Here is an 81,525-nt window from a genome sequence, read left to right as displayed (position 1 = left end):
GGCGCGGCCCTCAGATCAAGCACCGCGGGCAGCTCGAAGATCTGCGGCGTCGGGTCACAAACCGTCGTCATCTTGGCTTAGAACTCCTGCCAGCCATCTTCGATCGGCGCCGCGGCGCGGGCGGTCGCCACGCCGTAGCCGCCGGCGACGCGCGCCGCCGGCTTGGCGCGCGCGGCCGGCTTGGCCGCCGGGCGCAGCGTTTCCACCGCCGCCGGCTTGCCGAGGCGGAAGCTGCCGAGCTGGCGCGCCAGCTGTTCGGTCTCCTGCGCCAGCGAGTGGCTGGCGGCGGTCGATTCCTCGACCATCGCCGCGTTCTGCTGCGTCACCTGGTCCATCTGGTTGACCGCCGTGTTGACCTGGTCGAGCCCGGTCGACTGCTCCTGCGCTGATGCCGCGATGTTGGTGACCACCGCGTTGATCTCGGCGACCTCGGCGACGATGCGCTCCAGCGCCTTGCCGGTCTCGCCGACCAGCTTGACGCCCTCGCCGACCTGGGTCGACGAGGCCGAGATCAGGTTCTTGATCTCGCGCGCCGCTTCGGCCGAACGCTGCGCCAGGGCGCGGACCTCGGAGGCGACGACGGCAAAGCCGCGCCCGGCGTCGCCGGCGCGCGCCGCCTCGACGCCGGCGTTGAGCGCCAAAAGGTTGGTCTGGAAGGCGATCTCGTCGATGACGCCGATGATGCGGCCGATCTGATCGGACGACTTCTCGATCGTGCCCATGGCGTCGATCGCCTTGCGCACCACGACGCCGCTGTGCTCGGCGTCGCCCTTGGCCGACGACACCACCTCGCGGGCATGGCTGGCGCCCTCGGCGGTCTTCTTCACCGTCGCGGTGATCTGGTCGAGTGCGGCGGCGGTTTCCTCGAGGCTCGCCGCCTGCTGCTCGGTGCGCCGCGACAAATCGTCGGCGGCCGACGAGATCTCGCCGCTGCCGGCATGGATGGCGTTGACGCTGGCGATGACCGCCAGCAGCGTCTGCTGCAGCTTGTCGGCCGCGGCGTTGAAGTCCTCGCGCAGCTTGGCCGCCTTGGGTTGGAACGGCACCTCGATGCGGAAGGTGAGGTCGCCGCTCGACAGCCGGTCGAGGCCTTCGCCAAGGGCAGTGATGGCGATCAGATCCTGGCGTTCTTCTTCGGCCTTCTCGGCCGCACGCGCGGCGCGTTCTTCCTCGGCGCGGCGGCGGCTGTCTTCGGCTTCCGCCTCGAGGCGCAGCTTCTCGATCGCCGCGTCCTTGAAGCTCTGCACCGCGGTCGCCATCTGGCCGACCTCGTCGCGGCGGCCGACCGCCGGAATCGCCACCGTGTGCTCGCCCGCCGCCAGCTTGCGCATCGCCTCGGTCATCCGGCTCACCGGCCGCGCAATCTGCAACGACAGCCACCAGCCAATCACAATAAGAAGCACAATCGTCAGGCCGGCGCCGGCCGCCTGAAGATACCTGGCATTGCGCACAGCCTCATCTCTTTGCCGGCTTACTTCCTTCAGCCAGACGGAAACTCCGTTCTGCACATTCGTGACGGCGACGCGGATCGCCGCTTCAGTCTCGGCCGTGTGGTCGGAGACCACAAGGTCGCGAGCCCGCTGCTGCATGTAGGAATCGCCCGCCAGCTTGACGATCGGGTCGCCGACATCGAGGCGCCACTGCCGGGCCGCGGTGTGGAACTTGTCGATCGCCGTCAGCAGGGTTTCGTTGCCCTGCGCCTCGTCCTTGGCGTTGGTAAGCTGCTGTTCGAACATTTGCGTGGAAACGCGATAGCGCGCCAGGACGTCGTTCTTCGGCGCGATCAAATAGAGCCGAGCCAGATTGACCCGATCGAGATGGTAGGCTTCGCCCTTGCCGATGTCGGTCACCAGACGGCTCGCCGTCTCAAAGTGCTTTCCCGCGGTTTCGACCGTTGCCAGCGCCTGCATCAAGAGCAGCGCCACCGCAATGCTGACGACCATGATTACCGAGAAACTCAGGGCCAGCTTCCGAGTAATTCCGAAGCTGGTGAGCGAGAAGCGCCACATCTTCCTTGGGGCGCGAACCTTGGGCGCAGGAGCTGCTGCGTCGAACGGGATTGAGCTCATCGGTAGTTTCCTCGGCTTCAGGATGAGAGAATTGGGATCGCCCCGGAGGTCACTCAACGGGACATGGATCGGAAAAGGTGACAGCGAGTCATCGGCATTAAATCAAACAAACACACATCAATCGTAGGCAGGGATGCCCATGATCCCTACGACTTGGCATGGGGTTAGAATCCAATCAGGTAACTTATTTCGTAAGATTTTCATCAATTCGCACTTCCGGCCGGAAATAGTCTTCGATGCGAAGACGCTCTATTGGCCTGCTGATCAGGAAGCCCTGCGCGTAGTCGCAGCCATGCGCCTTGAGAAACCTGAATTGCTGCTCGGTTTCGACTCCTTCGGCAACAACGGTCATCTTCAGATTGTGAGCAAGACTGATGATGGTGCGCGCAATCACGGCGTCGCACATGTCCGGCTGGATTTCCCGAACGAAGGACTGATCGATCTTGAGTCGGCTAACTGGATAGCGTTTCAGATGCGACAGCGATGCATAGCCGGTACCGAAATCATCGAGGGTGATTGCCACGCCGGCATCGTTCAGCTCGCACAAAGCCTCCGATATACGGTCGCTGGAGCGATCGAGCAGTACGTTCTCGGTCAGCTCGATCTCGAGCGCGGAAGCGTTCAAGTCTAATTTGCGCAGTAGCGCCAGGACGCTTTCGGCAAAGCCGCTCTGCTTGAGTTGGGCTGCGGCGACGTTGACCGCGATTGGTCCGGGATCATAGCCAAGGTTGCGCAGGAGGCGGGCCACCTGCATTGATTTTTCGAGCACGCGATAGCCGAGCGGCACGATCAGACCGCTGTCCTCGGCCACGGGAATGAAATCGCCGGGTGGAACCTGGCGACCGTTCAAGGTCCAGCGAGCAAGAGCCTCGAAGCCGACATGGCCTCGGTGGTCCAGGCTCACCTGGGGCTGGAGGGCGATGTCGATCTCATCGGCAGCCAGAGCCGTCCTGAGGGCATCGCCGGTGGCCTGACGCCGCTCGACGCTGTCACGGAGCGTCGGATCAAAGAAGCATGAGATGCCGCGCCCGCGCCCCTTGGCGTGATAAAGCGCAATGTCGGCGTGCTTGAGCAATTCCTTGGACGAGCCGCCGTCGTCCGGAAACATGGCGACGCCGACGCTGCAATTGGCATTGACCCTGCGATGCTCGATGTTGATGGGCTCGCGAACGCAGGCCAGGATTTTCTCGGCAATCCTGATCGCGTCATCAACTCCTGACAGGTGGGAGATGACGATGGCGAACTCGTCTCCACCCAGCCTGGCAACAGTGTCGGACTTGCGAAGTAAGCCGCCAATGCGCTGGGCGACGGTAACCAGAAGCATGTCGCCGGCATCATGCCCGAGCGTGTCGTTGACGCTCTTGAAGTCGTCCAGGTCGACCAACATCAGGGCGCCCTGCCGTCCGGTGCGTTCGCTTGCCGCAACTGCGTCCGCCAAGCGTTCAAGCAAAACGGAGCGATTGAACAGGCCGGTCAGCGGATCGTGCTCGGCCTGGCGTTTGATCACGAGTTCGGCCTGCTTCAGGTCGGTGATGTCGCTGCGGACCCCGACCACATAGCCGGTGCGCGAAAGCCGTTCGCGCACCTGCAGCCAGCGTCCGTCGCTCAGCTGCTGCAGCACCTTCTTGCCGGGATTGCGATGCTCGCGCATGCGTGCGGCTATCCAGGCCTCGCGCCCGTCGGGCGTGTTCTTGGCGAGATTGAACTGACCATGCTCCACACCGAAGCGGAGGATGCTCTCGAAGGATACGCCGAGCTCCATCACCGGCGCCGAGTCTTTATAGTAGCGCTTGAAGGTGTCGTTGCACAAAGCCAGGCGGTCGTTGCTGTCGAACGCGGCCACCGCGTCAGGTATCGCCTCGAGAATGTCGCGCAGCAGCGCCTCGGCTTCGCGTCTCTTTTCATTTTCGGCGCTGAGCGCCGCTTCGGCGGCCTTGCGTCGGGTGATGTCGTAGCGGATGGAGACATAACCGCGCCCGGCTCCGGATGGGTCCAGCAGCGGCACTATGGTGGTGTCGACCCAGTACAGGCTGCCGTCCTTGGATCGGTTGCAGATCTCGCCGTGCCACAATCCGCCCTGTGCGATCGTGCGCCACATGTCGACGAAGAACTGTCGCGGATGCAGGCCGGAATTGACGATGCTGTGCTTTTGCCCGACCAGTTCGCTGCGGGAAAACCCGCTTATTCGGCAAAACAGATCGTTCACAAAGACGATGGTTCCGCTCCGGTCGGTCATCGCCACGATGGCATGCCGGTCGAGAGCAGTCTTATAGGCACCGAACTCCGCCTGTATCTGCTTGACCTTGTTGCCGGCTCTGTGAAAATCTCTCTTCACTGTGGCAGTCGCGGAACACAGCCCCGCCCTTCCTCCGCCTTCTAAAGACGCAGGTTCCTGGTCCAATGACATGCTATCCCCCTCCCGGCCGCAGTTTCCCCCTAGTGCGACCCTCCCCCGTCACCACCGTTCAATGCGCCGAACCTTTCCCTTGGGGAAACATAAATCACCTGGCAGGATAACGCGAAACGCGGCTATGTTCGGCATTCCTGTCCATTCGGATCGGCGACATCTTCATGTGTACGGTAGCGAATGAACTATACCGTACACATCCAGAAGTTAACTGGAGTTTAAGGGCCCGTGTGCACGCAAAAAACCTTTCCCTCTACGACTGAGAGCACCCGCCAAGCAGATGAATCGGGAGAATTGCGGCACGAAATTCGCAACAAGGTTCTTCTGTCGCTGCGCCCGGAGGCCCAGATCTTCTTGCAGGAACGTCTGGTCACGCGGCCCATTTCGGTCGGCGACGTGATATTCGAACATGGCGAGCCCGTTACGCACGCCGTGTTTCCGAACGAGGGCGTGATTTCCTTCATGGCCGAGATGGAGGATGGCCGAAGCGTCGAAAAGACATCGATCGGGCTGGAAGGATTTGTCGGCTTCACGCTGGTGATGGGGGGCGGTAATGCGGTGGGCAGAAGCCTGGTGCAGGTGGCCGGCAGCGCGTCCTGGCTCTCGATAGACGATCTCAATGCCGCGCATGAGCGCTTCATCTGCGTTCGCGAAGCCATGCTGCGCTACTCCAAGTCACTTATCGTCCAACTGATGGAATCGGTTGCGTGCAACAGCCTGCACACGGCCGAACAGCGCGTGACACGCTGGCTGCTGCAAACCCTGGATCGCGTACCGGGCGACACATTCATTCTTACGCAGGAAGCGCTGTCGGAAGTGCTTGGCCTGCGCCGAGCCACGGTCAGCGGTATCTGCTCGGAGATGCAGGATGCCGGCATCATCACCTATCATCGCGGCTCGATCACCATCCGCGATCGCGCGGCGTTGGAAGAGCGCACCTGCGAATGCTACTGGCGCGTGCTCGATGCATCGCTGCTCGGCGACCAGGGCGGCGATGGGTTGACGCCGGCGAGATCCCGGATCGCCGAGAGGCGTTCTCGGGGAACGGTCCGTCGCCGGGGGTATTGAGAGAAGCCGACGGTGCGGTTTTCCCTGACAGCGTTGTCAGGGCCGCGCCTGTTGCACGCAGGAAGAAAGCGCCGGGGCGTGTGCCGTCTGTCGGGTCGATGAGCAGCTAAAGCTGATAAGAAAGGGGGATGGCGGAGAAGGAGGGATTCGAACCCCCGATAGGCTTGCACCTATGCCGCATTTCGAGTGCGGTGCATTCAACCACTCTGCCACTTCTCCGCAACTGTGGTTGGGCCGTTGCCGGCGCGGCGCTGTAGATAACGAGTCGCGAGGGGATGCACAAGGCCCCTTCGTGACTTATTTGTGGGCGCCTTGACTTGATGCGCCCCTTCGGTTACACGCGCACAGTTCCGGCGTGGGTCCTTGCCTATGCCGGTTTCGTTTTGAACCCCAAGACTGACAAAAAGACGGCCCGAACGCTCCCGCGTTCAAAGAGGCCGGACCGAACAGCGAAAGGCAAAAAATGTTCGCAGTCATTAAGACTGGTGGCAAGCAGTATCGCGTTGCCGCCAACGACGTCATCACCGTCGACAAGCTCGACGGCAATGCTGGCGACGTGATTGAAATCACCGCAGTTCTCGCCGTGGGCAACGGTGCGGACGTTTCGATCGGCGCTCCCTTCGTGGAAGGCGCCACCGTGGCGGTGGAAGTGGTCGAGCAGGGCCGCGCCGCAACCGTCATCGCGTTCAAGAAGCGTCGTCGCCAGAACTCGCGCCGCAAGCGCGGCCATCGCCAGCACGAAACCGTCATCAAGATTTCCGAAATCCTGACGGGCGGTGCCAAGCCGGCGAAGAAGGCTGCTGTCGCGGCCGAAGCTGCCGAAAAGCCCGCCAAGAAGGCCGCGCCGAAAAAGGCTGCAGCCGCGGCGGAAAACGAGTAAGTTCGAGGACTGAAGGAGTAATCCAATGGCACATAAGAAAGCTGGCGGTTCGTCGCGCAACGGTCGCGATTCGGAATCCAAGCGCCTCGGCGTGAAGAAGTTCGGCGGCGAAGCAGTCATTCCGGGCAACATCATCATCCGCCAACGCGGCACCAAGTGGCATCCCGGCACGAACGTCGGCATGGGCACTGACCATACCCTTTTTGCGCTCGAGGCCGGTGCGGTTGCTTTCCGTAAGAAAGCCAACGGCCGAACCTACGTATCGGTTAATCCGATTGCAGAAGCCGCGGAGTAGCTGGTTCCGCACCAAAACACCGGCGCCCCATCTCGGGACCGGTGTCTGGTAGAATCCAGAAAAAGGATCAGGGGAGATGGGTCGCCATCTCCCCTTTTTCATTGCCTGGAGGATACCTAGAAATGGTTGCCGAATCGGAGGACTTCGAAGACGAAAGTCTGGTCATAGATTGCCCGGTGCTCGTTTCTGAGCGCCTGGTGCTGCGCCCGCCGCATGAAGACGACGTTGCCGAGCTGGTCACGCTCGCCCACAATCCACGCATTGCTGAAATGCTTTCGCGCATGCCCCATCCATATGGGGAGGCGGAGGCCCGTTCCTTCCTCACCCGGTCGACGCTGTCGCGCCACGCAGGTGGCGTCTATGCGGTGACGCTGGCCGAAACCGGCGCGTTTGTCGGCTGCGCGGGGCTCAACGCCACCGATCGCGGGCTGGAGCTTGGCTACTGGATGGGCGAGCCCTACTGGCGCCGCGGCTACGCAACGGAAGCCGCGCACGCGCTGGTCGACCTCGCTTTCCGGGCGACGAACATCAACGTGCTGCACGCCTCGTGCCGGGTCATCAATCCGGCCTCGCGGCGGGTCATCCACAAGTGCGGCTTCCAGTATGCCGGCCAGGGCATGCTGAACTCGCTCGTCGCCGGCAAGGTGCCGGTCGAGCGCTACCGCCTCGACCGCAAGACCTGGGTGAGCCTCAGGACCTGGGCACGCCTTTGAAGGAAGACGTACTGCAAATCGCGATGCCGGGAACGGCAGGTATGTGCATGAAAGAAAATGAGCGGCCGGTCCGCCGGCCGTTCACTCCAGTTCGAACCAGACGGGCAGGTGGTCCGAGCCGGCGGCGGATGCGTCGATCCAGCTTCGCCTGACGCGGGCCGCAAGGCTTGCGTGGACGAAGGCGAAATCGATCAGCCGGTTGCCTCCGGGCTTGTTGTCGTCGATCCAGCTTATGGCGCTGTCCGGCGCGCCGTCGGTCAGCGAGAAGACATCGACGGGATGGTGGGCAACGATCTGGCGGCCTTCGGCATAGTCGGTCTCTCCGGCCATCAGGGTGTATTCGGGCGATCCCTGGACCATGTTGAAATCGCCCATCAGAACGAATTCCTCCGGGCAAGGCAGCTCGGGAAACCCATATTCTGCCGAGCCGGTGATGGCGCCGCCCTCCATCGGATAGGCATGGACGCGTTCCTTTAGATGTCGGATCTGGGCCGAACGCTCCTCGTGATTGATGTGATCGAGATGAACCGAATAGACGCGCAGCGGGCCGGACGGGGCCATGACCAGCGCCTCCAGCGCCGAACGCTGGAGATTGCCGCGGTTGAAGCGGCGCGCGCGTGGCAGAAGCAGGTTGCGAGAGGCGGCGATGGGCCAGCGCGACAGCACCATATTGCCGAATTGCAGGCGCTTGTTGAGCGGCCGACCGTTTCCGTCGCGCAGGCCGAAATCGACATCCATGGCCGGGCCGTAGACGTGGAACATGTCGGGCAGGAGTTCGGCAAGGCCGGCCACGAGATCGGCGCCGCCATTGCGCGGGAAATTGCGCGTGACCTCCAGCAGCGCGACGATGTCGGCGCTTTCGAGGCTTGCCGCGATGCGCTCGAGATCGAATTTCTTGTCGCGGCCGATGCCGTACTGGATGTTGTAAGTGACCAGTTTCATGCCCGTCCCTCGCCATTCCCGACTATGGGAACGGTAAATCCCGCACTCGCCCTCGTGCATTCTTTGCGCTAGAGCAGGTCCCAACAAAAACGACAGTAGCGAAAAGCCAGCTCCGATGAAATTCCTCGACCAGGCAAAAGTCTATATCCGCTCCGGCGACGGAGGCGCTGGCAGCGTCTCGTTCCGCCGTGAAAAATTCATCGAGTTCGGCGGGCCGGACGGCGGCGATGGCGGCCGCGGCGGCGACGTCTGGCTGGAAGTCGTCGAGGGGCTGAACACGCTGATCGACTATCGCTACCAGCAGCATTTCAAGGCCAAGACCGGCATTCACGGCATGGGCCGCAACATGACCGGTGCCAAGGGCGCCGACATCGTGCTGAAGGTGCCGGTCGGAACGCAGGTCTATGAAGAAGACAACGAGACGCTGATCTGCGACTTGACCCAGGTCGGCCAACGCTTCCGACTGGCGGCCGGTGGCAATGGCGGCTTCGGCAACCAGCATTTCAAGACCTCGACCAACCAGGCGCCGCGCCGTGCCAATCCGGGCCTGCCCGGCGAGGAAATGTGGGTTTGGCTCAGGCTGAAGCTGATCGCGGATGCAGGGCTGGTAGGGTTGCCAAATGCCGGCAAGTCGACCTTCCTCGCGGCGGTCACGGCCGCCAAGCCGAAGATCGCCGACTATCCATTCACCACGCTTCATCCGGGTCTCGGCGTTGCGCGCGTCGACGCGCGCGAATTCGTCATCGCCGACATTCCCGGCCTGATCGAGGGCGCGCATGAGGGCGTGGGCATCGGCGACCGCTTCCTCGGCCATGTCGAGCGCACCCGGGTGCTGCTGCACTTGGTCTCGGCGCAGGAGGAAAGCCCCGGCAAGGCCTACAAGACCGTGCGCGGCGAGCTGGAGGCCTATGGCAACGGCCTTGCCGAGAAGCCGGAAATCGTGGCGCTGAGCCAGATCGACACCCTTGATGCCGACAGCCGCAAGAAGAAGCTCGCTTCGCTGAAACGGGCGACCGGCACGACGCCGATGATGATTTCCGCCGTAACCGGCGAAGGCGTCGAGGCGGTGTTGCGCGCGCTGATGGCCGAAGTGCAGTCGGCCCGCACGGAAGAAGAGCCTGTCGAGCCCGAAGATCGGTGGCAGAGGTAAGAGACCGTCATGGCTCTGCAATCCCTGAAGAAATATAAGCGCATCACCGTCAAGATCGGCTCGGCTCTGCTGGTCGATCGCTCGACCGGGCTGAAGCGCGACTGGCTGGCCTCGATCGCTGATGACATCGCTGCGCTCACCGAAGCGGGTTGCGAGGTGCTCGTGGTGTCCTCGGGCGCAATCGCGCTTGGCCGCACCATTCTGGGCCTCGGCAAACGCGCGCTGAAGCTCGAGGAAAGCCAGGCCTCCGCGGCCGTCGGACAGATCGCGCTTGCCGGCGCGTGGTCGGACGAGCTTGGCCGCAACGGCTTGAAATCCGGCCAGGTGCTGGTGACGCTCGGCGACACCGAGGAGCGCCGGCGCTATCTCAATGCGCGCGCGACCATCTCGACACTGCTCAAGATGAAGGCGGTGCCGGTCATCAATGAGAACGACACGGTGGCCACCAGCGAAATCCGCTATGGCGACAATGACCGCCTTGCCGCGCGCGTGGCGACCATGATGGGCGCGGACCTGCTGGTCCTGCTCTCCGACATCGACGGGCTCTACACAGCGCCGCCGGCTTTTGACCCCTCGGCAAAATTCATCCCGCTGGTCGAGCGCATCACGCCCGACATCGAGGCGATGGCGGGCGCGGCGGCGTCAGAGCTTTCGCGTGGCGGCATGCGGACCAAACTCGATGCCGGCAAGATCGCCACGGCCGCCGGCACGGCCATGATCATCACTGCCGGCACGCGGCTGAGCCCGCTCAGCGCCATCGATCGCGGCGAGCGCGCCACCTTCTTCAAGCCGAGCGCAAACCCGGTGAAGGGCTACAAGACCTGGATTGCAGGCCAGCTCGAGCCGGCAGGCCGGATGATGGTGGATGGGGGCGCGGTCGAAGCGCTATTGTCGGGCAAATCGCTGCTGCCGGCCGGCGTGAAGCGGGTCGAGGGCAACTTTTCGCGCGGCGATACGGTGGCGATCATCAGCCCCGAAGGCCGCGAGATTGCGCGTGGCCTTGTTGCCTATGACGCGGCGGATGCCGTAAGGATCGCGGGGTTGAAGACCAACGAGATCGCCGATGTGCTTGGCTATGAAGCGCGCTCGGCTATGATCCATCGTGACGACCTGGTGGTGAGCCACACTGAAACGGCGCAGGCGGAAGGGTGAGCCATGCTGATGGCAAGTGACAAATCCGGGCAGGACACGGTCGCGCTGATGGCAGCGCTCGGCCGCAAGGCACGTGCCGCCGCCCGACCACTTGCTACCGCTGGCTCCGATCGCAAGCACGCGGCCCTGCTCGCCATGGCCGATGCCATCCTGCGCAACGAAGACAAGATTCTCGCGGCCAATGCCATCGACGTGAAGAACGGCGAACAGTCGGGCCTGAGCGGCTCTTTCATGGACCGCCTGAAGCTCGACCCGAAGCGCATCCGCGACATGGCCGAAGGCGTTCGCGCCATCGCCGAACTCAAGGACCCGGTGGGCGAGGTGACGGCCGAATGGGATCGTCCCAACGGCCTGCACATCGAGCGCGTGCGCACACCGCTCGGCGTCATCGGCGTTATCTATGAGAGCCGACCCAATGTGACGGCGGATGCCGGCGCGCTGTGCCTCAAGGCCGGCAATCCGGTCATCCTGCGCGGCGGCTCGGATTCGCTCAATTCTTCGGCGGCCATCCACGCCAGCCTGGTCGAAGGCCTGCGGGCTGCCGGCCTGCCGGAAGATGCGATCCAGCTCGTGCCGACCAGCGACCGCGCCGCAGTAGGGGAAATGCTGAAGGGCCTGTCGGGCAATCTCGACGTGATCGTGCCGCGCGGCGGCCGCAGCCTCGTGGAGCGCGTGCAGAACGAGGCGCGGGTGCCGGTATTCGCGCATCTCGAAGGCATCTGCCATCTCTATATCGACAAGTCGGCCGACCCCGACATGGCGGTGAAGATCGCCGTCAACGCCAAGATGCGCCGGACCGGCATCTGCGGTGCTGCCGAGACGCTGCTGGTCGACCGGGCGGTTGCGGGCACGCATCTGGTGCCGGTGCTGGAGGCGCTGCGCCAGGCGGGCTGCGAAATCCATGCGGACGAAGAGGTTCTGAGGGCCTTCGCCGACGCCAGGCCGGCCACCGACGCCGACTGGGTGACGGAATATCTGGACGCCATCATCTCGGTGAAGCTGGTGGACGGCGTTGCCGGCGCGATCGAGCACATCGAGACCTATTCGTCCCATCACACCGAGGCCATCGTTGCCGAGGATGCGGCGGCCGTGGAGCGCTTCTTCAACGAGATCGACTCGGCAATCCTGCTGCACAACGCCTCGACCCAGTTCGCCGACGGCGGCGAGTTCGGCATGGGCGCTGAGATCGGCATCGCCACCGGCAAGATGCATGCGCGCGGGCCGGTCGGCGTCGAGCAACTCACCTCCTTCAAATACCGCGTGCGCGGAACGGGGCAGGTGCGCCCGTGACGTTCGCGTGAGGCGCGCGCGCATCATCAGCCGACGACCTTCCGCGTGGCTCGCGCCAGAGGGGGCGTGATATCGTGCATTTGGGGGTCGACCAGAAATATCTGCGCATGCCGCATGCCGAAAAGGGCATGAAGGTCGGCCTGTTCGGCGGCTCGTTCAATCCGCCGCATGCCGGCCATGCGCTGGTTGCCGAAATCGCCATGCGCAGGCTGAGGCTCGACCAGCTCTGGTGGATGGTCACGCCCGGCAATCCGCTGAAGAGCACGAGCGAACTGGCTCCCCTCGCAGAACGCATCCGCCTTTCCAAGGCTATCGCGCGCGACCCGCGCATGAAGGTGACCGCCTTCGAGGCGAGCTACCATGTGCGCTACACCGCCGACACGCTAGCGCTGATCAAGGCACGCAACCCCGGTGTCGATTTCGTCTGGATCATGGGGGCCGACAATCTGCGCGATTTCCACCGCTGGCAGCGCTGGCGCCAGATCGCCATGACTTTTCCCATCGCCGTCATCGACCGACCGGGCGCAACGCTGTCGTTCCTGTCGTCCGTGATGGCGAAATCCTTCGGTTACGCGCGTGTGGACGAGTCCGCTGCGCCGCGGCTGGCGCGGATGCAGGCGCCCGCCTGGACTTTCATCCATGGCCGGCGCTCGCTGTTGTCCTCGACCGAGATCCGCAACGGGGCGAAGAAAACCTAACCCTTTTGCGCCAGCGGCGGGCAAACGCCGGTCCAGGGCCGCTTTGCCGGAAGATGTCGCTTTTGCTGCGTCGCCGGGCATAGGCGACGGGCAGTCTGCGGGCATGAACCAGGCTGGCGAAATGGTCGAGACTAGACTCGAGAGCGAAAGCGCCGCGCCGGCGATCGCCATTGCCAGCGTCGTGATCGCCATGGCGCTGATCGCCATCGGCAACGGCCTGATGTTCGCCTATATCCCGGTGCGGCTCGGCGTGGCCGGGCTGCCGCCGACCTGGGCGGCGATTATCGTGACCAGCCTTTCGGCCGGCGGCATTGCCGGCTGCCTGCTCACCGGCCGCATTGTGCGGCGCGTGGGCCATGCGCGCGCCTTCATGGTGATGTCGGCGCTGATCGTGCTGTCCAATGCCGCGGTCGGGGCGGGGCCCTATCCGCTGGTCTGGGTCGGGGCGCGTGCGCTCTATGGCTTTGCCATCTGCGCACTCTTCATCGTCTCGCAAAGCTGGCTCAACGATGCCATCGGCAACCATATTCGAGGCCGGGTGATGGCGATGTTCTACGTCGCCTATGTGGTGGGGCTCGGTGTCGGCTCCTACCTGCTGAGCTTCGTCGACATCAGCACCTCGCAGGCGCCGATGGTCGGCATCGTGTTCACCGCGCTGTCGATCCTGCCCGTGGGCATGACGCGGCTGCGCCCGCCGCCTCCGCCAGAATCGGCTTCGGTGGCGTTCCTGCGCGCCTGGCGCATTTCGCCGGTGGGCATCGCCGGAATGCTGGCGGTCGGCGGCCTGTCCATGATGATCTCCGGTTTCGCGCCGATCCACGCCACGGCCAAGGGCTACAGCCAGCAGGAGGTGGCGACGCTGATGTTCGCCATGCCGCTCGGCACGCTTCTGTTCCAGATTCCCTTCGGCTGGATTTCCGACCGCACCGACCGCCGCTATGTGCTGATCGCGGCCTCGTTTCTGGTGCTGCTCGCTGGCCTTGCCGCCTATGCCGTCGACGGCTCGGCGCTCGCCCTGGTCATCATCGTCTATGTGGTCTGGAGCGGGGCAGGCGAATCCATCTATTCGATCTCCAGCGCGCATGCCAATGATCGCGCCGGCCGCGACGACCTGGTGACGCTGTCGAGCAGCATGCTGTTTGCCTGGTCGGTGTCGGGCTTCATTATCCCTAGCATCGGCACGGTGCTGACGGCGGTCTACGGCACCCAGTCCTTCATGTATGTGGCGATCGCCATCGCCGTGGTTTTCGGCCTGTTCGTCGTCTGGCGCGTCTTGGCAAGCCAGCCGGTCGAGGCCGAAAACATGAGCGGTTTCGCGCCGATGACGGCGCAGGCGCCGTTGCCCGTCGATCTCGCCTTTTCGCCCGATGGCGACGAGCCCGCGAGCCGTTGACCGGTTCGCCTGACGGCGGAAGCTATTACCGCTTGCAGCGTCCGACAATTTCCGTTTGAAGGGGTTGAAACCGACCGGACAGCGACCACATTCAGCGCTTCAGGCCCCGAATGAGGCCGCGTCTTGAAAGTGTCGTGCGATTCTGCCTATTTATTGGTTGTTCTGCACGACATGCAGGATGTTCGGTTGTTCTTGTTTCGAAAGGAAAGACACTGAGAACAGCACTGAGGAAGAAGGCAAACATCGTGCCTTCGCCGGCAGGGATGAACGGACTTGAAGCCGTGTCCCGCGCCCTCGAAACAGTCCTTGCCAGTCTGGAAGACTCCAAGGCCGAAAACATCGTCCCCATCGATCTGTATGGCAAGTCGAGCCTGGCCGACCACATGGTCGTAGCCACGGGCCGCTCGCATCGTCACGTTGCGGCGGTCGCCGACCACCTGCTCAAGGCGCTCAAGGATGCCGGCCTCGGCACCGCGCGCGTCGAGGGCCTGGAATCGGCCGACTGGGTCCTGATCGATTCGGGCGACATCATCGTCCACGTCTTCCGCCCCGAAGTCCGCGACTTCTACAATCTTGAAAAGATGTGGTTGACGCCGGACCTCGAGGAAGAAACGGTCCATTAACAGCTCCGTTTCTCCGGTCGGGACAGGATGAAGATTGCCGTACATGCCGTGGGCCGGATGAAGGCCGGCCCCGACAAGGAATTGGCCGAGCGCTATTTCGACCGTTTCGCCAAGAGTGGTCCGGCAATTGGGCTTGAATTCACCGGCGTCGTCGAGACGCCGGAGAGTCGCGCGCAGGCTGTGAACGAGCGCAAGCGCGAAGAAGCTCAGAAGCTGCAGGCGCAACTGCCGCCGGGCGCGGCGCTGATCCTGCTTGACGAGCGCGGCAAAAACATCTCCTCCGAAGATCTGGCGGCCAAGATAGGCAGCCTGCGAGATGGCGGCCAGAAGCACCTGGTGATTGCCATAGGCGGGCCGGACGGCCATGATGCGTCCCTGCGCGAAAGCGCGGCGCTGACGCTGTCCTTCGGCGCGCTGACCTGGCCGCACCAGCTGGTGCGCATCATGCTGGCCGAACAGCTCTATCGCGTCGCCACCATTCTTTCCGGCCACCCTTATCACCGGGCCTGAGACGCGGCTCGCGTCTCGTTTGCCGACGATTTTTTTTGGCCGCCGGCCGGCTCGCCCCATCATGGTTGATTGTTCGTTAACGAAGCGGCCACTAAGGTCGGGCCGAAACGTGCAGCACGTCGGAAGTCGAAGATGGCGGTCAACAAGGGAAGGTTCAGGTGGGCATGCCGCGGCATGATCGCCGCAACCGCATTTGCCCTTTCGGTCGCCACCACGCAGGCCGAAGACCAGGCTGTGGACCCTGCCTCTGCCCCCGACACCACTGCGTCCGCCAGCGACACCACTGCCGCGATCGCAACCAGCCGTGCCGAGCGCCAGGCCGAATACGAGCAGGTCACACACGAGATCAGCATCTCGGGCGAGCGCATGAGTTCGCTCGCGGCCGATGTCGCCAAGGTCAAGAAGGATTATGCGAGCATCACCGCCGCGCTGATCCAGTCGGCGATGACGGAAAAGAAGCTCAGCCAGGACATCGAAGACATCACCGGCCGCCTGGAAGGGCTGAAGGAGCAGAGGGAAGGCATTCACAACTCGCTTCTGGCGCGTCGCGGCGTGCTGGCCGAGGTGCTGGGCGCCTTGCAGCGCATGGGTCTCAACCCGCCGCCGGCGATCCTGGTGAAGCCGGAGGACGCTCTGTCCTCGGTGCGCAGCGCCATCCTGCTCGGCGCGGTGGTGCCGGAACTGCGTGCCGAGACCGATATCCTGGTGGCCGACATGAAGGAGATGTCGCGCGTCACCGCCTCCATCGAGGCCGAACGGCAGAAGCTGGTGGCCTCAGTCGGCGAGCAGCTCGCCGAGAAGAAGCGTCTCACTTTGCTTCAGGAACAAAAGCAGCGGCTGCAGTTGGAAACCGAGTCGGCGCTTTCCGAGGAACGGAAGCGGTCGGAGGATCTGGCCTCTCGCGCAACCAGTCTCAAGGATCTGATCGCCGAGCTCGAAAAGCAGGCCGAGCAAAGCCGCCGCGAGGACGAAGCCGCTAGGCGCGCCGAGGAACGGGCCAACGCGGCCGAGCTTGCCGCGTTGCCGGAGGCCAACCGGCTGACGGCGGCGGCGCCTTTCTCGGCGCTGCGCGGGCAGATCGCATTGCCGGTCACCGGGCGCATCACGCGGCAGTTCGGCGACAAAGACGATAACAGCGGCGTGATGCTCGGCGACATGGTTGCGACACAATCGGGCGCCATCGTCACCGCGCCGGCCGATGGCAGTGTCTTGTATGCGGGGCCCTTTCGGTCATATGGACAACTCTTGATCCTGAACGCGGGTGGCGGTTATCATATCGTTCTGGCGGGCATGAGCAGAATCAGCGTCTCGCTGGGTCAGTCCGTCCTTGCAGGCGAACCGATCGGCGCGATGGGGGAAGCCAGGGTGGCTAGCACCTCTGCGGCTCCGAATGGAAACACTGGTCCGGAACTCTATATTGAGTTCCGCAAGGATGGAAAACCCGTCGATCCGACCCCGTGGTGGGCGGAGCGTCTTTCTGGAAGGACAGGAAATGGTACGTAAGTTGTCGCTTCTGCTTGCCGGTGCGCTCATGGGCGCCTCCGCCATGACGCTGGTCTATGGCGTTCCCGGCTCGACGGCGAATGCGGCGAGCTCCGAAACCTATCGCCAGCTGGCGATCTTCGGCGACATTTTCGAGCGCGTACGCGCCCAGTATGTGACGCCGCCGGATGAAAAGGCTCTCGTCGAGAACGCCATCAACGGCATGCTCACCTCGCTTGACCCGCATTCCTCCTACATGAACGCCGAAGCCGCCAAGGACATGCGCGTTCAGACCAAGGGCGAATTCGGCGGCCTCGGCATCGAGGTCACCATGGAGAACGACCTGGTCAAGGTGATCACCCCGATCGACGACACGCCCGCCGCCAAGGCCGGCGTGCTTGCCGGCGACTTCATCTCCAAGATCGACGGCGATGAGGTACGCGGCATGACGCTGAACGATGCCGTCGAAAAAATGCGCGGCCTGGTGAACACGCCGATCAAGCTGACCATCCTGCGCCAGGGCGCGGACAAGCCGATCGAGCTGACCATCATGCGCGACGTCATCAAGGTCAAGGCGGTGAAGTTCCGCGCCGAAACCGATGTCGGCTACATCAAGATCACCTCGTTCACCGAGAAGACCTTCGACGACCTGCAGAACGCGATCGAGCAGATCAAGAAGCAGATCCCGGACGACAAGCTCAAGGGCTATGTCCTCGACCTGCGCCTCAACCCGGGCGGCCTGCTCGACCAGGCGGTCAGCGTGTCCGACACCTTCCTGGACAAGGGCGAGATCGTCTCGACCCGTGGCCGCGATCCGAAGGATATCACCCGCTTTGACGCCCGTCCGGGCGACATGACCGGCGGCAAGCCGCTGATCGTGCTTATCAACGGTGGTTCGGCCAGTGCGTCGGAAATCGTCGCCGGTGCCCTGCAGGATCACCACCGCGCCACCGTTGTCGGTACGCAGTCCTTCGGCAAGGGCTCGGTGCAGACCATCATCCCGCTCGCCGAGAACGGCGCGCTCCGGCTGACGACGGCGCTCTATTACACGCCGTCGGGCAAGTCGATCCAGGGCAAGGGCATCACGCCCGACGTCAAGGTCGAGCAGCCGCTGCCGGACGAGCTGAAGGGTCGCGACGTGACGCGTGGCGAATCCGACCTCAAGGGCCACATCAAGGGCGTTGAAGAGAGCGATCAGGGCTCGGGTTCGTCGGCCTATGTGCCGCCGGAGGCCAAGGATGACATCCAGCTGAACTACGCGCTTGACCTGATGCGCGGCGTCAAGACCGATCCGGCCTATCCGCCGAGCCCGGAAAAGGCCGTGCTCAACCAGCAGTAACGATTAATTGCAGGCAGGCGCGGGGGCTGTCTGCAATACCCTAGGCTTCCGCCGGACAAGATTCCGGCGGAAATTGCCGGACGAATAGCCTTCACCCCGATGAGGATGCGGCTTGTCGCCCGTGCAGAAGGATATCGATCGCCCGCTGGGCCAGGACCTCTCGAGCCGCGCCAAGCGCGGCTTCTCCGTTACCCGCGGCTCGATCGTCTTTACTCTCGCCGTCGTAGCGATCGTCGGCGCCTCCAGCGCCATTGCCTTCCGTGACAGACCTTTTCGAAAGCCGACCGCCGTTGTGGTGTCGACGCCGGAGGTGACGCCGCCGGCCAAGGTCGAGACCGTCGCCAGGGCGCCGCTGACCCAGACCCCAAGCCCGCAGGCGCCGTCGAACACCGGCCCGTCCATCATCCATGTCAGCCCGCCCGAGGACGGTACGTCGAACAACGTCGTGGTCATCCGCGACCCTTCGGCCGTGGGCCAGAACCTGCGCGTGGCGCATCTGCCCGACAAAGCGCTGGTCGAGCAGGGCGAAAGCGGCCCGCTGCCGGTGCGTGCCGCCGATGGAAGGCGGCCGGTCGATGTCTATGCGCGGCCGTGGTCGGGCGCGCGCGGGGCGCGGGTGGCGATTGTGATTGGCGGGCTCGGCCTGTCGCAGACCGGCACGCAGGAAGCCATCGGCAAGTTGCCCTCGGAGGTGACGCTGGCCTTTGCATCCGCCGGCAATAGCCTCGGCCGCTGGATGCAGGATAGCCGCCGCGAGGGCCACGAAATTATCATGCAGGTGCCGCTGGAGCCGTTCGACTTTCCGAACGTCAATCCCGGCCGCAACACGCTGACGGTTGCCGCATCGCAGGCGGAAAATCTGCAGAACCTGCGCTGGGCGCTGTCGCGCACGACCAACTACACCGGCGTCATGAACTACATGGGCGCCCGCTTCGCTGCCGATCAGGCGGCCATGGAGCCCGTCATGGCGGAACTGGGCAAGCGCGGACTGCTCTATCTCGACGACGGCTCCTCGGCCCGCAGCGTCGCGCCCGAGCTGGCGCTGAAGGACCGCGTGCCTTTCGCCGTCGCCGATTCGATCATCGACGCGGTGCGCGACCGTGCGGAAATCCTGAAGAAGCTCGACCAGCTCGAAAGCATCGCGCGCGCAAAAGGCATTGCCATCGGCACCGGCTCGGCTTTCGGCGTGACCGTGGATGCGGTTGCCGAATGGGCAGGCCAAGCCAAGCAGCGCGGTATAGAGATCGTTCCGATCTCGGCGGTCGTCACCGACCCCGAAAAAGGCTGAAGACACATAATGAGCAAGAAAATCGATCCGCAGACGCTTCCCTACCGGCCTTGCGTCGGCATCATGGTGCTGAACCGCGAAGGGCTGGTGTGGGCCGGCCATCGCATCGCCGAACCCGACAGCGAAATGTCCGGCACCGACCGGCTGTGGCAGATGCCGCAGGGCGGCATCGACAAGGGCGAGGAGCCGTTGCCGGCGGCGTTGCGCGAGCTCTATGAGGAAACCGGCATGCGAAGCGTCTCGCTGCTGGGCGAGGCGCCGGGCTGGATCAACTACGACCTGCCCGCCGATAAGGTGGGCATCGCGCTCAAGGGCAAATATCGCGGCCAGACCCAAAAATGGTTCGCCTTCCGCTTCGAGGGCGATGAAAGCGAGATCGCCATCAACCCGCCGCCGGGCGGGCACAGTGCCGAATTCGATCGTTGGGATTGGAAGCCCATGGCGGAAATGCCGGAATTGATCGTCCCGTTCAAACGCCAGGTCTATGAGCAGGTGGTGGCGGCCTTCCGGCACCTGGCGCCGTAGCTTTTCCGGCCACGGCGGCTCGCCGAGCGGCCCGCTTCGCGCAGCCGCTCGCGGCCGAGCGGCGGTCGGCTGCGCGTGCCGTCGTTGTAGCCGCCGCCATAGCTGTGCGTGCGGTCGCTGGACGCGTAACCGTTTGGTTCCGCTGCGGTTTTTCCTATTTCCTTGTCGCAAAACTCCTTGCCGTTACGACAGGCCGCGACGTTTCGTCGCCGGTCTGAGCCAATCAACTATGCCAACTGTCCTCCACACGCGTGTTGCAGCGCAATCATTCCCGAACTATTGGTGTCGCTGAGGCATGATCCCCGAACATTTTCGGATTTTGGGAAAAAATCACGCTTCAGAAATGGGCTTGAAGCAAATATCCGTCGTTTTGGCGGGGTTTTGCACCAGCATCAGGGAATTTTCGACGGAATGGACCAGAGTTACGCAAATAATCGCGATTTCGGGCAGACGAGCGCCGCCGAGGCGGGCGCCGTGCTGCACATCGACCTTTCCGCCGTCCGTGAAAATTACCGTCAGCTCAAGAGCCGTCTTGGCAGTGCGCGCTGCGCCGGCGTGGTGAAGGCCGATTCCTATGGGGTCGGCGCCGTGCAGGTGGCGAAGGTGCTGGCCAAGGAAGGCTGCGACACCTTCTTTGTCGCCCATGTGGGCGAGGGGCTAGCGCTGCGCGCCGCACTCGGCGAAGGCCCGGTGATCTATATTCTGAACGGCACGCCACCCGGAGCCGAAGGCGAGGCGGCCGCTGCCGGTCTCACGACCGTTGCCAACAGCCTCGAACAGCTGGCCGCATGGCGTGAAGCGGCCCGCGCCGCAGGGCGCAAGCTGCCGGTGGCGCTGCAGGTCGACAGCGGCATGTCGCGGCTCGGCATGGCGCCGTCCGAGGTCGAGACGCTTTCCAAGGATGCCAGCCTGCTCGAAGAGCTCGACGTTGCGCTGGTGATGAGCCATCTGGCCTGCGCCGATGAGCCGGAGCATCCGGCCAATGCCGCCCAGAAGCAGGCCTTCGACCAGCTGCGTGCGAAGCTGCCGGCCGCGCCGGCCTCGCTGGCCAATTCGTCGGGCATCTTCCTTGGCCCGGACTATCACTACGATCTCGGCCGCCCGGGTGCTGCACTCTACGGCATCAACCCGACGCCGGGTCATGAGAACCCGATGCGCCAGGTGGTTCGCCTCGACGCCAAGGTCATCCAGACCCGCACGGTCGACAAGGATATCGGCATCGGCTACGGCCACACCTTCCGCACCACAGGCCCGCTGGCCGCCGCCACCATCTCGCTCGGCTATGCCGATGGCTGGCACCGCCGCGCTGCCGCCGGAGCTTATTTCAACGGCGTCAGGCTTCCGTTCATCGGCCGCGTGTCGATGGACAGCATCATCATCGACGTCTCTGCGCTGCCGGAGGGCGCGCTCAAGGCCGGCGATCTGGTCGAGCTGATCGGCAGTCACCAGACCATCGATGATGTCGCGGGTCACGCCGGCACCATCGGCTACGAGGTGCTGACCGGCCTCGGCCATCGTTTTCATCGCATTTACGAAGGCGGCTGAGCGGTTCGCCGCCATCGCACATTATTCCAGGGGAGAGTTGCAGACATGAAAGTTCTGGTGTTGGGGAGCGGGGTGGTCGGTGTCACCTCCGCCCACTACCTGGCCGAGGCCGGGCATGAGGTCGAAGTGGTCGACCGTCAGCCGGGTCCGGCGCTCGAGACCAGCTTCGGCAATGCCGGCGAGGTGTCACCCGGCTATGCCTCGCCGTGGGCCGGCCCCGGCATTCCGACCAAGGCGATCAAGTGGCTGCTGATGAAGCACGGCCCGCTGGTGGTTCGCCCCAAGCTCGACCCGTATATGTGGTCGTGGCTGTTCAAGATGCTGGGCAACTGCACCTCCTCGCGCTACGCCATCAACAAGGCGCGCATGGTGCCGGTGGCCGAATACAGCCGCGATCTGCTGAAAGAGATGCGCCAGACCATGGGCATCACCTATGACGACCGCGCCCAGGGCACGCTGCAGCTGTTTCGCGAGCAGAAGCATCTCGACGGCGTCGGCGGCGACATCGAGGTTCTGAAGCAGTTCGGTGTGCCTTACGAGGTTCTGGACCGCCAGGGCTGCATCCGCGCCGAGCCGGGCCTGGCGACGGCCGATGGCGCCTTTGCCGGCGGCCTGCGCCTGCCGAACGACGAAACCGGCGACTGCAAGATTTTTACCGAAAAGCTGGCGGCTCATGTGACCGACCGCGGCGTGAAATTCCGCTTCGACACCAAGATCGACAAGATCCTGGTCGAGGGCGGGCGCATTTCGGGCGTCGCAACCAGCGCCGGCGTGCTGAAGGCGGATGCCTATGTGGTGGCGCTGGGCAGCTATTCGCCCTTCCTGCTGCGGCCCATCGGCATTTCCGCGCCGGTCTATCCGGTCAAGGGCTACTCGATCACCGTGCCGATCACCAATGCGGATGTCGCGCCGGTCTCGACGGTCATGGACGACAGCTACAAGGTCGCCATCACCCGCCTCGGCGATCGCATCCGCGTCGGCGGCACGGCCGAGATCTCGGGCTTCGACCTGCGCCTGCACCAGAACCGCCGCGACACGCTGGAATATTCCGTCTCCAACCTGTTCCCGAAGGCGGGTTCGGTGAAGGACGCCACCTTCTGGTCCGGCCTGCGCCCGATGACGCCGGATGGTCCGCCCATCATCGGCAAGGCGCGCTACGACAATCTCTACCTCAACACCGGCCACGGCACGCTGGGTTGGACCATGTCCTGCGGCTCGGGCCGCGTGCTGGCCGACCTCATCTCGGGCCGCAAGCCGGAGATCGACGCCGCCCCGCTCAACCTCAGCCGCTACGGCTGAGGTGTAGTCGGCGCGACGCCATTCTAAAGAGGCTGCGTCCTTCGGGATGCGGCCTTTTCCTTTTCAGGCAACTATACGAACAGCGACTTCTCGCGCTCGACCGCGCGGGTGATGAAGCTGGTGACTATCTGGATGCGGCGCAGCGGGCGCATGGATTCGTGGTAGACCATCCAGTAGGCGCGGCGGATCGGCTTTGCCGCCTGCACCGGCACCAGTTCAGGCACCGAGCGCGCAATAAAACTGTGCAGCATGCCGATGCCAGCGCCGGCCCGCACCGCCTCCACCTGACCCAGGCTGGACGAGATCGCAAAGGCGGCGTCCCAGCTGGGGCTGAACTCGGCGGCATAGTCGAGCGAAGGGCTGACGACGAGGTCGGGCACATAGCCAACCAGGCGATGCGCCGATAGCTCGGCCACGCTCTTCGGCATGCCCGCCTGCTCGACATAGGCGCGTGAGGCAAAGAGGCCGAGCGTGTAGTCGACCAGCTTGCTGGCGACGAGCCGGCCTTCGGTCGGCCGCTCGACGGTGATGGCGATATCTGCCTCGCGCCGCGACAGCGAGAATGAGCGCGGCACCGGCACCAGCTGGATCTTCAATTCGCGATGCTGCGCGGTGAGTTCGCCCAGCCGCGGCGCCAGGAAATTCACGCCGATGCCGTCCGGCGCGCCGATGCGCACGGTGCCCGAGACATCGTCGCCTTCGCCGGCGATTTCGGCCCGAGCGGCGATCATGTCCGATTCCATGCGCTCGGCGACGTTGAGGAAGCGTTCGCCGGCCGGCGTCAGTTCGCTGCCGGTGGTCAGCCGCCGGAACAGTTTTGTCTTCAGCGCTTCTTCCAGCGCCGCGATGCGGCGCGACACGGTGGCGTGGTTGAGCTCGAGCCGGCGCGCCGCGCCAAGGATCTGTCCGGCGCGGGCCACGGCGAGAAAGATGCGCACGTCGTCCCAATTCATGCGGCCGAGCGTACTATGCACAAATCGATAATCAAGCGCGATTGGTGCATTATTTTTTGCACAACGGTTGCTGTCCGGCTCGCGTTGCAAAGCGCTGCGCAAAGCGGGACAATAAGGACACTGAAATCTAGGGAGAAACAGGATGATCGAATACGGTCATTTCATTGGCGGCAAGCGCGTCGCCGGAACCAGCGGACGCAAGCAGAACGTGATGCAGCCGATGGACGGCTCGGTGCGCGGCACGGTCGCGCTGGCATCGCCGGCGGAACTGCGCCTCGCCGTGGAAAACGCGAAGGCTGCCCAGCCGGCCTGGGGCGCCACCAACCCGCAGCGCCGCGTGCGCGTGCTGATGAAGTTCCTCGAGCTGGTGCACAAGGAATATGACGAGCTGGCCGATATCCTGGCACGCGAGCACGGCAAGACCATTGCCGACGCCAAGGGTGACATCCAGCGCGGCCTCGAGGTGGTCGAGGTCTGCATCGGCGCCCCGCACATGATGAAGGGCGAGTTCACCGACAATGCCGGCCCCGGCATCGACACCTATTCGATGCGCCAGCCGCTCGGCGTCGTCGCCGGCATCACCCCGTTCAACTTCCCGGCCATGATCCCGCTGTGGAAGATCGCCCCGGCGATCGCCGCCGGCAACGCCTTCATCCTGAAGCCGTCGGAACGCGATCCGGGCGTGCCGCTGCGCATCGCCGAACTGTTCGTCGAAGCCGGTCTGCCGGCGGGCGTGCTCAACGTCGTCAACGGCGACAAGGACGTGGTCGATGCCATCCTCGACGATCACGACATCAAGGCCGTGGGCTTCGTCGGCTCGACGCCGATCGCCCAGTACATCTATGCGCGTGGCTGCGCCAACGGCAAGCGCGTGCAGTGCTTCGGCGGCGCCAAGAACCACATGATCATCATGCCCGACGCCGACATGGACCAGACCGTCGACGCCCTGATCGGCGCTGGCTACGGCTCGGCCGGCGAGCGCTGCATGGCGATCTCGGTTGCTATTCCGGTGGGTCACGAGACCGCTGACCGCCTGATGGAAAAGCTCATCCCGCGCGTTGAGAGCCTGAAGGTCGGCCCCTCGACAGATTCCTCGGCCGACTTCGGTCCGGTCGTCACCCGCGAGGCGCTGGAGCGCATCAAGGGCTATGTCGACACCGGCGTGCAGGAAGGCGCCAAGCTCGTCGTCGACGGCCGCGGCTTCACGATGCAGGGCTACGAGAACGGCTTCTACATGGGCGGCTGCCTGTTCGACCACGTGACGCCGGAAATGCGCATCTACAAGGAAGAGATTTTTGGTCCCGTTCTCTCGGTCGTTCGTGCGCCAAGCTATGAGAACGCGCTGAAGCTCGTCAACGACCACGAGATGGGCAACGGCACGGCCATCTTCACCCGCGACGGCGACGCGGCCCGCGATTTCGCATCCCGCGTGCAGGTCGGCATGGTCGGCGTGAACGTGCCGATCCCGGTGCCGATCGCCTACTACACCTTCGGCGGCTGGAAGGCCTCGTCCTTCGGCGACCTCAACCAGCATGGTGCGGATGCGTTCCGCTTCTACACCAAGACCAAGACGGTCACCTCGCGCTGGCCGTCGGGCATCAAGGATGGTGCGGAGTTCATCATTCCGACGATGAACTGAGCCGACACAAATCAGAGAAAGAAACGGGCGCCCATTGGGCGCCCGTTTTACATTTCCGCCACGTCTTCACATTCCGCATTGCGATGGGGTGAAGAGCTGACGCCCTTGCGAAGGCGCGAGCGATCTACCGCATTGCCGCCGCCTGTGCATGCAGGCGCAAAAGCGCCATCAGCCGGTCGGCTTCGGTGGCGGCGGCGTCCTCGTCGCGGGCGAGAATGGCGCGGATGAGGGCGACATGGTTGCCGGCGGCTTCAGCCAGCCCCGTTCCGCTCCGGAAGCGGAACCAGAAGCGGCGGCTGTGCGTCTGCAGCGGCGCCACCAGCCGGGCCGCGAACTGATTGTCGGCGGCAAGCGCCATCACTTCGTCGAGCGACTTGTCGGCCTCCAGATAGCCCAGCACATCGTTGGTCAGCACCGCGTCGTGCATCGCGATGGCGGTGGCCTGGAAGCGCGGGGCGAGATCGGGCGTGGCAAGGCGCGCGGCCGAGCGGGCCAGGATGACCTCCACGCCGCGACGAGCGTCGAGCACGCGCAGCCAGTCGGCGGCATGCAGCGGCGTGATCTCGAGCCCCGTGCGCGGACGTACCAGGATCAACCCCTCCCAGGCCAGCCGCTGGATCGCTTCCCGCACCGGCGTGCGGCCAAGCCCCAGCTTCTCGATCAGCGCGCGCTCGGTGGTGACGCTGCCGGGAGCCAGTTCAAGCGTGACGATCATTTTTTCGAGCACGCGGTGGGCTTTCGCGCTGACCGATTCAGTCGTGTCCCTGCACTCGCTTTCGATCTCGGCAGTGTTCAAGATATGCTCGTTCCGGTTGATGGTCGGTTGATATATCAGCTTGATAGACCGATAAAAAGCAGGAATTTCAGTTAGATATATCTGTGATATATCAGTGGTGCGGAGTGGATCGCCTAGCCGGCTCAGTGCCGCTAGCGGTCGAGCGTGGGCTGGACCATGCTTCCGGCCGACGCGCTAGAGCGCCAGCCGATCTTCCCAGCCCACCGTCATGCTGCCGCGCCGCTGGCGTCGGCCTGTGCTCTGTGCCGTGCTCGCGGTCTCAGACTTCCGCCTAATATTTCTCGCTCCAGCGCGGTGCTAAGGAGAGCGCGGCAGTTCGCGCCGGAGCTCGATGCTGCAGGCGGCCGACCGGTGCCCTCGTCTGGGCCCCGGCGCTTGGGCGGGCTTCGGCGGGTGTCCGATTGCCGATTTCGGTGCGACGTTCCTGAGGGCGCAAAACATGCCACGCCATGTCCTTGCCCGCACGGAGCGCGAGGCCGGGGCGCTCGCCAAGCCGGCTATCGTTCCGTCGATCGGCGGCCGGGTACGAATGGCGGGACTCGCGTACGGTTTGGTCGTGGCCTAATGGAGGAGAAGGCGCTGTGGCATTGCGGAAAAGAGCTGTCGCATTTTGCGCAATAAGCTGTCGCGAAATGAGTTTGCCGCGCACGATTTTGCGATATAATGTAAAACTGACTGAAAATTCTGCAAGGACATTGCGTTAGGCCAATGCTAGCTTCCGCGATAGTCCAGCAAGCTCGATCAAAGAATTGGCAGCGTGGGCGCGTGGTTGAAGTCTCCCGTCTGGTCAAAAGAATTGACATTACAATCCGGACTCGAGGCGATACGACTAGGGGAAATACCAACAAAGGGAATGCGTCCATGAGACGACATTCCAGGGGAGCCGCTTATACATGGAATATTTCATCCAGCAGCTTATCAACGGGCTGACGCTGGGGTCGATCTATGGCCTGATTGCTATCGGCTATACGATGGTCTACGGCATTATCGGCATGATCAATTTCGCCCACGGCGATATCTTCATGGTCGGTGCCTTCACCGCGCTGATTGTTTTCCTCATTTTGGTCGGCCTATTCTATTCGGTCCCGGTAGTGGTGGCGCTGCTGATCATGATGATCGTGGCGATGCTGCTGACCAGCCTCTACAACTGGACGATCGAGCGCGTCGCCTACCGGCCCCTGCGCGGCTCCTTCCGGCTTGCTCCGCTGATTACCGCGATCGGCATGTCGATCGCGCTGTCCAACTTCGTGCAGGTCACCCAGGGTCCGCGTAACAAGCCGATCCCGCCGATGGTCAGCCAGGTCTATACGATCGACGGCATCAGCATTTCGCTGAAGCAGATCATCATCGTGGTCGTGACGAGCGCGCTGCTGGCCATCTTCTGGTACCTGGTCAACAAGACCTCGCTTGGCCGCGCCCAGCGCGCCTGCGAGCAGGACCGCAAGATGGCTGCCCTGCTGGGCATCGATGTCGACCGCACCATCTCCATCACCTTCATCATGGGCGCCAGCCTCGCCGCCGTCGCCGGCACGCTGTTCCTGATGTATTACGGCGTCGTGGTCTTCTCCGACGGCTTCGTGCCGGGCGTGAAGGCGTTCACCGCGGCAGTTCTGGGCGGCATCGGCTCGCTGCCGGGCGCGGTGATCGGCGGCCTGCTGATCGGCTTCATCGAGTCGATGTGGTCGGCGTATTTCTCCATCGACTACAAGGACGTTGCCGCGTTCTCCATCCTGGCGATCGTGCTGATCTTCCTGCCCTCCGGCATCCTGGGTCGGCCTGAAGTGGAAAAGGTCTAGGATCATGGCTGAAGCTGTTTCCGCGAGCCGGGCCGAGAAAATCGAAAGCCCGTTCCCGAATGCCATTCGCCAGGCCATCTATGCCGGCCTGGTCTCCTTCGGCCTCTTCGTCCTGCTGATCGGTCTCAGGACCGACCAGAACATTCACAACGAGCTGATCCTGGTCCAGCGCTGGGGGCTGCTTGCAGCCGTGGTGGGCGTCACCATGCTCGGCCGCTTCCTGTTCGTGGCCTTCGCGCAGCCGGCACTTGAACGCCGCCGGGCCGAAAAGAGCCGCACGGCGGAGGTCGAGGTCGAACATGGCTTTGTCCGCCGCAACTTTAACGCCATCGCGATTGCGCTGCTGTTCATCTATCCGGTGGTGATGGTCCTGGCCTTCGGGTTCCAGGGCTCGCTGAAGTGGGTGGACAATTTCGGCATCCAGATCCTGATCTACGTGATGCTGGCCTGGGGGCTGAACATCGTCGTCGGCCTCGCCGGCCTGCTCGACCTCGGTTACGTCGCCTTCTACGCGGTCGGCGCCTATGCCTACGCGCTGCTTGGCACCCATTTCGGCTGGTCGTTCTGGATCCTGCTTCCGGTCGCCGGCATCATGTCGGCCTTCTGGGGCGTCATCCTCGGTTTCCCGGTGCTGCGCCTGCGCGGCGACTATCTGGCGATCGTCACGCTCGCCTTCGGTGAAATCATCCGCCTGGTGCTGATCAACTGGCGCGAAGTGACCAACGGCTCGGCCGGCGTCTCCGGCATTCCCAAGGTCAGCTTCTTCGGCCTGGTGTCCTTCAATGTCAGCGACCCGAACTACATCGCCAAGGTGCTCAACATCGCGCAGTCGGGCGCCTACTATAAGATCTTCCTCTACTATCTGATCCTGCTGCTCGCGCTGCTCACCGCCTTCGTCACCATCCGGCTGCGTCGCATGCCGCTTGGCCGCGCCTGGGAAGCGCTGCGCGAGGACGAGATCGCCTGCCGCTCGCTCGGCATCAACACCACCACCACCAAGCTCACCGCCTTCGCCACGGGTGCCATGTTCGGCGGCTTCGCCGGCTCCTTCTTCGCCGCGCGGCAAGGCTTCGTCAGCCCCGAATCCTTCGTCTTCCTGGAATCGGCGATGATCCTGGCCATCGTGGTGCTCGGCGGCATGGGCTCGCTCACCGGCATCGCGGTCGCCGCCGTGGTGATGATCGGCGGCACCGAGGCCCTGCGCGAGATGGAGTTCCTGAAATACGTTTTCGGTCCCGACTTCACGCCTGAGCTCTACCGCATGCTGCTGTTCGGCTGCGCCATGGTGCTCGTGATGCTGTGGAAGCCACGCGGCTTTGTCGGCAGTCGAGAACCCACCGCATTCCTGCATAAACGAAAAGCCGTCTCGGCCTCCTTCACCAAGGAAGGACACGGCTGATGCTTACAGGACCCAATATGGACAAGCCGATCCTTTCGGTAGAGCATCTTTCCATGAAGTTCGGCGGCCTGGTCGCCATCGGCGACCTGTCGTTCCAGGCCAAGCGCGGCGAAATCACCGCGCTCATCGGCCCGAACGGCGCAGGCAAGACCACCGTCTTCAACTGCATCACCGGCTTCTACAAGCCGTCGGAAGGCATGATCCGGATGAGCGGGCGCGACGGCCAGGAATTCCTGCTCGAGCGCATGCCCGACTTCCGCATCACGGCGCACGCCAAGGTGGCGCGTACCTTCCAGAACATCCGACTGTTCTCGGGCATGACCTTGCTCGAGAACCTGCTGGTGGCACAGCACAACAAGCTGATGCACGCCTCGGGCTTCACCGTCCTCGGCCTGCTGGGGATTGGCGGCTATCGCAAGGCCTCGGCGGAATCGATCGACCTGGCCAAGCATTGGCTGGAGAAGATCGATCTCATCCACCGGGCGGACGACCCGGCCGGCGACCTGCCCTATGGCGCGCAGCGGCGTCTCGAGATCGCACGGGCTATGTGCACCGCCCCCGAGCTCTTGTGCCTCGATGAACCGGCCGCCGGCCTCAATCCGAAGGAGTCGCTGCACCTCAACCAGCTGCTCAACGACATCAAGGAGAACACCGGCACCTCGATCCTGCTGATCGAGCACGACATGTCGGTGGTGATGAAGATCTCCGACCATGTCGTCGTGCTGGAATATGGCCGCAAGATTTCCGACGGAAACCCGGACCTGGTGAAGCACGATCCGCGCGTCATCGCTGCCTATCTTGGCGTCGACGACGAGGAGGTGGTCGATGTGCTCACCGCCGTCGGCGACGATCAGGTCATCGAGGAACTCGATGCCGAGCCGGATCCGGCGCATGGACCGTCCGCGTCGTCTTCGATGATGGCTGGGCCCATCAGCGACACGATTGCGCACGCCGATGAGGACAATGGCGAGATCGTCAAAGTATCTCCCGGGGCCTCCAAAGCCCTCGAATATGACGAACTGCAGGCTTTGAACGCGCGGAAAGCAAAGGCCGCCGCAAAGCCTGCCGCCGGCAAGGCGCGAGCCAAGCCGGCAGGTGCGCCAAAGGGCGGGAGGAAATGATGGTGGGTAAATCTCTGCTCCAGGTCGAAGGCGTCGAGACCTATTACGGCAACATCCGCGCGCTTGCGGGCGTCAACGTCTCGGTCAACGAAGGCGAGATCGTCGCGCTCATCGGCGCCAACGGTGCCGGCAAGTCCACGCTGATGATGACCATCTTCGGCAATCCGCGCGCCCGCACCGGCAAGATCACCTTTGCCGGCACGGACATCACGAACCTGCCGACCCATGAGATCGCCAGGCTGCGCATCGCGCAGTCGCCCGAAGGGCGGCGCATCTTCCCGCGCATGACGGTGCTGGAAAACCTTCAGATGGGCGCCAGCCTCGACAACCTGCAGTATTTCGATGAGGACGTGGAAAAGGTCTTCGAACTATTCCCGCGCCTCAAGGAGCGCATCACCCAGCGCGGCGGCACGCTGTCGGGCGGCGAGCAGCAGATGCTGTCGATCGCGCGTGCGCTGATGGCGCGGCCGAAGCTTTTGTTGCTCGACGAACCGTCGCTGGGCCTGGCGCCACTAATCGTCAAGCAGATCTTCGACGCCATCCGCACGCTCAACAAGACGCAGGGCCTCACCGTGTTCCTGGTCGAGCAGAACGCTTTCGGCGCGCTCAGGCTCGCCGACCGCGGCTATGTGATGGTCAACGGCAGCGTGACGATGAGCGGATCGGGCAAGGACCTGCTTGCCGATCCGGAAGTGCGCGCGGCCTATCTCGAAGGCGGTCGGCACTAGAGCACGATCCCGAACCGAAGGTCCGCGCAGCGAAATGTTGCAGACTTTTCGGACAAGATCGGGCTTCAAAAATAGAGCTAAGAACGGGATGGCGATCAGCCATCTCGATCTAGCCCGACGCAAGCCAGGCCATGTGCCGGGGCACATGGCCGAAGAGGAACAGGGTCGCAAAGGCCCGCCCGGAGGAAATGAAATGCAAGGCGTTCTTTATGAGGAAGCCTCGATCTGGCAGTTCTTGATGGTGACCTGCCTGATTGGCGGCTGGGCGGCCTGGATGACAGGCAAGGCCTGCGCGCAGACCTGGCGCAGCTACACCAACCTGCTGCTTTACTTGCTGCTGCTCGGCCTAGGCGTGCGCTTTATTCATCATGCTCTCTTCGAAGGCACGATGTTCTCGCTGCACTACTACGTCGTCGACACCATCGTCATCGTCATTCTGGGGTCGCTCGGGTACCGATACACGCGCACCAACCAGATGGTGACACAATACAGTTGGCTCTTCGAAAGAGCTTCCCTGTTGAGCTGGAAGCCAAAGGCCTGAGCCCAAAAGAATAGCGCCGCTTCAACTTCGAATCGGCGTGACAATAGCCGGAAAATCGGCAAACTATCTTTCTGCGATAGGGGTGGGCATCGCATGAAAGCATCATCCTCGCCTGCCCATCTAATGGGAGTGTCTCAATGAAAAAATCACTGTTGTCCGCAGTTGCGCTGACTGCGATGCTGGCCTTTAGCGGTAGCGCATGGGCGGATGTCCTCATGGGCGTTGCTGGCCCGATCACTGGTCCGAACGCTGCTTTCGGTGCCCAGCTCCAGAAGGGTGCCGAGCAGGCGGCAGCCGACATCAACGCCGCTGGCGGCATCAATGGCGAGAAGATCAAGATCTCCGTCGGCGACGACGTCTCCGACCCGAAGCAGGGCATCTCGGTCGCCAACAAGTTCGTTGCTGATGGCGTCAAGTTCGTCGTCGGTCACTTCAACTCGGGCGTTTCGATCCCGGCATCGGAAGTCTATGCTGAAAACGGCATCCTCGAGGTGACCCCGGCCGCGACCAACCCGGTCTTCACCGAGCGCGGTCTGTGGAACACGTTCCGTACCTGCGGCCGTGACGACCAGCAGGGCGAGGTTGCCGGCGCCTACATCGCCAAGCACTTCCCCGACGCAAAGGTGGCCGTCATCCATGACAAGACGCCTTATGGCCAGGGCCTTGCCGACGAGACCAAGAAGGCTCTGAACGCGGCCGGCAAGAAGGAAGTCATGTATGAAGGCATCAACGTTGGCGACAAGGACTTCTCTGCGCTGATCGCCAAGATGAAGGAAGCCGGCGTCACCATGATCTACTGGGGCGGTCTGCACACCGAAGCCGGTCTGATCATCCGCCAGTCGGCCGACCAGGGCCTGAAGGCGCCGCTGTTCTCGGGCGACGGCATCGTGTCGAACGAGCTTGCCTCGATCGCCGGTGACGCTGTTGCGGGCACCTACAACACCTTCGGTCCGGATCCGCGCAACAACCCGAATGCGAAGGAAGTGGTCGAGAAGTTCCGTGCCTCCGGTTTCGAGCCGGAAGCCTACACGCTCTACTCCTACGCTGCCACGCAGGTGATTGCGCAGGCCGCGGCGGCTGCCGGCTCCAACGACCCGCAGGAAGTCGCCAAGGCAATCAAGGCGAAGGGCCCGTTCAAGACGGTTCTGGGTGAGCTTTCCTTCAACGACAAGGGCGACCGTACGGACGCCGACTATGTCGTCTACCAGTGGAAGAAGGGCGACGACGGCAAGTTCAACTACTTCCAGATCAACTAATCGTCGACTGAAGTTCTTGGCTCAAGGAAATGCCCGGCGCGCTTGCGCCGGGCATTTTTGTTTGTCGGCAACGATGTCTTTTACCGACAAAACTCTGTCGCGATTTGTGTTTGCACTGCAGCATTTCCAGGGTTAATGCAGACGGGCGACCTTCCTCTCCTAACGTAAGCGGAGACCGTCCTTGCCCATCAGCAAAATCCTCGTCGCCAACCGTTCCGAAATCGCTATCCGCGTGTTTCGCGCCGCCAATGAGCTGGGGCTCAAAACCGTGGCGATCTGGGCCGAGGAGGACAAATATTCGCTGCATCGGTTCAAGGCGGACGAATCCTACCAGGTGGGCCGCGGTCCGCACCTGACCCGCGACCTCGGGCCGATCGAGAGCTATCTGTCGATCGAGGAGGTGCTGCGCGTTGCCCGGCTTTCCGGCGCCGATGCGATCCATCCCGGTTATGGGTTGTTGTCCGAAAGCCCTGAATTCGCCGAAGCCTGCGCCGAAGCCGGCATCACCTTCATCGGCCCGAAGCCGGAAACCATGCGCCGGCTGGGCAACAAGGTGGCCGCCCGCAACCTCGCCATCGAGGTCGGCGTGCCGGTGGTGCCGGCAACCGAGCCGCTTCCCGACGATATCGAAGAGGTCAAGAAGCTCGCTGCCGAGATCGGCTATCCGGTCATGCTCAAGGCATCGTGGGGCGGCGGCGGGCGCGGTATGCGCGCCATCCGCTCCGAGGCCGACCTTGCCCGTGAGGTGATGGAAGGCAAGCGCGAGGCCAAAGCCGCCTTCGGCAAGGACGAAGTCTATCTCGAAAAGCTGATCGAGCGCGCCCGCCATGTCGAGGTGCAGGTGCTAGGCGACACGCATGGCAACGCCGTGCACCTCTTCGAGCGCGACTGCTCCATCCAGCGTCGTAACCAGAAGGTGGTCGAGCGCGCGCCCGCGCCGTATCTCAGCAACGAACTGCGCCAGGAACTGTGCGGCCATGCGCTGAAGCTCGCCAAGGAGACCAGCTATATCGGCGCCGGCACGGTCGAGTTCCTGCAGGATGCCGACACCGGCAAGTTCTACTTCATCGAGGTCAATCCGCGCATCCAGGTCGAGCACACGGTCACCGAGGAGGTGACGGGCATCGACATCGTCAAGGCGCAGATACACATCCTCGACGGCTTTGCCATCGGCACGCCGGAGTCGGGCGTGCCGGCCCAGGCCGATATCAGGCTGAACGGCCATGCCCTGCAGTGCCGCATCACCACCGAGGACCCGGAGCACAACTTCATCCCCGACTATGGCCGCATCACCGCCTATCGCGGCGCGACCGGTTTCGGCATCCGCCTCGACGGCGGCACCGCCTATTCGGGCGCGGTGATCACACGCTACTACGATCCGCTTCTTGAGAAGGTGACCGCCTGGGCGCCGACGCCCGGCGAGGCGATCGCGCGCATGCACCGGGCGCTGCGTGAGTTCCGCATTCGCGGCGTGGCGACCAACCTGACCTTCCTCGAAGCCATCATCACCCACCCTGCCTTCCAGGCGAACAGCTACACCACGAGGTTCATCGACACGACGCCGGAGCTGTTTGCCCAGGTGAAGCGGCAGGACCGTGCCACCAAGCTGCTGAACTATCTCGCCGATGTCACGGTCAACGGCCATCCCGAAACGCGCGGCCGTGCGCGTCCCGATCCCGAGGCTGCAGCACCTGTCATTCCGTGGTTCACCGGACCGGTGCCCGATGGAACCAAGCAGCGTTTCGATGCGCTGGGCCCGGAGAAATTTGCGGCGTGGATGCGCGAGCAGAAGCAAGTTCTCGTCACCGACACCACGATGCGCGACGCACACCAGTCGCTCTTGGCGACGCGCATGCGCACCTACGACGTCGCCCGCATCGCCGGCACCTATGCCCGCGCCTTGCCGCAGCTTCTGTCGCTCGAATGCTGGGGCGGGGCGACCTTCGACGTCGCGATGCGCTTCCTGACGGAAGACCCGTGGGAGCGCCTGTCGCGCGTGCGTGAGGCTGCGCCCAACATCCTGTTGCAGATGCTGCTGCGCGGCGCCAACGGCGTCGGCTACACGAACTATCCCGACAATGTCGTGAAGCACTTCGTCGCCCAGGCGGCCGCCGGCGGCATCGACCTGTTCCGCGTGTTCGACTGCCTGAACTGGGTCGAGAACATGCGCGTTGCCATGGATGCGGTGGTGGCCGAGGGCAAGCTCTGCGAGGCGGCGATCTGCTACACCGGCGACATACTGGATCCGGCGCGGGCCAAGTACGATCTGAAATACTATGTCGGTCTCACCAAGGAGTTGGAGGCGGCGGGCGCACATATCATAGCGGTCAAGGACATGGCCGGGCTGTTGAAGCCGGGTGCTGCGCGCGTGCTGTTCAAGGCGCTGCGCGAGGCGACCGACCTGCCGATCCATTTCCACACGCATGACACGTCGGGCCTGTCGGCGGCGACGGTGCTGGCGGCGGTGGAAAGTGGCGTCGATGCGGTCGATGCTGCCATGGATGCCTTCTCCGGCAACACCTCGCAGCCATGCCTCGGCTCCATCGTCGAGGCGCTGAGGGGCGATGCGCGCGACCCGCGCCTCGATACGGAATGGATTCGCCGCATCTCGTTCTACTGGGAGGCGGTGCGCAACCAGTATGCGGCCTTCGAAAGCGACCTCAAGGGGCCGGCCTCGGAAGTCTATCTGCACGAGATGCCGGGCGGCCAGTTCACCAATCTCAAGGAGCAGGCGCGCTCGCTCGGCCTCGAAACCCGCTGGCACGAGGTGGCGCAGGCCTATCACGACGTGAACCTGATGTTCGGCGACATCGTGAAAGTCACGCCGTCCTCCAAGGTGGTGGGCGACATGGCGCTGATGATGGTGAGCCAGGACCTGACAGTCGCCGATGTCGAGAACCCCGACAAGGACATCGCCTTCCCGGATTCGGTGGTGTCGATGCTGCGTGGCGATCTCGGCCAGTCGCCGGGTGGCTGGCCTGCGGCGCTGCAGAAGAAGGCGCTGAAGGGCGAAAAGCCGATCACAGTTCGCCCCGGCTCGCTGCTCAAGCCCGCCGACCTCAAGGCAAACCGCAAGGAGATCGAGGAAAAGCTCGGCCGCTCGCTCAGCGAGTTCGAGTTCGCTGCCTGGCTTATGTATCCGAAGGTGTTTTCGGACTTCGCCAACGCGCAGGAGACCTATGGCCCGGTCAGCGTGCTGCCCACGCCGGTCTATTTCTACGGCATGGAACCGGAAGACGAAGTTTTCGTCGACATCGAGAAGGGCAAGACGCTGGTGATCCGCTGCCTAGCCATCGGCGAAACCGATGAAAAGGGCATGGTCACCGTGTTCTTCGAGCTCAACGGCCAGCCGCGCCGCGTCAAGGTACCGGACCGGGCGCATGGCGCCTCGGCCTCGAAGGCGCGCCGCAAGGCCGAGCCGGGCACCGACGCCCATGTCGGCGCGCCGATGCCGGGCGTGGTCTCCACGCTCGCCGTGGCCGCAGGGCAGGCGGTGAAAGCCGGCGACGTGCTCCTATCCATCGAGGCGATGAAGATGGAGACGGCGCTGCACGCCGAGCGCGACGGCACGATTGCCGAAGTGCTGGTCAGGGCCGGCGACCAGATCGACGCCAAGGACCTTTTGGTCGTCTTCGCCTAGCAGGTCTCCGCGAAATCCGGGCCGGCCGTTCGAGGCCGGTTCGGAAGGCGCTACACTTTGCCAGGGGGACAGCGGGGCCGATTTCGGTTAGTTGCGCTGCAATCATGACGGACGGTCCGCCGTCGTCTGGTCCAATATTTCGCCGGATTTAGCGTGTTGACTGTCGGTTAAACCGATTTAAATTCGCGCCTCGCACAACCACTGGACGCGGAACGCCACAATGCACGCCTCGAACATGATCGAAACCGCAAAACGCGGTCGCTGGGCCGTTGCCACGGCGTTCTTCGTCAACGGCTTCATGACCGGTTCCTGGGCGCCGCAGATTCCGGTGTTCCTCACTCGCCTCGGCATCAGCGAGTTCACCCTTGGCCTGCTCATCCTGCTCTTCGGCGCCGGGGCCGTGGTCTTCATGTCGTGGTGCGGCTACCTGATCTCGCGTTATGGCTCCCGCAGCGTTGTGCGCTGGTTCGGCGCGGCCGCCACCTTCGGCCTGCTGATCGTTGCACTGGCTCCCAACGTACCAACGGCCGCAGTGGCCATGTTCCTGTTCGGCGGCGTCATCGGTGGCATGGACGTGGCCATGAACTCCAATGCGGTGGCCGTGGAAAAGCGACTGTCGCGCGCCATCATGTCCTCCTCGCACGGCTTCTGGAGCCTGGGCGGCTTTGTCGGCGGCGGCCTGGGTGGCTTTGCCATCCAGAACTATGGCCATCTCGTCCACGCCGTGCTGGTGACGATCGTCGCGGCCATTCTGCTTTCGCTGTCGCTTCGCCATCTCATCGTCGAGGAGCGGCACATCGTTACCGAGCACAAGAAGTTCTCGCTGCCGAAGAGCCCGGCCGTCTACCTCGTGGGCCTGATGGCGCTGCTCTCGATGATCCCCGAGGGCTCAGTGCTCGATTGGGCGGCGCTCTATCTCAAGCAGGAGCATGGCGCCGACCTTGCCACTGCCGGCCTCGCCTTTGCCTTCTTTGCCGGAACCATGGCGACGGTGCGCTTCATGGGCGATGCGGTGCGCAACCGTTTCGGCGCCGTAACCACGCTTCGCGTCTCCAGCCTGATCGCGGCCTCGGGCATGCTTGTCGCCGGCTTTGCGCCGACGCCCTGGGTCGCCATTGCGGCCTTTGCCTTCTGCGGGCTCGGCATTGCCAACATGGTGCCGATCATCTTTTCGGCGGCCGGCAACCAGCCGGGCCTGTCGGCCGGCGGGGGCATGAGCGTGGTCACCACCATGGGCTATTCGGGCATCCTGATGGCGCCGTCGGCCATCGGTTTCGTCGGCCAGCACACGGGCTTTGCGCCGGTCTTTATCTCGGTGTCGGCGCTGCTGATCGTCGTGTTCCTGATGTCGGGCCTGGCCCGCCACGCCGACTTCGCGCCGGCGGCTCAGCCGGCCGAGTAGCGCTTCAGCTCGTCCTGAAGAAAGTCCGCCACGCGGCGGATGCGGACGCTGGCGCGCACGTCGCGATGCATGGCAAGCCACACCGGGAGCGTGGGCAGGGGCAGGTCGGGGAGCACGAACTCGACACCTGGCTCCCGCCGGATGAGAGGTTCCTGCGCAATGCTGATGCCGTTGCCGGCTCGCGTTGCTTCCCAGAGCACGATGTGATTGTCGCTGCGCAGGCGGAAGGCATGCCGCGTCAGCCCTGGCAAGTAGCGCTCGAGGCCGCGGATGATTTCATCGCTGCGGTCGAAGCCGATCAGGTCGTGCCCGCGCAAATCCTCGAGCCGCTCCGGCCGCCCGCGCCGGTCGAGATAGCTAGTCGCCGCGCAGGCGCGCAGCGGAATGTCGGTGACCTTTCGTGCCATCAACTCGTTCTGCGCCGGCCGCACCATCCGTATTGCGATGTCGGCGTCACGGCGCAACAGGTTCTCGACCTGGTTGGAGGCGACGATCTCGACCTCGATGGCCGGCTCCTCGACCCCGAGGCGTGCAAGGATTTCGGGCAGTACGCAGGCCGCGACGATCTCGCTTGCGGCTATGCGGACCGTGCCCTCGATGGCTTCCACCGAGCCCAGCGCGAGCCGCGAAAAAGCAGTCGCCTCCTCATGCACGGCGCGGCCGCGCTCGAATAGCAGGCTGCCGGCTTCGGTCAGCACATAGCCCTGGCGGCCGCGCCGGAAGAGTGTCACGCCAAGCGCCTGCTCGAGCTCCGCGATATGGCGGCCGAGCGTGGGCTGGCTGGCGGCAAGCTGGCGCGCGGCGGCCGAAAGGCTGCCGGTCTCTGCGACAGCAACGAAGCTTCTGATAAGGTTCCAGTCGATCTCGTTCATATTCGAAATTGAATAACAGAACGCCGATTTCAGTCAATTTCAATTCGCACATGCATGGATCATATGAAGGTTACTCACACAAACAGGAGTGACCGACATGACCAAGATCGCAATTCTGGGTGCCCGTGGCCGGCTTGGCCGGGTCGTCGCAAAGGCCTTTCTCGATGCCGGATACGAGGTGCGGGCGGTGACCCGCGACGGCAAGCTGCCGGCCGAATTGTACGGGGCGGAAGCCGTCGCCGGCGACGCGCTCGACAGGCACTCGCTGATCCGGGCCACACAAGGCGTGGACATCGTCTTCAATGGGCTGAACCCCATCTATTCCGACTGGAGCACCGTCCTGCCCATGGCGGAGAACGTGATGGCCGCCTGCCATGCCAACCGCGCCCTGCACCTCTTCCCGGGCACGGTCTACAATTTCGGGTCGCCCATGCCGGCGGTCATTACCGAGGAGACCCCCGAGCGTCCGACGACCGAAAAGGGACGCATCCGCGTTGCCATGGAAGAACTGTTCCGCCGCGAGGCGGCTGCGGGCCGGGTTCGCACGATCGTGCTTCGTGCCGGAGACTTCTTCGGCGGCACGGGTACCGGCTCATGGTTCGACCTGGTCGTCGCCTCCAAGCTCGCCAAGGGCGTCTACACCGCGCCGGGGCCGGTCGATCTGGTGCATGAGTGGGCCTATCTGCCGGATTTCGCGGCGGCCTTCGTCGCCCTGGCTGGCAAGCGCGACACGCTCGGTGCCTATGAGAACCTGAACTTTCCCGGCCATGCGGTGACCGACCTCCAGATAAAGGCGGCGGCTGAGAAGGCCATGGGGCGCAAGCTCAAGCTCGCCTCCATGCCGTGGTGGGTGCTGCGCGCGGGCAGCCCGTTTGTGCCGATGTGGAAGGCCATCCTGTCGATGTCCTATCTGCGCTTCGAGGAGCACCGGCTGGTGTCGTCGCGGCTGGAAGGCATCATCGGAACCATCCCACACACGCCGCTCGATGAAGCGGTGGCTCAGTCACTCGCCGATCTCGGTATTGCGGGTGCCATGCGCGAGAAGGCTGCCTGACGACGGTGCAAGGATCAAAACGCCCGTAGCAGGCCTTGCTGCGGGCGTTCGCCTGTCGGCCGGTGGTCTGATCAAATCCGGCCCATCAGCAACAAGATCAGCAACACGATCAGGATGATGCCGACGATGCCGGAAGGACCATAGCCCCAGCCGCGCGAATGCGGCCATGCCGGTACGGCGCCGACAAGGATCAGAATGAGGAGGATGACCAGAAGAGTGGTGAGCGTCATGAGTGTCCCTCCATTGAAGCGCTTCAACGGGGTGACAATGCGGGGCTTATACTGTGGTTCCTGTCGGGGGCGGCTGGCGCAGGATGCCCGGAAAAATGCGCCGCACGCCGTTCAGTCGGCGTGCGGCGCTGTTTCGTTATTCGGCCGCCTTGGGATAGGCGACGGTATTGGAGTCCAGGGCCGGTTCCTCAGTTGCTGCATCGGCCTTCCGTTTGCGGCGGAACACGCGATTGAGGAAGCGGCTGACGCGGCTGTCCTTGCTGCGGGTGAACACCATCAGCATCGCCGGCGTGACGATCAGCGTCAGGATCGTCGCGAACGACAGACCAAAGACGATGGCGCTCGACAGCGAGATCCACCACTGGGTCGACGGCGCGCTGATGGTCGTCTCGTGATGGAAGATTTCCAGCCCGAGGCCGAAGGCGATCGGCAGCACGCCGAAGATGGCCGACAGTGCGGTGAGCACCACCGGACGAGCACGTTCGCGGCAGGTCTGCAGCACCGCTTCCATCTTGTCCCAGCCTTCGTGGCGCAGCCGGTCATAGGTGTCGATCAGCACGATGTTGTTGTTCACCACAACACCGGCCAGAGCGATGACGCCGATGCCCGACATGACGATGCCGAAGGGCTGGCCGGTGATGAGCAGGCCAAGGAACACGCCGATGGTCGACATGATTACGCAGGACAGCACCATCAGCACGCTGCCGAACTTGTTGAACTGCGCCAGCAGCACGATGAAGATCAGGAACAGCGCCGCGCCGAAGGCCTTGCCCAGGAATTGGCTGGCCGCCTTGCTCTCCTCGTCCTGGCCCGCCAGCTTCCAGCGGATGCCGGGCAGGTCCATCTTCTTCATCGCGTCGGTCACCGCCGCCTGCGCTGCCGCCGGCTGCACGCCGCTGGCGACGTTGGCCTGCACCACTATGGTGCGCTGGCCGTCGATGCGGTTGAGGATGCCCACCTTCTGCTGGGGCTCGCGGGTGACGAAGTTCGAGATCGGCACCGAGCCCTGGGCGGTTTCCACGCGCATCTGGTCGAGCGTCGAGAGCGTGCGGCGATCCTCCGGCAGGCGCAGGCGGATGTCGACGGCGTCGTCGGCACCGGCCGGCCGGTAGTCGGACAGTTTTAGGCCGTTGGTCACCAACTGGACGACGGAACCGACCGCATAGGGGCTGGTGCCATACTGGGCAGCCTTGCTCCGGTCGATCTTAAGCGCCCAGTCGATGCCCGGCGGCGGCAAGCCGTCGGATACGTCGATGACGCCAGGGATCGTCTTCAGCATCGCGGCGACCTCCTTGGCCTTGTCGTTCAGGCCAGCGGGGTCGACGGCCGACAGGCGCACCTGGATCGCCTTGCCGGTGGGCGGGCCGGCTTCCGGCACCTGCACTTCGACGTTCACGCCGGGAATGCCGGCCATTGCCGTGCGCAGTTCGCTCAGCACCTCATGCGCCGGCTTGCGCTGGCGCCAGTCGACGAATTCGTACTGGATGACGCCAACGACATCCTCGTCGACATTGTTGCCGCCGCCGGTGGTCTTGCCAGCGCGGGTGTAGACCGATTTCACGCCCGGCCAGCCGAGAATGCGCTTCTCGGCCTGTGCGACCGCCGCGTCCATTTCGGCTAGCGAGAGGTTGCCGCGGGCATGCACGTAGAGCAGGCCGTATTCCGGCTCGACGTTGGGGAAGAACTCGACGCCCTTGCCCTTGTGGGCATAGACCCACGGCACCGCGACCAGCAGGGCAACCGCCAGAACCATCGTGATGAGGGGATGGCGCACGGCAAGCTTGACGGTGCCCATGTAGAGCCCGTCCTTGTGTTCGGGCTCGTGATGCGCCTTGCCGAAGATGGCGCCCAGCGTGGGCGTGAACACCAGGGCGTAGAGCATCGAGGCCGAAAGCGTCACGATCAGCGTGATCGGCATGTACTTCATGAACTCGCCGACGATGCCCGGCCAGAACAACAGCGGCGAGAAGGCGGCGATGCGCGTCATGGTGGCGGCGATGACCGGGCCGGCCATGCGGCTTGCGGCCATCGCGTAGGCGTCCTTCTTATCCATGCCCTCGGCCATGCGCCGCTCGGCGAACTCGGTGACGATGATGGCATCGTCCACCAGCATGCCCACCGCCAGGATCAGGCTGAACAGCACCACGATATTGACCGTGAAGCCGGCTAGCGACAGCATCAATATGCCGAGCAGGAACGAGGTCGGGATCGCCAGGCCGATCAACATCGAAGCCCGGCCGGACAGCGCGTAGAGGATGATGATGAACACCAGGATGACGGCGATCATCACATGGTTCTGCAGGTCGCCCAGCAGTTGGCGGATCGAGGTCGACTTGTCCTGGCTGTAGGAGACCACGCTGCCTTCCGGCAGCTTCTTGGCGAAGCCATCGGCCACCGCCTTCACCGCGTCGACGGTCTCGACGAGGTTCGCGCCGGTGCGCTTCTTCACCTCGATGGCGATTGCCGGCTTGCCGTCCAGACGAGCGATGGTCTCGGCGTCCTTGTAGGTCGAACGGACGGTGGCGATGTCCTTCGCCCGAACCACGGCGTTGGGACCGGCGACGATCGGCAGGTTGGCGACGTCCTCCGGCGTCTCGATCAGCGAGGGCACCTTGATGGCATAGCGGCCTTCGGCACCCTCGATATTGCCGGCGGCAACGAGGCTGTTGGAGGCGCCGACGCCCGCCATGAGCTGGTCGAGGCGCAGGCCATAGGAGGAGAGCTTGACCGGGTCGATGATGACCTCGACCAGATCGTCGCGGGCGCCGCGCAGGTCAGCCTGCAGAACGCCCGGCACCTCTTCGATGCGGTCGCGCAGTTCGCGCGCGGCGGCAGTCAGCGCCCGTTCCGGCACGTTGCCGGCCAGTGTCACAACCAGCACCGGAAATTCGGAGAGGTTGACCTCGTTGACGGTCGGTTCCTCGGAGCCTTGCGGCAGGTCGCGCTTGGCGTCCTGCACCTTGGCGCGCACGTCCTCCAGCGCGGTCGAGAGGTTCGCGCCGGCATTGTACTCGATCAGCACGTAGCCACCGCCCTGATAGGCGGCCGAGCGCATCTCCTTGACGTTGGAGAGGCTTTTCATGCGCGTTTCGACCGGCCGCAACAGCAGCCGCTCGGAGTCCTCCGGTGAGATGCCGTTATAGGCAAGACTCACATAGATGATCGGAATCTTGATGTCCGGTTCGGCTTCCTTGGGAATCGACTGATACGCCAGCGCACCGGCGATCAGGAAAAACACCATGAAGGAAAGCGTAAGCCGCGCATTGCGGATTGCGTAGCCGACGATACCCATGTTTCGACCTTTGTCGTATCAGGCGGGCGCCGCGAGGCGCCTTATTGCGGGAGGCCGCCGCTAGGGGCGCCGGCAAGCTTCTTGATCATTTCTGCGTCGGCAGTGACGGCTTCCACCGTGTCCCCATCGGAGACGAGGTCCTGACCGGCCACGATGATGTTCGCGTCGAACGGAATGCCGCCGAGCACCAGCCCGAACGGAGTGTCGTCGACGATGTCGATCGGGTGGAAGGAGACCTTGTGGTCCTTGTCGACGGTACGGATACCGAGGTCGCCATTGCTGCTCAGCGTCACCACCGAGCGCGGCAGGATGACCGCTTCGGCGGGCTGGGCGCTGACTGTGATCTCGGCCGTCATGCCGGCCGGTATCGTGGCCTCGGGATTGGGAACCGCTATTTCTATGCGGAACGTGCGGGTGGACGTCGAGGCGTCGCGGCTGATGTAGCGCACGGTGCCCTTAGCCGTCTCACCATTGACGAGCTTTACCTCGGCATCGTCGCCAATCTTGACGTAGCTCAGGTCGCGTTCGCTGATCTCGCCCTTGGCCACGATCGGATCGAGGCTGAGGATGGTGGCCACTTCGCCGCCGGCCATGATCGAGCTGCCGGGCTCGACCGGCACGCGATCGATGACGCCGTCGAACGGCGCCTTGACCTGGGTGCGGGCAAGCTCGGCCTGCGCGGCCTCGAGCTGAGACCTGGCCGCCGCAAGCGCGGAGCGGACGATGTCGGACTGCAGCTTGGGTGAGTTGCCGGACTTGACCAGGCGCTCCTGGGCGTCGGCCTCGGCCTCGCGCTGTGCAACCAGCTGGCGCGCGGTCTCGACGGCGGCGGTCTTTTCCTCCGCATCGAGCATCAGCACCAGGTCGCCCGCCTTGACGTGCTGGCCCTGCTTGACCGGCAGCTTGGCGATGATGCCGCCCACGCGCGTGGCGAGCACGGCGCGCTTGTCGGCCTCGGTCTGGCCGGACATGCGGATGGCGCGGGCATGCACGACGCGCGGCGGCGCGATCACCGCGACCGTACGCGTGGGTGCCTTGGGCTGCTCGGCTGCTGTCGGCTTCTTTTCGGCCTCGGCGGCCGCGCTGCCGACGGAAGAAAATTCGCCCGTGCCCATCCAGGCGGCGAAACCAATAAGCACACCTATAGCGGCAAGCTTGTGAAACCTAACCTTGGCCATGATCATTTCCAATACTTGGGTCCCCGGCGAGACCACGGTCATTTGCAGGCTTGCCGCTCGATATGGGTGCGTCCCCGGCCGGATTCAATCGGTTATATCCCACGTCAACCGACGAGCGGCGTTTCGTACATCAAAGTCAAATCCCAAAACAGTCAGAAAAATTCATCGGACGACAAATCCTGACAATGGGTTGTCAGGAACCATGCTTTACACATGAGTCCTTGAAAGACGCTTATCTTTCGGCGTTGCCGACACATCGGCCGAATATTTTCCGGCTGCAAAAGCTCGGTCGAGCTCTTCGCATGGGAATGTTACGTAAACCTTGCATCATGCGACCCCTCCAGGAAATCGATGATGAGGTCAGGCGAACGTCACTTCCTTGTTCAACGGCAAAGCCCGAATGCGTTTGCCCTTAAGCGCGAATACTGCATTGGCAAGCGCAGGAAGCGATGGCGGTGTGCCGATTTCCCCGACCCCTCCCATCTGCGGCGCGTTCTCCAGAATCGCGACCTCGAATGCCGGGCATTGAGACATGCGCATTGCGTCGAAATCATGAAAGTTCGTCTGTTCGACTATACCGTCAGCAAAGGTGATCTCTTGGCCGATGGCGGCCGAAAGCCCGAAGACCGCACCCGAGGTCAGCTGCGCCTCTATGATGCCGGGGTCGAGCGCGGTGCCGACATCGGCGGCGATCCAGACCTTCTCGATTAGGATGCCCTGCGGTGTCTCTGCGATCTGCACGACCTCGGCCACCCAGCTTCCGAAGCTGAGCACGAAAGCAAAACCTTTCGCCTTGCCTGCCGGTAGCTTCTCGGCCCAGTTCGACATGGCGGCGACCTTCTCCACCACCTTCACGGCGGTGGGATAGTTGGCCATCAGCCGCTTGCGCAGTTCGACCGGGTCGATGCCGCCGGCGGTTGCGATCTCGTCCATGAAGGCTTCGTGCAGGAAGCCGTTGACCGAGTTGCCGACCGAGCGCCAGAAGCCGACCGGCACGGCAAGCTCTGCCTTCACGCCGGCGACGCGGTAGTTCGGGATCGTGTAGGGCTGGTTGAACAGGCCGTCGGTCAGCGTCTTGTCGGGGCCAAGCGCCATAAGCATCGGGTAGAAGCGCGGCAGCACGCTTGCCATGATCGACAGCGAGATCACCTTGAGATCGACCGCCACCGGCATGCCCGTCTCGTCCAGCCGGGCGCGGAAGCGGCCGAGGGCTGCGGGCCGATAGGCATCGTGCGTGATGTCTTCCTCGCGCGTCCAGGTCACCTTCACCGGCCGGCCGTCGGCGGCTTGCGCGAGCTTGGTAGCATAGAGCGCGTAGTCAGCTTCTAGCCGCCGCCCGAAGCCGCCGCCGAGATAGGTGACATGAACGTTGCATTTGGCCTCGGCTATCCCGGCCTCGCGGGCGCAGAGCGTGCGGAGCAGCGACGGCGCCTGGTTGGGCGCCCAGATGTCGAGCACGCCGTCCTCCAGCTGTGCTGTGGCGTTCATCGGTTCCATGGCGGCGTGAGCCAGGAAGGGCACGCGATATTCGGCCTCGATCAGCCGCTCGGGCGAGGCGTCGGCGAACTGGGCCTCGACATTGCCGTCGTTGCGCATCACCGAGCCGTTTTGGGCCGCGGCATCGGCCAGCACCTGCCACATGCCGGCGCTGTCGGCGGGGTAGGGGGCCGTGCCCCATTCGACCTTCACCGCATCGGCTGCCCGGAACGCATGCCAGGTGGATTTGGCGATCACGCCGAAACCATTGCCGAGATGGGTCTTGATCGGCACGACCTTGATGACACCAAGCATCTTCTCGGCCTCGGAGGCGTCGAGAGAGACTACCGCGCCACCCAGATGCGGGTTCATGCGCACTGTGCCGAAGAGCATGTCGGGCAGGTCGACGTCGATGCCGAATATCGGCTGGCCGGTGACTTTGGCGCGCATATCGGTGCGCATCTGCGGCTTGCCGAGCAGGCGCCATTCGCTCCGCTCGCGCAGCGCGATCTCCCTGGGGGGCGCGAGCTTTGCTGCCGCGGCCGCAAGCTCGCCATAGGTCAGGCTTCTGCCCGAGGCGGGGTCGGTGACCTTGGCGTCCCGCGTGGTCAGCGTTGCGGCGGCAACGCCGAACTCCTTGGCTGCAGCCGCCTTCAGCATTTCGCGGGCTGCGGCGCCGGCATGGCGCATCTTGTCGAAGGCGTCAATCGTGGTGGACGATCCGCCGGTTGCCTGCACGGCCAGGAACTTGCCGACGACTTCCATGCCGTCGCGCGCCAGATTGGCGAGCGTGGAGTCGTCGAAGACGGGGAAGGGCAAGCTGTCGCGAAGGATGGCGATATTGGCGTAGGCCGAGGCCACCGGCCCATGCTCGACCTTGAGCGCCGCAAGGTCGAGGTCGAGTTCCTCTGCCACCAGTGCAGCGAGCGTGGTCGCGACGCCCTGGCCCATCTCGGCGCGCGGCGCGATGACCGTGATGGTGTTGTCGGGCGCGATCTTCACATAGGGATTGAAGGTCGCGTCGCCGTCGGGGAGCCCGCCTTCAAGCGGGTTGGGGAAGGGTTTGCGGTAGCTGTAGTAGCCGAAGGCGACGCCGCCGGCGATTGCCGCAGCACCGATCAGGAAGGTTCGACGGGCGATCTTTCCTGCCATGTCAGGCTCCCGCCTTCAGCGCTGCCGCGCGCTTGATCGCCGCGCGGATGCGGGGATAGGTGCCGCAGCGGCAGAGATTGCCGCTCATGGCTTCGTCGATCTCGGCGTCGGTGGGTGAGGGCGTATGCTCCAGAAGAGCGGCCGCGCTCATGATCTGGCCGGACTGGCAGTAGCCGCATTGCGGCACCTGTTCCTCCAGCCAGGCCTGCTGGACGGGATGCAGCTTGCCGCCCGTCGAAAGCCCCTCAATGGTGGTGACGGGGCCGTCCAACTGTCCCACCAGCAGCGTGCAGGAGCGCACCGCCTCGCCATTCACATGCACCGTGCAGGCGCCGCAGGCGGCAATGCCACAGCCGAATTTCAGGCCCTTCTTGCCGGCAAGGTCGCGCAGCGCCCACAGAAGCGGCATATCGGGATCGGCGTCGATGTCGATCTCTTGTCCGTCGACCGTGAGGCGCATGGCATTTTCTCCTCGAACTTCCAGCCCCCAAGTTTAACACATCATGGGTTTCGAAAGTCTAGAAACGCGCCGCTAGGCAGCCTCTGGCTTCTTGCGCGTCGCCAGGAATTCGCGCACGCGCTTGCCGGGGCTCGTGTGCTGCAACGGGCCGAAGCGGCCGCGGAATTCGTCGGTCAGGTCGAGTGTCGGTTGGTTGCCGACTGCGTCGAAATTCTCGTCCAGCCAGTCGCCGGCGGCGTTGCGGCCAAGGTCGCGCAAATATTCCAGGAACGCCCATTCGGCATTGACCTTGGAGGAGGCCGACAGGTCCTTGAAGGCCTCGTCGGCGTCGATGCGATGCATGCGGATGTCGCGGTATTCGCCATGCGGCAGCCGGCCGGCGGCGATCAGCTCCTTGATGAAGGCGATTGCCCGGAATTCGCGCAGGAGCGAAGCGTTGAAGGTGATCTCGTCGATGCGGTTCTGGATTTCGTTGGCGGTCCGGGGTGTTCCCTCACGGGTGACGGGATTGATCTGCACCAGCAGCACGTCGTCGGTCTTGGCTTCGCTGAAGAAGGGGAAGATCGCCGGATTGCCACCATAGCCGCCGTCCCAGTAGGGCGTGCCGTCTATCTCGACGGCCTGAAAGATCTGCGGCAGGCAGGCCGAGGCCATGATGACATTGAGCGTGATCTCGTTCGGCTCGAAGACGCGCAATTGCCCGGTCTCGACATTGGTGGCCGAGACGAAGAGCTTGATCGCCTTGCAGGAATGGACGTTGTCGAAGTCGATCTCGCCCGCCACCACGTCGCGCAGCGGATTGATGTTGAGGGGATTGGCTGCATAGGGCGACAGCGTTCGTGACAGCGTGTCGTGCCAGATGTAGCCCGGCGTGTGCTCGACCGACCAGTTGCCCCAGAGCACGTCCCAGGGCATGCGCTGCACGGGGCTGAAGCGCCCCTTGAGCGCAACCGCACGCCAGAGGTCGTGCAGCTTCTGGCGCGCGCCCTCGGCGCCGCCGCGCACCCAACCGTCGGCGAGGGCGGCAGCGTTCATGGCGCCGGCACTGGTGCCTGACACCGCCGCGATTTCGAGCCGCCCATCCTCCAGCAGGCGGTCCAGCACGCCCCATGAAAAGGCGCCATGCGAGCCGCCCCCCTGAAGCGCGATGTTGATCGGTTTCTTCTCCTCCGCCTTGCCGTTTCCAGTCATGGCGTATTCCTGTCGATGTTTCCTGTTGATTTGACTTGCGCGGCCGTCGATCAGGCCGCCGTCCAGCCACCGTCGATGGAAAGATGCGTGCCGTTGATCTGTGCGGCGGCATCAGAGCAGAGGAAGGCGGCGGCCGCCCCGATCTGCCCGACGGTAACGAACTCCTTGGTCGGCTGCTTTTCGAGCATCACCTCGCGGATGACGGTCTCGCGATCCATCTTGTGCGCCTTCATCTGGTCGGGGATCTGCGCCTCGACCAGCGGCGTCAGCACATAGCCCGGGCAGATGGCATTGCAGGTGATGCCGAAGGTCGCCACCTCCAGCGCCACCGTCTTGGTGAGCCCGAGGATGCCGTGCTTGGCCGAGACATAGGCCGATTTGAACGGCGAGGCGACCAGCCCGTGTGCGGAGGCGATGTTGACGATCCGTCCCCAGCCCTGCTCCTTCATGAAGGGTATTGCCGCGGCAATCGTGTGGAAGGACGAGGTAAGGTTGATGGCGATGATCGCATTCCATTTCTCGATCGGGAAATCCTCGATCGGCGCGACATACTGGATGCCGGCATTGTTGACGAGGATGTCGATCGAGCCGAAATTCTCGGCCGCCTTGGCCACCAGCGCGCGGCATGCTCCCGGATCCGACATGTCGGCCTCGACATAGATCGCCTTGACCTTGTGGTCGGCGGCGATCTTCTCCGCGATCTCATGGTCTTCGCTCCTGTTGGAGAAGGAATTGACCACGATGTTGCAGCCTTGGGCCGCCAATGCATTGGCGACAGCCAAGCCGATGCCCGAGGTTGAGCCGGTAACGATGGCGGTCTTTTTGGCGTTCATGGCGAGGTCCTTTGTCCGGGCTGTGTCCAGTCTATATATTGCAGTGCAGCAAAATTACGATCAAGGCGCGACAGGCCGACGCAAAACGGCTCCGGCGCCTTGCTGTGATGGCTGGGTGCACCTAATCTCCCGGCCGGCATGAAAGCGGAGTTTGGAATGCGTTTTGAAGGCACAACGGCCTATGTCGCCGAGAAGGATCTGATGGTGGCCGTCAATGCGGCGATCGCGCTGGAGCGGCCGCTGCTGGTCAAGGGCGAGCCGGGCACCGGCAAGACCGAACTTGCCAAGCAGGTGGCGGCGGCACTGGGTCTCGACCTCATAGAATGGCATGTCAAATCCACCACCAAGGCCCAGCAGGGACTCTATGAATATGACGCTGTCTCGCGCCTGCGCGACAGCCAGCTCGGCGACGACCGTTTCAACGACATCACCAACTACATCGGCCGCGGCAAGCTGTGGGAATCGTTTGCCGCCGACCGCAAGGTGGTGCTGCTGATCGATGAAATCGACAAGGCCGACATCGAGTTCCCCAATGATCTGCTGCAGGAACTGGATAAGATGGAGTTCTTCGTCTACGAGACCGGCGAGACGATCCGCGCGCGGCAACGGCCGATCGTCATCATCACGTCGAACAACGAGAAGGAGCTACCAGACGCCTTCCTGCGCCGCTGCTTCTTCCACTATATCCGCTTCCCCGATGCCGAGACGCTGGCCAAGATCGTCGAAGTCCATTTCCCGGGCATCAAGCAGAGCCTGGTGCGCGCGGCGCTGACGCAGTTCTACGAAGTGCGCGAAGTGGCGGGACTGAAGAAGAAGCCGTCCACCTCCGAGGCGCTCGACTGGATCAGGCTTCTGGTGGCCGACGATGTCGATCCGGCCGATCTGCGCGCCGACGCCAAGAACGCGCTGCCCAAGCTGCACGGCGCGCTGCTGAAGAACGAGCAGGACGTGCATCTGTTCGAGCGTATGGCGTTCATGGCCAGACGGCAGGGGTAAGCGCCTTAAGCCGATTTGCTTCGCAGCTCCCTCCCCAAGCGATGAGGGGGCTGCCGAACGGCCAGCGATTTCCGTTATCTGGCCCGATGGCGCTACAACGAGGTTTCAGCAAGTCTGTCCCGCTACGAACAAGCGATGGAACAGCAATGACCGAAGTAACAATCCGCCGATTTGCTCCAGAAGACAGGGCGCATTGGGAAAAGCTCTGGCAGGGCTACAACACGTTCTACAAGCGTAGCGTCGAGCCGCGCGTGACCGACCGGCTTTGGTCGCGGCTTCTGGAAGGCAGCGGAGAGCCTTTCGGATTCGCCGCAGAGGTCGACGGCAAGGTCGTCGGGCTCGCCCACTATTTCTTCGTCTCCTCCACCTCCGAATGGAATCCGCGCTGCTACATGCAGGATCTGTTTGCCGATCCCGAAATCCGCGGCAAGGGCATCGGCCGGGCGCTGATCGAAGCGGTGTATTCGGAAGCCGACAAGCACGAGGCCGCGCAGACTTACTGGCTCACGCAGGATTTCAACGAAACGGCGCGCAAGCTCTACGACAAGCTCGCCCATGCCACGCCTTTCATCAAATATCAGCGCTAGGGACCCCAATGAGCGACGTAGTCATCCGCCCCTTCCAGCAGGCCGACCATGACGACTGGCGCCGGCTCTGGACCGCCTATCTCGAATTCTACAAGACCACCGTGCCGGAGGAGGTCTACCAGACCACCTGGAAGCGCCTGTTCACTGAAGGCGAGTTCGAGCCCAAGGGCTTTCTGGCGCTGATCGACGGCAAGCCGGTGGGGCTGGTGCACTATCTCTATCACCGCTCCGGCTGGTCGATCGTCAACAACTGCTACCTGCAGGACCTGTTCACTACGCCCGAAACGCGGGGCAAGGGCGTTGGCGCTGCCCTGATCCAGGCGGTGAAGCAGGAAGCGGGCAAGATCGGCGTGTCCAACGTCTATTGGATGACGCACGAGACCAACACCACCGCACGCAAGCTCTACGACCACGTGGCGCGGCGTACCGGCTTCATCGAATACGATCTGATGTAAGACCGTTCAGAGGGGGCATGCCGCCCGGTTTCCGGGCGGCTGTGAAACGGCGGGGGCAAAGGCCGCCCGCGAGGCCTCAGCTCGAGCGAGCGTCGGCCCAGTCGTGCCACTGTTCCTCGCTGCCGTGGAAGACGTTGAGGTCGACCTTGCCGGCGACGCCGTGCGACAGGCCCGACCCCGAATACTGCCAGAACACCCACTTCCGGCCCGGATAGACCTTTGACGGATGCTCGGCCACGGCCCTGAGCCAGAACGGATAGTTCAGGAACGCACCCTGAAGGTTGTCGCGATAGAAGTCCGGGGCGGTGTAGATGATCGGGCGTTGGCCGTAGTGGCGCTCCAGCTTGTCCATGAACACCTGCATCTTTTCGCGGATCTTCTCCGGCGACAGGCGTCGCTTGCAGCTCGACTCGCCATTATATTCGACGTCGATGACGGGCGGCAGCGCGTTCGGCTCGCGCGGCACGTTGCGGATGAACCAGTCGGCCTGTTCCCCGGCAGTGCGGCACCAGTAGAAGAAGTGGTAGGCGCCGCGCTTCAGCCCGGCTTCCTGGGCCCCGCGCCAGTTTGTCCTGAACATCGGGTCGAGATGGTCGCCACCGTCGGTGGCCTTGATATAGGCGAAGTTGGCGCCCTGCGTGCGCAGCTTCGGCCAGTCTATGTCGCCCTGCCAGCGCGACACGTCGACGCCATGCACGGCCAACGCCCTGGGTGAGGCCCTGCCGAAATTGATCGGTTTGGCGTCGCGGAACTGACGACTGTAGATTCGCGAGCGCTGTCCCCGGGTGGCGCGAGCCATCGGCTGCGGGGGCGCTAGCATGGCCAGGGGCTTCTCGGCCGGGATCGGCATGCCCATGGTCGTCGCCTGCGGCACCGAAGCCTGCGGCACGGGACCGGCCCAGGCCAGCACTTCCTGCGGCTCGGTTCGCTGCAGCGGGGCTTCACTTACCGCGACCGATGGGATTGTTGCCTCAGGCACCGGGCTGTTCGGCCTGGTGACGGAACTCGTCGTCTCCTTCGAAGGAGGCCGCGCCTGCGCCAAAAGATCGCCCAGGCCAGAGCTGGACGAACAGCCGGCCATGGCCATGCAAGCGAAGACAACTGCTGACACGCCTGAAAAACGCATAGACACCCGCACGCAAAAACGGCGACGGCTAGAGGCCATCGCAACACGCTTGGGCAATTGCTAACGGGAAATTACCAAAAAAGGCTGAATCCGCTTGTTTACCTTGTTGGCCGACCGGACTAGTCGACCGAAAGCTCTGCGGGCGGTCTTGCCTGCGGGCCGGATGCGAACCAAATTGCCCCCATGTTCATACCCTTCTTTCTCGGACTCAAAGCTGCCAAGGTCCCGGTTTCGCTGCGCGAATATCTCGCTCTGCTCGAGGGGCTGGAGGCCGATCTCGTCACATACGATGTAGAGGGCTTCTACTATCTCGCCCGCGCCACGCTGGTGAAGGACGAGCGCCATATCGACCGTTTCGACCAGGTGTTTTCCCATGTCTTCAAGGGCGTGGAGGCGGTTTCGGGCGAGGGGGCCGTCGATGTCGCCAACATTCCCGAGGAATGGCTGCGGCGCCTTGCCGAAAAGCATCTGACCGATGAGGAGAAAAAACTCGTCGAGGCGCTGGGCGGCTTCGAAAAACTGATGGAGACGCTGAAACAGCGGCTAGAGGAGCAGAAGGGACGCCATCAGGGCGGCTCGAAATGGATCGGCACCGCCGGCACCTCGCCTTTCGGTGCCTATGGCTACAATCCCGAAGGCGTGCGGATCGGCCAGCACGAAAGCCGCCATCGCCGCGCGGTGAAGGTGTGGGACAAGCGCGAGTTCAAGAATTTCGACGATTCCGTCGAGCTTGGCACGCGCAACATCAAGGTGGCGCTGAAGCGGCTGCGCCGCTGGGTGCGCGAGGGCTCTCAAGAGGAATTCGACCTGCCCGGCACCATCAACGCTACGGCCGAGCACGGCTATCTCGACGTGCGCACCCGGCCCGAGCGGCGCAATGCGGTGAAGCTTCTGATGTTCTTCGATGTCGGCGGCTCGATGGACGACCATATCGAGGCGGTCCAGGAGCTGTTTTCGGCGGCGCGCGCCGAATTCCGGCAGCTCGAATATTTCTACTTCCACAACTGCCTCTACGAAGGCGTGTGGAAGGACAATCGCCGCCGTCGTTCCGAGACCATCCCGACGCTCGACGTGCTCCACAAATACGGCCGCGACTATAAGGTGATCTTCGTAGGCGACGCCTCGATGAGCCCCTATGAAATCTCCTATGCGGGCGGTTCCGTCGAGCACTGGAACCCCGAGCCCGGCTCGGTGTGGCTGCAGCGCGTGCTCGAACAGTGGCCCAACGCCGTCTGGCTCAACCCCTCGGGTGAGAAGCATTGGAGCTATACCCATTCCATCGGCATGATCCGCGAGATCTTTGCCGGGCGCATGTATCCGCTGACGCTTTCGGGGCTGGAAAGCGCCACGAAGGAGCTATCGAGGAAGCACTGAGATGGACAAAGCCCACTACACGACGGTCGAAGAGCAGGTAGAATACGGGCTGGAGACGATCCCGGAAGAGCAGATGGTCTCAATACCGTTGCGCGACCTGATGTATGTCTTCGAGACCTTGGGCGAGTTGAACCGCTTCTTCCACCAGCCGCTCAACTGGCAAACGCTTGCCGACGTCAAAACCTTCATGGGCGGGCGCGACAGCGGCGCCCTGCATCTCATCCGGGAATGCTATTATCGGAAGCTGCGCGACGTGCTGCCGGCGGACATCGAGGCAGGGCTCGACGCCGACCGCTTCGACAACCCTGACTTGCCGCATTATTACAAGCCGAAGACCGATTAGGGCCCTGTTTTGCCCACGCGTTCAGGCCTACATATGGCCGACGAGAAGTAGGGAGAGCATCATGGACGAACATCGCTATCCGGTGACCCGCACCGACGCGGAATGGCGGGCGCTTCTGACGCCGGAGCAATATGCCGTCATGCGCGGGCACGGCACCGAGCGGCCCGGCAGCTGCGCCCTGCTTTATGAAAAGCGGGCCGGCACCTTCACCTGCGCCGGCTGCGACCAGCCCCTGTTCGAATCCAAGCTGAAATTCGAAAGCGGCACCGGCTGGCCGAGCTTCAACGACCCGGTCGAGGGTTCGGTGGAAACCACGGCCGACCGCACCTATGGCATGACGCGCACCGAAGTTCACTGCTCGCGTTGCGGCAGCCATCTCGGCCATGTCTTCGAGGATGGCCCGCCGCCGACCGGCCTTCGCTACTGCATCAATGGCGTGGCGCTGAACTTCCATCCCGCCGGGGAATGAACACGAACATTCCGGCAGACAGGGTGCGGCTCAAGCGAGCCTATGAGGCCCCGTCTGCCGAGGATGGCACACGTATCCTTGTCGACCGGCTGTGGCCGCGCGGCGTGCGCAAGGCGGACGCCGCGATCGCCGACTGGATGAAGGACATCGCGCCCAGTACCGAGCTGCGCAAATGGTTCGGCCACGATCCTGAAAAGTGGGAAGAGTTTCGCCGGCGCTACCGTGCCGAGTTGGCTCAGCATGGCCCCGATCTCGATCGGCTGCGCGAGATGGCGCAGGCTGGCGTGCTGACGCTGGTCTATGCCGCCCATGACGAAACCCACAACGATGCCGTGGTGCTGCGCGACGTGCTGCTTGGCTGAGGGCTAAAAACAAAAGCCTGGGGCGAGGTGATGGAAGTCATCTCGCCCCAGGCTCACAGTTCTATTTCGCTTCTGACGGGCCGTCGGCCTCAGGCCATGCCGAGCGCGGCCAGATAGAGGTCGAGGATCGCTTCCTCTTCCTGGCGCTCGGCCTGGTCCTTCTTGCGCAGGCGGATGATGGTGCGAACGGCCTTGGTGTCGAAGCCGGTGCCCTTCATTTCGGCATAGACGTCCTTGATATCGTCAGAGATCGTCTTCTTCTCTTCCTCGAGGCGTTCGACGCGCTCGATGAAGGCGCGCAGCTGGCCCGCGGCAACGGTCTGGCTGGTTTCGGTGATCTCGTCGGCCATTCTTTTGCTCCGGATGAAAAAGCCGCGACTCGGCGCGGCGGATGGGTTGCCGTTCGATGCCTTAGCCGACCCGAGGGGTCAAGGGCGGAATGGCAACAGAGTTGGCCGGAAATGCCGGGTTCTCACACTCAAAGCGAATGTGGCTGTGCCTCAACTGGATGAAGGCGCTGACAAAAAGCCGATTCAGTGGTCCTTCGGGCGGTTCGCCTCGAACTGAGCCTTTTTGGCATCCGAAGCTTCGGTCTGGTGCTTCGCCTGCCATTCGGCATAGGGCATGCCGTAGATGATCTCGCGCGACTCATCCTTGGTCAGGGCAACGCCGGTTTCCTCGGCGGCCTCGCGATACCAGTTGGACAGGCAGTTGCGGCAGAAGCCGGCGAGGTTCATCAGGTCGATGTTCTGCACGTCGGTTCGTTCGCGCAGGTGCTGCACCAGCCGGCGGAAGGCGGCGGCCTCGAAATCGCGTTGCTGTTCCTTGCTAAATTCCGCCATCTCGGCCTCCATCACAGCGGGCCCGTGCGCGAGCCGAATTGTCTGACTTCATGTATATCGGGGCGCGAATTGACCGCGTCAACGATGGGGGCGAGGTAGTTTGCCCACTCCTCGGCCGTGGCCTCTTCGGCGATCAGGTCCTGGCGGATCTCGATCAGCGCATGGGCATAGCCTTTGACGATGGCGTGCCGGAACATGGTGTCGCCACGCAGCGCTCCGTCATAGGGTTCGTTGTCGCCGATGATCAGCGTCTTGTCCTGCGCGATGCCCTCCATCAGCGGACGCACGGCGCGGTCGTCCTTGTCCCATAGCATGCCGACATGCCAGGGGCGGGGGTGACTGTTCCAGACCGGTGTAAAGGAGTGGAGCGAGAGAATGAACGGCGCCCGGCCGCTTTCGCGCGCCACCGAGGCCACCATGGCGCCTACGGCGTCATGATAGGGGCGGTAGTATTTCTCCAGCCGCTTTTCTCGCTCTTCTTCGGCCATCGGGTAGTTCCCAGGAACCACCGTGCCGTCATAGAGTTGGCGAATGAGGGTGGGGTCGTCCTCGCCGCGATTGGGGTCGATGAGAAGGCGCGAGAAATTGGCAAGCACCGCAGGCACATCGAGCAATGCCGCAAGCTTTCGCGTCACGTGCTCGACGCCGATGTCATAGGCGATGTGGCGTTGGAATTCGCTGGCCGGCAGGCCGAGGTCGTCATATTCGTCCGGCAGGTCGCGCTTGGCATGGTCGCTGACGAGCACGATACCTCGCTTGCGGTCTCCCTCGATGATTTCGAAGGGGGCAAATACTGCGGCTCGCGTCATGGACTTGCAAACTTCCCGTCTGCCGGTGTTGATGAGGATAGGTTCGTCATTTCATGAAGTTAGGTCGTGCGCAATGCCGTCGTTTGGTCAATGTTCTGGCGGAAATGGTGCCGAAGGCGGGGGAAGCCGCCGCATAGCCGCATCTAAATCGATTGGATTGGGCATTGGAGCGCGTTGACATGCGCCCGGACTTTGCCGAAAAGGAGCACCTGATAATGCCGATGCGAAGCAAGAGGGGTTCGAGAATGAGGTTTGCGGGGGCGCTTTTCATGCGTTCTGCGTGGGCCACAGTGCTTTTCCTTCTCGTCGTTCCTGTATTCTTCGTCGCCACTTCCAGCGCTGCGCGCGCCGACTTCAGGGTCTGCAACGCCACGCAAAATCTGGTCGGCGTCGGCATCGGCTACCGCGCCAAGACCGGCTGGGTCACCGAAGGTTGGTGGCACATTGAAGCCTCGACCTGCAAAACCCTGATCGAAGGGCCTTTGTCATCGCGCTTTTACTATCTTTATGCAGAAGACTCCGAGCGCGGCGGGCGCTGGGACGGTCCGATCAACATGTGCGTTGCCGATAAGGAGTTCAAGATCGCCGGCGTGACCGATTGTGTCGCCCGCGGGTTCCAACGCGCAGGCTTCAAGGAATATGATACGGGCGAACAGGCCAGCTGGATGGTCCAGTTGACTGATGAGCCCGCAACAGACGGCACTGCTGCCGTCACGGGAACGAATTCTCCATGAGACGCAGCCGAAAGGTAAAGATCCTCGCAACGCTCGGTCCGGCTTCCTCGTCCGAGGACATGATCAAGAAGCTTTTCGAGGCGGGGGCCGACGCCTTTCGCATCAATATGAGCCATACGGACCATCCGCTGATGCGTGAGTTGGTCCGTCGCATCCGTTCGGTGGAGACCCAGCTCGGCAGGCCCATCGGCATCCTGGCCGACCTTCAGGGACCGAAGCTGCGCGTTGGCAAGTTCACCAATAGCAAGGAAGCGCTGGAGATCGGCCAGACCTTCACGCTCGACGACAACCCCGAGCTCGGCAACAGCAAACGCGTTTACCTGCCGCATCCCGAGATCCTGAGTTCGGTGCAGCCCGGCCACCGTCTGCTCATCGACGACGGCAAGCTGGAGCTGAAGGCCGTGGCCTGCGACGGCAAGTCGATCGTCTGCACCGTGGTTGCCGGCAACAAGATTTCCGACCGCAAGGGCGTCAGCCTGCCCGATACCGACCTTCCGGTGGGCGCGCTGACCGAGAAGGACCGTGCTGATCTCGACGCGGTGCTGGCCGAAGGCGTGGACTGGGTCGCGCTGTCCTTCATCCAGCGTCCCGAGGATCTGGCCGAGGCACGCAAGATCGCGCGCGGGCGTGCGCTGCTCCTGTCGAAGATCGAGAAGCCGCAGGCCGTGGCCCGCCTGGCTGAGATCATCGAGCTTTCCGACGCGCTCATGGTGGCGCGTGGCGACCTCGGCGTTGAAATGCCGCTTGAGGCGGTGCCGGGCATCCAGAAGCAGATCACGCGTGCGGCGCGCCGCGCCGGCAAGCCGGTGGTGATCGCAACCCAGATGCTGGAATCGATGATTTCCGCTCCGGTGCCGACGCGCGCCGAGGTTTCGGACGTGGCGACCGCCGTGTTCGAGGGAGCAGACGCGGTCATGCTCTCGGCCGAATCGGCGGCCGGCGAATATCCGGTCGAGGCGGTGGCGACGATGAACCGGATCGCCATCCAGATCGAGCAGGATCAGAACTTTGCCGGCATCATCAATGCCCAGCGCTCCGAGCCGGAGGCGACCGGCGCCGATGCCATTTCGCTGGCATCGCGGCAGATCGCCGAGACGCTGAAGCTGTCGGCAATCGTCACCTACACCTCCTCTGGCACGACCGGCCTGCGCGCGGCGCGCGAGCGGCCGCAGGTACCGATCATCGCGCTGTCCCCGGTGGTGCAGACCGCCCGCCGGCTGTCGCTGGTCTGGGGCACGCATTGCGTGGTCACAGAGGACGCGACCGATCTGGACGATATGGTCGATCGCGCCTGCCGCATCGCCTATGAGGAAGGCTTCGGCCGCCCGGGCGACCGCGTCATCGTTACGGCCGGCGTGCCGCTGGGCACCCCCGGCGCCACCAACATGCTGCGCATCGCCTATGTCGGCGCAGAGGGACGCGGGGGCGCATAGCCCTCGCGTATACGGCCGGTTCTCTAGTAGGGGTTCAGATGGCCTCGCCGGCCAGATCTTCCGACAGGGCCGTGACCCTGCTCTGCGCGTTGCGCATCATCGGGTAGACGTCGAGCACCTTCTGCCAGGCTTCCAGTGCCAGCTGCTTGCGGCCGCGCATCTCCATGATCACCGCCAGGCCGGCCATCGCGCCGAAATGGCGCGGTTCGAGAACCAGCGTGTGCTCGATGTCGGCCATCGACTTGGCGTAGCTCTGCATCAGGAAATGCACGGTGGCGCGGCGGTTCCAGCCTTCGGCATATTCGGGCGCAAGGGTGACGATCTGGTCGAGGAAGTCGAGCGCGACGTCGAACTTATGTTCGGCCATCGCCTTTTGCGCCCATCCCATCATCAGGTCGACGGAGGCGCTGCCCGAATGATCCCAGCGACTCTGGATGCGGCCGGCGATGCGCGCGGCCGCCTTCTCGTTGCGCTCGCGCTTGAGGTCGGCAAACAGCGAATCGAGCGTTACCGGAGCGCGGGGAACTGCCTGATCCTTCGGCGTGGTGGGAAACGCCGGATCGGTCGATGGCGGTGGCGCGAGCGGATCGCCCCGTTCGGGTAGCTTGGATTGTGCGGAGGCCGACATCGTGCCGGCGGCCATCATCAATCCAAGTAAAAAAGCAAAAACGCTCCTCATGCCAAAGAAACTATTCCTCGGCATGGGAACGTCAAATTGAATTTCGCGTGAAAGGAATCGGCATAATGCCGACTCCGGCCGGATAGCGCGAAATCGTCCGGCCCGATTACTCAGCCCTGGCGAGCCTTGTAACGCGGAGCGGTCTTGTTGATGAGGTAAACGCGACCCTTGCGGCGAACCAGCTGGGTGTCGCGATGACGACCCTTGAGGGCCTTGAGCGAATTCTTGATCTTCATTGGTCTGATCCGTCGAACTGGGCCCGTCGCCAGGCCGAACTGAAAGACGCGCCCGAGAGCGCGTCCAAACTTGTGGGTGGCTCATAGACGAGGAGTCTCCATCCTGTCAACCACCGGCAGTGCGCGGGCACGCAATTGGAGGCGTTGCGGCTAAGCTTTTTAGCGCGTTAGTCTCGCAATTTCCCATGGCAATGAAGGGAGATTGTCCATGCGCTTTGCGGTCGGCCTGCTTTGCCTGGCTGCGCTCCTGGCGGCGAGGCCGGCGCTGGCTCAGGAGTGTAGCGATTCTTCCAATCAGTCCCAGCTGAACGAATGCGCCGACCGGGCGCTGATAAAGACCAAGGCAGCCTTAAAAGTCGCCTATGACGAGATCATGGACCGGCTCAAGGACGACCCGAAAGGCAGGGAAAGGCTGGCGGCCGCGCAGAAGGCCTGGGACGCCTATAGCGATGCCGAATGCGATTTTTCGACCGGCGACACGGTCAATGGCAGCATCCATCGCATGCTGGTCCTGCAATGCCACGATGAGCTCGGCAAGCAGCGCCTGGAAAAGCTCAAGGCCTATCTCCAATGCGAAGAGGGCGACCTGGCCTGCCCGGTGCCGGCAAACTGAGTCGGATCATGGCGTTGCGCTTCTGCGACGCGAGGCGATTACGCCTTGCCGCAAAATGCTTCAGCGCCGCAGCCTTGTGAAATGGCCCATCTTGCGGCCGGGGCGGGCTTCCGCCTTGCCGTAGAGATGCAGCATCACGTCAGGCTCGCCGGCGAGGTCGTCGACTCGGCTCACCTCGTCGCCGATCAGGTTTTCCATGATGCAGTCGGAGTGCCGGTTGGTGGTGCCGAGCGGCAGGCCGACAATGGCGCGAACATGCTGCTCGAATTGCGAGATGGTGCAGGCGGCTTCCGTCCAATGGCCGGAATTGTGGACGCGCGGGGCGATCTCATTGACCAGCAGCGAGCCATCGGGAAGCACGAAGAATTCGACGCCGATGACGCCGACATAGTCGAGCGCATCGAGGATGGCGAAGGCGGCCCCCTTGGCCGCGGTTGCAGCCTCCGGCGTGATGTTGGCCGGCACGGTGGAGCTGTGCAGGATGCCGTGGCGATGGACGTTTTCGGCCGGGTCATAGGCCGACAGGGCGCCGTTGCGGTCGCGCGCGGCGATGATCGAGACTTCCCGATCGAAGGTCACGAAGGCTTCGAGGATCAGGGGCACGCTGCCCATGGCCGTGAAGGTGCCGCCGGTCTCGTGCAGGGGCACGTTGCGGAAAACGCGCTGGCCCTTGCCGTCATAGCCGAGGCGACGGGTCTTGAGCACGCCGGCGCCGTGGAAGTCGCGCAGGGCGACATGCAGGTCCTGGTCGTTGTCGACGGCGCGGAAATCCGCGGTCGGGATGCCGATGCCGTTCAAGAAGGTCTTTTCGGTCAGCCGGTCCTGCGAAACGTCGAGCGCGCGGGCGGGCGGCAGCACGGCAATGGTGGCGGCAAGCGTTTCGGCGGCCTGCACCGGCACATTCTCGAATTCGTAGGTGACCACGTCGCACTTGCCGGCAAGCTCGCGCAGGGCGACCGGGTCGTCATAGGCGGCAACGATCTGGTCGTTGGCAACTTGCGCCGCGGGACAGCCTGCCTGCGGTTCCAGGACCACCGTGCGGTAGCCGAGCTGCGCTGCGGCCATCGCCAGCATGCGGCCGAGCTGGCCGCCGCCGATGATGCCGATGGTGGAGCCGGCGGGCAGCGGAGCGGTCATTCTTCGTCCTTTGGGTGTTCGGCGACCTTGGCGGTCTGTTCGGCGCGCCAGGCGTCCAGCCGGGAGGCCAGCGCGTCATCGCCCAGCGCAAGCACGGCTGCGGCGAGCAGGGCGGCGTTGACCGCGCCCGCCTTGCCGATGGCGAGCGTGCCGACCGGGATGCCGGCCGGCATCTGCACGATCGACAGCAGCGAATCCTGGCCCGAAAGCGCCTTCGATTCCACCGGCACGCCGAACACCGGCAGCGGCGTCAGCGCTGCCGTCATGCCCGGCAGGTGGGCGGCGCCACCGGCACCGGCGATGATGATCTTGAAGCCTTCGGCCTTGGCGTTGCGGGCGAAGTCGTAGAGCCGCTCCGGCGTGCGGTGGGCCGAGACGATGCGGCTTTCGTAGGAAATGCCGAGCGCCTCAAGCGTGTCGGCGGCGTGGTGCATGGTTGCCCAGTCGGACTGGCTGCCCATGATGATGGCGACGTCGGCGCGCTCTTGTCCCAATGTCCGGCCTCCGGTTGTCGAGTTGGCCTGCTGGCGATCAGCGTGTCGCGGAATTAGCGAAATGCCGCCGATCCCGCAAGCGCTTCGCGCCGGAAAGCGTGCCACGCGGCCTTCAATTGTGGTTTGCGTCGGCCAGGACGAACTCTGCAATGGCGTCGATGACCCCGGGTGCAAGCGGCAGGTTCGGGTCGGCATAGGTGGCGATATTGGCAGTGCGGTCGTCCGTCGTCACCTGCTTGAGCACATGGTTGACGTCGGGCAGCATCTCGAGCCTGGCTTTCGAATTGGCTGCCGCGAGGCGACGCGCGTCTTCTTCGCTGACCTGTATGTCGCGCTGGCCCTGAAGGATCAGCACGGGCTTTTTGACTTTTGCCAGCAGCTGCGCCGGGTCGTAGGAAAAGCTGTTCATGAGGAAGCGCTGCACGCTGGGATGAAACAGCGGCAGCAGGGCTGGATTGAGTTTTGAGGCGTCCACCGGCTTGCCGGCTTCCAGTTCAGCGATTGCGGCCAAGGCCTGGTCGAGGATGGGCGCGTTGGCCGGATTGGCGCGGAGCTGTTCGCGCAGGATCTCGCCAAGCGGTCGACCTGCGGCGGCGACGAGCAGCAGGCCGCAAATGTCGGTTTCATCCCTTGCTGCCGCAGCAAGCGCGACCAATCCGCCCTCGCTGTGGCCAAGCACCCAGACGCAGTCGCTGCCCGTTTTCTGCCGGATAGCCGCAATCCAGGCGCGGACGTCGTCGGCATAGTCGCCGATCGTCACATTGTTCGCGTCGCTTATGGCTGCCGCGCTGCCGAACATGCCCCGCTTGTCGATGCGGACCGAGGAAATGCCGCGCTGACCCAGGCCCTCGGCGAGTAGCCTGTAGCTGGATCCCTTGACGCCCAGCCGGTTGTTGCCGTCGCGGTCAGTCGGCCCCGAGCCGGGAATGATGAGGACGACTGGCGCATTCGCGGTTGCAGCCACATGCAGCGTGCCCTTGAGCGGCCCTTGCGGGCCGGGAGCCTCGATGCCGGTTTCGACCGGATCAGCAGAAGCCATGGATGTTACTCCGGCAATGCAGGCAAAAGCTGCAAGCGCCGCGCGCGCAGCCAGCCTTCCGAGCATATGCGCGCAAACGTCGCCTGCTGCCACGCCTTGCGATCCTCCGGATCTTTTGGCGGTCGAGGGAACTGATTCGCGGGAGACCAAGCGCTCCCTCCCGTCTTCAGGCGATGATGTCGGGAATCATCTTGTCTTCCAGCTCCGAGAGCTTGTCCTTCAGCATGAGCTTTTTCTTCTTCATGCGCTGGATTTGCAGCGGGTCGCAGGACGTCGCGATCATCGCGTTGATGGCCGCGTCGAAATCGGCGTGTTCCTGCTTCAGCTTTGCAAACTCAAGACGAATCTCGGTCTGATCCTGGTCTGACATGTCCACCGTCTGCAGAAATTTCAACGCCCTGAGCGCACTATGGCGGGGTGGAAGCGCAGCGCCCACCAACGCATCGTTCATAACACATTTCAAACTTTCAGGAAATGCTACCACGCCGCATTCGACATGCAAGCAATCTGGTGGCAGACTGTCATCGTACTGTCACAGGGCAAGACCTGCGGTGGACGTCCCTGGGGCGTGTACGATTGTGGAATCCATGAAAGGGAGCACCAATCATGTCTCTTGCCAACCATCTCGAAGAGTTGCAGCGGAAGCACGGCGATATTGATCGCGAACTCGACCTGGCCATGAATCATCCGTCAGTCGACGATCTGGAAATCGCCAGTCTCAAGCGACGCAAGTTGGCAATCAAGGACGAGATTGAAAAACTGAAGGCATCCGCAAACACAACCCACTGAAGCACCAATTCATACGGCGCATAAGCGGATGCGCTGCAAGTAGCCGGCGGCAGCGTGGCTTGCCGCCGGAGCAGAGCGTGAGACTGCTTTTCCAAACCGCGGACAGTTCCCGGTAACCTCTGCCCAATCGAACAAATCAGCAATTTCTGCAGGCGTTGGTCGCGCTTGATGCCCGGCATGTCAGCCCGCGAGGGCTGGCAGTCCCCTCGCCAATGCTCGAAAAATACCTCAGCCTTCCTGCTCGGCCGGTGTGCGCGGATCGAGCCGCAGCGCTTCGGGCGTGACGCCGCGTTCGGACGGCAGCGAATTGAAGGCCTCGCGCGCTTCCACCGGCACTGGGGCGCGGCGGCTGATGCGCAGCAGTGTGTAGCCGGCCAGCGCGAAATGGGCGAGTGCGGTCGCCAAAAACAGGCCTTCCGGGCTCAGCCCCATCAGTGTGGCGCCAACGACCGGGCCGATCATGGTGCCGAAGCCGTAGAGCAGGAGCAGGCCGCCCGAGAGCTTTACGAATTCCTCCGGCCGGGCGTGGTCGTTGGCATGCGCCACGGCCAGCGAATAGAGCGTGTATGCAAGCGCGCCATAGGCCGCGGTCATGACGATGACCCAGACGCCGCTGGTCGGGGCGATGAAATAGATCAGCACGCCCACCAAAGCCGCGCCGAACGCGGCGGCAGCCAGCACGAAGCGGCGGTCGGTCTTGTCTGAAATGCGGCCCATCGGCATCTGCATGGCAGCGCCCGCCACGACGACAAGGCTCATCATCAGCGCGATCTCGGCGGTGGAGATGCCGATGCGCGCGCCATAGACCGCGCCAAGCGTGCCCCAGGCGCCGTTGGCGACGCCGATTAGCAGGCAGGCGAAGAAGGACACCGGCGAATTGGCGTAGAGGCCCTTGAGGTCCAGCGAGACGTCCTGCAGCGGCTTGGGATGCGCCGCGGTGGAGACCGCCGTGGGGATGAGCGACAGGCAAAACAGGATGCCGGTGACCATGAAGAGCGAGGCGTTGCGCACGTCGCCCGCCGCAACCAACATCTGCCCGGCCATGATGGAGCCATAGGTCACCATCATGTACATGCCGAAGACGGTGCCGCGGTTCTCATTGGTGGCGCGCTCGTTGAGCCAGCTTTCGATGACCATGAAGGCGCCGGCCATGACGAAGCCAGTGAAGGCGCGCAGCACGATCCAGACGAACGCGTCGATCCACAGCCCGGTCAGAAGCGCCACGATGGCCGCCGAAGCCGCGAAGGTGCCGAAGGCGCGCACATGCCCCGCCCGCCGCACCAGGCGCGGCGCAAAATAGCAGCCGGCAACGAAGCCACCCGCCCAGGCCGTGCCCATGAGACCCAGCGAGGCCGTGGAAAAACCTTCCTCCTGGCCACGCAATGGAAGCAGCAGGCCGTGCAGGCCGGAAGCGGCCAGCAGGAAGGCGGTGCCGCGCAGGAGCGAAAGGATCGGCTTGTAGGCTGCAAGCATGCGTCAGTCCGGCGAATCGGAGTTGTTTCAAAAACGCTGCCTGAAACATACCTGCTTTTCGGCTTTTCAGCGGCGCAAGCGCGACATCATTTGCCGTTGGAGCTGGAAACACGAAGCATGGTCTTGCCCGAAAAGTCTGCAACTTTTCAGGACCATGCTCTAGCGCCGAAACAGCGCCTCGGCCGCGTTCTTGGTGGCGTCCTTGGACTTCAACTCCGCCTCCAGCCTGCCGATCTCGGCCTTGAGCTCGTCGATGCGCTGCCGGAGCTCGGCCACCGACATGAGCGAGAGGTCCTGCCCGACCACATAGGCGGTCGGCTTTTTCTTGGGTTCGTCGTCGAACAGCGCCATCGTCATTTCTCCCGGCTTGTCCGTTTGCCTGTTTGGGCGACAGACTACATAAGAGCATGGCAAGGATGCAAATGCCGAGGCGCGCGGCGCGCCCGAGAGGAAGGAAGCGACCATGACCAGCCCAGCGGCAATCCCCGAGAAGATGACGGCGGTGGCGATTTCTTCGCCGGGCGGCCCGATGGTGCTGAAGCCCGAGCGCCGCGACGTGCCGACGCCCGAAGCCGGCGAGATCCTGATCGAGGTCAAGGCCGCCGGCGTCAACCGGCCCGACGTGTTCCAGCGCCAGGGTGCCTATCCGCCGCCGCCCGGCGCCTCCGATCTGCCCGGGCTCGAGGTGGCCGGCATCGTCGCCGCGCTGGGCGAGGGCGCCACGCGCTGGCGCGTGGGCGACAAGGTCTGCGCGCTGACCCCGGGCGGCGGCTATGCCGAATACGCCACGGTACATGAGAGCAACGCGCTGCCCATCCCGTCGGGCTTCACCTTCACCGAGGCCGCCGCGCTTCCCGAGACCTTCTTCACCGTGTGGCACAATGTGTTCGAGCGCGGGGGCCTGAAAAGCGGCGAGACGTTTCTGGTCCATGGCGGCTCGTCGGGCATCGGCACAACGGCGATCCAGCTCGCCAGCGCTTTTGGCGCCCGCGTGCTCACCACCGCCGGCAGCGCCGACAAATGCGGGGCTTGCGAAAAGCTGGGAGCCGACCGCGCCATCAACTACCGCACCGAGGATTTTGTCGCGGTGGTGAAGGAGGTGACGGAGGGCAAGGGCGCCAATGTCATCCTCGACATGGTGGGCGGCGACTATGTCGCGCGCAACTACACTGCCGCGGCGATCGAAGGCCGCATCGTGCAGATCGCCACGCTTGGCGGGGCGGTGGGCACTACCGACTTTTCCAAGCTGATGATGAAGCGGCTGGTGCACACCGGCTCGACGCTGAGGCCCCGCACGGTCGAGGTGAAGGCAGGCATTGCCGCCGCACTGGAGGCGCAGGTTTGGCCGCTGCTGGCTGCGCGCCGCGTCGCCCCGGTCATGGACATGATCTTTCCGCTGCGCGAAGCCTGGCGCGCGCATGAGCGCATGGAAGAGGGCGACCACATCGGCAAGATCGTGCTCGACGTGGCATAGGGTTTTTCGCCCCTCACTTCACGCCCTCGGCCAGGCGCTGAGCGAAGACCAGCATGCCGGCCATCATCTTGATGGTGGTCTCCTCCGGCAGCGGCACGTCGCAGCCGAGCTCCTTGCTGGCGCCGAGCGCCGAGCAGCAGCGCTTCTGGTTGCGGCATTCGCGCCGCTTGCAGCGCAGATGCGCGCCCTGCAGCGTGGCGGCGATGCTGCCGGCGAGCGCGATGGCGTCGGACAGGACGCGCGGCGCCGGCTTGCCGTCAATCATGATGGTGGAGCAGGGCTCGGCCGCCTTGCTCGCGGCGCGGTTTTGCCGGGTGGGCAACTCGTCCATCGAATTTTCCTCCTGTTCGAAAGGCCGGTTGGGGGAGTCAAAAAATCCGGACGCGAGGGGGCGTTACCGCGCCTCGAAAACGAAGCCGGATCATGGGAACGTGGACGCATGGCATCGCGCCTCTAAGGGTATTGGTTGACGCTAGCCATGCGTCCACCCGACGCTCTTGCCCCGCTCAGTCGCCTCCACATTCGCGTGGCCAGCCGCCGCAAAGGCCCGGACTTGGGGATTCATCATCCAGCAGCGCTACCGTTACGCCACCAGCCCGGACGCCGTCGCCCTCCACGCTCATCCGGTTCATGACCCGTGTTCCCGCGAGGGCGATGCCGAGGATTATCTTTCAGGCGGAAAGGTGGGGGATGAAACTATTTCTTGTGTTTGCGTCTCTAGCGCGATGAAGAAAAGTAATGAAATGATTTCAGTCTGTTATGGCAGTGGTGCGAGTAACAATGCGACGGTCTGCGGATTTTTTGTCCCCCACGAAGTCCCAAATGGGATGAGAGCGACCGCAAGTCCTGAAGACGCACTCTGCGCGCTCCTGCCGTCAAGGCGCGGCAGGCGCGCGCGAGGCTGACAGCGGCAGAATGACCTTTGGCAATTGCGCCAATTTCCAGTTTTCGGCAACGTCTGGGAATTGTGGGTTTCGGACAGTCCTCTGTGGATGGCTCCCGCATTGCAAGAGGTAATTCGGCGTTTTGGCGCATTGGTCGGGTGCAGTCTTCTGTCCGGCCTGTTGATGCAGCCATTCGAGACTGCTGGCCCTGATGGGGTCGGCGAACAAGGTCCCAATCTGCTTGTCAGGCTATGATGCCTCGGACTGTCGGTGGGTTGTCCCTGTTTCCGGCCCGACCGGTCTCGCCATCACGTCACGTCGCTCTCACAACCTCATGGAGCCGATTGATCGGCTCGATCTGTTTTCTGCGGTCGAGGTCTCAGCTTCTTCCTAACCTTACCCCGCTAGCGTCGGGATATGGCGGGATTGATAAGTCTCCCCGCGAGCCATGATCGCCCAGACGACACGGGCCATCTTGTTCGCCATGGCGACACTGGCCACGCGCACAGGTTTCCTGGCGAGCAGCGCGACAAGCCGAGGGTCCGCGGTCTCCGGTTTGTATCGCGCCCGGCGGATCAACGATGTCGCCCCGACCACCAGCAGCTTTCGCAGATATCGGTCGCCCATCTTGGTGATGCGACCAAGCCGGTCCTTACCGCCGCTTGAGTTTTGTGACGGTGTCAGGCCGAGCCAGGCGGCAAACTCTCGCCCCGAGCGGAACTGTCCCGGATCGGCAACAGATGCTGCCAATGCCGTGGCGCCGACCGGGCCGATGCCGGGGATCGTCGACAAACGTCGTGCGACGTCATCGGCGCGTTGCAGCGCACCGATCGAACGGTCGATCGCTTGGAGCCTGCCATGCGTGTCGAGCACCTGCGCGCACAGGAGATCGAGAATCTGTATCGCCATTGCCGGGACGTCAGGCGCCGCTTCCTTCGCGGCGATCTGGCGCGCCAGCCCAAGCGCCCGCTCCAAGCCTTCCGGAATGTCGATGCCGAACTCGGCCAACAGGCCACGGATCATGTTCACGAGCTGCGTGCGCTGCTTGACCAGAAGATTGCGCGTGCGGTGAAGCGACAGGGCCGCCTGTTGCTCGGCCGACTTCATCGCCACGAAGCGCATGGTCGGGCGCGTCACCGCTTCGCAGATCGCTTCCGCGTCCACCGCATCGTTCTTGCCGCGCTTCACATAGGGTTTGACGTAGGCTGGCGGCATCATTCGAACTTCGTGCCCAAGCATGGTCAGTTCGCGCGCCCAATGATGGGACGTTCCGCAGGCTTCCATGCCGATCAGGCAGGACGGCAACGCGGTGAAGAACGGCAGAACTTGCGATCGCCGCAGTGCCTTGCGCACGACAACGCTACCGGACGCGTCGACGGCATGAACCTGAAAAGTGCGCTTGGCCAGATCAAGGCCCACGGTGGTAACATTCATGGCGGATGGCTCCTTTGCTCGGGTTGCCTGACAGCATACCCACTGTGGCACTCAGATGCCGGGAGCGGGAGCCATCCACATGGGGTAATCGCGGGAGCGATCACCCCGAAGCTGTCCTGACAATGGAAGGTGGTGGCTGTTCCCCGATAGGATGGAAATACGGGCTCACGACTGGACGCCGGGCCCAGGCATCTAAGGGAGAACAGCCATGGCAGAATATATCGGTCTCGACGTGTCGATGAAAGAGACGGCAGTTTCGATCCGCCGTGACGGCAAACGGATCTGGCGGGGGAAGTGCGCATCTGATCCGACCATCATTGCCGAGCTTGTCCGCAAGCAGGCGCCGGCGGTGAGACGCGTGGTGTTCGAGACCGGCCCTCTGTCGGTGTGGTTCTATCATGCGCTATGCGCGGAAGGAGTGCCGGCCATCTGCATCGATGCCCGACATGCCAAAGCTGCGCTCGATATGGCACCGAACAAAACGGACGCGAATGACGCCGATGGCTTGGCGCATCTGGCGGAAGTCGGGTTCTTTCGCGAGGTGCGTGTAAAAGGCATGGACAGCATGTTGGCCCGAACGCTCGTGGCGGCACGCACCCGGCTGGTCCGGATCACCACCGAGCTTTCCAACCAGATTCGTGGAATTATGAAAACGTTTGGACTGGTTGTTCCGGCCGGAAAGGGAACCATCTTCGAGAATAACGTCCGGCGCCTTCTTGCCGATCACGAAGGGCTTGCAGCCATCGTGCTGCCGATGCTGGAAGCCTGGCGCGGCATTCGCACTCGTGCCGCCGAGCTTGGGCGTCAGCTCGTCGCAGATGCGCGGCAGAGCCAGGCATGCCGCATACTCATGTCGATCCCCGGTATCGGCGCCATCACCGCAACCTCCTTCGCCACTGCCATTGAAGATCCGAGCAACTTCAAGAAGTCCCGCTCTGTTGGCGCCTGGATCGGACTGACGACGCGCCGCTACCAATCCGGAGAGGTCGATTATGACGGACATATATCCCGACGCGGTGACCGCCATTTGCGAGGGCTTCTGTATGAAGCGGCGTCAGTTATTCTGACGCGCAGCTCAGCCGAGAGCACCCTGCGCACATGGGGGCTCCAGCTCCGGGAAAGGATTGGCTTCAAAAGAGCTGCCGTGGCCATGGCGCGCAAACTGGCGGTGATAATGCATACGATGCTTAGGACCGGCGAGCTCTTCGATCCGAAAGCAGGAGCCACAATGTAAATTCGAATAGCGTTCAGCATCTGAACGCCTGAGGCGTCCCTGCCGGGACGCGAGCCGAGCCATTCCGCTGATGGGGTTGCACCGCTGCCCAGCGAAGTGCGTCATCCACATTGAAGGCTCGTCCCGCGAAGCTCCATCATGCGGCGACCAATGTCGACCGCGAAGACAACCATGCACCCGGCAGCGTCGTCTCAACATAATACATGCTTGACGCCCCAACTGCGATTAGACAACCTCATCTGCTTTTGGATCAGAAACCGAAGAAGCGATCATCTGTCTGATTGCGCATTGGGGGGCGAAGAGACTTAACGTCGCCTAAGATCGGGGATCAATATCAAAGCTACAATTTTCCCAAAGTGCCCGAGCGTACTTGGCCTGAAGCCTTCGGTTCTCGGCTAGGTCGAAATTGGTCCCGCTGACCCACAGGTAAAGCGTCTCGATCGCGTCGGTAGTGTACTTAAGCAATTTGCGTTCGTCGCCGTACTTCATTGGCGCGACCTGCCCCCCTCTTTTCCGCAAACGTCTCGTCGAGCGCATGCGCCAGGAAGCGATCGCGCATGTTCTTGACAGACACAAGAGTCGTTGAGGCAGCGGTTTCTGGGATCTCTTTTCGCATCCTCGACAGTTCTACTCTGGCCTTGGTTGCTTCCTTGTCGCCCTGGCGCCGGTTAGAATCTTCTATGATTGTCTGCATTGTCTGCGCATCGACAGGGTTCTCTGCATCTTCGTAGACTCGCGCACCGCGCCGATACCAATGCCCACTTACGTCGCCGGCTAAGGCGTCAACAACGTCATCATCATCGATAAGGGCGTGCACCGTGGGGATGCTGTTATGGGCGAGGCTGGCATCCGGCTTGTCCCAAAGGGCACAGAGCTGGACGATCTCGTAGTCGTGCATGGCGCGCTGAAAAGAATTGAAGGCGTGGCCTGCGCTCGATGCTGGAATCTGCCCGGCCAACAACGGCGAATACACAATCAGAGCATTCTGCTCTGAGATCAACAAAAGGGCGCTGATCCGGTCAACGACATTCTTGATCTTAACTCGGGCGAGATCGACCCGCGTTTTCGTATCCATGACGGCGATTGCGGCAACTGTGTTGCGAGGTCCGCTCAAATCGACACCCGCATAACTCGCTCAATGCGATATCTCTTCTCGAACTCCCGGAGCACCATTTCGAGCGTTGCTTCAAAAGCACCCTGATCGAACATCATCGATTTATTGGCCTCATGGAGATACCGCCAGTCGATGAAGGCATCTTTATGCTGATACAGAATGTGACGGATGCTGTAGTCGATGTAGAGACCGTTGGGATGGTAGGGAGCCACTGATCTCTTGAACTCCGCGTCAAGTTTCTCCTGGCTTTCGGGCTTTAGGTCGTCAAACAGCTTCATCAGGTCGTGCGATTTGGCAGTTTTGGGATCGTCGTAGTCGAATACTCACCACGCCTTGAGTGCCAACTCCATCGAAAGTGCCAGGAGCATCGGCTCAACACCGATATGTTCGCGTTCGCTCCGGTCTTCACGCTCTCCGAAACCTTTGGTTGGAAGGCTCTGAGTCTTTCGTAAAATCGCCTTTGCGGCTTCGCCGATCCAGATGGCTGTCGATAGACGAGCACTCATTAGAGACCCCTAGCTAATACGTACCGACTTTGTGGTCTGACTTGGTGATCAAATCGAGCAAAATTCTCAATTGACTCACTGATAGCTCGCCGGTTATTGATTTGATCAATAGCCATGGAGTTATGCGTTTTGATGCCGTGCAGTTACGACATGCTCTTCAAGACCCTCGGGGATCCGACCCGACGGGCGATCTTCGAGCGGTTATGCCGCGAAGGTGAGCAGACGGTCGGTGCCATGACCGCCCAAGCCGGCATCTCGCAGCCGGCCGTCTCGAAGCATCTTGGCGTCCTGAAAAAGGCCGGTCTGGTGCTGGATCGCCACCACGGCCGCCAGACGCATTACAGCGCGCGGCCCGGCGCTCTCGCCCCGCTGACCGATTGGGCCGAGCAAATGACCGGCTTCTGGCAGAGCCGGTTTGATACCCTCGAAGACTTGCTGAAAAGGATGGATCAATGAACGAAGCCGTGACCGAAACGCTCTCCGTCGTCGTCGAGCGCGAGATTGCCTATCCGCCGGAGAAAATCTGGCGTGCGCTCACCCAGCCCCATTTGATCGAGGAGTGGCTGATGAAGAACGATTTTGCGCCGGTAGTGGGCCACCGTTTTGATCTCCGCGCTGACTGGGGCTCGGTTAGCTGCGAGGTGCTGCAAGTCGAGCCAGGCAAGACCTTGTCCTACACATGGCGAGCCGCAGGGCTCGACAGTATCGTCACCTGGACCCTCACGCCTTCGGACACCGGGACCCAGTTGCGTATGGAGCAGACGGGTTTCCGGCCGGATCAGCAGCAGGCCTATCACGGCGCGAAGGCCGGGTGGCCGCGGTTCCTTGAAAATCTGGAGCAGATATTGGCACGGATCGACTGAAATCCGTCGGGCCGATTGAGAGCTTCGTCGCAAAGGAGGTTCTATTGAGTTGGAATGCGTGGATTCGGCAAAGCCATCGCTGGCTGTCGATTGCTTTTACGGCGACTGTTATCGCCAATTTCCTCGTACGGGCATTTGGTGAGCCTCCCGCTTGGGTGACCTACTCGCCGCTGCCGCCGCTGTTCTTGCTGCTGTTCAGCGGCCTGTACATGTTCGCGCTTCCCTATGCCGCCGGACGGCGCAGCGTGCGACGCGTCACCGGGCAGGGGTGAACACTAGGAACAAAAGGAATCGGCCGCGGTTGGACCGCGGCCGAACGGCTATTCTATCAGCGCTTTCACGTCGGAGTTAGCCGGCTCTCGGCCAGATGATGTCTCCGAGATCGAACAGCCCCGCCGCCCGATCTTCCCAACCGTCGATGTCGACCTTGCGCAGATCGCTTTCCGCATGGAGCAGCGTCAATGTCAGGAGGCGACGCCTCATCGCGTCGTCACACTCGCCATCGACCGCGCCGTATCCCCTCAGAAGCGACTGGGTGCGGCCGTGCGAACCCGCACACATGAACGCGGTGGGGGCAAGAAGATCGTATTCTCCCCAACCCGTCATGACATCCCCGAAATCAATGACGCCTGCGAGTTTCCATATGCCGCGATCTTCCGAAAGCAGGATGTTCTGGGGAATCCAGTCTCCTGTGAGTATGACCGGTGGTGCGTCGAGCGGAATGACTGACGGTGCATCCGCAAGCAGCAGGCGGAGATCGGACAGAAAGCCCGGTGACATCCCCAACTGTCGGTGACGCTCGAAGCAGTTGTTGATCTGCCCATCGATGAAGTCCCGCCAGGACGGTTTGCCTGTACCCAGCTCTCCCGGCGAAAGTGCCTGCATGCTGGAGATGGCACCTCCTATCTGCTCAAGGACACGCTTCTTCTCCTCCTCCGCCAGCAGCGGCCAGGCTATCGAACCTACGATGCCGTCAAGCTTGGTGATGACAAGCCAGCCCCAACCGTTGCGCTCGCCCTCTGCCTCGATTGAAGGGATGGGCACGTCCATTTTTCCCGCAAGGTACCGAAGCGCATTGCGCTCGCTGATGAACTGCGTCCGATAAATCGGCGGAAAGAGTTTTAGTATCAGCCGGTCGTCGAGCGATGACGAGGTTCGTGCTGTTCCCGAATTGCGAGAGGCTGCCGGGGGCGATGCCTGCTTCGCGCGCAATGTCGTTCACGAGCGGCAACCACTGATCTGGACGGGACCGCCACCTCTCGAAGTCGGTCTCATTGGCGATTTCCGGCAGTTCGACCATCCAGATTGCTTGCTCCATGTTCGGGTATCTCGCGACCCTTCTTCGGACCATCATCGCCGCCCTGGGCGCGACCCCGCAAGGTCCGCTCTCGATGCCGTCGCTTCAGGGCAGGTGTTTTCTAAGCAAGCAACGCGACCCTTCCCCACCCCTGTGGGCGGCGGGGCGAAGTTTTCTTGCTCCATGGGCTGAACAACGCTATATAAAACGTGATTTCCCATTTTCGGTGGTCTGATCCACCGCCCGCGCAAGGGACGCGGGCGAACAAGAGGATATTATCTGATGGCCAATACCCTTCTGATGCCCAAGGCGACCGCTGTCTGGCTCGTCGACAATACTGCGCTGTCCTTCGACCAGATCGCCCAGTTCTGCGGCCTGCATCCGCTGGAAGTGAAGGCAATCGCCGACGGCGAATCCGCGCAGGGCATCAAGGGCATGGACCCGGTCATCACCGGCCAGCTCTCCCGCGAGGAGATCGCGCGCGGCGAGCGCGACATCAACCATCGCCTGAAGCTTTCCGAGCCGAAGGTGCGCGTGCCCGAGAGCAAGCGCAAGGGCCCGCGCTACACGCCGCTTTCCAAGCGCCAGGACCGCCCCAACGCCATTTTGTGGCTGGTGCGTAACCATCCCGAGCTGAAGGACGCGCAGATCTCGCGCCTGGTGGGCACCACCAAGTCGACCATCGAGCAGATCCGCGAGCGCAAGCACTGGAATTCGGCCAACCTGGCGCCGATGGACCCGGTGACGCTCGGCCTCTGCTCGCAGATCGATCTCGACATCGAAGTGCAGCGCGCCTCGCATAACCGCCCGCCGGCAGCACCGACCGGCGACACGCTGCTGCCCGCCTCGCTGACCGAGCGGCTGGAGCCGAAGGGCGAAGAGCACGACGAGGAGAAGGAACTCGACCCCAACGCGGTGTTCGCCAAGCTTTCCTCGCTCAAGTCCAAGCCCGAGGACGACGAGGACGAGGACGATCTTCACCGCTGATCGCGTCTGACTTCGCAGAAAAAAGACCCCCGCAGGCATGGCCGGCGGGGGTTTTTTCTTGTCCGGCAGTGGGCGCTTACATCCGCTCGCCGGGGAGCCGGCTCGCCTGCTCGACCCAGGCGGTGAGCTGGGCTTCGTCGAGCTGGTCGTTCTCATGGATGTGGAAATAGCGCGTGTCGCCGCTCCTGGATTCGACGGGTGGCACGGGATCTAGCGCCGCGCCGCGGAAGAAGGCCACCTTGATGTATTTGGCGAAGCAGTGGATGCCGAGGAACCAGCCCTGGCCCTCCATGCCATAGAGCGGCGAGTTCCATTTGACGGCCTTTTGTACACCGGGGACGGTGCGTGTGACGAGCGCGTCGAGGCGGCGCCCGACCTCGCTTTTCCAGCCCGGCATGGCCTCGATATAGGCTTGTATGGGGGGCGTCGCCATAGCCCTTGGCAATCTGGGGATTGCCGCCTGAAAGCAGGACCGCCTTGCCGTCGGCCTCGATGGCCGGGGCCTTCTTCGGCTTGGCGGATGTCTTGTCTGCCATATGTTCACTCCGCTGATTGACGGAAAGTGAGGCAGGATAGTTCGATTTTTCGTGATGTCGACCTGCGGGAGCCGGTCAGCCTCGCTGCGCTGCCTCCCGCGACGTTGCGCGCCTGATGGCGAAGGCGCTGGCGAGGATCAGCACGGTGGCCACCACCAGCACCGCGACAAACGCCTGGTCGAAGGCCGCGCGGCCGAGCGACACCAGCGTGGCGGCGGCGTCCGGCGGCAGCTTTTCGGAGGCGAGCAGCGCTTCGTCCAGGCTGTCGCGCACGGCGGCGGGTGCGTTCAGGCTGGCCGGGGGCGTAAACGAGGCGCCATAGACGGCCGTCAGCACGCTGCCCAGCACGGCAATGCCGATGGCGCCGCCAAGCTCGTAGGACACCTCTTCCACGGAAGCCGCCATGCCGGCGCGGTCGATCGGGGCGTTGTCCATGATGGCGCTGGACGCGGCGGTCATGGCGGCACTGACGCCGAAGCCGAACACGCCGAGCATGGCAAGCTGCAGCGCGGTGGCCGCTTCGTGCGCCAGCGCATAGCCGGCCAGTCCCGCGCCGCCCAGCGCAAGCGATATCCACATCACGCGGCCGGGGCCGAGCGCGGGCAGCGTCATGCCGGTCAGCGGGCCGGACACGAAGGCGGCAAGCGGGATCGGCAGGATGAACATGGCGGCCTCAAGCGGCGACAGGCCGATGACCAGTTGCAGACGCTGGCTGACGGCCAGCTCGACGCCGACCAGCGCGATCGAGGCCATGAGTGCTGCCGTCACGCCAGCCGAAAAGCGGCTGTTGCGGAACAGCGAAAAATCGATGAGCGGGGCGGTGCTGCGGCGCTGGCGGCGCACGAAAAGGGTCAGTGCGACGATGCCAAGCAGCGCCGCCGTCGCGGCGAGAGTGAAGGAGGGCTCGCGCGTGGCAAGCTCCTTGATGGCGAAGGCGAGCGCGATCAGCCCGACCATGATCTGCAGCGAGCCGACGAAATCCCACGGCCGGGTCGAATGGCCCTTGTCGGCCGGCACGAACGGGGCGCCGAGCGCAAGCGCCATAAGCACCACCGGCACGTTGATGAGGAAGACGGAACCCCACCAGAAATGCTCGAGCAGCACGCCGCCGATGACGGGGCCGAAGGCAGCACCACCCGAGGCGACCGCCGCCCAGACGCCGATGGCAATGGCGCGCTCCTTCTCGTCGGCGAAGGTGATGCGGATGATGGAAAGCGTCGCCGGCATCATCATGGCCGCGCCGACGGCGAGCAGCGCCCGCGCGCCGATGAGAATGGCGGACGTCGGCGAATAGGCGGCAGCCAGCGAGGCGAGGCCAAAGACGGCAAGCCCGCCCATGAACATCGGCTTGTGGCCGACCCGGTCGCCCAGCGCGCCGAGCCCCGGCAGCAGGCCGGCGACGACGAGCGCATAGGCATTGACGATCCAGAGCTTTTGGGCGGCGGTTGCGGCAAGCTCGTGCGTCAGCGTCGGCAGCGCCGTATAAAGCACCGTCATGTCGACCACGATCAGTAACAGAGCGCTGGAAACGATGGCCAGCACCAGCCAGCGGTTTTGCTTCGCCACGAAAATCACCTTACGACTAGATCGCATAGAGCGGCTTATATAAATACGTCCGTATGGATTGAAAAGAGGGCGAGGCATGGGACGCCGACAAAGCATCGACCGAAACAAGGTGCTGGACGCAGCCGAGAAGGTGGTGAGCGAGCAGGGCGTGAACGGCCTGACCATCGACGCGGTGGCCAAGGCCTGCGGCATTTCGAAGGGCGGGGTGCAATATGCATTCGGCACCAAGGACGACCTGATCGCGGCGATGATCGACCGCTGGGAGGCCGAGTTCGATGCCGAAGTGGCCGAGCTCGGCCAGGGCGACACTTCAATCGAAGGCAGCGTGCGCGCCCACACCGAGGCGACGCGCGATTTCGACGGCACGTCGGTCGACCGTGCGGCGGTGATGCTGGCCGCCCTGGTGCAGGACAAGAACCGGCTGGCCAAGACGCGCGCCTGGTATGAGGCGCGGATGGCGCAGATGGATACCTCGACCGAAGCCGGCCGGCGCCTGCGGCTGGCGTTCCTCGCCAGCGAAGGCGCCTTCCTGCTGCGCAGCTTCGGCTTCATGCCGATGACGGATGAAGAGTGGCAGCAGGTCTTCGACGATATTTTGGGACTGGTGGGGAAGGGTAGCGAGTGAGGCCAGTTCTCGCACCGGAACGCGATCATGGTTGCAACGGTGTTGGCGAAGTCAGCAATTGCGATTATCAGATTTTTGTCGCGAGCACGACCGGAGCCCCACCGGCCGTGCAACTTTTGCGCGAATCGGTCATAATAGAATCGATTTTAACAAATGCCTTTACACGGCCTTAGAGCCGGGCGGATTAGCCAAATCCGTGGGGTGAGACATGAGTCACGCGTTCCTGTCATCTGCAACTCTTCCGGGCTTATCCGCACTGTTCTGCATCACCTTTTTCTTTCTTTGGCGTCGCCAGAGGGAAAACCGGTGCACGCTGAACTGGGCCCTGGCCTATGCCTGTGGCGCGCTGGGCTCGGCCACGGGCTTGATGCGCCTGTTCATCGAGCATGCCGCTTCGATCACCTTCGTAGGCAATGTGTTCTTTCTCGGGATGGGTTTCTTCGCGGTTCGAGGAAGCAATCTCGGCCACACCACGCGGGCGCAGGACCGGGTGTTGATTCCGATCTATGCCGTCACGATCATATGCAGCCTGTGGTTCGTCGCCATCGAGCCCAGCGTGTTCTGGCGCGGCACGACGTCGAGCGTGGGCGGGGCGGCGATGTTCCTCCTGGCCACATATATCAAGCTCAAGGACGAGGGCCGCGACAGGATCGACGACCTGACGGCGATTGCCTTCCTGCTCACCGCCGCCGCGCTCCTGGCGCGTCCGGTCTTCGCCTATCTCTATGAGGGTCCGATCCAGAGCGATACGGAATCGCCGGACTCCATCTGGTTCGTCAGCTTCCGTTTCTTCGCCGCGCTGAGCTGGCTGTCGATTGCGATCCTGTTCCTGTTCCGCATCAACACCGACCGTCTGAAGGATCTCGCCTACCAATCCCTCACCGATCCTCTGACCGGCATTCTCAACCGGCGCGGCCTTTTGGGCGTAGGCGAGGGGATGGTGCAGGACGCCAGCCGGGCGAGGCCTGTCACCCTGCTGATCTGCGACATCGACCACTTCAAAAGCATCAACGACACCTATGGCCACAGGATGGGCGACGTGGTGATCCGCGACTTTGCCGAGGTGCTGAGGCGTGCGGCGGCTGATGCCGGCTATGCCGTGGGCCGCATCGGCGGCGAGGAATTCGTCGCGCTGCTGCCGGCAACCACCCTTCCACGCGGCAGGGCGGTTGCGGAGCACATCCGCACCACGTTTCTGGGCCGGTCGCACAAGGGCGTTCCCGCATCCCATATCGTCAGTGTCAGCGTCGGCATCACCGAGACGACCGGGGGCGAAAGCCTGGACGCCCTGGTCGAACGCGCCGACCGCGCCCTCTATCAGGCCAAGCATGGGGGGCGGAACCGCGTCGAGGAAATGCCGGGGCCGAACCCGGCCTTCAGGCTGCCTTTGGCGTCCTGATCAGCGTCTTCAGTGCTCGCGCTTGTACCAGAAGGCAGTGGACAGGCGTTCCATGCCGGCGCGCTCGTAGAAGCCGACGGCTTCTGGCACCGAAACCAGAATGAGGCTGACCTGCGGGCCGAGCTGGCGGCGTGCCTCGTCCAGAAGCCCGCGGCCGACACCCAGCCCCTGCGCGGAGGGGCAGACCGCCAGATCGGCAAGATAGCAGGCCCAGGCGCCGTCGCTGACGCCGCGCCCGATGCCGATCAGCGGGCGGCCGCGGCTGTCCAGCCGCGCCGTCACCACAAGGTTGGCGCCGCTCAGCATGTGCCGCAGACGCTGTTCGTCGTCGACCGGCCGCAGCGCGCCGAGGCCTGATTCCACCAGCACACGGCGGAACTCGGCGACATCGAGGTCGGGCTCGCTGGCATAGATCACATTGGCACGTTCGGTCATGGCGGGGGTCGCAGATTCGTCGGGAGGTTTGCGTAAGGCCTCGCGGGCCAGGCCGCAACCGTCGAGGGACAAAATGGTGCGCTACAGGAACGGCGCCAGCAGGTCTGCGAGCCGCTCCTCGCCGGTCCAGTGCACGGCATGCCAGCCGGCGGCGCGGGCGGCTTCGACATTCGGCAGCGTGTCGTCGATCAGGATCAGGCTTTGGGGCGCAAGATCGATGGAGGCCGCGACCGTGTCGAAAAAGGCAAGGTCCGGCTTTCGATGGCCCACCGCCGCCGAGTAGTGCACCCGGTCGACATGGGCGGACAGGCCCAGCGTGTCGAGCAGATAGGCCGCGCGCAGATGCTCCTGGTTCGTTGCCAGATGCATCTTGAGGCCGATTGCGCGATAGCGCTGGAACTCGGCCAGAAGTGCTGTGTCCACCCGCGCATCCTGCCCGAACCAGTAGGCGAGGAAATCGTCGGAACTGATGTGTGGAGCGAACTCGGCGAGAGCTGGCCCCAGGCGTTCCAGAAGGCCCGCGCGGCCGGTGACGATGTCGTTCCAGTGCGGCCCGAAGAAGTTTTCGTACAGCGCGTCAGGGGAGATCCGAAGATCCTCGTGAAGCCGCGTGTACCAGCTGCGGCCATCGTTGGAGCTCGCGTGCACCAGCACGCCGTCCACATCGACCATCAGGGCCCGGATGGGAGAAGCCAATCTCAGCCTCGCATCGAGCGGCTGGCGCCGTCGCCGGCGAATTCGTTGCGCTCGACGCGGCGGTAGAAGTCGGCCAACTGCTTGCCGCGCTCGGGCTTGAAGACGCGGCCGACGCACGTAACCCGCGCGATGCGGTCGATGCGGAAAGCGCGAAAGTCATCGCGCATTTCGCACCAGGCGACCAGCGTCCACACCTTGCCCCAGAACCAGAGGCCAAGCGGGCGCACGTCGCGCATGGTGCCGCGGCCAGCCTCGTCGCGATAGTCGAGTGCCAGCACGTCGCGCTTTTCGATGGAACGCTCGATGATGTCGATGGCATCGCGGTCGGCATCGCTCACCACCCACATGGGCGTGTGGATCTCGGTGCGGGCGATGCGGTCCTTCTCCGAGTCGGGCAGCACCGCGGCGATCTTGACCAGCGCCTCGTCTGCCGCGCGCGCCATGGTGGCGCCGCCGAAGGCGCGGACCATGCGGGCGCCGGCAACCAGCGCGACGATCTCGTCGCGCGTGAACATCAGCGGCGGCAGGTCAAAGCCTTCGCGCATCATGTAGCCGACGCCGGCCTCGCCATCGATAGGCACGCCGGTCGACTGCAGGTCGGCGATGTCGCGGTAGATGGTGCGCTCGGACACTTCGAGCCACACGCCGAGCTTCTGCGCGGTGACCAGGCGGCCGCCGCGAAGGTGTTGGACGATCTGAAAGAGCCGGTCTGCGCGTCGCATGGCAATCCACTGTCAAAGCGGGGAATCGGACCGTTGGATATTTGCACGGGGCTCCTGACAACATATTGTCAGGAGCATTTCCGGCT

At 63.5% G+C, this 81,525-nt stretch carries 81 protein-coding genes, 1 tRNA gene and 2 pseudogenes; 47 read left to right on the top strand and 37 right to left on the bottom strand.

Translation table 11 applies throughout. The annotated features are described in order from the left end of the window. Nucleotides 1–77 precede the first annotated feature (77 nt). A complete protein-coding gene (locus M2281_RS24430; RefSeq protein WP_280823797.1) occupies nucleotides 78–2,069 on the bottom strand; it encodes a methyl-accepting chemotaxis protein in 1,992 nt (663 codons plus the stop codon). A gap of 184 nt (nucleotides 2,070–2,253) precedes the next feature. Then, nucleotides 2,254–4,404, bottom strand: a complete 2,151-nt coding sequence (locus M2281_RS24425; RefSeq protein WP_280823796.1) for a putative bifunctional diguanylate cyclase/phosphodiesterase — start codon at nucleotides 4,402–4,404, stop codon at nucleotides 2,254–2,256. A 366-nt stretch (nucleotides 4,405–4,770) separates the two neighbouring features. Here M2281_RS24425 and M2281_RS24420 point away from each other — a divergent pair, with 366 nt between their 5' ends. Then, nucleotides 4,771–5,544 carry a Crp/Fnr family transcriptional regulator gene (locus tag M2281_RS24420; RefSeq protein WP_280823795.1) on the top strand — a complete coding sequence of 258 codons (774 nt, stop codon included), beginning with the start codon at nucleotides 4,771–4,773 and terminating at the stop codon, nucleotides 5,542–5,544. 129 nt (nucleotides 5,545–5,673) lie between these two features. Here M2281_RS24420 and M2281_RS24415 read toward each other — a convergent pair. Further along, a tRNA-Ser gene (locus M2281_RS24415) sits at nucleotides 5,674–5,763 on the bottom strand. Nucleotides 5,764–6,007: 244 nt separating this feature from the next. Between M2281_RS24415 and rplU the strand changes: the two genes are divergently transcribed. The 3 genes from rplU (at nucleotide 6,008) to M2281_RS24400 (ending at nucleotide 7,432) form a co-directional block, all read left to right on the top strand. Further along, nucleotides 6,008–6,424, top strand: a complete 417-nt coding sequence (gene rplU / locus M2281_RS24410) for a 50S ribosomal protein L21 (RefSeq protein WP_280823794.1) — start codon at nucleotides 6,008–6,010, stop codon at nucleotides 6,422–6,424. A 25-nt stretch (nucleotides 6,425–6,449) separates the two neighbouring features. Then, on the top strand, nucleotides 6,450–6,719 hold the full coding sequence (rpmA, locus tag M2281_RS24405; RefSeq protein WP_280823793.1) for a 50S ribosomal protein L27: 270 nt from the start codon (nucleotides 6,450–6,452) through the stop codon (nucleotides 6,717–6,719). A gap of 122 nt (nucleotides 6,720–6,841) precedes the next feature. Next, nucleotides 6,842–7,432 (top strand): GNAT family N-acetyltransferase, encoded by a 591-nt coding sequence (locus M2281_RS24400; RefSeq protein ID WP_280823792.1) that lies wholly within the window; start codon nucleotides 6,842–6,844, stop codon nucleotides 7,430–7,432. Between the two features lie 81 nt (nucleotides 7,433–7,513). Here the strand turns inward: M2281_RS24400 and M2281_RS24395 are convergent, their stop codons facing one another. Next, a complete protein-coding gene (locus M2281_RS24395; RefSeq protein WP_280823791.1) occupies nucleotides 7,514–8,374 on the bottom strand; it encodes an endonuclease/exonuclease/phosphatase family protein in 861 nt (286 codons plus the stop codon). Nucleotides 8,375–8,489: 115 nt separating this feature from the next. On the opposite strand from M2281_RS24395, the gene obgE reads away from it, so the two are divergent. The 13 genes from obgE to M2281_RS24330 all read left to right on the top strand — a co-directional run bounded on the left by obgE (nucleotide 8,490) and on the right by M2281_RS24330 (nucleotide 22,668). Continuing rightward, the gene (gene obgE, locus M2281_RS24390; protein WP_280823790.1) at nucleotides 8,490–9,524 is read left to right on the top strand and encodes a GTPase ObgE; all 1,035 of its coding nucleotides are present in this window, start codon (nucleotides 8,490–8,492) and stop codon (nucleotides 9,522–9,524) included. 15 nt (nucleotides 9,525–9,539) lie between these two features. Continuing rightward, nucleotides 9,540–10,676, top strand: a complete 1,137-nt coding sequence (proB, locus tag M2281_RS24385) for a glutamate 5-kinase (protein WP_280823812.1) — start codon at nucleotides 9,540–9,542, stop codon at nucleotides 10,674–10,676. Nucleotides 10,677–10,679: 3 nt separating this feature from the next. Further along, nucleotides 10,680–11,966, top strand: coding sequence for a glutamate-5-semialdehyde dehydrogenase (locus M2281_RS24380; RefSeq protein WP_280823789.1), 1,287 nt, complete (start codon nucleotides 10,680–10,682; stop codon nucleotides 11,964–11,966). A gap of 107 nt (nucleotides 11,967–12,073) precedes the next feature. Continuing rightward, nucleotides 12,074–12,664, top strand: a complete 591-nt coding sequence (locus tag M2281_RS24375; RefSeq protein WP_280823811.1) for a nicotinate-nucleotide adenylyltransferase — start codon at nucleotides 12,074–12,076, stop codon at nucleotides 12,662–12,664. Nucleotides 12,665–12,767: 103 nt separating this feature from the next. Next, nucleotides 12,768–14,057 carry an MFS transporter gene (locus M2281_RS24370; protein ID WP_280823788.1) on the top strand — a complete coding sequence of 430 codons (1,290 nt, stop codon included), beginning with the start codon at nucleotides 12,768–12,770 and terminating at the stop codon, nucleotides 14,055–14,057. A 245-nt stretch (nucleotides 14,058–14,302) separates the two neighbouring features. After that, on the top strand, nucleotides 14,303–14,680 hold the full coding sequence (rsfS, locus tag M2281_RS24365) for a ribosome silencing factor (RefSeq protein WP_280823787.1): 378 nt from the start codon (nucleotides 14,303–14,305) through the stop codon (nucleotides 14,678–14,680). 27 nt (nucleotides 14,681–14,707) lie between these two features. Beyond that, complete coding sequence (gene rlmH / locus M2281_RS24360) at nucleotides 14,708–15,190, top strand: 23S rRNA (pseudouridine(1915)-N(3))-methyltransferase RlmH (protein WP_280823786.1); 483 nt, start codon at nucleotides 14,708–14,710, stop codon at nucleotides 15,188–15,190. 132 nt (nucleotides 15,191–15,322) lie between these two features. Continuing rightward, the gene (locus M2281_RS24355; protein ID WP_280823785.1) at nucleotides 15,323–16,693 is read left to right on the top strand and encodes a murein hydrolase activator EnvC family protein; all 1,371 of its coding nucleotides are present in this window, start codon (nucleotides 15,323–15,325) and stop codon (nucleotides 16,691–16,693) included. Next, entirely contained in the window at nucleotides 16,683–18,011 is a 1,329-nt protein-coding gene (locus tag M2281_RS24350; RefSeq protein WP_280823784.1) for a S41 family peptidase, read from the top strand. The genes M2281_RS24355 and M2281_RS24350 overlap by 11 nt, the downstream gene beginning before the upstream one ends. A gap of 112 nt (nucleotides 18,012–18,123) precedes the next feature. Next, nucleotides 18,124–19,299: a divergent polysaccharide deacetylase family protein gene (locus tag M2281_RS24345; RefSeq protein WP_280823783.1), complete on the top strand. Its 1,176-nt coding sequence runs from the start codon at nucleotides 18,124–18,126 to the stop codon at nucleotides 19,297–19,299. A gap of 9 nt (nucleotides 19,300–19,308) precedes the next feature. Continuing rightward, nucleotides 19,309–19,824 (top strand): RNA pyrophosphohydrolase, encoded by a 516-nt coding sequence (locus M2281_RS24340; protein WP_280823782.1) that lies wholly within the window; start codon nucleotides 19,309–19,311, stop codon nucleotides 19,822–19,824. Nucleotides 19,825–20,235: 411 nt separating this feature from the next. Next, complete coding sequence (alr, locus tag M2281_RS24335; protein ID WP_280823781.1) at nucleotides 20,236–21,369, top strand: alanine racemase; 1,134 nt, start codon at nucleotides 20,236–20,238, stop codon at nucleotides 21,367–21,369. A 45-nt stretch (nucleotides 21,370–21,414) separates the two neighbouring features. After that, nucleotides 21,415–22,668, top strand: a complete 1,254-nt coding sequence (locus M2281_RS24330) for a D-amino acid dehydrogenase (protein ID WP_280823780.1) — start codon at nucleotides 21,415–21,417, stop codon at nucleotides 22,666–22,668. A gap of 71 nt (nucleotides 22,669–22,739) precedes the next feature. Here M2281_RS24330 and M2281_RS24325 read toward each other — a convergent pair whose 3' ends face one another. Then, the gene (locus M2281_RS24325) at nucleotides 22,740–23,621 is read right to left on the bottom strand and encodes a LysR family transcriptional regulator (protein WP_280823810.1); all 882 of its coding nucleotides are present in this window, start codon (nucleotides 23,619–23,621) and stop codon (nucleotides 22,740–22,742) included. Nucleotides 23,622–23,763: 142 nt separating this feature from the next. Between M2281_RS24325 and M2281_RS24320 the strand changes: the two genes are divergently transcribed. Beyond that, nucleotides 23,764–25,260: a CoA-acylating methylmalonate-semialdehyde dehydrogenase gene (locus tag M2281_RS24320; RefSeq protein WP_280823779.1), complete on the top strand. Its 1,497-nt coding sequence runs from the start codon at nucleotides 23,764–23,766 to the stop codon at nucleotides 25,258–25,260. A 124-nt stretch (nucleotides 25,261–25,384) separates the two neighbouring features. Here M2281_RS24320 and M2281_RS24315 read toward each other — a convergent pair whose 3' ends face one another. Further along, nucleotides 25,385–25,975 (bottom strand): GntR family transcriptional regulator, encoded by a 591-nt coding sequence (locus M2281_RS24315; protein WP_280823809.1) that lies wholly within the window; start codon nucleotides 25,973–25,975, stop codon nucleotides 25,385–25,387. A 412-nt stretch (nucleotides 25,976–26,387) separates the two neighbouring features. Here M2281_RS24315 and M2281_RS24310 point away from each other — a divergent pair, with 412 nt between their 5' ends. The 9 genes and pseudogenes from M2281_RS24310 (at nucleotide 26,388) to M2281_RS24270 (ending at nucleotide 37,939) form a co-directional block, all read left to right on the top strand. Further along, a complete protein-coding gene (locus M2281_RS24310) occupies nucleotides 26,388–26,621 on the top strand; it encodes a hypothetical protein (protein WP_280823778.1) in 234 nt (77 codons plus the stop codon). A 328-nt stretch (nucleotides 26,622–26,949) separates the two neighbouring features. Then, complete coding sequence (locus tag M2281_RS24305; protein WP_280823777.1) at nucleotides 26,950–27,852, top strand: branched-chain amino acid ABC transporter permease; 903 nt, start codon at nucleotides 26,950–26,952, stop codon at nucleotides 27,850–27,852. Nucleotides 27,853–27,856: 4 nt separating this feature from the next. After that, nucleotides 27,857–29,251, top strand: a complete 1,395-nt coding sequence (gene livM / locus M2281_RS24300) for a high-affinity branched-chain amino acid ABC transporter permease LivM (RefSeq protein ID WP_280823776.1) — start codon at nucleotides 27,857–27,859, stop codon at nucleotides 29,249–29,251. Then, nucleotides 29,251–30,369 (top strand): annotated as a pseudogene (locus M2281_RS24295) (ABC transporter ATP-binding protein); the annotation flags it as partial. The gene livM and the pseudogene M2281_RS24295, both read left to right, overlap by 1 nt. Beyond that, nucleotides 30,369–31,100, top strand: a complete 732-nt coding sequence (locus tag M2281_RS24290; protein WP_425537796.1) for an ABC transporter ATP-binding protein — start codon at nucleotides 30,369–30,371, stop codon at nucleotides 31,098–31,100. The pseudogene M2281_RS24295 and the gene M2281_RS24290, both read left to right, overlap by 1 nt. Nucleotides 31,101–31,293: 193 nt before the next feature. Continuing rightward, on the top strand, nucleotides 31,294–31,641 hold the full coding sequence (locus tag M2281_RS24285) for a DUF6867 family protein (protein WP_280823808.1): 348 nt from the start codon (nucleotides 31,294–31,296) through the stop codon (nucleotides 31,639–31,641). A 137-nt stretch (nucleotides 31,642–31,778) separates the two neighbouring features. Then, nucleotides 31,779–32,897, top strand: a complete 1,119-nt coding sequence (locus M2281_RS24280; RefSeq protein WP_280823773.1) for a branched-chain amino acid ABC transporter substrate-binding protein — start codon at nucleotides 31,779–31,781, stop codon at nucleotides 32,895–32,897. Nucleotides 32,898–33,078: 181 nt separating this feature from the next. Continuing rightward, complete coding sequence (gene pyc / locus M2281_RS24275) at nucleotides 33,079–36,537, top strand: pyruvate carboxylase (RefSeq protein WP_280823772.1); 3,459 nt, start codon at nucleotides 33,079–33,081, stop codon at nucleotides 36,535–36,537. A gap of 220 nt (nucleotides 36,538–36,757) precedes the next feature. Then, nucleotides 36,758–37,939 (top strand): MFS transporter, encoded by a 1,182-nt coding sequence (locus tag M2281_RS24270; RefSeq protein ID WP_280823771.1) that lies wholly within the window; start codon nucleotides 36,758–36,760, stop codon nucleotides 37,937–37,939. Here the strand turns inward: M2281_RS24270 and M2281_RS24265 are convergent. After that, on the bottom strand, nucleotides 37,924–38,811 hold the full coding sequence (locus tag M2281_RS24265; RefSeq protein WP_280823770.1) for a LysR family transcriptional regulator: 888 nt from the start codon (nucleotides 38,809–38,811) through the stop codon (nucleotides 37,924–37,926). The genes M2281_RS24270 and M2281_RS24265 overlap by 16 nt on opposite strands. 97 nt (nucleotides 38,812–38,908) lie before the next feature. Between M2281_RS24265 and M2281_RS24260 the strand changes: the two genes are divergently transcribed. Continuing rightward, a complete protein-coding gene (locus tag M2281_RS24260; RefSeq protein ID WP_280823769.1) occupies nucleotides 38,909–39,865 on the top strand; it encodes an NAD-dependent epimerase/dehydratase family protein in 957 nt (318 codons plus the stop codon). A gap of 71 nt (nucleotides 39,866–39,936) precedes the next feature. On the opposite strand, the gene M2281_RS24255 is transcribed toward M2281_RS24260, so the two are convergent. The 7 genes from M2281_RS24255 to M2281_RS24225 form a co-directional block, all read right to left on the bottom strand. After that, on the bottom strand, nucleotides 39,937–40,095 hold the full coding sequence (locus tag M2281_RS24255) for a DUF3309 family protein (RefSeq protein ID WP_280823768.1): 159 nt from the start codon (nucleotides 40,093–40,095) through the stop codon (nucleotides 39,937–39,939). Between the two features lie 136 nt (nucleotides 40,096–40,231). After that, nucleotides 40,232–43,387 (bottom strand): efflux RND transporter permease subunit, encoded by a 3,156-nt coding sequence (locus M2281_RS24250; protein ID WP_280823767.1) that lies wholly within the window; start codon nucleotides 43,385–43,387, stop codon nucleotides 40,232–40,234. Between the two features lie 41 nt (nucleotides 43,388–43,428). Beyond that, nucleotides 43,429–44,565: an efflux RND transporter periplasmic adaptor subunit gene (locus tag M2281_RS24245; RefSeq protein ID WP_280823766.1), complete on the bottom strand. Its 1,137-nt coding sequence runs from the start codon at nucleotides 44,563–44,565 to the stop codon at nucleotides 43,429–43,431. A 360-nt stretch (nucleotides 44,566–44,925) separates the two neighbouring features. After that, nucleotides 44,926–47,193, bottom strand: a complete 2,268-nt coding sequence (locus M2281_RS24240; RefSeq protein WP_280823765.1) for a xanthine dehydrogenase family protein molybdopterin-binding subunit — start codon at nucleotides 47,191–47,193, stop codon at nucleotides 44,926–44,928. A 1-nt stretch (nucleotide 47,194) separates the two neighbouring features. Next, on the bottom strand, nucleotides 47,195–47,653 hold the full coding sequence (locus M2281_RS24235; protein WP_280823764.1) for a (2Fe-2S)-binding protein: 459 nt from the start codon (nucleotides 47,651–47,653) through the stop codon (nucleotides 47,195–47,197). A gap of 72 nt (nucleotides 47,654–47,725) precedes the next feature. After that, a complete protein-coding gene (locus M2281_RS24230) occupies nucleotides 47,726–48,844 on the bottom strand; it encodes a patatin-like phospholipase family protein (RefSeq protein ID WP_280823763.1) in 1,119 nt (372 codons plus the stop codon). Nucleotides 48,845–48,894: 50 nt separating this feature from the next. Then, entirely contained in the window at nucleotides 48,895–49,677 is a 783-nt protein-coding gene (locus M2281_RS24225; RefSeq protein ID WP_280823762.1) for a 3-hydroxybutyrate dehydrogenase, read from the bottom strand. Between the two features lie 156 nt (nucleotides 49,678–49,833). On the opposite strand from M2281_RS24225, the gene M2281_RS24220 reads away from it, so the two are divergent. The 3 genes from M2281_RS24220 (at nucleotide 49,834) to M2281_RS24210 (ending at nucleotide 51,715) form a co-directional block, all read left to right on the top strand. Then, nucleotides 49,834–50,673: an AAA family ATPase gene (locus M2281_RS24220; protein WP_280823761.1), complete on the top strand. Its 840-nt coding sequence runs from the start codon at nucleotides 49,834–49,836 to the stop codon at nucleotides 50,671–50,673. A gap of 146 nt (nucleotides 50,674–50,819) precedes the next feature. Further along, nucleotides 50,820–51,260: a GNAT family N-acetyltransferase gene (locus M2281_RS24215; RefSeq protein ID WP_280823760.1), complete on the top strand. Its 441-nt coding sequence runs from the start codon at nucleotides 50,820–50,822 to the stop codon at nucleotides 51,258–51,260. An 8-nt stretch (nucleotides 51,261–51,268) separates the two neighbouring features. After that, the gene (locus tag M2281_RS24210) at nucleotides 51,269–51,715 is read left to right on the top strand and encodes a GNAT family N-acetyltransferase (protein WP_280823759.1); all 447 of its coding nucleotides are present in this window, start codon (nucleotides 51,269–51,271) and stop codon (nucleotides 51,713–51,715) included. 76 nt (nucleotides 51,716–51,791) lie between these two features. Here M2281_RS24210 and M2281_RS24205 read toward each other — a convergent pair whose 3' ends face one another. Beyond that, entirely contained in the window at nucleotides 51,792–52,841 is a 1,050-nt protein-coding gene (locus M2281_RS24205) for a glycoside hydrolase family 25 protein (protein WP_280823758.1), read from the bottom strand. A 183-nt stretch (nucleotides 52,842–53,024) separates the two neighbouring features. On the opposite strand from M2281_RS24205, the gene M2281_RS24200 reads away from it, so the two are divergent. The 4 genes from M2281_RS24200 (at nucleotide 53,025) to M2281_RS24185 (ending at nucleotide 55,389) form a co-directional block, all read left to right on the top strand. After that, entirely contained in the window at nucleotides 53,025–54,215 is a 1,191-nt protein-coding gene (locus M2281_RS24200; RefSeq protein WP_280823757.1) for a vWA domain-containing protein, read from the top strand. A 1-nt stretch (nucleotide 54,216) separates the two neighbouring features. Then, nucleotides 54,217–54,558, top strand: a complete 342-nt coding sequence (locus M2281_RS24195; protein ID WP_280823756.1) for a hypothetical protein — start codon at nucleotides 54,217–54,219, stop codon at nucleotides 54,556–54,558. A gap of 61 nt (nucleotides 54,559–54,619) precedes the next feature. Further along, a complete protein-coding gene (gene msrB / locus M2281_RS24190; RefSeq protein ID WP_280823755.1) occupies nucleotides 54,620–55,027 on the top strand; it encodes a peptide-methionine (R)-S-oxide reductase MsrB in 408 nt (135 codons plus the stop codon). After that, nucleotides 55,024–55,389 (top strand): DUF488 domain-containing protein, encoded by a 366-nt coding sequence (locus M2281_RS24185; RefSeq protein ID WP_280823754.1) that lies wholly within the window; start codon nucleotides 55,024–55,026, stop codon nucleotides 55,387–55,389. Before msrB ends, M2281_RS24185 begins: the two co-directional genes overlap by 4 nt. 89 nt (nucleotides 55,390–55,478) lie before the next feature. Here M2281_RS24185 and M2281_RS24180 read toward each other — a convergent pair whose 3' ends face one another. From M2281_RS24180 to M2281_RS24170, 3 genes are all read right to left on the bottom strand, one after another. Continuing rightward, the gene (locus tag M2281_RS24180; RefSeq protein ID WP_106725170.1) at nucleotides 55,479–55,739 is read right to left on the bottom strand and encodes a DUF2312 domain-containing protein; all 261 of its coding nucleotides are present in this window, start codon (nucleotides 55,737–55,739) and stop codon (nucleotides 55,479–55,481) included. Between the two features lie 183 nt (nucleotides 55,740–55,922). After that, entirely contained in the window at nucleotides 55,923–56,231 is a 309-nt protein-coding gene (locus M2281_RS24175) for a DUF1244 domain-containing protein (protein ID WP_280823753.1), read from the bottom strand. 11 nt (nucleotides 56,232–56,242) lie between these two features. Next, nucleotides 56,243–57,040, bottom strand: a complete 798-nt coding sequence (locus M2281_RS24170; RefSeq protein ID WP_280823752.1) for an N-formylglutamate amidohydrolase — start codon at nucleotides 57,038–57,040, stop codon at nucleotides 56,243–56,245. Nucleotides 57,041–57,309: 269 nt separating this feature from the next. Here M2281_RS24170 and M2281_RS24165 point away from each other — a divergent pair, with 269 nt between their 5' ends. Together M2281_RS24165 and pyk are read left to right on the top strand one after the other, a co-directional pair. Further along, on the top strand, nucleotides 57,310–57,774 hold the full coding sequence (locus M2281_RS24165) for a DUF1036 domain-containing protein (RefSeq protein WP_425537799.1): 465 nt from the start codon (nucleotides 57,310–57,312) through the stop codon (nucleotides 57,772–57,774). Continuing rightward, nucleotides 57,771–59,207, top strand: a complete 1,437-nt coding sequence (gene pyk / locus M2281_RS24160; RefSeq protein ID WP_280823750.1) for a pyruvate kinase — start codon at nucleotides 57,771–57,773, stop codon at nucleotides 59,205–59,207. Before M2281_RS24165 ends, pyk begins: the two co-directional genes overlap by 4 nt. Nucleotides 59,208–59,241: 34 nt before the next feature. On the opposite strand, the gene M2281_RS24155 is transcribed toward pyk, so the two are convergent. Together M2281_RS24155 and ykgO are read right to left on the bottom strand one after the other, a co-directional pair. Then, nucleotides 59,242–59,886: a tetratricopeptide repeat protein gene (locus tag M2281_RS24155; RefSeq protein ID WP_280823749.1), complete on the bottom strand. Its 645-nt coding sequence runs from the start codon at nucleotides 59,884–59,886 to the stop codon at nucleotides 59,242–59,244. 110 nt (nucleotides 59,887–59,996) lie between these two features. After that, nucleotides 59,997–60,122, bottom strand: a complete 126-nt coding sequence (gene ykgO / locus M2281_RS24150) for a type B 50S ribosomal protein L36 (protein WP_106725174.1) — start codon at nucleotides 60,120–60,122, stop codon at nucleotides 59,997–59,999. A gap of 208 nt (nucleotides 60,123–60,330) precedes the next feature. On the opposite strand from ykgO, the gene M2281_RS24145 reads away from it, so the two are divergent. Continuing rightward, nucleotides 60,331–60,735: a lysozyme inhibitor LprI family protein gene (locus M2281_RS24145; protein ID WP_280823748.1), complete on the top strand. Its 405-nt coding sequence runs from the start codon at nucleotides 60,331–60,333 to the stop codon at nucleotides 60,733–60,735. Nucleotides 60,736–60,795: 60 nt separating this feature from the next. On the opposite strand, the gene M2281_RS24140 is transcribed toward M2281_RS24145, so the two are convergent. The 4 genes from M2281_RS24140 to M2281_RS24125 all read right to left on the bottom strand — a co-directional run bounded on the left by M2281_RS24140 (nucleotide 60,796) and on the right by M2281_RS24125 (nucleotide 63,775). Then, the gene (locus M2281_RS24140) at nucleotides 60,796–61,872 is read right to left on the bottom strand and encodes a 5-(carboxyamino)imidazole ribonucleotide synthase (protein ID WP_280823747.1); all 1,077 of its coding nucleotides are present in this window, start codon (nucleotides 61,870–61,872) and stop codon (nucleotides 60,796–60,798) included. After that, nucleotides 61,869–62,366: a 5-(carboxyamino)imidazole ribonucleotide mutase gene (gene purE / locus M2281_RS24135; RefSeq protein ID WP_280823746.1), complete on the bottom strand. Its 498-nt coding sequence runs from the start codon at nucleotides 62,364–62,366 to the stop codon at nucleotides 61,869–61,871. Before purE ends, M2281_RS24140 begins: the two co-directional genes overlap by 4 nt. A 112-nt stretch (nucleotides 62,367–62,478) precedes the next feature. Further along, complete coding sequence (locus M2281_RS24130; RefSeq protein WP_280823745.1) at nucleotides 62,479–63,405, bottom strand: alpha/beta hydrolase; 927 nt, start codon at nucleotides 63,403–63,405, stop codon at nucleotides 62,479–62,481. Nucleotides 63,406–63,571: 166 nt separating this feature from the next. Next, nucleotides 63,572–63,775, bottom strand: coding sequence for a YdcH family protein (locus tag M2281_RS24125; RefSeq protein WP_280823807.1), 204 nt, complete (start codon nucleotides 63,773–63,775; stop codon nucleotides 63,572–63,574). Nucleotides 63,776–64,011: 236 nt separating this feature from the next. On the opposite strand from M2281_RS24125, the gene M2281_RS24120 reads away from it, so the two are divergent. Beyond that, the gene (locus tag M2281_RS24120) at nucleotides 64,012–64,194 is read left to right on the top strand and encodes a YdcH family protein (RefSeq protein WP_280823744.1); all 183 of its coding nucleotides are present in this window, start codon (nucleotides 64,012–64,014) and stop codon (nucleotides 64,192–64,194) included. Nucleotides 64,195–64,422: 228 nt separating this feature from the next. Here M2281_RS24120 and M2281_RS24115 read toward each other — a convergent pair whose 3' ends face one another. Continuing rightward, complete coding sequence (locus M2281_RS24115) at nucleotides 64,423–65,667, bottom strand: MFS transporter (protein ID WP_280823743.1); 1,245 nt, start codon at nucleotides 65,665–65,667, stop codon at nucleotides 64,423–64,425. A 159-nt stretch (nucleotides 65,668–65,826) separates the two neighbouring features. After that, nucleotides 65,827–66,018: a DUF1192 domain-containing protein gene (locus tag M2281_RS24110; protein WP_280823742.1), complete on the bottom strand. Its 192-nt coding sequence runs from the start codon at nucleotides 66,016–66,018 to the stop codon at nucleotides 65,827–65,829. Nucleotides 66,019–66,130: 112 nt separating this feature from the next. On the opposite strand from M2281_RS24110, the gene M2281_RS24105 reads away from it, so the two are divergent. Beyond that, nucleotides 66,131–67,141, top strand: a complete 1,011-nt coding sequence (locus tag M2281_RS24105) for an NAD(P)H-quinone oxidoreductase (RefSeq protein ID WP_280823741.1) — start codon at nucleotides 66,131–66,133, stop codon at nucleotides 67,139–67,141. Between the two features lie 13 nt (nucleotides 67,142–67,154). Here M2281_RS24105 and M2281_RS24100 read toward each other — a convergent pair whose 3' ends face one another. Both M2281_RS24100 and M2281_RS24095 read right to left on the bottom strand, forming a co-directional pair. After that, complete coding sequence (locus M2281_RS24100; RefSeq protein ID WP_280823740.1) at nucleotides 67,155–67,472, bottom strand: hypothetical protein; 318 nt, start codon at nucleotides 67,470–67,472, stop codon at nucleotides 67,155–67,157. Nucleotides 67,473–68,421: 949 nt separating this feature from the next. Further along, the gene (locus M2281_RS24095) at nucleotides 68,422–69,459 is read right to left on the bottom strand and encodes an IS110 family transposase (RefSeq protein WP_280823739.1); all 1,038 of its coding nucleotides are present in this window, start codon (nucleotides 69,457–69,459) and stop codon (nucleotides 68,422–68,424) included. Between the two features lie 208 nt (nucleotides 69,460–69,667). On the opposite strand from M2281_RS24095, the gene M2281_RS24090 reads away from it, so the two are divergent. Next, entirely contained in the window at nucleotides 69,668–70,693 is a 1,026-nt protein-coding gene (locus M2281_RS24090) for an IS110 family transposase (protein ID WP_280823738.1), read from the top strand. A 457-nt stretch (nucleotides 70,694–71,150) separates the two neighbouring features. Here M2281_RS24090 and M2281_RS24085 read toward each other — a convergent pair whose 3' ends face one another. From M2281_RS24085 to M2281_RS24075, 3 genes are read right to left on the bottom strand one after another with little or no spacing between them, the layout of a single operon-like run. Beyond that, the gene (locus M2281_RS24085) at nucleotides 71,151–71,768 is read right to left on the bottom strand and encodes a hypothetical protein (RefSeq protein ID WP_280823737.1); all 618 of its coding nucleotides are present in this window, start codon (nucleotides 71,766–71,768) and stop codon (nucleotides 71,151–71,153) included. Nucleotides 71,769–71,803: 35 nt separating this feature from the next. Continuing rightward, entirely contained in the window at nucleotides 71,804–72,085 is a 282-nt protein-coding gene (locus tag M2281_RS24080; protein ID WP_280823736.1) for a hypothetical protein, read from the bottom strand. Nucleotides 72,086–72,130: 45 nt separating this feature from the next. Next, nucleotides 72,131–72,313, bottom strand: coding sequence for a hypothetical protein (locus M2281_RS24075; RefSeq protein ID WP_280823735.1), 183 nt, complete (start codon nucleotides 72,311–72,313; stop codon nucleotides 72,131–72,133). 132 nt (nucleotides 72,314–72,445) lie between these two features. Here M2281_RS24075 and M2281_RS24070 point away from each other — a divergent pair, with 132 nt between their 5' ends. Genes M2281_RS24070 through M2281_RS24060 form a run of 3 tightly spaced genes read left to right on the top strand, consistent with a single transcriptional unit; the run spans nucleotide 72,446 to nucleotide 73,448 of the window. Then, complete coding sequence (locus tag M2281_RS24070) at nucleotides 72,446–72,769, top strand: ArsR/SmtB family transcription factor (protein ID WP_280823734.1); 324 nt, start codon at nucleotides 72,446–72,448, stop codon at nucleotides 72,767–72,769. Further along, complete coding sequence (locus M2281_RS24065) at nucleotides 72,766–73,176, top strand: SRPBCC family protein (RefSeq protein WP_280823733.1); 411 nt, start codon at nucleotides 72,766–72,768, stop codon at nucleotides 73,174–73,176. Before M2281_RS24070 ends, M2281_RS24065 begins: the two co-directional genes overlap by 4 nt. Nucleotides 73,177–73,220: 44 nt before the next feature. Next, nucleotides 73,221–73,448, top strand: a complete 228-nt coding sequence (locus tag M2281_RS24060) for a hypothetical protein (RefSeq protein WP_280823732.1) — start codon at nucleotides 73,221–73,223, stop codon at nucleotides 73,446–73,448. A 76-nt stretch (nucleotides 73,449–73,524) separates the two neighbouring features. On the opposite strand, the gene M2281_RS24055 is transcribed toward M2281_RS24060, so the two are convergent. Beyond that, on the bottom strand, nucleotides 73,525–74,388 hold the full coding sequence (locus M2281_RS24055; RefSeq protein WP_280823731.1) for an aminoglycoside phosphotransferase family protein: 864 nt from the start codon (nucleotides 74,386–74,388) through the stop codon (nucleotides 73,525–73,527). Between the two features lie 367 nt (nucleotides 74,389–74,755). Between M2281_RS24055 and M2281_RS24050 the strand changes: the two genes are divergently transcribed. Then, nucleotides 74,756–75,460, top strand: coding sequence for a DUF1013 domain-containing protein (locus M2281_RS24050; RefSeq protein ID WP_280823730.1), 705 nt, complete (start codon nucleotides 74,756–74,758; stop codon nucleotides 75,458–75,460). Nucleotides 75,461–75,536: 76 nt separating this feature from the next. Here the strand turns inward: M2281_RS24050 and M2281_RS24045 are convergent. Both M2281_RS24045 and M2281_RS24040 read right to left on the bottom strand, forming a co-directional pair. Beyond that, a pseudogene (locus M2281_RS24045) lies at nucleotides 75,537–75,996 on the bottom strand (DUF1801 domain-containing protein). 75 nt (nucleotides 75,997–76,071) lie between these two features. After that, on the bottom strand, nucleotides 76,072–77,562 hold the full coding sequence (locus M2281_RS24040) for an MFS transporter (RefSeq protein ID WP_280823729.1): 1,491 nt from the start codon (nucleotides 77,560–77,562) through the stop codon (nucleotides 76,072–76,074). A gap of 76 nt (nucleotides 77,563–77,638) precedes the next feature. On the opposite strand from M2281_RS24040, the gene M2281_RS24035 reads away from it, so the two are divergent. Further along, the gene (locus tag M2281_RS24035; protein WP_280823728.1) at nucleotides 77,639–78,187 is read left to right on the top strand and encodes a TetR/AcrR family transcriptional regulator; all 549 of its coding nucleotides are present in this window, start codon (nucleotides 77,639–77,641) and stop codon (nucleotides 78,185–78,187) included. A 208-nt stretch (nucleotides 78,188–78,395) separates the two neighbouring features. Next, complete coding sequence (locus tag M2281_RS24030) at nucleotides 78,396–79,586, top strand: GGDEF domain-containing protein (protein WP_280823727.1); 1,191 nt, start codon at nucleotides 78,396–78,398, stop codon at nucleotides 79,584–79,586. Nucleotides 79,587–79,595: 9 nt separating this feature from the next. Here the strand turns inward: M2281_RS24030 and M2281_RS24025 are convergent, their stop codons facing one another. The 3 genes from M2281_RS24025 to M2281_RS24015 form a co-directional block, all read right to left on the bottom strand. Beyond that, nucleotides 79,596–80,021, bottom strand: coding sequence for a GNAT family N-acetyltransferase (locus tag M2281_RS24025; RefSeq protein ID WP_280823726.1), 426 nt, complete (start codon nucleotides 80,019–80,021; stop codon nucleotides 79,596–79,598). Between the two features lie 81 nt (nucleotides 80,022–80,102). After that, a complete protein-coding gene (locus M2281_RS24020) occupies nucleotides 80,103–80,717 on the bottom strand; it encodes an HAD family hydrolase (RefSeq protein ID WP_280823725.1) in 615 nt (204 codons plus the stop codon). A gap of 2 nt (nucleotides 80,718–80,719) precedes the next feature. Next, nucleotides 80,720–81,439 carry a helix-turn-helix transcriptional regulator gene (locus M2281_RS24015; protein ID WP_280823724.1) on the bottom strand — a complete coding sequence of 240 codons (720 nt, stop codon included), beginning with the start codon at nucleotides 81,437–81,439 and terminating at the stop codon, nucleotides 80,720–80,722. Nucleotides 81,440–81,525 lie beyond the last annotated feature (86 nt).

The organism is Pseudaminobacter soli (ex Li et al. 2025) (genome assembly GCF_029892515.1).
Lineage (GTDB): Bacteria > Pseudomonadota > Alphaproteobacteria > Rhizobiales > Rhizobiaceae > Pseudaminobacter > Pseudaminobacter soli_A.
This window is presented reverse-complemented; position numbering and strand designations above follow the sequence as displayed.

Bases quoted from the DNA above. Each gene is read 5' to 3' on its own strand.
- M2281_RS24025 (WP_280823726.1), bottom strand. From the start codon at position 80,021: ATGACCGAACGTGCCAATGTGATCTATGCCAGCGAGCCCGACCTCGAT.
- alr (WP_280823781.1), top strand. From the start codon at position 20,236: ATGGACCAGAGTTACGCAAATAATCGCGATTTCGGGCAGACGAGCGCC.
- M2281_RS24350 (WP_280823784.1), top strand. From the start codon at position 16,683: ATGGTACGTAAGTTGTCGCTTCTGCTTGCCGGTGCGCTCATGGGCGCC.
- M2281_RS24310 (WP_280823778.1), top strand. From the start codon at position 26,388: ATGCTGCAGGCGGCCGACCGGTGCCCTCGTCTGGGCCCCGGCGCTTGG.
- M2281_RS24140 (WP_280823747.1), bottom strand. From the start codon at position 61,872: ATGACCGCTCCGCTGCCCGCCGGCTCCACCATCGGCATCATCGGCGGC.
- M2281_RS24370 (WP_280823788.1), top strand. From the start codon at position 12,768: ATGAACCAGGCTGGCGAAATGGTCGAGACTAGACTCGAGAGCGAAAGC.
- M2281_RS24215 (WP_280823760.1), top strand. From the start codon at position 50,820: ATGACCGAAGTAACAATCCGCCGATTTGCTCCAGAAGACAGGGCGCAT.
- M2281_RS24125 (WP_280823807.1), bottom strand. From the start codon at position 63,775: ATGTCAGACCAGGATCAGACCGAGATTCGTCTTGAGTTTGCAAAGCTG.
- M2281_RS24180 (WP_106725170.1), bottom strand. From the start codon at position 55,739: ATGGCCGACGAGATCACCGAAACCAGCCAGACCGTTGCCGCGGGCCAG.
- M2281_RS24110 (WP_280823742.1), bottom strand. From the start codon at position 66,018: ATGGCGCTGTTCGACGACGAACCCAAGAAAAAGCCGACCGCCTATGTG.
- M2281_RS24035 (WP_280823728.1), top strand. From the start codon at position 77,639: ATGGGACGCCGACAAAGCATCGACCGAAACAAGGTGCTGGACGCAGCC.
- M2281_RS24065 (WP_280823733.1), top strand. From the start codon at position 72,766: ATGAACGAAGCCGTGACCGAAACGCTCTCCGTCGTCGTCGAGCGCGAG.
- M2281_RS24030 (WP_280823727.1), top strand. From the start codon at position 78,396: ATGAGTCACGCGTTCCTGTCATCTGCAACTCTTCCGGGCTTATCCGCA.
- M2281_RS24400 (WP_280823792.1), top strand. From the start codon at position 6,842: ATGGTTGCCGAATCGGAGGACTTCGAAGACGAAAGTCTGGTCATAGAT.
- M2281_RS24185 (WP_280823754.1), top strand. From the start codon at position 55,024: ATGAACACGAACATTCCGGCAGACAGGGTGCGGCTCAAGCGAGCCTAT.
- msrB (WP_280823755.1), top strand. From the start codon at position 54,620: ATGGACGAACATCGCTATCCGGTGACCCGCACCGACGCGGAATGGCGG.
- M2281_RS24285 (WP_280823808.1), top strand. From the start codon at position 31,294: ATGCAAGGCGTTCTTTATGAGGAAGCCTCGATCTGGCAGTTCTTGATG.
- M2281_RS24095 (WP_280823739.1), bottom strand. From the start codon at position 69,459: ATGAATGTTACCACCGTGGGCCTTGATCTGGCCAAGCGCACTTTTCAG.
- M2281_RS24200 (WP_280823757.1), top strand. From the start codon at position 53,025: ATGTTCATACCCTTCTTTCTCGGACTCAAAGCTGCCAAGGTCCCGGTT.
- M2281_RS24100 (WP_280823740.1), bottom strand. From the start codon at position 67,472: ATGGACGAGTTGCCCACCCGGCAAAACCGCGCCGCGAGCAAGGCGGCC.
- M2281_RS24230 (WP_280823763.1), bottom strand. From the start codon at position 48,844: ATGACTGGAAACGGCAAGGCGGAGGAGAAGAAACCGATCAACATCGCG.
- M2281_RS24170 (WP_280823752.1), bottom strand. From the start codon at position 57,040: ATGACGCGAGCCGCAGTATTTGCCCCCTTCGAAATCATCGAGGGAGAC.
- M2281_RS24280 (WP_280823773.1), top strand. From the start codon at position 31,779: ATGAAAAAATCACTGTTGTCCGCAGTTGCGCTGACTGCGATGCTGGCC.
- rlmH (WP_280823786.1), top strand. From the start codon at position 14,708: ATGAAGATTGCCGTACATGCCGTGGGCCGGATGAAGGCCGGCCCCGAC.
- M2281_RS24220 (WP_280823761.1), top strand. From the start codon at position 49,834: ATGCGTTTTGAAGGCACAACGGCCTATGTCGCCGAGAAGGATCTGATG.
- M2281_RS24085 (WP_280823737.1), bottom strand. From the start codon at position 71,768: ATGGATACGAAAACGCGGGTCGATCTCGCCCGAGTTAAGATCAAGAAT.
- M2281_RS24245 (WP_280823766.1), bottom strand. From the start codon at position 44,565: ATGGCCAAGGTTAGGTTTCACAAGCTTGCCGCTATAGGTGTGCTTATT.
- M2281_RS24235 (WP_280823764.1), bottom strand. From the start codon at position 47,653: ATGCGCCTCACGGTCGACGGACAAGAGATCGACATCGACGCCGATCCC.
- M2281_RS24430 (WP_280823797.1), bottom strand. From the start codon at position 2,069: ATGAGCTCAATCCCGTTCGACGCAGCAGCTCCTGCGCCCAAGGTTCGC.
- M2281_RS24050 (WP_280823730.1), top strand. From the start codon at position 74,756: ATGGCCAATACCCTTCTGATGCCCAAGGCGACCGCTGTCTGGCTCGTC.
- M2281_RS24130 (WP_280823745.1), bottom strand. From the start codon at position 63,405: ATGGCTTCTGCTGATCCGGTCGAAACCGGCATCGAGGCTCCCGGCCCG.
- M2281_RS24395 (WP_280823791.1), bottom strand. From the start codon at position 8,374: ATGAAACTGGTCACTTACAACATCCAGTACGGCATCGGCCGCGACAAG.
- M2281_RS24145 (WP_280823748.1), top strand. From the start codon at position 60,331: ATGCGCTTTGCGGTCGGCCTGCTTTGCCTGGCTGCGCTCCTGGCGGCG.
- M2281_RS24290 (WP_425537796.1), top strand. From the start codon at position 30,369: ATGATGGTGGGTAAATCTCTGCTCCAGGTCGAAGGCGTCGAGACCTAT.
- M2281_RS24330 (WP_280823780.1), top strand. From the start codon at position 21,415: ATGAAAGTTCTGGTGTTGGGGAGCGGGGTGGTCGGTGTCACCTCCGCC.
- M2281_RS24090 (WP_280823738.1), top strand. From the start codon at position 69,668: ATGGCAGAATATATCGGTCTCGACGTGTCGATGAAAGAGACGGCAGTT.
- M2281_RS24175 (WP_280823753.1), bottom strand. From the start codon at position 56,231: ATGGCGGAATTTAGCAAGGAACAGCAACGCGATTTCGAGGCCGCCGCC.
- M2281_RS24375 (WP_280823811.1), top strand. From the start codon at position 12,074: ATGCCGCATGCCGAAAAGGGCATGAAGGTCGGCCTGTTCGGCGGCTCG.
- ykgO (WP_106725174.1), bottom strand. From the start codon at position 60,122: ATGAAGATCAAGAATTCGCTCAAGGCCCTCAAGGGTCGTCATCGCGAC.
- M2281_RS24015 (WP_280823724.1), bottom strand. From the start codon at position 81,439: ATGCGACGCGCAGACCGGCTCTTTCAGATCGTCCAACACCTTCGCGGC.
- M2281_RS24120 (WP_280823744.1), top strand. From the start codon at position 64,012: ATGTCTCTTGCCAACCATCTCGAAGAGTTGCAGCGGAAGCACGGCGAT.
- M2281_RS24195 (WP_280823756.1), top strand. From the start codon at position 54,217: ATGGACAAAGCCCACTACACGACGGTCGAAGAGCAGGTAGAATACGGG.
- M2281_RS24155 (WP_280823749.1), bottom strand. From the start codon at position 59,886: ATGAGGAGCGTTTTTGCTTTTTTACTTGGATTGATGATGGCCGCCGGC.
- M2281_RS24080 (WP_280823736.1), bottom strand. From the start codon at position 72,085: ATGAAGCTGTTTGACGACCTAAAGCCCGAAAGCCAGGAGAAACTTGAC.
- M2281_RS24075 (WP_280823735.1), bottom strand. From the start codon at position 72,313: ATGAGTGCTCGTCTATCGACAGCCATCTGGATCGGCGAAGCCGCAAAG.
- M2281_RS24165 (WP_425537799.1), top strand. From the start codon at position 57,310: ATGCGTTCTGCGTGGGCCACAGTGCTTTTCCTTCTCGTCGTTCCTGTA.
- M2281_RS24340 (WP_280823782.1), top strand. From the start codon at position 19,309: ATGAGCAAGAAAATCGATCCGCAGACGCTTCCCTACCGGCCTTGCGTC.
- obgE (WP_280823790.1), top strand. From the start codon at position 8,490: ATGAAATTCCTCGACCAGGCAAAAGTCTATATCCGCTCCGGCGACGGA.
- M2281_RS24325 (WP_280823810.1), bottom strand. From the start codon at position 23,621: ATGAATTGGGACGACGTGCGCATCTTTCTCGCCGTGGCCCGCGCCGGA.
- M2281_RS24380 (WP_280823789.1), top strand. From the start codon at position 10,680: ATGCTGATGGCAAGTGACAAATCCGGGCAGGACACGGTCGCGCTGATG.
- M2281_RS24255 (WP_280823768.1), bottom strand. From the start codon at position 40,095: ATGACGCTCACCACTCTTCTGGTCATCCTCCTCATTCTGATCCTTGTC.
- M2281_RS24070 (WP_280823734.1), top strand. From the start codon at position 72,446: ATGCCGTGCAGTTACGACATGCTCTTCAAGACCCTCGGGGATCCGACC.
- rpmA (WP_280823793.1), top strand. From the start codon at position 6,450: ATGGCACATAAGAAAGCTGGCGGTTCGTCGCGCAACGGTCGCGATTCG.
- M2281_RS24320 (WP_280823779.1), top strand. From the start codon at position 23,764: ATGATCGAATACGGTCATTTCATTGGCGGCAAGCGCGTCGCCGGAACC.
- M2281_RS24355 (WP_280823785.1), top strand. From the start codon at position 15,323: ATGGCGGTCAACAAGGGAAGGTTCAGGTGGGCATGCCGCGGCATGATC.
- M2281_RS24205 (WP_280823758.1), bottom strand. From the start codon at position 52,841: ATGCGTTTTTCAGGCGTGTCAGCAGTTGTCTTCGCTTGCATGGCCATG.
- M2281_RS24210 (WP_280823759.1), top strand. From the start codon at position 51,269: ATGAGCGACGTAGTCATCCGCCCCTTCCAGCAGGCCGACCATGACGAC.
- M2281_RS24250 (WP_280823767.1), bottom strand. From the start codon at position 43,387: ATGGGTATCGTCGGCTACGCAATCCGCAATGCGCGGCTTACGCTTTCC.
- rplU (WP_280823794.1), top strand. From the start codon at position 6,008: ATGTTCGCAGTCATTAAGACTGGTGGCAAGCAGTATCGCGTTGCCGCC.
- M2281_RS24270 (WP_280823771.1), top strand. From the start codon at position 36,758: ATGCACGCCTCGAACATGATCGAAACCGCAAAACGCGGTCGCTGGGCC.
- M2281_RS24260 (WP_280823769.1), top strand. From the start codon at position 38,909: ATGACCAAGATCGCAATTCTGGGTGCCCGTGGCCGGCTTGGCCGGGTC.
- M2281_RS24305 (WP_280823777.1), top strand. From the start codon at position 26,950: ATGGAATATTTCATCCAGCAGCTTATCAACGGGCTGACGCTGGGGTCG.
- livM (WP_280823776.1), top strand. From the start codon at position 27,857: ATGGCTGAAGCTGTTTCCGCGAGCCGGGCCGAGAAAATCGAAAGCCCG.
- pyk (WP_280823750.1), top strand. From the start codon at position 57,771: ATGAGACGCAGCCGAAAGGTAAAGATCCTCGCAACGCTCGGTCCGGCT.
- M2281_RS24225 (WP_280823762.1), bottom strand. From the start codon at position 49,677: ATGAACGCCAAAAAGACCGCCATCGTTACCGGCTCAACCTCGGGCATC.
- M2281_RS24115 (WP_280823743.1), bottom strand. From the start codon at position 65,667: ATGCTTGCAGCCTACAAGCCGATCCTTTCGCTCCTGCGCGGCACCGCC.
- M2281_RS24265 (WP_280823770.1), bottom strand. From the start codon at position 38,811: ATGAACGAGATCGACTGGAACCTTATCAGAAGCTTCGTTGCTGTCGCA.
- M2281_RS24105 (WP_280823741.1), top strand. From the start codon at position 66,131: ATGACCAGCCCAGCGGCAATCCCCGAGAAGATGACGGCGGTGGCGATT.
- M2281_RS24240 (WP_280823765.1), bottom strand. From the start codon at position 47,193: ATGGCAGGAAAGATCGCCCGTCGAACCTTCCTGATCGGTGCTGCGGCA.
- M2281_RS24315 (WP_280823809.1), bottom strand. From the start codon at position 25,975: ATGATCGTCACGCTTGAACTGGCTCCCGGCAGCGTCACCACCGAGCGC.